The organism is Kitasatospora sp. NPDC056184, from assembly GCF_042268405.1.
GTDB lineage: Bacteria > Actinomycetota > Actinomycetes > Streptomycetales > Streptomycetaceae > Kitasatospora.
This window is the reverse complement of the sequence record NZ_JBHJUI010000019.1, coordinates 63,356-170,629: the sequence shown is the minus strand read 5'-3', so window position 1 is coordinate 170,629 and position 107,274 is coordinate 63,356. Positions and strand designations below refer to the sequence as shown.

The window sequence follows — 107,274 nt, the reverse complement described above, 5'->3', positions numbered from 1 at the left end:
TGTCCTTGATCTGGGCGGCCGTCAGGCGAGAGGCAAGATGGTAGGCCGGGGTGCCGTTCTTCTGCTCCATCCCCTTACGGGCGGCGGGGCCGGCCGCAGCGAGCGCCTTGGCGTAGACGGTGGCGTCGTCGACCCGGTCGTCGCTGTCGGTGTCCGTCGGGCTCCAGGTGCTTCCGGGCTTGGTCTTGTCGCGCGTGTAGATAGCCGTTCCCGTGTTGATCACCTCCATCCAGAGCATCGGCTCGTCGCTGTCGCCGAGTGTCATCTTCGTCTCGCTCCGGCCTTCACGGGTCGGGGTGTTGAAGTTGACCCGGCCGGTACCCGCGATCACGGACCCCTGGCCGTCCGCCGTCGCGGTCGTCTTCATGGTCTCGGTGGCGGCATACGGCGTCCGGTCCGCATTGGCCAGCGCCACCGCGGGGTCGAACGCGCCGGACGCGTCGACCGGCGCGCCCGTGGCGGTCGCGGTCGGGGTCGGCGTGGTGGTCGCGGTGGGCGTGGAGGCCCCCGCAGTCGCGGTCGCGCTCGGAGTGCTGCTCGCACTCGCGGCCGGCGTGGCCGGGGTGCTGCCGGCGGCCGGAGCCGACTGCGCGTCGCCGTCGCCGCAGGCCGCCACGGCGGACAGGCTAAGCAGCGCGGCAGCGGTGATCAGGGTGGTACGGCGGATCGTCACGTCTACTCCGTCAGATCATGGGTGAGCAGGGAGAACACTTGCACGAACCACCGACATCCGCGACAGCGTTTCCCGGCGCGCACACCGAGCACCCGGCGCGAACTGCGACGCGCCGCTACGGCGGACCACCGTGGAGGACGACCACGGTCGGGCCCTGATCGGCACCGTCACGAGCGCCGCGACACAGGACGCCCGCTTCCGTCCCGGGAAGAGGCCTCACGGACCATACAGCCACCACCAACCGCTGCCTCCAACTGGAGCCCGACGCCTTCCGGGCCCGGCCCGCCGACCTGCTGGCGCACATCCCTAACCGCCGACACCCCCGCTGGGGCAAGACCTGGAGGAACCAGCTGCCGACCTGCTCAACGACGGTCAGCACCGAGGCCACGCGCGCTCTCAACCGGCGCCTCCCGCAGACGTCCTTGCCCGATCGGCTGAACAGCAGGTCGCTGCTGCCCCTCGGCCGCCGGGACTACCGGGCCGAGAACATCCCCCAGGAGATCCCCACGGCCTGGCTCGACGTCCTCCGACGAGCTCCTGCGCGACTGCGCGTCCGCGGTCGTCCGGGCCCGGGCCACCGGCCGCGAACGGCGCCTGGCACCCGCCATGCGGCCCCCGCTCTCCCCTCCCGGCCGCCCCGACCCCATCGGACCGGAACACCGCGTGATCAAAGCCCTGACCACCCACGCGCCCACGCAGAGATACCGCCAGCTCATCAAGGCGCCGACGGCGTACGCCGGCTCTCCGGCCCAAGCACCGGAGGAGGGCCCGAGGGCCTTGACTGTAAATGTGTCAAGGTCGTGTCAAGGTCCCCCGGGCCCCGACCGCCGATCAAGGCGGAGAAACATCAGTGCTACGAGCGACCGGCTCTACTCGGTCCGCAGCGCGGTGGCGGTCCGGGATCGCGCCGCCCAGCCGGCCGGCAGCAGTGCCCCGAGCAGGGCGATCGCGATCCCGCCGGCCAGCAGCGGGAGCAGTGTCCAGGCGGTGTAGACGTGGGTCACGCTCGACGGCAGGTTCCTGCCGATCGCGCTCACCATCCGGGTCATCGTCGCGTTCTCCACCGCCATCCCGATCGGGACCCCGATCAGCCCGGCGATCAGGCCGGTGAGGCTCACCGAGGTCAGCACCATCGCGATGGTCTGCTTGGGCGTCATCCCGAGGGCCTTGAAGATCCCCAGGTCGTGGATCCGTTCCCGGGTGTCCTGCACCACGGTGTTCAGCACGCCGAGCCCGGCGACCGCGACCATCATCAGCGTGAGGGTGGCCACCAGGGCGCTCATGATGAGCACCGTGGGGTTCGGGTACGTGATGTTCGGGGTGGCCTCGGCGTGCAGCGGGGTCAGCGCGGGGGCAGCCGAGCGGGACCAGTCCGAGCCGCTCGTGTTGTCGGCCAGCTTGACGTTGAACTGGGTGATGTACGGCGTCAGACCGGCAGCGGTGAACGTGGCATTGTCGGTCATCACGACCCCGCTGCTGCTGCCGTCGAAGTCGACGCCGACGATCCGCAGCGGCAGTCGCTTGTCGTCCTGCCTCACGGTGAGGGTGTCGCCGACGTGCATCCCGGCCGCCGAGGCCAAGTGGTCGTTGACCACGGCTTCACCGGGGTTCTGGTACCAACGGCCTTGCAGCAGAGCCAGATTCGTCCAGGACAGGTCGCCGGTGGTGGTGTCCACAATCGTCAGGTCCCCGTTCGGCGCGCCGATCACGGTCGCGCCACTGTTGCCCCAGCCGAACGCGGCCTTCGTGCCCGGGACCGAAGCGATCGCGGCGGCCACCTTGGTGGAGTCCAGGTGGGGATTGGCAGGGCCGCCGCCAGGGGAGCGGAAGCCGGCGGGCACGCCGGCGGGCACCACGATCACCGACGCGGCGTTGAAGCCGGCGGTATCCGTGGCCGTGTACTTGGTGAACGCGGTCTCCAACCCCACCGCGAAGGTGACGCCGACCGCGCCGAACAGCACCGCGGCGCCGACCAGCACGGCCCGGGCCGGCTTGGCGAACGGCTGGGCCAGCCCCAGCGACATCGGCCGGGGCAGCGGCAGCCTGCTCGCCAGGCGCTGCGCGCCTCGGCCGCGCTTGGCCTTGGGCGCGCGGCCGACGACCAGGGTCTGCACCGCCGGCATCCGGCCGGCCCGAACTGCCGGGACGAGCGCGGTGACACCGACGATGACCAAGGTCCCGATCGGCACGACGAGGCTGACCCACACCGGCAGGCCGGTGTCCGCGGCACCGAGATCCTTGCCGGCTCTGCCCAGGACCGGAACGGCCAGCACGTTGCCGAACAGCGTGCCGCCCGCCACGCCGATCGCCGCCGGGACCAGGGCTTGTGCGGCGTAGGCGCGGGCCACCTGCCCGGGGGTGAAGCCGAGCGACTTCAGGATCCCGATGCGCCGGATTCCCGAGACCACCGCGCCGCTGACCACGATCGCGATGATCAGCACCGACAGGAACAGACCGAGGACGCCGAAGACGACCAGGAACGGCACGAAGGACTTCGCGCTGCCGACGACCTGCTTCTCCACGGCCAGGTAGGACTGTCCGCTCTCGACTGAGCCGGCCGGCGCGACGGCGGCGATCGCCTGCTTGTCCGTGGTGAGGTCGGCGTCGGTCCCGGACTTGGCGAACCGGTAGAGCATCTGCTCATCGGTCTTGGCACCGGCGGCGGTCAGCCGCGCGAAGCCTTCGCCGGTGAGGAAGCCGGTCGCGGTCCTGGTCAGCGAGTTCGCCAGGCCGACGACCTTGAACGAGGGCTTGCCCGGCAGCGAGTCGAACACCACGGAACCCTCTGGGCAGCTACGGATCCATGAGAACAGGACGATCTCGTTCGCGGTGGTCGGCCACCTGCCCTGGACCAGGGCCAGCTGATCCAGACCGGAGGTGGCGGCCAGGTCGGGTCGGGTGGTGGCGACGACCGGCTCGTTGGCGCGACCGGCCAGCGGCATGCCCGGGACGATGTTCGCGGTGCAGTCCGTGCCGTAGGTCGTGTTCAGAGCGGCGGTGACCGGGTACGGCCCGGACGCCCCGGTGACGCCGGCGGCGTGCGCGGTGGCGGCGGCCTGCACGGCAGTGGCCTTCGAGCCGTCGAACCGGACCGACAGGTGCGCGCCGTTCCGGGCCTTGAAGGCGTGCTCGAACGGAGCCTGCACGACGGCCAGCAGACCGAGCGAGAGCACACAGGAGGTGACGGCCGCGAACGTCGTCAGACCCATCACGAGGGACTGCACACGACGCCGGCCGACGCCGGAGCGCACGACCCTACCCAGGGCGCTCATCGGCCCGCTCCCGCCGGCAGCAGACGGGCCACGGCCCGGAAGGAAGCCTCGCACAGGCGCTGGGACGCCAGCGCGGGGAGCCCCGTCATCGGACCGCTCCCGCCGAGCTGGTGGAGGTGGCGCCGCTGACCGCGTCGACCACGTCCCGGGCCACGGCACCGTCCACCAGCTCGATCGTGCGCCGCGCGGTGTTCGCGGCCAGCTGGACGTCGTGCGTCACCAGCAGGACGGTCTGGCCCTCGGCGTTCAGCTCCAGCAGCAGCCGGCGCACGTCCTCGGCCGATTGCGAGTCCAGCGCGCCGGTCGGCTCGTCGGCCAGCAGCAAAGCCGGACGGTTCATCAGGGCCCTGGCCACCGCCACCCGCTGCCGCTGACCGCCGGACAGCCGCTGCGGGTAGGCCTTGGCGTGCCGGTCGATACCCAGCGAGGCGAGCAACTCGATCGCCCGCCGCTTCACCTCGCCCTTGCCCATCCCGGCCAACTGCGCCGGAACCATCACGTTGTCCAGCACCGTCAGGTCGTCGAGCAGGTTGAAGAACTGGAAGATCATGCCGATGGAAGCCCGCCGGTACTTCGCCGAACCGGCCTCGCCGAGCTGGTCGACCCGGGTTCCGTTGACGGTCACGGTGCCGCTGGAAGGCTTGTCCAGACCGGCGATCAGGTTCAGCAGCGTCGACTTGCCGCTGCCGGAATGGCCGAGGATCGCCACGCAGTCACCAGCCGCCACGGACAAGGTCACCCCGGCCAGCGCGGGCGGGCCGTCATCGTACTTCTTCGTCGCGGCCCGGAGATCGATCATCGGCTCATTCGTCATGGCCACGAACCTAGGAACGGACCATGATCCACCGCGTCGGCCGGCGGATGTCACCTCCCCCAGGCCATCGGCCCGGCGGCGTACCCCGCGTACACCCCCGGGACGACGCGCGGAGCCGACGCCGATCCATACGATCTCCGTATGGAAGAGCTGCTCCAGCGTTTCTCGACATCGAAACCCGTGACCTGGCTGACGTCGCGGGCCGTGCTGCTGGCCGCCGCCGGCTTCTACTCGCTGATGCTCTTCTGGACGATGCCGCTCGGTCAGCTCCGGCGCTCCGGCGGCCTGTTCCGGTTCCCCGACCTCGGGCCCGACCAGATGATCGGTCTCTGCGTCGTGCTCGCCCTTCCGGTCCTGCTGGTGCGCCGGCTGCCCGCTACGGTCTTCACGGTGGTCCTGGGCGAAGCAGCCCTCGGTGACCTCTTCGGCGCGAACCCCTGGATCGTGCTCCTCCTGCTCCTGGTCCTGGCCGGACACCTCGCCGCCCGGCGGCCGACGGCTGGCGCCGTCGGCTCCGCCGCGGCCGTCGCGACCGTGTTCGCCGAGCGCACCCTCGGCTACCACAGGGAATCCGTCGGCGACGCGGCCCCGCGGGCCGGGCAGCTCGCGTTCGTGTTCGCGGTCGCGTGGGTCTTCGGCGGCGTGTACCGCAAACGCCGCGAGTACCTCGAAGCCCTGCACGAGCAGACCGCTGCCCGCATCGTCATGGCCGAGCGGCTGCGGATCGCCCGCGAACTGCACGACAGCGTCGCGCACAGCATCGGGATCATCACGGTGCTGTCGGGAGCGGCGGCGCGCGTCGTGGAGACCAAACCCGAGCAGACGCGGCAGGCACTGACCGGCATCGAGACCACCAGCCGGGAGACGCTGCTCGGGCTGCAGCGCATGCTCGGAGCACTACGCCGCGCCGAGCCCGACGACGCCACGCCGCAGGCCGCTCCGCTGGCACCGGGCGGCAGCCTGGCGGACGTCCCGCGGCTCGCCGAACGCACGGCCGACGCCGGGGTGCGGGTCCACGTGACCTGGCGGGGCGAGCAGCGTCCGCTGCCGCCGGAGATCGAGCTGTCGGCGTTCCGGATCGTCCAGGAGTCGGTGACGAACGTGGTGCGGCACTCCGGTGCGCGGACCTGCCGGGTCGCGGTCGGTTACGAGCCGACAGGCGTGACGATCGAGGTGATGGACGACGGGGACGACGGGAACGGCGGGCCCGGCCGTCCGAGGCCCCCGGCGGCGACCGGCGGCAGCGGCTTCGGCCTGCTCGGCATGCGCGAGCGGGTCACGTTGCTGTCCGGCCAGTTCAGCGCGGGCCGGCGACCGGAGGGCGGATTCCGGGTGGCTGCGAGGCTCCCGGCATGAGCGTGCGGGTGCTACTGGTCGATGACCAGCCGCTGATGCTGGTCGGGCTCGCGATCCTGATCGGCGACACCGACGACCTGGAGGTGGTCGGCCAGGCCGGCAACGGCCGCGAGGCGGTGCGCCTGGTGCGTGAACTGCGGCCGGACGTCGTGGTGATGGACATCCGGATGCCGGGCATGGACGGGATCGAGGCGACCCGGCAGGCCACCGCCGAGCCGGACCCGCCCAAGGTGCTGGTGCTGACGACCTTCGACGACGACGAGTACGTCTACGGCGCACTGCGCGCCGGGGCCGGCGGATTCCTGCTCAAGAGCATGGCCCTGGACGCCATCCTGGACGCGATCCGCGTGGTGGCGGCCGGCGACGCGTTGATCGCGCCGAGCGTGACCCGACGGCTCATCGCGGACTTCGCCGCAACGTCCGGCCCCGCGGCCCCCGAACCGGACTCCAGTCTCATCGCGGGGATCACCGACCGGGAGCGCGAGGTGCTGGCACTGGTCGGACAGGGGCTGTCGAACGCCGAGATCGCCGAGCGGTTGGTGATCAGCGCGGCGACGGCGAAGACGCATGTCGCGCGTCTGTTCGCCAAGCTCGAAGCCCGGGACCGCGTCCACCTGGCGATCACCGCCTTCGAGGCCGGACTCGTGCCGCGCAGACGGTAGGGCAGGATGAGAAGAACGATCGAGACCCCGAGTTCGCCGCGCTCCAGATGCGCCGGCATACCCACCTGGCCGCAGCAGGATTCGAGTCGACACCGCCGGGCGGAGGAGACTGCCGGTGTCGAGGCCCCCGTCCCTCTCATGGTCGTTGCAGAGGTCGAACCGGAGCAGCCTGACACCCCTCGGCTGCGCCCTGTCTGACCGTCAGGCGGACTACGCCCCCCTCAGCATCTTCACCGAGCCGTACGATTCGAACGGCTACTACCTGCTGGTCCTCGCTCCGGAGCCCGGCAACAAGGACGCCGACTCCTGGGAGATCGAGATCTGCCGCTGGGAACCCGACGACCCTGACGACGAGGAATGCGGCAGCGCGACCGGCCAACCCCTGATCCGCTGCGAACTGCCCGCGTCACCGACCGCAGCCCGGCTCGCCGACCTGCTGGACACGGTCGAGCGGCAGGCGGACCTTCTCGCCGAGTGGGCCGAGTCACCTGTCGGCGCGACGCTCGACGGAACGGATCTCGTGGTCACCCGCGGACGCGACAACTGAGTTCGACGCCTGTCCGCCGAACCGCCGAGCGGTGGTTCGGCGGACAGGCCGCTCCACCCGGGTCGGCGACGCGAACCACGTGAACCGGCCGCGGGTGTGGAGGCGGGTGGTGTCGGCGGGTCGGGTGGCGATGTCGTGGATCAGGGCCCGTCCGCACAGGAGTTGTCCGGAGTGGTCGGGGTCGGGTTCCTGCCAGGAGACCATGACGGGGGTGCCGGCCGCGAGGCCGGCGAGGCCCTGCTTGCGGGCGGTGCCGTCGCCGGTGGCGAACGAGGTGATCCAGGTCGTCGGGGCCGGGCGCCCGGCCCCCGGCCAGGAGGCCGGCGTCAGCACGTGCCCGGTGTCGACGACCCGCTGCGGCATGGCGGTCCGCACCCGGCCGGCCTTGACGTCGCGGCGCACCACTGTGGCGCCGGCCCGACCAGCCCGCACTCGTACGCGAAGATCACCGCCTGCACCCGGTCCCGCAGACCCAGCTTGGCCATGACCCGGCCGAGATGCTTCTTCACCGTGGGCTCCGCGAGACCGAGGGCGGCGGCGAGTTCCGTGTTGGTCAGGCCGCGGGCGGCCCCCAGCAGGACCTCCCGCTCGCGGGCGGTCAGCACGCGCAGCCGCTCCGCGCCGCCGTCGCCGTCGTCCCCGGCGGCGGGGAGCCGGTGCGCGAAGCGGTCCAGCAGCCGCCGGGTCACCCGGGGGGAGACCACGGCGTCCCCCCGGGCCACGTCGCGGATCGCCCCCAGCAGCTCCTGCGGCCGGCTGTTCTTCAGCAGGAAGCCGCAGGCCCCGGCACGCAGCGCCTCGAAGGCGTACGCGTCCAGGTCGAAGGTCGTGAGCACCAGCACCCGCGTCCCGGGCACCTCGCGCAGCAGCCGCCGGGTCGCCTCGATGCCGTCGGTGCCCGGCATCCGCACGTCCATCAGCACCACGTCCGGCCGCAGCCGCCGCGCCAGCTCCACCGCCGCCGCCCCGTCGGCCGCCTCCCCGACCGGCTCCATGTCCGGCTCGGCGCGCAGGATCAGGCCGAACGCCAGCCGCAGCAGTTCCTCGTCGTCCACCAGCAGCACCCGGATGCTCACGGCGCGCCCCCGGGATCCAGCCGTACGAAGACCCGCCAGCCGCCGCCCGGCCGCGGGCCCGCCTCCAGCACCCCGCCGAAGGCCGCGGCGCGCTCCCGCATCCCCGTGAGACCCCGCCCCGACCCGGCGGATCCGGGGCGCCCGGCGGATCCCGGCCGCCCGGTCTCCGCGGCCCGCCCGTCGTCGGTCACCTCGACCGTGACCGCCCCCGGCGCACAGGACACCCGCACCTCGGCGCGCGACCCCTGCGGCGCGTGGCGCAGCGCGTTGGTCAGCGACTCCTGGACGAGCCGGTGCACCGTCAGCTGCGCCGCGGCCGGCACCCCGGCGGCCTCGCCGTCCACCCGCAGCCGGGTCACGAGGCCCGCCGCCTCCATCCGCTCGCACAGCGCCCCGAGCTGCCCGATCCCCGGCGGCGACCGCCGCTCGTCCCCGGGCCCCGCGTCGGGACCGGCGTCGGGACCGGCGTCCTGGAGCAGGTCCAGCGCCCGCCGCATGTCGGTCAGCGCCTGCCGCCCGGTCTCCGCGATCCGGGCCGTCACGGCGCAGGCGTCGGTCGGCCGCGCGTGCCCGAGCGCGTCCGCCAGCGCCACCACCACCGACAGGCCGTGCGTCACGCTGTCGTGCAACTCCCGTGCGATCCGGGCGCGTTCCTCCTCCACCGCCCGGCGCTCCCGCTCGTCGCGGTCCCGTTCCAGCCGCGCCAGCCGCTCCGCCCGCGCGGCACGCCGGACCCGGGCGTTCGCCCCGAGCAGCGCGCTCGCGGCGACCGCCGCCGTCATCGCGGCGGCCGAGGCGAGGAAGCGGCCCTCGGGCGCCCAACGCACCGCCGCCAGCACCGCCCCGGCCGCCGCCACCAGACCCGCCGCCCACGCCGACCGGGACGGCGCCCGCGCGGTCACCGTCCCGAGGGCGACCAGCAGCGCCGCGTCGGCCGGCAGCTGGACACCCAGCAGCCACTGCGCGAGCGCCGCGGGGGCGACCGCCCCGACCGCGGCCCGGGCCGCCCGCCGCCGCCACACCAACGGCAGCACCAGAGCGGTCTGCAGCGCGAAGCCCGTGCCGTCCGCCACCCGCCCCGGCCCGAGCGTCACCAGGAACAGGGCCGCCGCGAGCGCGGCGTCCGCCACCACGGGCGGCACCCGCCCCGGCAGCCGGGCGAGGGCGCCCGGCGGGCCCGTCCGTACCGCGCCGGTCTCGGTCATCGTGTCCGTCCTCGCGTCCGCGTCGTCCGGCGTCCTCGCCGGAGCCCCACGGTAGGGCCCCCGCGCCCGTGAAGGCGTCCGCCCACCGGCGGAGACCGGGGCTCCTGCGGGACACCGGGGGCTCCTCCGCGCGGAGGAGCGCACGCGCCCCGGGGCGACCCGCGCCCACCGGCGGGATCGTCCCCCGGCAGGGCGCCCCGCACCCCCCGGCGGCGCAACCCTGGTGGCGACCCCGCAACCGCACCGCCCGAGGAGCCCGCCCATGCCCCCGACCCGCCGCGCCCTGCTCGGCACGCTCGGCGCCGCCGCGCTCGCCACCGTGGCCGCCGCCCCCGCCCCGGGAAGCCGCCCCGCCGCCCCGGCCGGGGGACGCGGCCCCGCGCACGCCCCCGACTCCCCCGCCGCCCCCGTCCCGCTGCACCTGCCCGCGCCCACCGGGCCCTGGCCCGTCGGCACCGTCGCGCTGCACCTGATCGACGACAGCCGCCCCGACCCCCTCCTCCCCGCCAAGCCCTACCGGGAGCTCATGGCCGGCCTCTGGTACCCGGCGGAACCCGGCGCCGGCCACCCGACGGCCCCCTGGCTGCCCCCGGCCGCGGCGGCCGACTGGGACGCGCACTCCGCACCGGCCCTCGGTGTCCCCGCCGGCGCCGCCGACTGGCGGGGGATCAGGACCCACGCCCGCACCGGCGCGCCCGTCGCCCGCCGCGCCGGCCGGCTGCCCGTCGTGCTGTTCTCCTCCGGCGACGGCGGCTCGCGCGCCCTCGGCACCACCCTGGTCGAGGAGCTGGCGAGCCGCGGCCACCTCGTCGTCGCCCTCGACTCCACGTACGAGGCCGAACAGGTCGAGTTCCCCGGCGGCCGGGTCGAACGCGCCCTCCCCCTGCCCGACGACCTCACCCCGGAGGTCATCGCCGCCCTCCTCGCCGAGCACTCCCGGGCCCGCCTCGCCGACGCCCGCTTCGTCCTCGGCGCACTCGACCGGCTCGCCCGCGGGGACCGCCCCGACACCGGCACCGATCCGCTCCCGGACGGGCTCGCCGAAGCCGCCGACCCGGCCAGGACCGGCGTGCTCGGGCAGTCCCTCGGCGGCTCCGTCGCCGCCCAGCTCGCCCACGACGAGCCCCGCGTCCGCGCGGCGGCCGACCTCGACGGCGCCCTCCTCGGACCCGTCGCCGACAGCGGCCTCGCCAAGCCCTTCCTGCTGATGGCCTCCGGTACGAAGACCCTGCACACCGAACCGAGCTGGGCCTCCTGCTGGGCGGCGTCCACCGGCCCCCGGCACGCCCTGCGGCTGCGCAACGCCGCCCACGGCTCGTACACCGACCTCCAGGTCCTCCTGCCCCAGCTCGTCCGCCGCTTCCCGGTCCCCGACGCGGCCGGACTCATCGGCACCGTCGACCCCCGGCGCTCCCTGGCCGCCCAACGCACCGCCGTCGCCGCCTTCTTCACGCGGTACCTGACGGGGCGGCCCACCGACTTCCTCGACCGGCCCGGCGACGACTGGCCGGAGCTGGAGGTGCTGCGCTGAACCGGCCCGCCCGGCACCCCTCGCCGCGCCGGGCGGCACGGCCGTCCGGCCGGTGGCGGGGCGGACGTGGGACGGGCCGAGGCACGGAGCCGGCACGACCGGAGGACGGCCGGACCTTCTGTGCCTTCCCGCGACCCCGGCGCCGCGTCCTGATCGCAGACATCCGGCGAGCAGGAGCCCGTCGCCGAGTGCGGGACCGGCTGGGAAGTACGCCCCACCGGGTGGCGAATCCCGAGGGGCCGGGGCGGGAGCGAGAGGGCCGGTTCACCGGTGGTTCATGAGGCCGCCCTCGTAGGCGGCGATGACGAGCTGGGCTCGGTCCCGGGCGCCGAGCTTGGCGAGGAGTCTGCCGACGTGGAACTTGACGGTGGAGTGCGACAGGTGCAGTTCGTCGGCGATCTCCGTGTTGGACATGCCGTGCGCGATCAGGACGAGAACCTCGCGCTCCCGGTCGGTGGTCTCGTCGAGACGGCGGTTCGCTCCGACCGCCACCTGGGGGCGTCTGGTGAACTCGGCCACCAGTTTCCGGGTCACGCGGGGGGAGAGCAGTGCCTCGCCGTCGGCGATGACGCCGATGGCCGAGAGGAGGTCTTCCGGTGGGGTGTCCTTCAGCAGGAAGCCGCTGGCGCCCGCGTGGAGCGCGGTGAACACATAACGGTCGAGGTCGAAGGTGGTGAGGATCAGTATCCGCACCGGTGGTGGGTCTTCGCCGCCGAGCAGTCGCCGGGTGGCCTCGATCCCGTCCATCCCGGGCATCTGGATGTCCATCAGGGCAACGTCGGGCCGTTCCCGTCGGATGACCTCGACGGCCTCGGCTCCGTCACCGGCCTCGCCGACCACCGTGAGGCCCGGCGTGGTGTCGACGAGCACGCGGAAGCCGGCGCGGACGAGGGCCTGGTCGTCGCAGATCACCACCCGCACGTCCCCGCTCACGCCGATTCCCCGGTGGGGAACCGGGCCCAGACGCGGAAGCCGCCGAGCGGGAGGTGGCCGGCGGCGAAGTCGCCGCCGGAGAGCGCGACCCGCTCTCGCATGCCGATCAGGCCGTGACCGACACGGCCGCCAGGGCTGTCGGGCGCGACGGCGGGGCCGGGGCGGCCGGGCGGACCGGTGCGGTCGCGGCCCTCGTCGGTCACCTCGATCTCGATGCCGTCCGGGTGGTAGCTGACCTGGGCCCGGGCGCGGGCGGTCGCAGCGTGCTTGACGGAGTTGGTCAGCGCCTCCTGGACGATCCGGTAGCCGGCCAGGTCGATCGACGGCGGGAGCTGCCGGGCGGCGCCCCTGATCCGCAGCTCGACCTGGAGCCCGGCGCGGCCGGTCTGCTCGATCAGGAAGGGCAGGTCGCTCAGGCCGGGCCTCGCCAGGTCCGAGGCGGCCGCCGCGTCGGCGGCGGGTGGCTCCTCCCGCAGCACATCGAGCAGGGCCCGCATCTCGCGCAGAGCCGTCCGACTGACCGTCTCGATCGCGGTCAGCGCCTTGGCGGCCTCGTCGGGGTGTCCGGTGATGACGTGGCGGCCAACGCCGGCCTGCACCGCTATCACGCTCATGCTGTGGGCCATCACGTCGTGCAACTCGCGGGCGATGCGCAGACGTTCCTCGATGACCGTCCGCTGCGCCTCCTCGATGCGGGCCTGCGCCTGGCGTTCCTCCTGGGCCCGCAGCCCGGCCTCGTAGGCGCGCTGGGACCTGATCATCATGCCGGCCGCCCAGAAGGCCACGATCGGTGCGCTCTGTCCCGACCACATCGCGGCCCACTCGTCGTCGAAGCGCGCCGGGCTGCTGCCCATCGCGATGCCGACGCCGAGGACCGCCTCGGTGAGCACCAGGCCGGCCACCGCCCGCAACCGCGGCTGCGAGAGCGCGAACTGGTAGAGGCACAACGCGGCCGCCAACGACGGGAACTTGACGAACCCGTAGGCCGCCATCGTCGCGTACGCCGCCAGCGACACCCCGAGGGCCGGCCGGGGCCACAGCCGTCTGACCGCCACCGCGCAGGCCGGTGGGATCAACAGCGCGTACCAGCCCGGGAGCGGGATTCCGGCGCCGGCGAGCTGGGCGTCGGTGGGACGCCCCCACAGCAGGAACGCGATGCCGACCGCGACGTCCAGCCCGACGAGTTGGACGCGGGTCAGCCGTTTGGTGAGCGGCGGCCGAAGATGCACGTCCGGACAGTAGTCGCGGGCGCGTGAGCGGGTCATCCGTCTGCGGTCCCATCTTCGGACCTGTACCTGCGGCCAGGTGCGCAGACGGTGTCCGGGCCCCGGGCCCGGACACCGACTCCGTGCCGCAGCCTGATCCGGCGGACCGGCCGCGACCGCCATCGTGGAAAGCCATCCGATACCTGACGATCTTCGAAGGATGGAGCATCCGCATGACTCTCGACCGAGCACCCGCTCCGGATCAGGCACCGGGTTCCGGGCGGGCACCGGCTCCCGTGTCCGAGCCCGCCGCCCGCGGCGAGAGGATCACCAAGATCCACGGCACGGGCGACGCGAAGGTCACAGCGCTGGACGCCGTCGACGTCGAGATCGAGGGCGGCGCGTTCACCGCGATCATGGGCCCGTCCGGCTCGGGCAAGTCGACCCTGATGCACTGTTTGGCGGGCCTGGACTCCGTGGACGGCGGCCGGATCTGGATCGACGACATCGAGCTCACCGCGCTGCGCGAGCGCGAGCTCACCGCGCTGCGCCGCGACCGGATCGGCTTCGTCTTCCAGTCGTTCAACCTCATCCCGGCCTTGACCGCCCTGGAGAACATCACCCTGCCCATGGCGATCGCGGGCCGCACGCCCGACCGGGCCTGGCTCAACGAGATCGTGGTGGCCTTCGGCCTGACGGACCGGCTGCGCCACCGGCCCTCGGAACTGTCCGGCGGGCAGCAGCAGCGGGTCGCCTGTGCTCGTGCCCTCGCGGGCCGGCCGCAGATCGTGTTCGCCGACGAGCCCACGGGGAACCTGGACTCGCAGGCCGGGACCGAGGTGCTGCGGCTGCTGCGCCGAAGCGTGGAGGAGCTCGAACAGACCGTCGTGATGGTGACCCACGACCCGACCGCCGCGTCCTTCGCCGACCGCGTGGTCTTCCTCGCCGACGGCCGGATGGCCGGCGAGCTGCGGTCCCCGACCGCTGAGGCCGTCCTACAGCGGATGCGCCGAGGCGGGGGGCACCGCTGATGCTGAAGGTGGCGCTGCGCGGAATCTTCGCGCACAAGGGACGACTCGCGATGTCCTGCCTTGCCGTGGTGCTCTCGGTGGCCTTCGCCACCGGCACGCTGATCTTCACCGGCACGATCAACGGGGCCTTGGACGACGCCGCGGCGGCGAGCGCCCCGGACGTCACCGTCACTGCCCCGCTGCCGGCGGGCACGGGGCCGGCCGAGGTCGGCGACGCGGTGCAGCGGGCCGTGGTCGGCGAGGGCGGCACGCTGCCGGACGCCGACGCCCTGGTCGGGAAGGTGCGCGCCGTGCCGGGCGTGGCGGCGGCGTACCCCGACGTGACGGTCGACACCGCGACGCTGACCGACTCGCAGGGCAAGGCGATCGACGCGGCCGGCGGGATGTCCGGCTTCGGCGCCAAGAGCAGCATCCCCGTACTGGCGGGCAACTGGGTCGACTCCGACCGGTCGCCGGTGCGGCTCGCCGGTGGCCGGGCCCCGCAGGGCCCTGACGAGGCCGTGCTCGACCGCATCTCGGCCGACCGCGCCCACGTGCGGATCGGGGACACGATCCGGGTGGTCGCCGTCCCCGGCACGTTCGAGGCCAGGGTCACCGGCATCGCCGACTTCAAGGCCGCCAGCCAGGGCAACACCCGCATCTACGTCGACACCGCCACTGCCCAGCAGCGGCTGCTCGGCAAGCCCGGCGCGGCCACCTCGATCCGGGTGGACGCCGCCGCCGGTGTGACGCCCGCCGATCTCCGTCGCAGCCTGGCGGCCGCCCTGGGCGGCGCGGTCCAGGTCCAGGCCAAGGATCCGACCGCCGTGAGCCCGAACAACGGGGCCGGTCAGGCCACTGACTTCCTCGGCACGGTGATGATGGGCTTCGCGGTGGTGGCCGTCCTGGTCGGCGTGCTCCTCATCTTCAACACGTTCTCGATGCTGGTCGGGGCCCGGACCCGCGAGCTCGGCCTGCTGCGTGCGATCGGCGCGAGCCGCCGGCAGGTGAACCGGTCCGTCCTGCTCGAAGCCCTGGTCCTCGGCCTCGTGGGCTCCACCCTCGGCATCGGCACCGGGATCGGGCTGGCCGTCGGGCTGCACGCGGCGATGGCCTCCTTCGGCCCCGACCTGGGCTCGACCTCGCTGGTCGTCGGGCCCGTTGCTGTGCTGGTCGGCTACGCCGTCGGCACCGTGGCCACGCTGGTCGCCGGGGTGATCCCGGCGCGGCGTGCGGGACGCATCCCGCCGATGGCCGCTCTCCGCGCGGCGGCCGCGCCAAGCACCCGGCCCGGTCGGGGCCGCACGCTGACCGGCGCGGCGCTGCTGCTGACCGGGGCCGGTCTGCTGATCGCGGGCCACGCCGCGACGGTGCCGGGCATGTTCCTGACCCTGATCGCCTTCTTCCCGCTCGGGCCCGCTCTTGTCCGCGGCGTCGTCCCGGTCCTGACGGCCGCCTTCCCGCGGCTGATCGGGCCGATCGGCGCGATTGCCGCCGGGAACGCGCTGCGCAACCCGCGCCGCACGGCCGCCACCTCTGCCGCGCTGATGATCGGTATCTGCGTGGCAACGGCGATGGCCGTCTCGGCGGCCTCCGCCTCGGACTCCATGGCGGCGCGCACCGACCGGATGCTCGGCGCGGACTTCATCATCGGCGGACAGCACTCGCAGGCGCAGTTCGGACCCGAGGCCGCCGCGGCGGCGCGGCGCGTACCGGGAATCGGCGAGGTCGTCAGGGAACGGATCACCAGGGCCACGCTCACCGCGGGAGCGACCACGCTGTCCACCACCGTCTACGGCGACGAGCCCGGCTTCCCCACCGCGATGCACGAGACCTACACAGCGGGCGATCCGCAAGCCGCGCTCGCCCACGGCCAGATCGTCCTCGTCGATGCCATGGCCGAGCGGCTCGGCGTCGGCATCGGCGGCCAGGTCACCCTCGCCGGACCGGGCAGCCCCCCGGTGACCCTGACGATCGGCGCCGTTCAACGCCAGGAACCGGCCGGCATGTCGATGGGCCGGGTACGACTCGCGCCCAGCGTCGGATTCGACGTCCTGTCCGCCCTGGCACCCACCGCCTCCGACACCACCCTGTTCGCCTTCGCGGCCCGCGGCGCGGACCCGACAGCGGTAGGGAAGGCGCTCACCACGGCGCTGGCCGGGTATCCACAGCTGGCCGTGCAGGACCGGGCAGCCTACAAGGCATCCGTCCGAAGCAGCTTCGACCAGATGCTCTCGATGGCGTACGGGCTCCTGGCCCTCACGGTCATCATCGCGGTGCTGGGCGTGGCCAACACGATGGCCATGTCGGTCGGGGAACGGACGCGCGAGATCGGCATGCTGCGTGCGGTCGGCGTCTCACGCCGCGACGTCCGCCGTATGGTCCGCTTGGAGTCGGTCGTGATCACTGCTCTGGGGACGCTGTCAGGCGTGTCGCTCGGCATCGCCTGGGGGATCGCCCTCCATCGCATGGCGGGTGAAGGTCAAACCATCCTGTCGGTGCCCTGGATCACCCTTGCGGAACTGGCGGCGGCTGCTGTGATCGCCGGCGTCCTCGCGGCGCTGACCCCGGCTGTGCGGGCGACCCGCCTCGACATCCTGTCCGCGCTGGCCACGGACTAGCAGCAGCCGGCCGGTCCACCCGCGTGCGCAGGTGGACCGGCCGGTAGCAGGGGTGTCGCGGGCGGGCCCCAGAGCGGAGGAGGACCGCCGTGCCACGGGCCGGCGATCGCAGCCTCGGATGTCGGCGCCATGACGTGCCGGAGGACGGCCACGGCTTCCTGCACGCGGCAGCGGTCGATGAGGCAGTCGGCCAGGGCGTGCCGGTTGGCCGACGTGTGCTGCTGGAGAAGGGCGACGGCTCACCGGTGCGGCCTGCCGAAGCGAGGAGTGCGGCGATGTCCCCCGCGGCGTAGGAGGTGCCGCCTTCGGGGTGGGCGCGGGCCTGGTCGAACGCCTCGTCGACACCCGTGCCGGCGGCGATCAGCGGCAGGCGCAGCCGGAACAGGTCCCACTCCTCCTCACCTGCGCGCCGGGCCCCAACGCGGCGTTCGAACGTGCCCGGCCCCTGGCCCGGGACGGCCGGGGCAGCGAGGCGATCGAGGTGTTGCACGCAGCGGTGGGTGGGCGGAAGGCGGAAGGCGGCAGCCGGGAGCGGGGGTGGTGCGGCGCGAGGAACGCGGGTGCTGCGCCGGGGCGCAGGCCCAGGGTGCGGCCCGTCGGCAGTGGGGCTGCGGCGAGCCGGGCCGGCAGGGCCGGGTGAGCCCTGGCGTGATGCCCGTCGCCTGCGAGGGCATCACGCCAGGGGTGTGCGTGGTAGCGGGCCCCGTGGTCGGCCATGGCCTGTTGGGCGGTGGTTCCAGCCCGGGTGAAGAACGCGTTCGCCCGGGCCCGGCGCGCGGCGGCGGTCTCCTTGCGTTCGTCGGCGAGGACTTCGCGGTCGGCTGGGCGGGAGCGGTCGTCGACGACGGTGTGCGGGTAGCTGTGGGGCCGCGCGTCCGCGGCGGGCCCGCGCCGGCATCGACGCGGGCCCGGCTCCCGTTCGGCGGGGGCCCTCAGCAGAGCGAGTCGACCGAGCTCATCTTGTTGTTGTGGCCGATGTACAAGTTGCCCTTGAACCAGCCGGGCATGGGGCCCAGGTAGCCGCGCTGGTTGGAGTCCTGGAAGATGTTGACGGTGACCGAGGTGCGGTTCCAGGCCGAGGTGGCGAGGTCGTTGAACCAGGTCGGCACGTTGTGCCGGCCGCAGCTGGGTACGATCCAGAGGTAGCCGCCGCCGTCGAACTCGCTGAAGAAGCAGGTGCCGCCGCCGCAGTCGTTGTACGCCTGGGCGCCGAAGTCGCCTCCCTCGTACTTGTACACGCTGTCGGTGCCCGGCACGGGGGTGACCGTGGTCTGCGTGGTGGTCGCGGCTTCGGCGGCTCCTCCGATGCCGAGGACCAGGGCGGTCATGAGGGCGGTGGCGGTGGCGATGCCACGAAGGTTCGGTTTCAACGGACTTCCTCTCCGCAAGGTGGGTGCCAGGGTGCCGATGCCGGTCACCGGCCGGGAGTGAGCGAACTCGCCCCCCGGGCCTGGTGGCCCGGCCGCGGCCCTGGACGGGGAGGTTCCATCGTGCGGCCGGTCGGGTCAGTCGGATTGTGCGCGCGTGCGTGACGCCTTGTGATTCCGTGCGGGCCGGTGGAGACGGGCCGTTGGAGACGGGCCGGTGAAGACGGGCCGCCTCCGCGCGGAACTCGCCCGGGCTCATCCCGTACGCGGCCCTGAAGGCCCGGCTGGACTCGGCCGGCAGGAGAAGCCCCCGGCGGGCGGCAAGGGCGGCGATCGGCAGGCCGTGCAGCCGTGGGTCGGCGAGGTCGGCACGGCACCCTTTCCAGCCGCAGGCGCCGGATGGTTGCCGAGACCGTCGCGGGCTCCTGCCGGAACAACGTGTGGAGGGCCCGGAGCGAGATGGGGTGGTGGTCGGCGATGGAAGCCGGCCGCAGATCGGGGTCCGCGAGGTGGAGGCCGATGAAGGCGACGATCCGGGCGCGCAGCTCCGCCGTGCGGGACTGCGGTGGTGCGGGGTCCAGTCGGTCGAGCGCGTCGGCGGCGAAGCAGGTGACGAGGTCGGCGGTGAGGGCGGCGGTGAGGGCGCCCAGCCGGTGGGCTTCCGCAGGCCCGGGCCGGGACGCCTGTGCGATCAGGGTGGCGAGGTGCTGGCGCAGCAGGACGCTGCTCACCCCGTCGTGGGGCAGCCTCGCGAGAGGAGCCGGTCGGTCCGCGCGGTGGGCAAGGAGAGGGCGTTCCTCGGGACGCGGAGTACGGTCGCCTCGACCGCGGTTGCTCCGCCGCCTCGTCTGTCGGCGTCCAAGGGGGTGGGAGGTGTCGATGAGGACCATGCCGCCCGCGGTGATGAACTCGTTGTTGCGGAGCTGAGCGGAGCCCATGGTCCAGGAGGGGTCTCCGCCAGACGCTGGGCATGAGGAGCAGGGTCACGGGCGTGCCGTCGGCGCTCCGGCTCACCACGGCGCCGATCGCGCGGACGGCGCTCCCGTGGGCGGTGAACAGCCCCTGGACGGCGGACGCCGGCAGGCCGGCCAGGTCGAGGTAGGCCTGGTGGCCGGTGGGGCCCGGCGCCCGTTCACGGCGGTCGCCTTCCCGGCGGCCGGCAGCGCCGGCGCCTCGCCGCCGAACCGCTCGTGGACCACCAGCAGCGCGGGGGCGGCATCGGTGAGAAGGCGGCTCCCGCGAGCGGCCTGCCGGCCGGACACCGGTGTCCCCTGACAGGTGATCCTGACCGCTTGTCGGATGATCTTGACGGGTGGGCCCGCTCCGGGGCGGGTCGCTACCGGGGGAAGTAGGTTCGGTGCTCGCCCTGCAGGGACGCGGTGGCCGCGTCGGCCACGTCGGCGCGGGGGCCGACTGCGCACTCCTGGAGGAATCCGCGGACGCGGGGGCCCGTCCAGTCTGCTGCGGCCGCCGCGGCCCAGAACCGGAGGCCGTCCTGCGGGTCCAGGGGGCCGAGGAGGTCGAGGACGTGGTCGATCGTGGCCGCGTCCAGGGGCAGTCGCCGCATGGCGACGGCGCGCAGGGCGCCGTCGGCGAGCATCGGGGTGCCGGAGCCCAGGCACCAGCGCAGTGCATCGGATGTGTCCTCAGGGGGCTCAGTCGGACGATGGCGTCGCCGAGCGCGACGTACACCATGGTGGCCTCGAAGGGGCGCCGGGCGAGGTCCCGGAGCAGGCCGAGGGCGGGCCGGTGGCCGCACGTTCCGAGGGCCATGACGATCTGGTACCGGGTCTCCCAGGTGCGGGCGTCGCGAACCTCCCGCCGGAGGGCCTCCAGCGGCCGCCGTCCCGGAGCCGTCGCCTGTCCAGCCCGTGCCCCGGCCGCGCTGCCGGCTGTCCGGGCGGTGGCCTGTCGGTGAACAACTCCCGCCCCTACAATGCGAATCCGGCCGAATGCCGACCACGGCGGCGGACCCGTGAAGACGATCGAGGGGCGGGCGGAATGAGCGGCGATCGACTGAGAGTTCCCCACGAGTACCGGGTGGCGACGACGCGGGTCACAGGGCTCGCGCTCACCATCCTGCTGCTGTCCTTCGGGGCACTGCTGCCGATCTGGAGCGACAAGGAGTTCGCGCCGTCCAGCAAGGCGATCGGCTCGCTGCTGGTGATCGGCTTCTGCCTGCTGGTGATCGCCGGCGCCGCCCGGGCCGGCACACTGGTCACCGCCGAGGGGATCACCGTCCGCGGGATGGTGCGCCGCCGCCGGCTGCCCTGGGCCGAGATCACACGGTTCGGCAAGGAACCCAACCCGAACGCGCACACGGGCCGCGGCGCGCCGGCGTTCCTCACCTACGCGTTCCGTGCCGACGGCCGCAAGGTCCACCTCCCCTATGTCGACGACAAGCACGTCCTGGTGGACCGCGAGGTGGAACGGCTGAACACCCTGCTGGCCGAACGCCGCGGCGACGCCGGCTGAGTACAGGGACGGGCCCGGCGCCCGCCCGTTCGCCACCCCGGAGCGCGAACCGGGCCACGGGCGGCCCGTCCGGACGGCGGGCCGCCGCCGGCGGGGCCCCTCGGCAGCCGGCGTCATTGCCGCCGAAACACGGCGGTCGTAGTGATGCTGTCAGAGCCGCTGATGCCGTCGCGCGCGTTGAAGGCGTGCACGCGGGCGGTCACCGGGCGGAATCCGAAGTGTTCCGTCGGCGCCGTTGAGCCGGGGGGCGCGGGCCTTCTGCGCCTGCTTGACCAGTGCCGGGACCTTGGCGTTCTCCTCGACTGTCAGGCCCCGCTCCAGCAGGACGGCTCTGGCGGTCGCCCCGATGGGCTGTTCGGCGCTGCCGACGGCGACCGGGTCACTACCCACATCCCGAAGGACGCGCTGGAGTTCGGCGAGAATTCCGGAGGGCCGCGGGCCGGTGACGTCCTGGGTCCGCGAGCGCAGCGGCGGGCCCGCCCAGGTGATGCGGCCGCGTTCGCTCCGACGCCGGGCCCTCCCGCCCCAAAGCCTCGCCAGGCAACCGAAAGCCCGCCCGCCGAGCAGGCCGGACCCGGCACGCGGCACCCGAAAACCCACCCACCAAGCGGGCCGCCCCGACGCGGAGGTCCGCCGCCACGGCACACGGCCACCCAGTGGGGCGGGCCCGCCCCGGGGCACGGCGGCAAGCGGCCCGCCCTGTCCGGCATCACGCAGAAGCGGCCGGCGAGCCCGGGAAGTCCGCGGGCCGCCCGGAGCACCCGGGAACCGGCACTGCCGCGCGGGGCCGGCCCTCCTGGCGCCGGGTTCCATCGGCGGGCGGCACGGGAGCGCAGCCTTCTGCGGGAGTTCCGGCGCATTCGCCCCTCACGGGCACCTGTTGTGGCCGATGATGGTGATCCGCCCGGCCGCACGACGGCCGGCACGGGCGTGGGGGAAAGGATGTCGCGCGTGGAGTTGACCCGCACCGGCCTGCACGGTGTGCCCTGGCCGGAACTGCTGCCCGACCTGCGCCCCGCCCTCGTCGTCCCCGCCGCACCCGGCCGCCTCCCCCACCCCGGCGACGGCTGGACCCGCCACCTGCCCGACGAGCCCGACCCCGCCTGGACCGCCCACCTGGACAGCCACCCGGACGGCCACCGGCTCACCGTGCAGCGGCCCGGCGGACACCCCTGGTACGACGGCCACCTCACCGCCGGCCGGGAATGGCACCGCGCCACCCGCACCCACCGCGCACTACTGCTGATCACCGGGCCGTTCAGCGGCCCCCACGACTTCCGTACCGCCGCCGCCGCCGGCCACCTCCTCCTCCTCACCACTCCCGTCCGCCACACGTAGCACCCCCGACCCCGCACCCGGTCCGTCGAGACCGCCGGCCGCCCGAAACAGCAACAGACGCGCGACGACGGCCGGGAGCAGCACGGCGGCCAGGGCGAGAAGGGTCTCGCCGACGACGGCCTCCGCAGGCAGCACGGCCGGCCCGATACGACGACCCGCTTCGCAGCGTGGCGGACGCACGGGCGCCGGGAGCAGCGCGGCGCTTTTCGGAGGGGAGGGATCAGCTGTTGCGGCGCATGTGGTGGGCGCCGGCCTGCCAGTCGCTCGGCGTCATGCCGTAGGCCGCGCGGAAGGCGCGGCTGAAGTGGCTGGAGTTGGCGAAGCCCCAGCGGCGGGCGATCCCCGCCACCCCGAGCTGCGCCGCCATCGGCCGCAGGAGGTCCCGGTGGCAGCGCTCCAGACGCTGGGTCCGGATCCACCCGCCGACCGTGGTGCCCTCCTGCTGGAACAGTTTGTGGAGGAAGCGGACGGACATGAAGTTCGCCGCCGCGATCGTGGACGGTGACAGGTCCGGGTCGCGGAGGTTGCGCAGGATGTACGCCTTGACCCGTTCGTAGGAGGCCGCTGTCCGTGGACCCTGCGGCCGGGCGCGGCCGGCCCGGTCGTCGACGAACAGTGCCAGCAGGTCGAGTGCCGTGGCCGCGGCCCGGCGTCCGACGGCCTCGTCCAGCTCCGCCGCCTGGTGCGCCATCCTCGACAGGTAGTCCGTCAGCAGCGCGGCGCTGCCCGCGGCTCCGCTGAACGCCGTGGCGGTGAGTGTCCGCAGGTCCTTCTCGGGCACGTCCAGGTCGGCGCGGGCGAAGTGGAAGGAGGTGAAGGCGAAGTCCTCCTCCATCCTGGTCCGGAAGACCCGGGAGGTGTCGGTGACGGAGAATCCGCCGGGCCGGATGAGTGTCTGCCTGCCGTCCTGTTCCTTGAGGGCGGTGCCCCGTTCCTGGAGGCTGAGGACGAGCGTCGGCGAGTCGCCGTCGGCCAGGTGCCTGTGGCGGGTCGCCGCCTGGGGCCCGGCCTGGACCCTGGAGATCTGCAGGCAGCCCAGCCGGTCGCCGACGATCTCGCCGGGTGAGGGCACCTCCTCCAGGAAGTCCACGGTCATCGGCACGAAGGTGTGGGACACGGCGTCCTGCCACCTCTGCGCCCGGTCGGCGGCGGACAGCGACGCGGTGGACAGCGACACGGCGGAAGAAGATGCGGCGGAGGAAGATGCGGTGGAAAGAGATGCGGGCACCGGGTTCCCCTCGGGTCGATCGGTCATCGGGACACCCGCTCCCGGGTGTCGCGCGGCTCGGACGGCTCGGTGCCGCCGCGGGTGTCGCGCCACCGGCTCGGTGAGATGCCGTACGAGGCGCGGAAGAGCCGGCTGAAGTGGGCCGGATCGGTGAATCCCCACCGCTGGGCCACACCGGAGACCGTGCTGTCGCCGCTGTCCTTGTCGGAGAGGTCCTCGGCGCTCGCCTGGAGCCGGCGGCGCTGGATCAGGCGGCTGACGGTGGTCCCCTCCCCCTCGAAGAGCTTGTGGAGGGAGCGGACGGAGATGCGGTGCGCGGCCGCGATCGTCTGCGGTCCGAGCTCCGGATCCTTGAGGTGCCGGTCCACGTAGGCGTGGATCTCCCAGATACGGGTGTGGCGGGAGTCCTGCGCGGCCGGCGTGTCACGGGCGGGCGACGTGTCACGGGCCGCCTGCTCGGTGACGAGGGTGGCCACCAGGTCGGCGAAGTTGCACGCCAGTCGACCGGCGACGAACGCCGGGCAGTCCCCGGCCGTCTCGGCCAAGGCCAGCAGGGACTGCTTGACCAGGGCGGCCACCGGGCCGCCGGCGTCGGCCACCGTGGCCGTCACCCGTTCCAACTGCTCGTCGCGCACGCCGAAGGCCCGGCGGGGAAGCAGGCACACCCGGACGTCCACTCCGTCCGGGTAGTCGACCACATGGGGGGTCTCCGTGTACCAGAAGGAAACCGCTCCCGCGGGGACCTCGGCCGTCCGGCCGTCCTGCTGCACCACGGCACCGGTGGCCCCCATGACGGCGACCACGACGAACCCCTCGGCCTGCCTGGTGCCCCGGGCGATCTCCCGCAGGCCTCGGGTGAAGCGGCGAGGGCCGGCGCAGGTCGTCAGGAACAGCAGGTGCCCCAACTGCCGGGTCGTCATCCGGCCCGGGTCCGCCCCAGGCTCGTACGAGGCGACCGTCACCGGCAGGGCGGCGATGGAGAGCGCCCGGCTCCAGCGGTGACCGGTGCTCCCGTCCCTCGGGAACCCGGCCGGGTCGGTCACGGATGTCATGGGCCCTCTCCTCGGTCGGCACGGCATCCAGCATGGAACACGCGATGACTTACGTCGGCGGCCGAATGACTGTGAAGCGACTGCGGGCGGTGTGCCGCCGGACACATGACTCTCCGCGCATTCCAACCGTGCAATGCGCGCACCTACACTGCAACAGTCCAGGTCAGAGCACTGGCGTAGGCGGCAGAGGAAGATCGGATGTCAAGCACCACACTGTTCGGCCGGGACGAGGAGCTGGCGGCCGTCGACGCACTGGTCGACGCCCTGCCCGAGCATGGCGACGCACTACTGATCCACGGGGCCCCCGGAATCGGCAGGTCCGCCGTCCTGGACCACGCCGCCGACCGGGCGCGCGCCCGCGGATTCACCGTCCTCAGGGCCTCGGGGGTCCAGGCCGAGAGCGACCTGCCGTTCGCGGGGCTGCACCAGCTGACCCACACCGTGACGGACCTCCTCGCACACCTGCCCACCCCCCAGGCACAGGCACTGCTGGGGGCCTTCGGCATGGCCGAGCCGTCCCCCGCCGCCTCCGGGCCCCCGCTCTTCCTGCTGTCCCTGGCCACCCTCGGCCTGCTCGGCGCCGCGGCCGCCGAAGCCCCCGTGCTGCTGGTCGCGGACGACGCCCAGTGGCTGGACGGGCCGACCCTGGACGTCCTCGCGTTCGTCGCACGCCGCATCGGCGCCCAACCCGTCGGCCTGCTCATCGCCGTCCGCGACGACCGCACGGCCTGGCGGGGCACTCCCGGCATCCGCGAACTGCACCTCACGCCCCTGGCACCGGTGGCGGCCGACGCCCTGCTGGACGCCCGCCACCCCGCCCTCACCCCGGGAACACGCCGCCAGGTCGCGGAGCTGTCGGCCGGCAACCCCCTCGCCCTGACCGAGCTCCCGCTCACCCTGGGGACCGACCCGGCACCCGCCGACTCCACGATGCTGCCGCAGCCGGCGCTCACCACCCGACTGGAACGCGCCTTCTGCGCATCATTGGCCGACCTTCCGCCCGACACCCGGCACGCGCTGCTGGTCGCGGCCACCGCCGACGACGGCGCGCTGACCGAAGTACTCGCCGCGGCTTCGACACTGACCGGCACCACGATCCGCACCGGGTCCCTGGAACCCGCCATGGCCGCAGGCCTGGTACACGCCGACGGGTTCCGGATCAACTTCACCCACCCGCTGGTGCGCTCCGCCGTCCTCGGCTCGGCCCCGCTCGCGGACCGCCTCGCCGCCCACGACGCACTGGCCCGCACCCTCCAAGGACAACCCGACCGGCAGGCATGGCACCGGGCCGCGGCCGGCGGGCGCCCCGACGAAGCAGTGGCGCGACAACTGGACCAGGCCGCGTTCAACGCGAAGGAACGCGGCGCCACCGCGGCCGCCCTGACCGCGCTGGAACGCGCCACCGCCCTGAGCGAGGCGACACCGGGCAGTGTGGCCCGCCTCCTGGGCGCAGCCGAGCTGCACTTCGAACTCGGGCAGGCCGATCGCGTGTCAGAACTGCTCCAGCACGCCGAATCGCTGGGCCCGGACGTACTGCAACGGGCCCGCATCGTCCTGCTGCGCGAATGGCTGGAGTCGGAGTCCGACACCAGCACCTCCCGGATCCACCTGCTGATCGCCACAGCCGAGCAGGCCGCCCAGGCCGGCGACCCCGAACTCGCACTGCGCCTGCTGCGCGTGGCCGCGTGGCGGTGCTGGTGGGCCGACCCGGGACGAGAACTGCGCGAACGCGTCGTGACCGCCGCCGAACGGCTACCGGTCCCGGAACTCCACCCGGACCTGGTGTGCACGCTCGCGGGAGCCGCCCCGCTGGAAGCATCGGCAACCGTGATCGACCGGCTGCGGCGCCTGGAACGCGCGGGCGGGTACGACGTCGTGACCGCCGCCACACTCGCCAACGCGGCCATCATGGTCAACGGGTTCGACCACATCACCGGATTCGCCCGCCACGCAGCGGACGGACTGCGCCGCCAGGGACGCCGGGGCCCGCTGACCAAGACACTGGTCCTCCTCGCCCTCGCCACCGTGCACACCGTCGACTGGGAGACCGGACTCCCCGCAGCCGCCGAAGCCGCCCGACTGGCCGAGGAGACCGCACAACCACGATGGCTGACCGGCGCACGGGTCGCGACAGCACAGTTCGCCGCACTACGCGGAGACCTGGACACCGCACTGGCCGCGATCGGCGAGGCGGAAGGCCAGGGACTGACCGTGGTCGACCCCTCCAAACTCGCCTACATCCAGATCACCCGCGGCCTCATCGCCCTCGCCGCAGGCCACTTCACCGAGGCGTTCTCCTGCGTCTGGCGGGTCTTCGACCCCGCCGACCCCTCCTACCACCCGTTCCTGCAGACCCTCGCCATCACCGAGTTGGCCGAGGCCGCCACCAGCGACGACGAACGCACCACCGCCAAAACCGCCCTCCGACAACTCCTCGCCTCCACCGCAACGAACAACGTCCAACGGATCCGAGTGAACCTGGCATTCGCCCAGGCACTCCTCGCCGACGACGAACACGCCGAAGAACACTTCCGGTCCGCCTTCACCCTCGACATGTCCCGCACCCCCTTCATCCGAGCCCGCCTGATGCTCGCCCACGGCACCTGGCTCCGACGCCACCGCCGCGTGATGGAAGCCCGCACCCCGCTACGGATCGCCCGGGAATCCTTCGCAGCCATGGGCGTGGAACCCTGGCGAGAACGCGCAACCCAGGAACTCCGCTCAGCCGGCGAGGGCAGCAGAAACCAGAGCCGCCCCGACCGGGACCTCCTCACACCCCAGGAGGCCCAGATCGCCCAGCTGGCCGCACAAGGACTCTCCAACAAAGAAATAGGCCGGCAACTCCACCTCTCACCCCGAACGATCGGCACACACCTTTACCGCACCTTCCCCAAACTCGGCATCACCTCTCGCAACCAACTCTGCGACAAACTGCACACAAACTGAACGAAACCCCGGACTCAGCAGGCACACAGCCCCCCGGAGACGGAACCGGGAACACGGACGCCCCCACCCACCAACCCCGAAAGGCGGAGGCGTCGTCGCACCTGACTCACGTCTGGCACTGCCTCGTCCCGGCTCCACTCCAGTTGCTCCACGCCCCGCCCGGCCGGCCCCACATGCACCCGGATGTCGGCGGTGACGTTGACGGGGCCGCAGACGCAGTCGGTGGTGCCGACCTCGAACGGGCCGATCGTGGACCTGCGCTGGACGAGCGTGCGGCCGTTGGCGAGCTTCACCCAGTCACCGCCCTCGCGGACCCGGAACACGACTCGTAGTCGACGTACGTCGCGTGAGCGCGGGAGCTCGAACCGGGCCCGGTGCAGGTGCTGCTGGATGCTGTCCGGGGTCATCCCGGTCACCCGGTGGGGACCGTGCGGCGGATGCTGCCGAGCAGCCCGTGCTCCTGGTCGACATCGTGCTCGTCCTGGGCGTGGCCGGGGCGGTTGTTGGGGTGCCGGGCGAGGGCGGCGCGCAGCAGCGCGCCGGCCTGCCACGCCTCGGTGTGCACGACGGGCTCCGGCACGGCGAAGCCCGGGCGGGCGCCGAGGACGACCCGGCCGTCCACCAGGGCCACCCAGCCGTCCGGGCCGTCGACGTCGCACCCGGTCCAGCGCAGCCCCGTCGAGCCGTGCACCGGCTGGGAGTCGAGGACCATCCAGGTCGTGGGATCGACGCCGATTTCCTCCAGGCACCGGGCGGTGCCCGTGTTCCAGGCGGGTTCGTGGCCGGTCTCGGTGATGCGGGCGAACACGGCGGTGTACAGATGGTCAGGCGTCAGCTGGTGCACGAACCTGACAAGTCGGGGCCAGGGCCTCGCTCCTGGACGCGTCGGAGGGCCGGCGTCCGCGTACTCGTCGAAGTGCTCAGCCCGGTACGGATCAACGTGCACAGCGTCGTGCGGATCGGCGATGAGGCGAGCGGATGCCGAACCGGCGCTTCAACCGACCGCGATCCGGCCACCGGACTCAGCGAGACCCATGAGAACAGTCCGGCGGCCGCCGTGATGTTCCGTTCCCGGCGCCCCGGCATCGAGCGTGTGCCGCATCCGCTTCTGCCGCCTGCATTGGGGACACTGCCGCCTGCCGGAACTGCACCGAGCCGTCCGCAAGGCCGAACATCCGGTGTGTCAGAGCCGTATCGTGGTGAACAGGGTGGTCCCGCGCGCCGCGTCCACTTCCTTCCGCTCGGTCTCGGTGAACCCGACCTTGGCCAGAACGCGGCGAGAAGCGGTGTTCCAGTCCCAGACCGTGGCCCACAGACGTTCGTATCCAGATGATCTCGCCCATTCCAGAACCGCCAACGAGGCCTCGGTCGCGTATCCCTGACACCAAACTCGGCGCAGCAGCTCGAATGCCAGTTCCGGTTCCCCTACCGATCCCCGCCCGCTGTCCACCAGCCCGCAGTAGCCGATGACGTCATGAGAGGCCTTCCGCTCGACCGCCAGCAACCCGGTCGACCACAGCTGGTGGGTGCGGATCGAATCCTCGAGCTCCGCGACCGTGGGATGCCCGTCGGCGTCGATCCGGCGGTGCGGCGGCACTCGTGGATCACGTTCGGTCCACAGCTCACGCTGGACGACAGCCTCGGCTACCCGCCAAGGCCTGAGCAGCAGGCGACTCGTCTCAAGTACAACCTCGCTGCCCGGAGTCACGCCATCTGTCATGACACTAACCATCTCACGGGCGAACGCGCTGTCGTGCCACGGGGTGCGGGGTCGGTCCTGCCGAGCGTGGACGCTCGACATGCGGGACAACCGGGATCAATCCCTGAGCGTCGTCTTGGACTTGTGCACGTTCACCAGCACGTCGCTGAGCACTCGCACATGTCTGACCCGGCACCGGGGCCGTTCCCTGCCCGGCCGGGGCTGGGAAGGGAACGGCCCTGTGGCCGGCCGATCGCCCGTGGACAGGCGGCCCCCACCGGTCGACACGCGCTCCCGACGGCTCAGTCGTCCTGCCCGGGCGCAGGCCGAGCGCCCTGCGCCCGGACAAGCTCCTCAAGCGCCGCGACACGCTCTCGCAACTCCTCCACCTCCTGGTCGAGACGCGGAGAGACCGGGCCGAAACGGGACCTCCTCGGCGCCCCGGGAAGCGGCTCTCCCCCAGGACGGTGGACAAGGCCGATAGCGGCCACCAGCCGTCTGAACGGCGAGATCGGTGCAGGAATCCTGGTCATGTCCGGCAAGGTACCCGGACCCGCCCGACCGGACGGCAGCAGGCGACCGCGCCCACACCCGGCCGTACAACGCCCCCGGCGCAGCAGCACCAGGTGCCGGGGCAGTTCGACCGGTCGGCGCGCAGGCGGGTCAGGCGCTCGGCCGGCCGCGGCCAAGCTCCGCGTCGCGCTCTCGGACGAAGTCCATCGCTTCCCGGAGAGCGCAGCCTGTCGCCTCCCGGTACAGCTTGACCGCTTGGATGATCCGCCCGCTCATGAGCTCCCGGTCCACGCTCTCCCTCAGGTTCTCCATGGGCCGACCGTACCGACAATCGCCCGACCGCGCCGGTCGATTTCACCCGGCAACCGGCCGGGCCCACCTGCCGGAGGTCACCGCGAGCCGCGGGCCCGGCCGCCCGCAAGGTGTCCCCTCCAGGCCGTCCCTGCGCCTGCGGATGGCGGCAACGTCCGCTGCGGGCCCGCCAGGTGCACTGTCACTGGCACTTGGGATGATCGCGTGGTCGGCGTGGCCGCGTCGGCATCACGACTCCGAGGTGGCTCGAATGGAAACGTGGCGGAAGCTGTCGGCGCTGGTGGAGGAGCGGTTGAAGGCGGCGTCGCCCGGTGAGCGCCGTGTCTTCGCCGCCGGTGTCGCGGAACGGCTCATGAGCCGGCACGAGGCATGGCCGGAGGACGAGCAGGCGCCATTCACTCTTGGCCTGCGTCCCCTGCTGAATTCCGTGTGGGAGGGCGTTCTCGGTGATTCCACGGCCTACTCGGCGGTCAACCGCGGTGTCGCCGAGTACATGCTCAGCGAGTACTGCCACAACGACGGCCAGGACGGCCCGGACGACGCGGACGAGTCCGCTGCAGCGGCAACCCTGTTCGCCGCGCACACCTACCTGTTCGGCTGCCACGACTTCGCGATCTGGACCAGCGGCAGGGCGGTGGAAGCCGTCGACGAACACCTTCAGCACCTGGCCGATGCGGAGGAGGACAAACTCGTCATCGACACGGACGAGGCACTGGCCTCCGAACTGCGGCGTCAGCTTCGGGATCTCGACCTCATCGCGGAGTTCTCGGAGGAACTCCGCTACTCCCTCATGGGATTGCCCGTCGACACCTCGGTCCGACTCCGTACGGAGCTGCGGAGTCCCCTCTCCGGCCGGTAGCGGGCGCCCGAGGAGCGGCTGCACGGCCCTCGACGCCGCCACCGGACCGGGCAGCGGTGGCTCGCATCGTGTGCGAGCGAAGCTCATCTACTGGTAGGGAGAAGTGTGCGGTCTCGCCGGGGCCGCCGTGCGCCGTCGGCCGAAGAGCCCCCGTCGGCCGCCCGCGCCGCTGGGCCGCTGGGCTGCGGGCGCGTTCGGCTTCGGCTTCGGCTTCCGGCGGCACGCCGACGGCTGCGGTCAGCCGGTGGCCGTCCCGCGGCGGGACCACACCGACAGTCCGATCGCCAGAGCCGTGCCGAGGAGCAGGACCGTGACCGCGACCCAGGTGGCGTGGCCGACCGCGTAGGTGAAGGCGGCGCGCGGGTCGCGGACCCGGGTGAGGCGTTCCTCGAAGCCTGAGGTGATCAGCGTGCCGAGGATGCTGGTGCCGAGGACGGCACCGATCTGGCGGGCGGCGTTGACCGTGCCGCCCGCCTCGCCCTCGCGGCCGTTCGGGACGTGGCTGACGGCGAGCGCGGTGGACGGGGCGTTGGCGAGACCGCAGCCGAAGCCGAACAGGACGAAGGCGGCCGCGTATCCGGTGAACGCGGTGTCCGGTTCGATCCGGGCGAACAGTGCGGCCCCGGCCGCGGCCAGCAGAAGGCCCGTCGTGATCAGGACCCGCGGGCCCAGTCGGCGCACGGACATCCCGGCCAGGACCGAGGCCGCGATGAACGCCCCGAATTCCGCGAGGAGTTGTACGCCCACCTGCAGGGCTGTCAGCCCCCGTACCCGCTCCAGCCACATCACCTGGAGGAGGGACAGGCCGACGAAGCCGAACAGGACGGTCGCGGCCAGCAGAAGGGAGGCGCTGTAGGAAGGGTCGCGCATCAGCCGCAGGTCGACCATGGGGGCGGTGCGGCGCAGTTCGACGGCGGTGAAGGCGGCCAGCAGGAGGACCGCGGCCACGGCGGCGGCCACGGATCGCGCGGAGCCATAGCCGTGGTGGCCGCCGTCGATCAGCCAGAAGACCAGCAGCGCGAGTCCGGCGATGGCGGTGAACTGTCCTGCCCAGTCCAGGCGCTGGGCCGGGTTGCGGGACTCGGCGACCCGGCCCAGCGCGACCGCCGCGGCGAGGCCGGCCATGACGATGTTGAGCCAGAACGCCGTGTGCCAGGTCGACCAGCGAAGCGCGAGGCCCGCGACGAGGGGGCCGACGGCCAGGCCCAGTCCGGAGGTGGCCGCCCATGCGGCGATCGCCCCGGCGCGGCGGCGCGGATCGCGGACGGCGTGGGTGATCAGCGCGAGCGAGCTGGGGGTGATCAGAGCACCGCCCAGGCCGGCGACCGCCTGGCCGACGAGGACGGTGGTCAGGTCGTCGGCGCGTGTCAGGACCAGGGCGCCGGCGGCCATCATCGCGGTCCCGGCGAGGAAGACGCGCCGGCGTCCCCACCGGTCGGCCAGCGCTCCCGCGCCGAGGACGCAGGAGGCCACGACCAGGGTGTACATGCTCGGCACCCACACCATGTCCGCGGGATTGACACCAAGGTCGGCCTGGACGGAACCGAGCGTGCCGATGGTCTCCGTGGTCTGGAGGAACACCGTGAACAGTCCCAGGCAGGCGGCGACGAGGACCGGCCCCGGGCGGCTGTCGCGGGCGCTGCCACGCTCCTCCGCCGCCACCGCGTCGATGGCGTGCGTACGGGCGGATGGTGAAGCCCTCATTCCGGTCTCCTCATGCGATCAGGCCCGCAGCACACCCGGGCCGGTTGGTTGGAAAGTAGGACTGACTCACTATAGGCGTGTGGGTTTGAAACTCAAACTATCTATCCGCCGGGCCCACGCGGACCACCGGCCGCCCGGAGACGACCGGGCCGCAGGGCCGCCACGGCAGCGCTCCCGCACCTCCGCGGCCGCGGCCGCGGCCCCTGCACCGTGGCGGTCGAACGCGCCCTCGACGGTCCGGCGTTCGCTGCAGTTCCGCGCAACGAGCCAGAGCCGTACCGCAGTCGGGGACACCGGGCGGTCGGGAAGGCATGGGGGAGAGGGCCGGGACACGCCGGTTCGTCACCACCTGGTGATGGTCGTGCCGGGCGTCGGGGGCAGGCTGCTCGCGAGAAAGAGGGCGCCGGACGGGACGACGGCCCGGCGTGGCGGTGGCCCGAGGAACTGCCCGTCCCCGGCCTCGCCGGACCCGCCGCGAGCGCACGCCTCCTCCACCAGGGGCGCCGGAGGGTTCCGGGGGCGAAGGCTCGTCAGGCGGACGACAGACTGCTCACGGCCGTCCACGCGTCCTGTTGACGCGCCGCAGACCTGACCGGCATCGTTCCGATCTGTTCGAACACGTCATCAGTAGAACGGCGCCACCCAGTGATCCCGATCCCCCGCACCAGACGGGCAGCCGTCGCGGCCGGCCTCGCCCTTTCCCTCGTCCTCGCCCTCGCCGCCGCGGGCGCGCGAGCCGGCGACAGCAGGGCGGGGGCGGGCGGCGACACGGCCGCAGCGAGTCCCGGCGAGCGGCTGGAGTCCATGACCGGGCCGATCCTCCTGGAAACCGCGCAGGCCGAGTTCCGCAAGGCCGCCTCGGTCACGATGACGGGCTTCGCCCTGAAGGACGGGCGCCGTGCCGTCTTTACCGTGTCAGCCGATCGCGAGGGCCACTGCACGGTTTCCTCGACCGAGGAGGGCCAGGGCCCCAGCCTGGTCCTGCGCGTCCTGGACGAGACCTTCGTCAGGATGGACCCGCAGGCCTGCGCCCGCGAGTGGGGCGCCGCGACCGCGTCCAAGTTCGACGGCCGCTGGATCCGACTGCCCCCGGACCGGGCACTCGACGACATCGGTGCCTTCTGCGACCTGACGACGGTCCCCGTCGTCGGCGCCCCGGACCCCGCCGGGCAGGCACTCTCCGGCGGGGGCCTGTCGGTGGGCGGGACGCGGACCATGAGCTTCCTCGTCACCAGCCCGGACGACCCGCCGTTCCTCGGCTACGTCGCCACACAGGGCCCGCCGCGCCCCGTCCGCGTGGAGACACAGGCCTACGACTTCCAGGTCGACTTCGGCGACTACGACAAGCCCGTGGCGGTGACCGCCCCGCCCGCCGACCAGGTCGTCGACCTCGCGGCGCTGACGGAGAACACCCCGTAGCCGCACCCCGCACACCAGGGGGACCGCCTCCTCGCGACCCGCGCCCGGCAGGCCGGTGCGGCCTGAGCAGGAACTCGCTCACCTACCGGGACGTCGCCTGGGCCCTCGACCGGACCGACTGCCCCTGGCGGCCCGACGAATCCCTCACCTTCGCAGCCAGTGCGCTCCCACGGCCTTGGCCGGCAGAGCGACCTTCACCTTCGAGATCACCCGAGGAGGGGAGCCGGTCCTGAACGTCGTAGGCCTGCCGGGCGACTCCCGTGACTGCCCGGCCACGCGTCGCCGGACGGCACCCTGACGAGGTCCTGGGGGGCTACTCCCCCACGGTCTGTGCAAGGAGCCGGAGCCCCCCGGTCCGCGGGCAGTCCGCTGTGCGCAGCCAGGTGTCGAACCGGGTCGAGGCCCTTCTGGCCGTTGTGGCAGGCTTCCACCAGCTGAGAGGAGTCATGGTGATGGCGAGCGACGCGGTGTCGGCGGAGGCTGATGCGGATGCGGATGCGGATGCGGAGTGGGACCCGGACGAGCACGTGCGGTTCGCTCGCTACCGGAGGGCGTTCGACGAGGTGGCGCCGGCGGATGCAGCGGCCCTGGTCGCCCGGGTGCTCACCGATCCCGACCGGGGGATGGCGAACAGTGCCGTCTGCGAGTACCTCGGCCGGCGGGCCGCCGAACTGCTCGTGGACCCCGGCTATCCCTCCTGGTGCCGGGAGATGACCGGCGCCGTCGCGGTGGACGACTTCTCCGCACGACGCCTCGGCGAGTGGACCCTGCTGCGGGCGATGACCCTGGACGAGCCGTGGGACACCGAGAGCCTGCTAGCGGCCTCCAACTGGCTCCAGCTCCACACCGCCGAGGAGTCCTCGGCCGCGGCCGTTCTGGACGTCCTGGTCGAGGGTGGCCGCACGCGCCGCATCCGCAACATCGCCAAGTCCCGGCTGTCCGCCCTTCAGCGGTCGACGCGGGCCGGATCGGGACGCTGAGCCGCCGCCGCTTCGGCGCGGGCAGGCGGGCAGCCGGGCAGGCTCAGGGGGCGGCCCGGCACCGGAAGGCGCGTAGGCCCGCAACGGCCGTCAGGACTCCGCCCGCTCACGAGGGGCGTCGACGACGCTTCTGCCGACTCTTCAGGGCGGACGCGTAGGAGGCGGCTCGTTCGTCATCGGGCTCGATCAGCTCGATGACGTCGATGGCGAGTCCGGCATCGCCCTCGAAGCCCGCGTGAAGGATCGGCCGGATCGCGCGGGGTCGCAGTGGCCGAGCACCTCCGCGGCGGGCCATTCCTCGCGCAGGATCCGGGCGAGGAGCGGGTGCTCGGAGCCCAGCACCTCGCTGGGGCTGATCCGGCCGTTCGCCCGGATTCGCTGCCCGCCGAGCCGGACGGGGGCCTCGATCAGTTCCTCGCCCCACGGCGCGACGGCATTGCCGAGCCGGCCCTCGAAGCGGTGGCCGTCCAGGGTGCGGTCGTGGACCCGGCGGACGTAGTCGTCGATCACCTCGATCGAGAGCCTCACCCAGACCATGTGGACGACGGTGCGGCCGTCGTCGAGGCGGATCGGCAGCCGGACCCTGAGGAAGTTGCCGACCCCCTGGACGGCCATCACCGCGCCGGTGTCGGCGGTGACGCACTCCGCCCGCTCGGCCGGGGAGAGTTCGGCGACCGAGTGCGGAAGGACGTGGGTGAAGCAGGGGTTCTCCGGGTCCAGGGCGCCGCCGCAGGAGCAGCCGCCGCCGCTGTGGACGTGCCGCTCCCGGCCGGGCCCGGCCGGCAGCACCAGAGTGAAGGACCGGGCGACGGTGAAGGTCGTCGGCTCGGGCAGGCCGAGCGCGGCCAGTGCCGCGGAAGCCGCTTCGTGCCGCTCGCCGTTGACCCGGACCTCGGCCTCCACTGCGCCGGGGGCACCGCCGTAGAAGACCCGGACGCCGTTGAAGCGGGGCGACTCCAGGTCCGGGGTGAAGGTGTCGGCGATCGCCCCGAGCACATCCGCCTCCAGCAGCGCCTCCTGGATGCGCCGGTTCTCCCCCTCGGAGAGCCCGTAGGCCAGGACGCCGGCGGTGATGGACCGCCAGCCCGGCACCCCGCCGGCCCCGGCGGGGCCCGTGGAGTCGGCGAACCGCCCTCGCCCGTCGACCAGTTCGAGCAGGCAGGAACCGGCGGAACGGGCCCACAGGACGGCCGCGTCGCGCGGGGAGGTGACCACCACAGCGCAGTCCACGAAACAGGGCACGTCGGGCTGGATGCTGACGTCCGGGAAGGCGATCAGGTCGTAGTGCCGCTCGTCGCCGTGCCCGGCCGGCCCGACGCCGACGGCCCAGCCCTGCGGGCTGAGCAGCGAGTTGCCCTTGAGTTCCGCGCCCTCCGTGCAGCCGGGGTCGATCTCCTCCAGGGCGTCGCGCACCAGAACCAGGAAGTCGAGGTCCGGCAGCCGGCCCTCGGAGGGCCCGGTGGCACGCGGGTCACGGTGTGTCCAGGACATGCGGATGATCATACGGACGCCGTGCCGGCCGGCGGCCGGCGCGGTCGGCGGCATGCTCGCCGTCCACGGCAGCGGACGGGGCCCGGTCGCGATCGACCGGGCCCCGTCCGGGCTGCCCGTCGGCGCGCCCGGTCGACGGGCGAGCGGGTTCAGCTCACACAGGTGATGATGACCTGCCAGTAGCCGGGCGAGATCACCTCGTTCTCCTGGCTGCACTGGTCATTGGTGTACCCCGCGGCGTGGGCGGCGGCCCAGGCCCGGGGAGCGGCGATGCCCGGGTTGGGACCGTAGGCCTTGAAGTACCTGATCGTGGCGGCCGACGCGCTGGTGGCGGTTCCGGCGAGGCCGAGCAGGGCCGCGGTCGTGAGGGTCACGGCGGCGATGCGGCGAGGGAGCGAACCCATGGCTGTTCTCCACTTTCTGTGGTGGATCGCGAGGGATTCCGGCAGGTGCAAGGTCATTGCAAGCAGGGACTGTAGCAACTGATGTGACTGACCGACAGATACACGACAGATGAAGTCGATCAGGCCGTCGAGGTGTCCCGGCCCGCCCTCCCCGCCGGCGCGCTTCTGTTGGCCGGTGCGGTTGGGGCCCGGTTCGGGGGTTCTCCGTCACGCGCGGATGCGGGGGTGGGACACTTCCGGCCACGGGGGCTTCCCCGGTGGGGAGTTGACGAGGGGCGGGCACGGATGCGTCGACGGGCACGATGGACGGCGGACCCGGGCCATGACGACGTCGACCGGCCGGGCGGAGGCCGGCCGTGACCCCTCCACCGACCTGGCCCTGGCGCAGGAAGCCCGGCGAGCACACCTCCGCACCTGGCGGGTCGGACGGGTCCGGTCCGGGGGCGTCATCCTCCGTGCAGGACGGCGACGGACGCGGCGTCACCCGCAGTGCCGTGGACCAGGGCGACCAGGTGCGTCCTGCGGAGACGGTGAACCGGGTCGAGCGCACCACGGTGCACGGAGACGTGCTCCAGGCCGGCCGCGACATCAGCATCCACACCACCCACCACCACCCGGCACCGGCCGAGCCCGTCCGCGGGCCGGTGCGGGTGGGCTCGGTGCCGCCGCTGGCCTCCGCGTTCCAGCCCCGCGAGGGTCTGCGCGAGGAGATCGACCGGGCCCGGGCCCGGCACGCCACCGTCGTCCTCGCCCAGGTGCTGTCCGGGGGCGGCGGGGTCGGCAAGTCGCAGCTCGCCGCTGCCTACGCCCACCGCGCGCACGCCGAGGGCGTGGACGTGCTGGTGTGGGTGAACGCCGCCGAGACCGCGCAGATCGTCACCGCCTACGCCGCTGCCGCGAAGGCGGTCGGAGCTCGCGCGGCGGGCGGGGAGGACGCGGAGAGCGACGCGCACGCGTTCCTGGACTGGCTCGCCGTCGCCGACCGCGCGTGGCTGGTCGTCCTGGACGACCTCACCGATCTGGAGGGCGCCCGGCCGTGGTGGCCACGCCCGCCCGCCGGCGAGAGCGGGCGGGTGCTGGCCACCACGCGGCGCCGCGACGCGCTCGTGTCGGGCGCGGGCCGGGCCGTCGTCGACATCGGTACGTACACCGTCGGCGAGGCCCACGCCTACCTGGACGAACGCCTCACCGCAGCGGGTGCGGCCCACCTGCTCGACCCGAGCGCCGAGGACCTCGTCGAAACGCTCGGCCGACTGCCGCTCGCCCTCGCGCACGCCGCCGCCTACATGATCAACGAGGACGCGGACTGCGCCCGCTACCTCCGGCTGTTCACCGACCGCTCCTCCCGGCTGGACAGCCTCCTGCCGCCGGACGCCGACACCGACGGCTACGGACGCCGTGTCACCACGTCCCTGCTTCTCGCCCTCGACGCCGCCCAGAGGCGCGAACCCGCCGGCCTCGCCACGCCCGCCATCCGCCTCGCCGCACACCTCGACCCCGCCGGCCACCCCGACCTCCTCTGGGCCACCACCGCCGTCGCCGACCACCTCACCGCTCACCGCGTCCCGCCGCCCGCCGGCACCGCCACGCCCGAAGCGGCCACCCCCGAGCAGGCCCGCGCCGCGCTGCGGCTGCTCCACCACTACGCCCTGCTCACCCATGACGCGCACGACGGCCACCGTGCCGTCCGGCTGCACGCCCTCACCGCCCGCGCCGCCCGCGAGACCACCCCCGCCGCCGACACCCCCGCGACCGTCCGGGCCGCCGCCGACGCCCTCGCCGAGATCTGGCCCGAGCACGAGCACACCGCCGCTCCCGGTCTCACCGCCGTCCTGCGCGCCAACACCAGCACCCTCAGCACGCACGCCGGCGACCTGCTCTGGCGCCCCGGCCCCCACCCCGCGTTGTTCGCCGCGGGCAAGAGTCTGAACACCGCGGGGCTCTACGCCGCCGCCGTCGCCCATTGGCACCAGGTCGCCGCGGACGCCGAACGGCTCCTGGGCCGCAGCCGCCCCCACACCCTCACCGCACGCGCCAACCTCGCCACCTCCTACTGGCAGGCGGGACGCACCGCCGAGGCGATCGCCATCGAGGAGCGGCTGCTCGCCGATCACGAACGGCTCCTCGGCCACGATCACCCCCGCACCCTCACCGCGCGCGCCAACCTCGCCGCGTCCTACTGGCAGGCCAGACGCACCGACGAAGCCATCGACCTTCTGGAACAGGTACTCACCGACAGCCAACGCGTCCTCGGACCCGACCACCCCAACACCCTCGCCACCCGCCACAACCTCGCCAGCTCCTACCGCGAGGCGGGACGCACCCACGAGGCAACCGGCCTGCTGGAGCGGGTCCTCGACGACGCGGAACGCCTCCTCGGCCACGACCACCCCAACACCCTCACCGTCCGCGGTGCCCTCGCCACCGCCCACAGACACGCGGGGCGCACCGACGAGGCGATCGCGATCGAGGAACAGGTCCTCGCCGACCGCGAACGCCTCCTCGGCCACGACCACCCCGACACCCTCGGAACGCGCGCCAACCTCGCGGTGTCGTACCAGAATGCCGGACGTCTCGGCGAGGCCATCGGGTTGCTGCGCTCCGTGGTGGACGATCAGGCGCGGGTGCTGGGGCCGACGCACCTGCACGCAACGAATTCGCGGCTGTGGCTGGCGAGGATCCTGGTCGACCGGGGACGCGCCCTGCTTCCCGCCGACACCTCGGGAGCGTGGCGCGACGCCGCCGAAGCCGTCCTCGCCGTCGGACCCCGTCTGACGGACGATCCGGCCCTGTGCGGAACCGCCCTCGCCCGGGCGTACGTCCTCGCCGCCGACACCCTCGACATCGACGGACAACCCGACGCCGCCGCCGAATTCCGCCGACGCGCCACGGCGGCCACCGCCGCGGCATGGGCCGCGCACCGGCCGGAGGACGGTGCGCGGTGAACCCGCCCAACGGCGGCCGGGCGACTGTAGGCCGTGTTCCCGGCGTGACACCGCCTCACCCGGGGGCCGTGGTCAGGCTCCGGAGGACTCGCGCACCGTCAGGTCCGGCAGGAGGTCCAGGTGGTGCACCGGCAGGGCGGGGCCGGTGGCGGTCAGCCGGCGGACCAGGAGGTCCACCGCGGCGGCGCCGACGGCGCGCTTGGGCGGGGCGACGGCGGTCAGCGGCGGGGCGCCGAGGGCGGCGAACACGTCGTCGTAGGTGACCAGGGCGAGGTCCTCGGGGATCCGTACGCCGCGGGCGCGCAGCAGGGGCAGCAGTTGCAGGGCGTCCTGGTCGTTGTGCACGAGGGCGGCGCCGACCCCGTCGGCGACCGCCTCGGCGAGCTGGGCGGCGACGGCGTCGACGCCGGCGGCCGGGGTGCGGACGTCGATGACGGGTTCGGCGGGCAGGTCGAGGGTGCGGCAGGCGTCGGTGTAGCCCAGGCGGACCTGGTGGGCCGTCCAGGTGTCGGTGCGGGCCGCCAGGGCCACCCGGCGGTGGCCGAGGGCGGTGAGGTGGCGCAGGGCGAGCAGGACGCCGTGGCGGTGGTCGGAGCCGACCGCGTCGAGGGCTGCGGCGGGGCTGCCGGGAGCCGGGCGGCGTTCCAGCAGGACGGCGGGGACCGGGAGTTCGGCCGTCCAGGCGTGGTCCTCGGGGCGGTCGGCGGCGGTCCAGTTCGGGGCGAGCAGCAGGCCCTGGACGCCGGAGGCGAGGAGCTGGTCGACCTGGACGCGGTCGGCGCTGGCCTCGTAGGAGGAGATGCCGAGGACCAGGTGGACGCCGGCCTCGGCGGCGGCGGTGCGCGCGCCGGCGATGACCTCGTCGAAGTACTGGACCACGGCGGGGACGAGCAGGCCCAGGGTGGGGGCCTCGGCGGGCCGGGGCGGCGCGGGGGCGGGGGCGTCCGCGGGGCCGCCGAACGAGACGGAGCCGTGGGTGCGGCGGAGCAGGCCCGCGTCGGCGAGGCTCGCGACGTCCCGGCGGACGGTGACGGCGGGCAGGCCGAGCCGCTCGGCGAGGTCCACCACCCGGACGGTGCCCAGGCCGCGCACCGTGTCGAGGATGCGGGCGCGGCGATCGTCCGCCGGGATCGGCATGGCACTCCCTGTCGGTGGGCCGGTCTGTCGAAGTGGAGAGGTGGAGAAGAGGTGGAGAGGTGGACAGGAACCTACCACTCGGTCACCGGGCGGACGGACGGCCGGTGCGGGGCCCCGCGGACACGGGCCGGTGGGCCGGCGCGCGCCCGCGGGGCGGCAGGGGTCAGGAGCCGTAGCGCTCCTCGGGGACGACGGGGCCGAGGTCGGGGCCCTCGACCAGTTCGACGCGGTCGCCGGGGCGGTGGAGTTCGAGGATCAGCAGCTCGTTGGCGCCGGCCCGCCAGAGCGGCGCGGGGGCGTAGAGGGTGCGCTGCGGGCCGCGGTCCCAGTAGCGGCCGAGCGCGAAGCCGTTCAGCCAGACCATGCCCTTGGTGAAGCCGGGCAGGGCGAGGAAGCCGTCGGCGGGGGTGTCGACGGTCAGTTCGGCGCGGTGGAAGCCCGGACCGTCGGCGGTGGAGGGCGCGCCGAGGGCGAGGGTCGTCGGGTCGTCGAGGGGCAGCGGGCGCACCTCCCAGCCGAACTGGTACTGCCGGTCGACCCGGACGCCGCCGGTGATGCCCTTGGGGTCGTGCAGCAGCGGGCCGTAGTTGATCCGGCCGAGGTTCTCGACGAGCAGGTCGAGGACGGCGCCGCCCTCGGGCACCCGCAGCGGCAGCGCCTGCTCGGGGTGGTTGCGGTCGAGGACGCCGAGGGGTTCGCCGTCGAGGAAGACCTGGGCGCGGTCGGCGAGGCCGTCGACGCGCAGTTCGCCGTGGGCGAGCGGGCCGCGCAGGCGGGTGCGGTAGTGGATGAGGCCGACGTTCTGGCCGAGCCGCTCCATCGGGAGCGGCTCGGGGAGGTGGTGCGCGGTGGAGAGTTCGCCGAGGGCGCCGTCGGCGCCGAGCAGCGGGCGGCTCGCGGTGACGGGGGCGCTGCGGGGGGCGAGGCGGGCGGGCAGCGGCGGCAGCGGGTGGGGGTTGGGTCCGAGGTGGCGTTCGATCACCGCGCGGAAGAGGTGGAACTTCTCGGTGAGTTCGCCGGCCTCGCCGACCGGGGCGTCGTAGTCGTAGCTGGTGACGTCCGGTTGGTAGGTCGTGCCGTCGTGGTTGGCGCCGTTCCACCAGCCGAAGTTGGTGCCGCCGTGGCCCATGTACATGTTGACCGAGGCGCCGGCGGCGAGCTGGGCGTCGAGGACCTCGGCGGCGTCCTCGGCGTCGCGCACGTGGTGCGGCGTTCCCCAGTGGTCGAACCAGCCGCACCAGTACTCCATGGTGACCAGCGGGCCGACCGGCTGGTGGCGGCGCAGGCAGGCGAGGGACTCCTCGGGGCGGGAGCCGAAGGTGCCGGTGGTGAGGAGTCCGGGCACCCGGCCGCCGAGCTGGAAGCCGTCCTCGGCGCCGTCGGCGGTGAACAGCAGGACGTCGACGCCGCGGGCGACCAGGGCGTCCCTCAGGTGTTCGAGGTAGGCGGTGTCGTTGCCGTAGCTGCCGTACTCGTTCTCCACGGCGACGGCGACCACCGGGCCGCCGTGGGAGGAGAGCAGCGGGAGCAGCACCGGCACCAGGTGGTCGAACCAGGCGTCCACGGCGGCGAGGAAGGGCGGGTCCAGGCGGCGCAGCCGCATCGCGGGGTCGGCGAGCAGCCAGCCGGGCAGGCCGCCGAACTCCCATTCGGCGCAGATGTAGGGGCCCGGGCGGACGATGACGTCGAGGCCGAGGTCGCCGGCGGCGCGGACGAAGGCGGCGAGGTCGCGGTCGCCGGTGAAGTCGGCGCGGTCGGGGGTGGGCTGGTGGAAGTTCCAGGCGACGTAGGTCTCGACGGTGTTGACGCCCATGGCGCGCAGCCGGGTGAGGCGGTCGGTCCACTGTTCGGGGCGGATGCGGAAGTAGTGGACGGCGGCGGAGACGATCCGGTGCGGACGTCCGTCGCGCAGGAAGGTGTCGCCGTCGGTGGTGAGGGCGGGGTGGGGGGCCTGGTCGGCCATCGGGTCCTCCGCGGGAGGGGAGCGGGAGTGAGGGGGTGGGACCTCGGTGGGTCCGGGCGCACGGCTGCGCGGGTGGCTGCGGGCGGATCGGCGGCGGCCACCGTGGTCACCCTAGGAGTTCGGTGATCGCACGGTCAATCGATCGGCGACCATCGGCATTATTGATCAATTTTCGATCGAACGATACTCTTCGATCGGAATATCATCGGCTGACCGCTTCCGGACGACGCGTCGGCGGGCACGACAGATGGAGGCCAGGATGGCCATCTCGGGGGAAGAGCGCCGCAGGCTGATCGTGTCGGCCGTCGGCGAGCTCGGCGGACGGGTCCGCCTCACGGAGCTGGCCGACCGGCTGGGCATCCCGGCCGTGACGGTCCGCCGCGACGTCGCCGCGCTCGCCGACGCCGGCCGGCTCTCCCGCTCGCACGGCTTCGTCTCCCTGGAGCGCCCGGACGGCGCCGGGCCGCCGCTCGCCCCCGGCCCCGGGGAGGGCCGCGCCCTCGGCCTGCTGGTGCCCTCGGTCGGCTCCTACTTCGACGAGGTGATCGCCGGCGCCCGGGCCGCCGCCGCGACCGCCGGGGCCCGGCTGGTCCTGGGCATCGCCCCGTACGGGGCGGGCGGCGACCGGCTGCAGGCCGAACGCCTGCTGGAGTCCGGCGCCGAGGGCCTGCTGCTGGCCCCAGGGCTGGTCCCCGGCCGGGCGGCCGAGGACTACGCCTGGCTGGACACCCTGCCGGTGCCCGCCGTGCTGGTGGAGCGCCGCTCCCCCACCCCGGACGGCCCCGGGTCCGGGCTGGACACCGTGGCCTCCGACCACCGGCACGGGGTGCTGAGCGCCCTGCGCCACCTGGCCGGGCTCGGCCACGGGAGCGTACTGCTGGCCGCCCGGGGCGACTCCTGGACGGCCGCCGAGGTGCGGGCCGGGTACCGGGAGGGCACCCGGCTGCTCGGACTGCCCGACCTGCCGGCGCTGGACACGCTCGGCCCTGGCAATCTGCCGGCCGATCCCGAGCCGCTGGTGGCGCGGATCGCCGAGGCCGTGCGGTCCGGGACCCGGGCGGTGCTCGTCCACAACGACCAGGACGCGCTGCGGCTGGCGCCGCTGCTGCGCGCGCACGGCATGGCGGTGCCCGCGGACGTGGCGCTGGTCGCCTACGACGACGTCTTCGCCGCGCTCGCCGCGCCCCCGCTGACCGCCGTCGCCCCGCCCAAGCACGCGGTGGGCGCGACGGCGGTCGACCTGCTGCTGCGCCGCCTGGCGGCGGGCGCCGAGCTGCCGGTGCACCGCACGGCGCTGCTCCCGGTCCTGCACGTGCGCGCCTCCTGCGGGGCCGAGCAGGCGGCACCGCGGACGGGCGCCGCGCCCCTGGGGTGAGGGGCGCGGCGCCTGCCGGAGAGCTCCGGGCTCGACCGGCCGGGCTCTAACCGGGCAGGAGCGCGGACAGGTACCGCGCCCCGCCGCCCAGCTGCGGTGCCAGGGGCGCGGCGCGCGGGTGCCAGGGGGCCTCGTACTCCCAGGCCGCCCAGGTGCCGGGCGGCAGCAGGTGCAGGCAGTCGGCGATCGGCAGCACGCCCGTGCCGAGCGGCAGCGGGGTGAGGTCGTCCGCCGAGGCGACGTCCTTGACCTGCGCGTAGCCGAGGTGGGGGCCGAGCGCGCGGTGGGTCTGTGCCGGGGTCTCGCCGGCCAGCCAGGTGTGCAGCAGGTCCCAGAGCGCGCCGACCGCGGGGTGGTTCACCCGGCTCAGCAGTGGTGCCAGGGCGGCCCCGGCGCGGTGGGAGTCGTGGGTCTCGACGAGGATCCGCACACCGAGGGCCGCCGCCTGCGGGGCCGCCGCGCGCAGGCGGCGGACCGCGCGTTCGTCGGCCTCGGCCGCCGGGCCGGGGCCGCCGTGCGGGAAGACCCGCAGGTGGCGGCAGCCGAGGTCGGCGGCCAGCCGAAGGTGGGCGGTCAGCTCGGCGAGCACCGGCGCGTCCGGCCCGGGGGCGGCGACGCCGACGTAGGAGGCGAGGGTCAGCGGGAGGAGCCCGGCGGTGGACAGCAGGCGGGCGGCGCGCCGGCGTTCGTCCGCGTCCAGCCCGAGGCGGACCGGCTGGTCGGCGGCGCAGCGCAGTTCGAGGCCGTGCCAGCCGTGCTCGGCGGCGAGGGCGGCGGCCCGGTCGAGCGGCAGCCCGGGCAGGCCGAGGGTGGCGAGGGCGAGGGGCACGGCGGTTCAGTCCCCTTCGGCGGGGTGGACGGTGACGGCGGCCGGTGCCAGGCGGATCCGCAGGCTCGGCGCGCCGGCGAGGCGGACGGTCAGCAGGACGGCCTCCGGGTCCCGCTCGTCCGGCCGGGCCGTCAGCGTGGCGGTGCCCGCGAGGGCCGGCGGCTGCGCGACGGCGGTGAGCCGGGCGGCGCAGGCGAACAGGGCCGGGCCGTCGGCGGGAAGCTCGCCGGTGAGCACCGGCAGGGCGGCCTCGGGGCCGAAGGCGGTGCCGCCGGGGACGCGTGCGCTGTCCGCGGCGGTGAAGCCGTGCAGGGGGTGCAGCTCGGAGGAGATCCGGCCGTCGGCCCGGACGCCCGCGGCGGTGTGCTGCTCGGTGCGCGCGCCCGCGACGGCCCAGCCGGTCTGGGTGACCGGGGTGCCGGCCGGACCGCCGGTGACCAGGTGGGCCCGGAGCTCCTCGGCGCCGTGGGCCAGGGTGAGCGAGGTGACGGTGACGCCGGGCAGTTCACGGCCGCCGACGCGCGGGTGCCAGCGGGAGGCGGCCCAGCCGGGCCCGGTGCCGAGCGGGTGGACGCGGCCGCGTTCGGTGGGTCCGGCGCCGGTCAGCAGGGCGAGGTGGTTGTCGGCGGGGCCCTCGAAGGCCGGCCCGGTGGCGGTGGAGTGGGCGAGCCGCGCGTAGTACGGGTCGTCGGGGCCCACGGCGTCGGCGGGCTGGTCGTCGCTGCCGTGGTTGTGCAGCCGGACCAGGCCGTCGGCGGCGGTGGACTGCACCAGCCAGCCGGGCCCGCGCAGGGCGAGGACGGTGTCGCGCTCCTCGGCGGGTGCGGGCCCCTCGGGCGCGGTCCACACCGGGTGGCCGGGCGGGAGCAGCAGGCCGAGGAAGGCGCTGCCGGCCCAGTACGGGGAGGCGGGGCCGGAGTAGACCTGGACGAGCCGGAGGTCGGGGCCGTGCCAGCCGAGGGTGAGCAGGCCCCGGTCGTCGACGGCGCCGCGGTCGAGGAAGTGCCGCAGGGCGCCGGAGGCGAGGCGGCGGGTGGTGCCGGGGGCGAGCGGGATGTGGCCGGTCAGGGCCCCGGCCCAGAGCGGGGCGGTGGCGGCGAAGCGGTAGGTGAGCGAGCGGCCCTGGTGGACGGGCGCGCCGTCGGCCCCGAAGGTGTGGGCGTAGCCGGCCAGGTGGGCGGCGAGGCGTTCGCCGTACACGGTGCGCAGGGCCCGGTCGCCGGCGAGGTGGGCGTGCAGGACGGGGTAGAGGTGCAGGGCCCAGCCGTTGTAGTGGTCGAAGGCGCGGGGGCGGCCGTCGGTGTACCAGCCGTCGCCGAGGTACCAGCGGTCGATGTGCTCCAGCCCGCGGCGGACGGCGGCGCGGGCCTCGGTTTCGGCGATGCCGGCCTCGGCGAGGAAGCCGCCGACGGACAGCGGGAAGAGCTGCCAGTTGTTGTCGTTGGGCGTGCGGCGCAGGGCGTCGGCGAGCCAGCGGCCGACCCGGTCGCGGACGGGTCCGGACAGCCGGTCCCAGAGCCACGGGCGGGTCAGGCGCAGGGCGAAGGCGATGGAGGCGGCCTCGACCATGGCCTGGCCGCGGTCGGTGATCAGCGGCCAGGACTCGCGGTCGCCGTCGGCGAGGTCGCGCTCACCGGTGGGGGTGCGGGTGCCGGCGTCGAGTCCGGCGGCGTAGTGCGCCAGCAGGCCGTGCGGATCGGCGCCGCCCGCGCCGGCCAGCCGCAGGGCGGCGGGCAGGAAGGTGCGGGCGAAGCCCTCCAGGCCGTCGGAGCGGCGCCCGGAGCGGCTCGGACGGGGGCCGGGCAGGTCGATCAGCGCCCCGGCGGGACTGGCGTAGGGGCGGACCGCGGTCAGCAGGCCGTCGGCCGCCGCCTCCCAGTGCTCCCTGGTCCAGCCGGTGTGCGGGCTGAGGTCGCGGTCCTCCGGGGGCAGGCGCATGAGGTCCTCCGTGATCGGGTGGTGAGCCGGAATCTAGGCAGCACCTGATCATTCGTCAAGCTGACGCGATCAAATGAGCGGCTTGATCGGATTGTGATGTTGCCGCCACGGCGGCCCATTGCCCCGATTTTTCGCCATTTTCGGTGGTCACGGGGGCGGCCCCGAGGGTCCGGGAGGCCGATCAGGTCAGATCATTTGATCCAAATCTCTTGACTCCGATCGCCGACCTGCTCAGGATGACAGCCAATCGCCCCCACCCTCTGCGGGTCCCGGCCGGAGCCGACCGCTCCGGGCCCCGCGCACCCTCGTCCTAAGGAGCCCACCGATGCGCTCGACCCCCCTCTCCCGGCGCAGAGCCCTCCGCGCCGCCGCCGCGGCCACCTCGGCCGCGCTCTGCGTCACCCTGCTGGCCGCCTGCGGCAGCAGCGGCGACGGGGCGGCGACCACCGCCGCGGACGACGGCAAGCCGGTCAGCCTGACCTTCTGGGGCTGGGCGAAGGGCACCAAGGACGTGGTCGCCGCGTTCAACGCGAGCCACCCGAACATCCAGGTCACCTTCGAGGAGATCCCGGCCGGCGCGGCCGGCGGCTACGCCAAGCTCTCCAACGCGGTGAAGGCCGGCAACGCCCCCGACGTCTTCAACGTCGAGTACCCGCAGCTGCCGGACTTCGTCAGCCAGGGCGCCGTCCAGGACATCAGCAAGCTGGTCGGCGGCGACCTCAAGGCCAAGTACCTGCCGCAGGCCGTCGAGCTGACCTCGCTCGGCGGCCGGACCTGGGCCCTGCCGCTGGACGCCTCCCCCCAGGTCTTCTACTACCGCAAGGACCTCTTCGCCAAGGCCGGCATCACCGTCCCCACGACCTGGGACGAGTTCCGCACCGCGGCGCAGCAGCTGAAGGCCGCCCAGCCCGACACCCGCATCGCCACCTTCTTCCCCGACGACCCGACCACCTTCGAGGCGATGGCCTGGCAGAACGGCGCCCACTGGTTCGCCGCCGCCGACGAGGCCTGGAAGGCCGACCTGACCGGGCCGGAGACCCGCAAGGTCTCCGAGTACTGGCAGAAGCTGGCCGACGAGGACCTCGTGCGCGTCATGCCGTCCTTCAGCCAGCAGTGGACCGCGTCCCTGCAGAAGGGCGAGACGGCCGGCTACCTCGGCGCCACCTGGGGCGGCGGCGTCCTCAAGTCCACCATCGGCACCGCCCCCGAGGCCAACGGCGCCTGGGCGGCCGCGCCGATGCCCAGCTGGGACGGCAGCCCCGCCAGCGGCATGCTCGGCGGCACCACCTTCGCCGTGTCCAAGGACAGCAAGAAGGCCAAGGCGGCCGTCGAGTTCGCCACCTGGGCGACCACCACCGCCGACGGCTTCAAGGCCCGGATCTCCTCCGGCACCTCCTCCGCGTACCCGGCCGCCACCGAGCTGGTGCCGGTCGCCAAGCAGGCCTTCAACACCGACTTCTACGGCGGCCAGGACCTCTACGCCCTGTACGCGGACGCCGCCAAGTCCGTCAAGCCGGGCTGGACCTGGGGCCCGGCGATGGGCGTCACCAACGGCACGCTGAAGGACTCCTTCGGCAAGGTCGCCGGCCGGACCGGCACCATCGACGAGTCGCTCACCGCCGCGCAGCAGGCCACCCTCGCCGAGTTCAAGAACCGCGGACTGAAGGTCGCCCAGTGACCTCCGGCGCCCATCCCGGCCGTACCGCCCGCGCTGCCGCCGGCCGGCGGCGGCGCGGGCGGTACGGGGCACCGGCCGTGCTGCTCGCCCCGTTCCTCCTGCTCTTCACCGCGTGCACGCTGATCCCGATCGGCTACGCGATCAAGCTCAGCCTGTTCACCGAACGCCGCTCCGGCCTCGGCTTCGGCGACGCCGAGACGGTCTTCACCGGGCTCGGCAACTACACCCGGGCGCTGTCGGACGCGGCGTTCCGCGACGGCTTCCTGACCGCCGCCCAGTACTGCCTGATCTACATCCCGCTGATGACCGGCCTGGCGCTCGTCCTGGCCCTGCTGCTGGACTCCACGCTGGCCCGCGCCCGGCGCTTCTTCCAGCTGACGCTGTTCATCCCGCACGCCGTGCCCGGCATCATCGCCGCGCTGCTGTGGATGTACCTCTACACCCCCGGCATCAGCCCCGTACTGGACGCGCTGGAGGCCCTGGGCACCCAGCCCGACCCGCTCGGCCACCCGCTGCCCGCCGTGGTCAACATGGCGCTGTGGCAGTGGACCGGCTACAACCTGGTCATCTTCTACGCCGCCCTGCAGGCCATCGACCGCTCGGTGCTGGAGGCCGCCGTCGTCGACGGCGCCGGACCGCTGCGCACCGCCCTGAGCATCAAGGTGCCGCTGATCCGGCCCTCGATCGCCATGGTCGGCCTGTTCACCGTCATCGGCTCGCTCCAGCTGTTCACCGAGCCGATGATCCTCTACGGCACCTCGCCGGGCGTCACCTCCTCCTGGACCCCGAACATGTACGCCTACACGGCCGCCTTCGAGCGCCACGACTACGGGCTCGCCGCCTCCGCCTCGGTGCTGCTGGCCCTCGCCGCGGCGGGGCTCTCCTTCGCCGTCACCCGGCTCACCCGGGGCCGTTCCGAACGCCGCCGGGAGGCCGACGCATGACCACCACCGCCACCCGCCCCAGCGGCGCCCCGCCCCGCCCCCCGGCCCGCGCCGGCCGGCCGCGCCGCCCCTGGACGCTCTCCAAGGCCGCCGTCAACGGCACCCTGGTCCTGGCCACCGTCTACACCCTGTGGCCGCTCGGCTGGCTGCTGACCGCCTCCGCGAAGAACACCGCCGACCTCCTGGGCGGGAACGCCCTGGGCGCCGACAACTTCCAGCTCGGCCGGAACCTGAGCGACCTGGCCACCACCGGCGACGGCATCTACTTCCGCTGGTACCTGAACTCGCTGCTGTACGCCGGGATCGGCTCGCTGCTGTGCGCGCTGGTGTGCGTCGCGGCCGGCTACGCCTTCCACGTCTACCGCTTCCCCGGCAAGGAGAAGCTGTTCGGCCTGGTGCTGCTGGGCGTGCTGGTGCCCACCACGGCGCTCGCCCTGCCGATGTACCTGCTGGCCTCCGAGCTCGGCATCGTCAACACCTTCTGGGCGGTCTTCATCCCCTCGCTGGTCAACCCCTTCGGCGTCTACCTGGCCCGGGTGTTCTGCGCCGGCTACGTGCCGAACGAGGTCCTGGAGGCCGCCCGGATGGACGGCGCCGGGGAGCTGCGGACCTTCTGGTCGATCGGGCTGCGGATGGTGATGCCCGGCTTCGTCACCGTGCTGCTGTTCCAGTTCACCGCCATCTGGAACAACTTCTTCCTGCCGCTGGTGATGCTCTCCGACAACCGGCTCTTCCCGGTCAGCCTCGGCCTGTTCAGCTGGAACGCCCAGACCAAGGCCTTCCCCGAGTACTACCCGCTGGTCATCACCGGCTCGCTGCTCGCCGTCGTGCCGCTCGTGCTCGCCTTCGTGCTGCTCCAGCGGCACTGGAAGGCCGGCCTGACCGCAGGGAGCGTCAAGTGAACCCGAACCCCGCCACCGCCGCGACCGGCGCCGCCGCCGCGTCCGCCCCTACGCCCGACCGGGAGACCACCGTGCCCGACGGCCGGCCCGCCTGCCGCCCCCGCGCCGTCCTCGCCATGCACCGCGAGCTCGCCGGGCGCCTGATCGACCCGCACACCATGGCCCGGCTCACCGCGCTGGCCGACCTCGACCCGGCGCTCGTCCTGGACGACTTCACCACCCCCGGGGCCCGCGCGGCACTCGCCGACGCCGAGGTGATCGTCTCCAGCTGGGGCTGCCCGCCGATCGACGAGGAGGTGCTGGCCGCCGCCCCGCGGCTGAGCGCCGTCATCCACGCCGCCGGCTCGGTCAAGCACCACGTCACCGAGGCCTGCTGGCGCCGCGGCCTGCAGGTCACCTCCGCGGCCTGGGCCAACGCCCTGCCGGTCGCCGAGTACACCGTCGCCGTCGTCCTGCTCGCCAACAAGCGGCTGCTGCCGATCCGCGAGGAGTACCGGCGCCGCCGCGCCCCGTACGACTGGCAGCTGGCGTACGCCACGGCCGGCAACTACCGGCGCACCGTCGGCATCGTCGGCGCCTCCCGGATCGGCCGGCGGGTGATGGAACTGCTGCGCCCGCACGACCTGGACCTGCTGCTGCACGACCCGTACGTCGACCCCGCCGAGGCCGCCCGGCTCGGCGCCCGCGCCGTGGAGATGGACGAGCTCTGCGCGGCCTCCGACGTGGTGAGCGTGCACGCCCCCGAGCTGCCGGCCACCCGGCACCTGATCGACGGCCGCCGGCTCGCCCTGATGCGCGACGGCGCCACCCTGGTCAACACCTCGCGCGGCTCCCTGGTCGACCAGGAGGCGCTGCTGCGCGAGGCCGCCTCCGGGCGCCTGGACGCCGTCATCGACGTCACCGAGCCGGAGGTGCTGCCCGCCGACTCCCCGCTCTACGAGCTGCCGAACGTCTTCCTCACCCCCCACGTGGCCGGCTCGCTCGGCGGCGAGCTGCACCGGATGGCGGCCGCCGCCGCCGACGAGCTCGCCCGCTACACCGCCGGGCAGCCGTTCGCCCACCCCGTCCTCGCCGAGGACGAACACCGCACCGCGTGATCCCGCGCCGCGCCCCTGTGCCGCGCGGCCCCGCACCACGCCCCTCGCACCACGTGCTCCCCGCACCAACAACGAATCGGAGAACCCCCATGCCCCGCAGGGTGATCGGCATCGTCATGAACGGCGTCACCGGCCGGATGGGCTACCGCCAGCACCTGGTCCGCTCCATCCTGGCCATCCGCGACCAGGGCGGCCTGCCGCTCGCCGACGGCGACACGCTGTGGCCCGAGCCGATCCTGGTCGGCCGCAGCGCCGACAAGCTCCAGGACCTCGCCGACCGGCACGGCCTCACCCACTGGACCACCTCGCTCGACGAGGCCCTCGCCCACCCGCTCGCCGAGATCTACTTCGACGCCCAGGTGACCCCCGCCCGGGAGAGCGCGCTGCGCACGGCGATCGCCGCCGGCAAGCACGTCTACACCGAGAAGCCCACCGCCGAGTCGCTGGAGGCCGCGCTCGACCTCGCCCGCCTCGCCCGCGCCGCCGGCGTGTGCAACGGCGCCGTGCAGGACAAGCTCTTCCTCCCCGGCCTGCGCAAGCTCAAGCGGCTGGTGGACGGCGGGTTCTTCGGCCGGATCCTCTCCGTGCGCGGCGAGTTCGGCTACTGGGTCTTCGAGGGCGACTGGCAGCAGGCCCAGCGGCCGTCCTGGAACTACCGCGCCGAGGACGGCGGCGGCATGGTCCTCGACATGTTCCCGCACTGGCGCTACGTGCTGGACGGCATCATCGCCCCCGTCCGCTCGGTGTACGCGCACACCGCCACCCACATCCCCGAGCGGACCGACGAGCGCGGGCAGGTCTACCGGGCCACCGCCGACGACGCGGCGTACGGCGTCTTCGAGCTGGAGGGCGGCATCACCGCCCAGATCAACTCCTCCTGGGCCGTCCGGGTGGACCGCGACGAGCTGGTGGAGTTCCAGGTCGACGGCACCGAGGGCAGCGCGGTCGCCGGGCTGCGCGAGTGCCGCTTCCAGCACCGCGCGGCCACCCCCAAGCCGGTCTGGAACCCGGACCTGCCGGCGACCGAGCCGTTCCGCGCGCAGTGGCAGCGGGTGCCGGACAACGAGGAGTTCGACAACGGCTTCAAGGCGCAGTGGGAGCTCTTCCTGCGCCACGTGACCACCGGCTCCCCGTACCACTGGGACCTGCTGGAGGGCGCCAAGGGCGTGCAGCTCGCCGAACTCGGCCTGCGCTCCGCCCGCGAGGGACGCCGGATGGACGTCCCCGAGCTGTCCCTGTGACGGCCCGCCGGCCGCATCCGGGCCGGCCACCGGGCACCCGGCCGCCGGGGAACCGACCGCAGGGGGTCCGACCGCCCCGAAGCCACCCGCCGACGAGACGAATGCGCTGACACCATGACCGAGATCGACCTGCCCGGCCACGGCCGGCTCCGACTGCGCGAGCCCGCCGTCCAGGCGGTTCCGCCCGCCCCACCCGCCCCCGCCCGCTCGCGGACGGCCTTCGCCGCCGCCCACGTGGTCGCCGACCCGCTGGGCGACAACGCCCCCGGCGCACCCGCCGCCGTCGACTGGGACGCCACCCTCGCCTTCCGCCGGCACCTGTGGTCGCTGGGCCTCGGCGTGGCCGACGCGATGGACACCGCCCAGCGCGGCATGGGCCTCGACTGGCCGGCCACCCGCGAGCTGATCACCCGCTCCGGGGCCGCGGCCCGCGCCTGCGGCGGCCTGCTGGCCTGCGGCGTCGGCACCGACCAGCTCGCTCCCGGCCCCCACCCGCTGGACGCCGTCCGGGCCGCCTACGAGGAGCAGCTGACCGTCGTCCAGGAGGCCGGCGCGCAGCCGATCCTGATGGCCAGCCGCGCCCTGGCCGCCGCCGCGCGCGGCCCGGAGGACTACCTGGAGGTGTACGGCGGGCTGATCGCCGCCTCCGAGCGGCCGGTGCTGCTGCACTGGCTCGGCGAGATGTTCGACCCGGCGCTGGCCGGCTACTGGGGCTCCGCCGACCTCGACGCGGCCGCCGCCACCGTGCTGGAGCTGATCGGCGCGCACGCCGACCGGATCGAGGGCATCAAGATCTCCCTGCTGGACGCCGACCGGGAGATCGCCCTGCGCCGCGCGCTGCCGGCCGGCGTGCGGATGTACACGGGCGACGACTTCCACTACCCCGAGCTGATCCGCGGCGACGACCGCGGCCACAGCCACGCCCTGCTGGGCGTCTTCGACCCGATCGCGGCCACCGCCGCGGCGGCGCTGCGGGCGCTCGACGAGGGCGACCTCGACCGCTACGAGGAGCTGTTCGCGCCGACCGTGCCGCTGGCCCGGCACCTGTTCGCCGCACCGACCTTCCACTACAAGACCGGTGTGGTCTTCCTCGCCTGGCTGGCGGGCCACCAGGACCACTTCACCATGGTGGGCGGTGCCCAGAGCGGGCGTTCGGTGCCCCACCTGGTGGAACTGTTCCGGCTCGCGGACGCCGCCGGGGTGCTCCCCGACCCGGACCTCGCGGCCGACCGGATGCGCCGGCTGCTCGCGGTCGCGGGGGTGGCGGCATGAGCGGCGCCGACGCGGCGAACGGCCTCGCGAGGCTGTCGCTCAACCAGATCACCACCCGGGGCTGGAGCCTGCCGGAGGCCGTGCGGGGCTGCGTGGACGCCGGCATCCCGGCCATCGGGCTCTGGCGCGACAAGGTCGCCGAGACCGGCCTGGCCCGCTCCGCGAAGCTGTGCCGGGACGCCGGACTCGCCGTCAGCAGCCTCTGCCGGGGCGGCTTCCTCACCGCCGAAGGCCCCGAGCGGCGCCGGGCCGCGCTCGCCGACAACCTCCAGGCCGTCGAGGAGGCCGCCGAACTCGGCACCGACACCCTGGTGCTGGTCGTCGGCGGCCTGCCGGCCGGCAGCCGCGACCTGGTCGGCGCCCGCGCCGCCGTCGCCGACCTGCTCGCCGAACTCGCCCCGCACGCGGGCGACTTCGGCGTGCGGCTGGCGATCGAGCCGCTGCACCCGATGTTCTGCGCCGACCGGGCCGTGGTCTCCACCCTGGGCCAGGCGCTCGACCTCGCCGCCCCGCACCCCGCCCGGCAGGTCGGCGTCGTCGTCGACAGCTACCACGTCTGGTGGGACCCGGCGCTGCCCGAGCAGATCGCCCGCGCCGGCCGGGAGGGCCGGATCGCCTCCTACCAGGTGTGCGACTGGACCCTGCCGCTGCCCGCCGACGCCCTGCTCGGCCGGGGCCACGTCGGAGACGGCCACATCGACTTCCGAGCCCTCACCGACCTGGTCACCGCCGCCGGGTACGAGGGCTGGATCGAGGTCGAGATCTTCAACCAGGAGATCTGGGACACCCCGGGCGAGCTGACGCTGCGCACCCTGATCGAGCGGCACCTGACCCACCTGGCCTCGCCGTGAGGGTCGTCGTCGCGCCCGACTCCTTCAAGGGCACCGTCACCGCCCGGGACGCCGCCCTGGCGCTGGCCGCCGGCTGGCGCTCGGTGCGGCCGGACGACGAGCTGCTGCTCCGTCCGATGGCCGACGGCGGGGAGGGCACCCTCGACGCGCTCGCGGCGGCCCTCCCCGGCGCCGTCCCGCACCTCGTCCCCGACTGCACCGGCCCCGACGGGGGGCCGGTCACCGGACGCTACGCGCTGCTGCCGGACGGCACCGCGCTGGTCGAACTCGCCGACACCGGCGGCCTGCCGCTGCTCGGCGGCGCCCTCGCCCCGCTCACCGCCGGCACCCGCGGCACGGGCGAGACCATCGCCGCCGCGCTGGACGCCGGCGCGCGGCAGGTGACCGTCGCGCTCGGCGGCTCCGCGTCCACCGACGGCGGCGCCGGACTGCTGGCCGCCCTCGGCCTGCGGCTGCTGGACGACACCGGCGCCGACCTCCCGGACGGCGGCGGCGCCCTCACCCGGGCCGCCCGGCTCGACCGCACCGCGCTGCGCGCCGCCCCGCCCGGCGGCGTCCGGCTGCTGACCGACGTCACCAACCCGCTGCTCGGCCCCACCGGGGCGGCCGCGGTCTACGGGCCGCAGAAGGGTGCCGACCCGGCCCGGATCGCCGTCTTGGAGGCGGGGCTGCGCCGCTTCGCCGACCTGCTCGGGGGCGACCCGGCCCTCCCCGGCTCCGGCGCGGCCGGCGGCACCGCCTACGGCCTGGTGGCCGCCTGGGGTGCGCAGGTGGTCCCCGGCGCGGCGGCGGTGGCCGAGCTGACCGGCCTCGACGAAGCCCTCACCGGGGCCGGCCTGGTGATCACCGGCGAGGGCCGCTTCGACCGCACCAGCCTGCTCGGCAAGGCGGTCGGCGAGGTCCTGACCCGCGCGGAGCGGGCCGGCGTCCCCTCCCGGGTCGTCGCCGGGGAGGCCTCCGGCCCCGGCGCGCTCACCCTCACCGGGCTGTCCGGCGACCCGGCCGACGCCCGCCACCGGGCGGCCCACTGGCTCACCGCCGCCGGCGCCCGCCTGGCCCGCGCGCGGACGGCCGGCTGACCGCGGGGCCGGTGCCCGCAGGCGTCGGCCCCGCGGTTCACCCGGACGCCGCCGCGTGGTGCCCGTGACGGAAGCCTCGGGTCACATAAACGGTTCGTATGAGAAATGCTCACTACGCACAGGCCGGCCTCGCGACCTCCGCCGCGCTGGCGGCCCTGCTCGTCTGCTCCCCCCAGTACACCGCGGCCGCCGCGGGGACCCGCACCTTCGCCTACACGGGCGCGCCCGAACAGTACGTCGTTCCCGCGGGCGTCTGCGAGATCGCGGTGGACGCGTTCGGAGGCGCGGGCGGAAGCGCCGTCTACGGCTCGCCCGGCGGCAAGGGCGGCGAGGTCCGGGCGACGCTCCAGGTCCACGCCGGTGACGTCCTCACCGTCGACGTGGGCCAGGCGGGGAGCGGCGGCGACCTCCTCGTTCCCGACAGCATGGCCCACGGCGGCTACGGCGGTGGCGGGCAAGGAGGGTCCGCGACCGCCGAGCACCGCCCCGGCAATGGCGCCATCGGCGCCGGGGGCGGCGGCGCCACCACCGTGACGGCCGCCGGCACCGCCCTGGTCATCGCCGGCGGCGGAGGCGGCGGCGCCGGCAGCTTCAGCGACAACGGGACCGGACGCGGCGGTGACGGCGGACAGGACGGGACCGACGGCGCGGACACCGGGGCGGCCCAGGCCGGCAAGGGCGGCAAATCCGGCGGCCACGGCGGCGCGGGAGGCGCGGGCGGAACCGCCACCTCCGACTCCGACCACGACGGCTCTCCGGGCGGCGCCGCCGTCGGCGGCCGCGGCGGCGACGCGGCCGTCAACGTCGGCGACATCCACATGGGAACCGGCGGTGGAGGCGGCGGCGGGGCTCACGGCGGCGGAGCCGGCGGCTCCTCCACGGGCAGCACGCTCGACGCCGGCGGGGGCGGCGGAGGCTCCAGCCTCGGTCCCGCCGGTGCGGCCTTCACCACCGGAGCGCGCAGCGGCGACGGCGAGGTCCGCATCGAGGAGCACGCCTGCGCCACTCCGTCCCCCTCGCCGACCGCCACCACCAGCCCCTCACCCTCGCCGTCCCCGACCGCCACCACCAGCCCCTCACCGACCCCGACCCCGACCCCGTCCCCGACCGCCACCACCACGACCGCCACGTCCACGCCCAGCCCCACCCACACCGCGAGCCACGGCGGCACCGGCGCCCCCTCCCCCACCGGAGGCCCGAGCCACCACCCCGCACCCACGCCGCGACCCGGCGGCGGAGGCGGCCAACTCGCCGAGACCGGAAGCAGGACGCCGGCGCTGCTGCTCGCCGGGGCGCTTTCGCTGGGGGCCGGAGCCGCCGTGCTCCGCCGCGCCCGCCGCAGGGACCGCCGCTCCTGAGCCGCACCTGAGCCGCTCCTGAGCCGCGTCTGACGCCAGTACCGGTGCCCGGCCCCGCCCCGCGCGGGGGCCGGGCGCCTTCCCTTCCCCGGGGCGGACGAAGTGCCGGGTCCTCCCGGACGCACGCGGTCCCGGGCGAGGACCTCGACCGCGCGGTTGATCCACTGCCTCTCGCACGGCATCGGCGCGCAGACCTCCTTGTCCTTGCCCGCGACAGTGGCGCGGCTCGACCGGTCGGCGGTGCCGGGGTGTTCCCGTCGAGGAGCATCCGCCGGTACTCGGCCGGCGGCAGAACGGGCAGGAGCCTCCTCGGCAGATGCGGCACGATGCCGCGCGACCGCCCGCCGTCGACGCCGCTCCTCCCCTGACCGGTACAGGGGCGGGAGGAGCTCCACATGACGAAGTCGCCCGGGGACAGCACGGCCTCCCGCCCCCCGGGCACACACCGCGGCCGCCCCACGGCAACCGCGCGGTACCGCCCGCCGGTATGCCGCGTCCGCGTGCCGTGGACGGGCCGGCCTGCACGGGCGTTCCCCCGCCACGCCCGGCCCGTCGGGGGAGAACGCTCAGACCGACCCGCCGAAGAACACCTGCACCTCCCGGATCAGCCCCTCCCGCACCGTGATCGCCTCGACGTTGCGGTAGCGGCCGCCCGTCGCCGGCTCGTACTCGTAGTAGGCGAAGACGAGCCCGTCCCCGGCGGGCGTGACGCGCAGCAGCCGCTGCTCCGTGAAGCGGTCGGCGGTGGGGAAGCAGCGCCGGAAGAACGCGGCCCGGTCGATGCGGTCGTCCTGCGGGCTGGTGAAGGTGAAGTCGTCGGCGTACAGGGGCAGGGCCGCGTCCCGGTCCTGCGACCGGTAGTGGCGGAAGGCCGCCTCGACGACGGCCACGGGGTTCTCGTCCATTCGGTCTCCTTGTCCGCTTCCGGGAGGCTACCGCGCGGTTCGGACACACCCGGGCGCCATCGGGCCAGGCCGACGGCGAACGCCCCTCCGTCAGCTCCCCGCGGGCGTGGGCGTGGGCGTGCGGGTGCGCAGCAGCTGCCAGGTGGACGGCCCGATCAGGCCGTCCGCGGTCAGTCCGCCCTGCTGCTGGAGTGCGACGACGGCTTCCTTGGTGCGCTCGCCGTACCAGCCGTCGACGTTCCCTCTCCCGAGGTCGAATCCCAGGCGCTGGAGGAGGCACTGGGCCTCGGCGACGTCGTCCATGCCGGTCCCGGGGGTCGGGGGCGGGAGCAGGGCGGTGGTGGTCCGGCTGAGACCGGCGAACCACCGGCCGTTCTCCTCGCGGAACTCGCAGCTGTACGGCGCGTAGGGCAGGACGGTGAACGACGCCCACGCGGTGCGCCGGTGGGTCGTCTCGTCGGTGACGCGGGCCTGGTAGGTCCCGGGGGCGTCGGTGCGGGCGCAGGGCCATTGCCAGTGCAGCGAGCCGTTCTCGGCCGCGATGTTGCTCTCGCGGGTGCCGAGCGGCACGAGGTTGCCGTCCGGTGAACGGATCTCGTTGGTGTAGCGCCCTCTGGGCGTGAACCCGGACGACTCGTTGCCGAGCTTCTGTCCGGGCTGGTTGCAGACGCCCACGACGCGGAAGCGCAGGGCCGGGGGTGCGGTGAGGCGGTCGGTGACGAGCCACGCGGTCAGGGCGAGGACGAGTGCCCCGGTCCCGGTCCCCAGGAGCAGCCACGGGTCGCGCCACCGGGGTGCGGCCGGTGGCAGCGCGGTGGTGACGCCGACGGCGCGCAGCGCAGCGCGGCCGGCCTCGTCGGCCGCTGCGGCCCAGGTGTCGGCGCGGCTGACGGTGAGGGTGCCCAGTCCCTCCTCGCGGCGGTGCAGGGAGACCACGCCGATGATCCGGCCGTGCGCCCACACGGCCGATCCCGACATGCCCTCCCAGGGCGAACGGTTCGGGTCCGGGTCCTGTTCGGGCTCCTGGACCCGGAGTTCCAAGGTGCCTTCCCTACGGTCGGCCAGCGGCGCGATCTCGCCGCGGGCGTGGCAGGAGTCCCGGTACCGGGTGAGGCCCCCGGGGTCGGCACGCCGTTTGAAGAAGGGGAAGCCGAGCGCGCTGGCGCGCAGGCCCGCGTCCCGCTCGCGCACCGCGGCGAAGCGCGCCGGCCTGACGCGCCGTCCGCCGTTGCGCGCGCCCTCGGCGCGGGCGTGGCCGTTCGCCTCGCTCCCCGGTCCGGTGCCGCGCCGCGCGTCGCCGTCGTCCTGGTGGTCGCCGCCGTCGCCGTCGTCCCGGTGGTCGCCGCCGTCGCCGTCCTCGCCTTCGGCCGGCTCCAGGGCGAGCAGGGCCGCGTCGACCCGCGCGTCCGACCACAGGACGCGTGCCCGCGCGCTCCACTGCGCCGGCCGGTCGGCCTCGAAGCGCACCGTGACGAGGGCGGCGAGCCGCACCACGTGCGCGGCCGTCAGCACCACCCCGTCGCGGACCAGGTAGCCGGAGCCGCGTGTCTGCCGGTCGTCGGTGTGCCGGACGATCACCTCTGCGGCCCGCTCGCCGCGCAGCCCTGTCATCGCCCTGTCCCCGCCTCCCGGGCACTGCTGCCCGACCAGGCCTCATGAAGTCTCAACGTGACTCGCATGCCCGGGAGTTGCCCTTCGCCGTGGAGCTTCATGCGCGGTTGCGGGAAGTCCTATAGTGAGCCCGCCTCCCCCACCCGAGTCGACCTTGGAGCGACCAATGATCGAACTGTCGGATGTCATCCGCGACCTGCGGGGACAGCTGGAGACAGCCGTGGCCGACGCCGCCGGCCAGGCCATCGCGTTCGAACTGGGCGACATCGAACTGGAGGTCTCCATGGCGGTCGAGCGTTCGGGCCAGGCCGGCGCCAAGGTGCGGTTCTGGGTCGTCGAGCTGGGCGGCGACGCCGCGCGCGGACGCACCGACACCCAGCACATCAAGCTCACCCTGCGCCCGCGTGTCGCCGCGACCGGTCGGCGGCCGGAGGTCTCCGGGGAGGCCCTGCCCCAGGAGCGGTGACCCCGACGCCGCCCGTGCGGCCCACTCGTCAGCCCAGGATGCCCGCCAAGCCGTCCCCTCCCCGCGTGCACGCGAACGTGCCCGCGCAGCAGCGGTCCCACCCGGTGGGGGTGTCGAGCAGGGTCAGTCGCGACCAGCGGTCGGCGGCCCGCGGGTGCCGGCGCAGCCACAGGCCCAGCCGGGGCACCGTCATGTCGTCAGCGGTCGCGCAGGACGGGTGGACGGGCCCCGGCAGCACGGAGGCGACGTCCCGGGCCGGATGCCCGAAGAGGTCGACCCCGTCCCACACCACCTCGGTGGTCGCGGGCGTGCGCGCGGACGCAGCGGCGTCGACGGCGACCAGGGTGAGGCGGTCGGCGCGGCCGGGTCCTCCGGCGGCGACGGTCAGCACGACGCCGCCGAAGGAGGCGACCGTGTTCCACGCGTGGTCGAAGAGGATGCCGCCGAGCCACGCGTCATGGGCGTGCCGCAGCTCCGCGTAGTCGCGGCGGGTCAGCGTCATGCACTGCCTCGACCGGTGGCCGCCCGGTGTCGCCGCGAGCACCGCACCGGCCTCCTCGGCCGTCATCCCGAACCTGAGCGTCCCGGCTCCGTCCGGCAGGACCACGCCGGTCCCCGGCAGCAACTCCAGCATCGGCCCAGTGTGCCCCTCCCCCGCGCCGCGCCACGAAGGGGGGTGCCGACGGGCCGGGGCCGGGGCGCGGCGGCCCGGGGCGGTGTCAGGTCGCCCCGGTGGGCGGGCTCCAGCGCAGTGCGGTGAGGTCGGGCACGACCAGGTCGGCGCCGGCGAGGTCGCCCGGGCCGTGGGAGGTCGTGAGGGCCACGCAGCGCAGTCCCGCGCTCTTGGCGGCGAGCACGCCGGCCGGGGCGTCCTCGAAGGCGAGGCCGTCGGCGGGGTCGATGCCGAGGGCTCGGCAGGCGGCGAGGTAGCCCTGGGGATCGGGCTTGCCGACGCTGACGTCCTCGGCGGTGATGACGGCCCGGAACAGGCCTGCGCCGCCGACGCGGTCGAGCATCCCGGTCGCGTGGACGCGCCGGCCGGAGGTGACGACGGCGAGCGGTACGCCGCGGCCGTGCAGGTCGGCGAGGAACTCGGCGGCGCCCGGGACGGCGGTCGACGGCGGGCTGTCGGGGGCGGCGAGGTAGCCGCAGGCCTCGTCGAAGAGTTCGTCGACGGTGCTGCCCGGGAAGCGGTGGACGTGCTCGGCGAGGACTTCCTGGCCGCGCCGTCCGGCGAACGTCGCCAGGACCGCGTCGTCGCAGGGCACGTGGTGCGCGGCGAACAGGCGCTTCCAGGCGGCGCGGCTGCGGTGTTCGGTGGCCACCAGCGTGCCGTCGAGGTCGAACAGCGCGGCCTTGGCGTGGAGGTGGTGGAGTTCGGTCATCGCGGTTCGTCCCTCGGTGTCGGGATTCGGTGGGCCGGCTCAGGTGGGGGTGGGCTCGGGGTACCAGCGGTGGATCCCCAGGACGAGCAGCGGGTCACGTCACCCGATCGGAGGAAAGTTCTCAGATGGGTCGCATACGGATCCGATGCAGAGGGCAGCGGGAAACCTCACGAACGGAGCACAGCCAGATGCGCCGGATCAGCACCGCACTCGCGGCCCTGGCCGCAACGGCCACCGCCCTTCTGCCGACCGCCTCCACGGCGGCCGACACCCACCGACCGACGGCCGGGACCGCCGCCCAGGCCTTGGACTTCACCGTCACCTGCCTCACCACCCTCGGCGGCGTGCAGCAGACCGAGAGCTGGCTGTTCCGGCCGGCTCCGTCGACCCTCGGCCGCAGCGTCTCGGCGACCCACCGCACCAGCTACCGCGGCTGTTCGGGCAGCGCGAGCAGCACCCTGAACCAGAACACACCGGCCACCTGGATCGCCACCTGTGCGGAACCGTTCCCGGTGTTCAGCACCGAGACCGTCACCTACACCTGGGACACCGGCGACACCACCACCGTGACGTTCGACCGGGTCACCATGACCCACGAGGCCGGCGGCAACGTGATCCGCTACCGGATGAACAGCAAGGGCACCGTCACCGCCGGCAGCGGCCTCGGCAAGGCGGTCACCCGCAGCACCCTGTTCGACCCGATCGGCACCGGCTGCAACCAGGACTCCACCGAAGCGTTCGGCACCACCGACCAGTTCCGCATCGGCTGAGCGGCGTCTCCCGTCCGGGCCGGCCCCGCTCCGGGGTCGGCCCGGACGCACGGCAGGCCCGGAGGCCGCTGCCGCTGCCAGGGCCGTGCGGGTCGGTGAGGAGGAACCGGGCGGTGGGCTCGCCGCCGCCCCTCGAAGCGGGGACCGGGGACCGATCGGCGGGCGGACACGAGCGGGAGCACGCGGCCGGTTCAGGGCAGGATGGAGTCGACGTAGCCGCCGTCCACGCGCACGGCGCCGCCGGTGGTCGCCGAGGCGAGCGGCGAGGCGAGGTAGACGACCAGGTTGGCGATCTCCTCGGGCTCGATGAGGCGCTGCAGCAGGGACTGCGGGCGGTACTCGACCATGAATGTGTGCTGTGCCTCGTCCCAGGGCAGTTCGTCGCCGACGAGTTCGCGCACGAGCCCCTCGACGCCACCGGTGCGGGTCGGACCGGCGATGACGGAGTTGACGGTGACGCCGGTGCCGGCCGCGTCCTTGGCGAACCCTCGGCCGACCGCGAGCAGCGCCGTCTTCGTCATGCCGTAGTGGATCATCTCGGCCGGGATGACCACGGCCGAGTCACTGGCGAGGTTCAGGACGCGCCCCCAGCCCCGCTCCTTCATCCCGGGCAGGTAGCCGCGGATGAGGCGGACCGCGGACAGGACGTTGACCTCGAAGTAGCGCCGCCACTCGGCGTCGTCGATCTCCAACGGGGCGGCGGAGCCGAAGATCCCGAGGTTGTTGACGAGGACGTCGAGCGCGGGCACGGCCTCCAGCACGGCGGCGGCGCCCTGCTCCGTCGCGAGGTCCCCCACCGCGCCGATGACGAGATCGCTGCCGGACTCGGCGGCGACGGAGCGCACCGCCCGGGCGACGCGCTCCTCGTCGCGGCCGTTGACGGCGACGCGGGCCCCCGCGCGGGCCAGGCCGACGGCGATCGCGTGGCCGATGCCCTGGGTGGAGCCGGTGACCAGAGCGGTCCGGCCGGAGAGATCGATGCGCATGGCGGCTTCCCCTCGTCGAGGCCGTGGAAGTGGAAGGTGACGGACCCGCCGACCACGATGCCGCCGATCCGCCCCCGGCGCAGCGCGGGCGGCGCCGGGTTGCTCCGTGCGCCGCGGCCGTTCCCGCGGTTCGCGGAATTCCGGGGCCGTTATACAAAAGCCCGCCACATGCGTTTTATACGTTGCTACGGTCATCCCCGGAACCACTCGAACAAAGGACGAGGGAATGTTCACGCTGGAATTCTTGCCGGAATCCCGCATCGCCTTTCTGCGCCGCACCGGGCCCTACGGCGAGGCGAACGGCCTGCAGATGGAGAAGCTGAAGTCCTGGGCCGCCGCGCACGACCTGCTGCGCGCCGACTCCGCCGTCCTGGGCATCGCCCGCGACGACCCCGACCGCACCCCGCCCCACGCCTGCCGCTACGACACCTGCCTCGTCCTGTCCGGCGACACCGATGGCACGGATGACGCCGGTGACGCCGGTGACGCCGGTGGCAACGAGGCCGCGGGCACCGAGGTCCGGGTCGACCGCCTCGCCGGCGGGCGACACGCCGTCCTCACCGTCGCCCACACCCCCGAGGGCCTCGCGCAGGCCTGGGCCGGCCTGTTCGGCCGGCTCGCCGCCCAGGGACTCGTGTTCGACACCACCCGCCCCGTGGTCGAACGCTACCGACCCGGCCTGCTCGCCCGGCACCTGTGCGAGATCTGCGTCCCCGTCCGGTAGCCCGGGACCGGCCGCGCCGACCTCAGCCGAAGCCGAAGCGGCCGGCCGTCGTCACGTCGAGGGTGTCCTTGAGCATCGCGAGGGCCGCGCCGACCGGGCTCGAACGGCCCCCGCTCACGGTGATGTCCCCCGCCTCGGGACAGCCGTAGACGACGGCCTTCTCCGGCCCGGCCAGGGCGTGGAGCGGATCGCCCGGAACGGTCTCCTCCAGCCTCACGGACACCACCAGGGGCTCACCGGCGTTCGCGCCCGCCACCGCCCGCAGCCGGTTCCCCCGCGCCGCCGCGGCCCGGGCCGCCGACGCGGTGCGCTCGTCCACCGGCTCCGTCCGCACCCGCACGGCCGACGGCTCCCACCCCCACAGCAGGGCCGCCAGCAGCCGTACCTTCGTCGCCGCGTCCTCGCCGGAGAGGTCGGCCGAGGGATCAGCCTCGGCGATGCCGCGCCGCTGCGCCTCGCCGACCGCCTCCGCCAGGGACTCCCCCGCCGCCAGCCGGTCGAGGACGAAGGTGGCGGTCCCGTTGGGACACGCCCGCACGGAGGCGCACCCGAGGCCGCGGACGCCCGCCCGGGCCAGGTCGGCCGCCGGCAGCGCGGCGCCGGTGGCCCCGGAGATCCTGATCAGCCCGCGGCCGGCCTGTGCGGCGTCGCCGAGTTCACTCCAGTGGGTGAGCAGGTGGCCCTTGGCCGCCGTGACCACGTGCACCCCGCGGCGCAGTGCCGCCACGGCCTCCTCGGCGGCCTGCCCCCGCACCGCCGGCGAGGAGGGCAGCGCCTGCACCAGCACGCGCGCGCCAGCCCGGTCGAGGCTCCGCTCCAGCGCCACCGGCGGACCCCAGGCCGGGCGCGGCGGCACCCGGCCGTCCGGGAGCGGGAGGCAGTGCGCGGAGCCGGTGCGGACGGCGCCGAGCCGCAGCCGGACGCCGTACCGGTGGGCGAGTTCCGCGCCCCGGGTCCGCAGCAGTTCGGCGTAGGCACGGCCGACCGGACCGTAGCCCGACAGCACCACCGCGACGTCGTCCGGCGAACCCGGCACACTGGCGGCCGTCATGGCGGTGTGCCTCCTTCCACGGGTGGACGGTCCTGGGGACCGCCGCGGAGCGGGACCGACGCACGTCGGCTCAGTACTCGCCCTTGATCACGAAGAACGATCCGCGAATGGTACCGGCGAGCTTCGACTTCTGTCGTGCGAACTTGAACCGCGGGGCGAGCTCCTCCGGGACCTCCATCCCTTCCGCGAGCTTGAACCCGACCGCCCGCTTCCTGGCGTCGTCGACGGTGTACATCACGTTGACCGCCAGGCCGCTCTCGTAGAACACGAAGGCCATGCGGATGTTCTCGACCTGGAAGGCCGTGGCCTCCAGCGGCTTGGACGCGATGGCGATCTCGCGTTCCTCCCTGAGGATCCGGTGCACCCAGTCGACGGCGTCCGGGGCGTCCTCCGCGGCCTCCACCGTGAACACGTGGTCGTACTTGTTCTTGAAGTACCGGGCCTCGTTCGCCCGCAGCCCGGCGAGCGCGTCGGCGACGGGCGACGACTCCAGGCCGACGGTCGAGACGGTGGTGAAATCCACGATGTAGGTCATGGCCGTTTCCTTCTCAGGGCGTGGACGGGGCGTGGACAGGGCGTGGGCGGACGAGCAGACGGACGAGCAGCCGCCGGTCGGGGCCGAACGCGAAGGCCCTCGGCCACGCCCCCCGGAGCGGTGTGGAGCAGCTCGACGGGACGGCGTGACGTGCGGCGACGGGGCGTCGATCGTACCAATCCGAAGCGTCCCGGCCAGGGAACGGTTCGACCGGCGCGTCCGGGGGGGCCTGAGGCGGGGGCCTACCGCAGGGTCGGGACCACGCCGCCGTCGGTGTGGGTGACGTGGACGCCGGGGAGGCCGCGGGACCAGGGGGTGGCGAGGGCGGCGAGCCGGCCGGCGTCCGGCGGGGTGGGGCCGAGGCCTATGGCGAGCGCGGTGCGGCCGTCGTCGGTCCGGTAGGGGCGCGGCCAGGCGTGGAGGCCGGTGGTGCCGTCCTCCTCCAGGGCGGTGAGCAGGGCGCGGAGGCGGCCGCGGACGATCCCGAGGGACTCGGGGCCCGTGGTCACCACCGCCCAGGCGGCGTGCCGGCGGTGCAGCGGGGGCGGCGCGAGCAGACGGGGCCAGGGGTCGGCGTGCTCGGTGGTGAGCTCCCAGGCCCGGTAGAGCTCCTCGCTGAGCAGGTCCCGCGCGTCGGGGCCGAGTTGGGTGGTGCAGCTGCGCACGGGTGCGGACGGGGTGAGGACGGTGACCGGACCGGGGTGACGGTCCGTCCGGTCGCCGTGCAGGCTGATCGGTTCGCGCCAGTCCCAGCCGGCCCAGGTGCCGGCGAAGCACCGGAAGAGGTCGCCGTCGTGGGCATCCGTCCGGAGCACGGTCCGGGCGGCGAGCACCGTCCAGGCGAGCGAGGGGAGCTGGCCGAAGGGGGCGGAGTCCAGACCGCGGGCCCGGGCCCAGGCCTTGACCTGCCGGGCGAGGCGGACGAAGCGGTCGTGCCGGTCCCCGACCGCCGACAGGATCGCCCGCGCGTCGGTGACGGCGCTCAGCGCGACGGCCGCGGCCTCGCCCAACTCCGCGCGGCGGGCCACGGCTTCGGCCGGGACGACGGCGCCCGAGGGGACCACCGCGAGGTCGACCTCCAGGCCGTCCACCGTGAACCGCAGCCCCGGCACCCGGGCTCCGCGCACCTCGCGCAGCTGCCGGGCGTGCGGCAGCCGCGCCGCCAGCCGGGCGCGGATCCCGGCGAGCTCGGCCCGGCCCGGCAGGATGGCCACCAGGTCCAGGTCGGCGCCCGCCAGCGCGCAGCCGAGCCGGCGCGAGCCGACGGTGTGGACCACCCCCTCGGGCAGCGCGGCGGCGATCAGCCCGGTCGCCGTGCGGGCGGCGGAGCGGAGCCGGAGCGGCTCGGGCCCCAGCGGATCGGGCCCCAGCGGATCGGGCCGCGACGGATCGGGCTGCGACGGATCGGGCTGCGGCAGATCGAGCTGCGGCGGATCGAGCTGCGGCGGATCGGACTGGCGCTGCTCGGACTGCCGTGGGAAGTCCGGGACCTCGGGCAGGAGCCGGACCTCGCCGGTGCCCAGCGCCACCACGGCGCGCGGGCGCATCGGCTCGTCGCCGCGGCGGGACAGCACGACCAGCTCGCCCACCCGGACCGTGGCCGCGTCGAGCCGGGCCGCGCAGTCGGCGGCGGCCCGTCGCGGGTCGGCGCTGCGGCCGAGGGTCAGATGGGGGGTGTAGCCCTCCGCCCGGCCCCGGCAGCGGGGGAAGCGCCGTTCCAGGGCGTGCCGCAGGGCCGCCCAGGGGGCGGGCGAGGCGGCGGCCGGGTCGAGCCAGAGGGTGGCGTCCTCGCGGTGCCCGAAGGTGTGCACGCCGTCCAGTCGCGCGACGAAGGGCGCCACTTCGGCGGCGGCCGCGCCCAGCAGGGGCAGGGCCCGGTCGAAGTCCGACTCCGGAACGAAGCCGAACAGCAGGTTGACGTGCGGCGGCCAGCGGTCCAGCTGCGGGTCGTGGGCGGCGCGCAGGCGCTGGATCGGCGGCCACAGCTCCTCGGGGGGCAGCCAGGCGACGGCGGTGCGGGCGGTGGGTGCGGCGTCCAGGAGTCCGGCCGCCCCGTCGTCGCCGGGCGTGTCCTCGCCGAGGGCGAGGTCCACGGCCAGGCCGTAGTGGTCGGAGGGGTGCAGCCCGTCGGCCGTCGGGCGGTCGCCCAGCAGCACGGCCGCGGTGGGGTGGGCGCGGCCGGTCCGGAGCAGGACGCGGTCGAGCCGGCCGGCCCGGCCGGTCAGCGAGGAGACGGCGGCGAGCGGGTTGGCGGCCGGGTCGAAGGTCGGGGTGTCGTCGCCCGGCCCGTGCACCTGCGTCCAGGCGTCCCGCACGCCGAGGGCGGCGGCCGGGCCCGGGCGGCCGCCGTCACCGCCACCGCTGCTGTCACCGCCAGCGCGGCCGTCGTTGAAGTCGCCGAGGACCAGCAGTTCGCCCTCGACGCCGGCCAGTCCCCCGGCGAGCCGGGTGAGTTCGGCCTGCCGGCGGGCCGGGCCGTCCGGGGAGTGGTCGCTGCTCAGGTGGACGGCGGCGACCGCCAGCGGGCCGGTGCCGGTGTCGACGACGAGGGCGGCGACGGCCTTGTGCGGCCCCAGGACGTGCCGTCCGGCCTCCAGCACCGGCAGCCGGCTGAGCAGGAGCAGCCCGTAGTCGTCGATGTCGGGCCCGGACGGGTCGGTGCCCAGGGTGTAGGCGTCGCGGACCCAGGGCGCCGCCAGCAGCGCGGCGACCAGGGCGGGTTCGACCTCCTGCAGGGCGATCACGTCGGCGCCGGCCGCCTCCAGCGCGGCGAGCAGCAGCGGCCGCCGCCGGGCGGTGTGGATCCGGTCGGCGTCGTAGCGGTCCCACAGGGTGTTCCAGGTGACCACCCGCAGCCGCGCGGCCGGCGCGGCGGCGGTGACCGGGCTGTTGACCGGCCGGCTGTCCGGTCTGCTGACCGGCCCGCTCGGCCGCGGCTGCCAGCCGCTGTCCGGGCGCCAGGCGTACGCCGTCCCGGCGGTGAAGAAGGGCGCGGGCAGGCGGCGCGGTTCGGTGCGCCGTCCGGCCCCGCCGGTGTCCAGCAGGTCCGTGCCCGAGGCGCGGTCCCACACCACCTGGCCGTCGGCCTCGACGAAGCGCACCCGGTGCCAGGGGATGTCGCCCGCGGCGGTGAAGGCCTCCAGCGGAACGCGCTTGGTGCGGTCGTCGCGCTGCCGGACGCCCAGGGTGAACCGGGCCGGGTCGAAGCGGGCGTCCCAGCGGATCCACTGGCAGACCTGTTCGATGGGGCGCATCAGTCCTCCTCGCCGTCGAGAGTGCCCGCCGTGGACTCCACGGTGCCGCCCGCACCGACGTACCAGGTGCGGTGGGCCTGGCCGGGGTAGGGCGGGCTGTACCGGTGCAGCTGTGCGGTGAGCACCTCCGGCGGCACCGGGTGCGGCCGGACGGCGTTGCGGCGCAGCAGCTCCGCCCCGTCGACGACCAGCACCACCTGGGTGAGCAGGGCGTCCCGGCGGCGGGCGACGTCCTGGACGTGGGAGCGCTGGTGGCGGTTGAGCGAGGTGGCGTCCCAGACCACGGTGGCGGTGCCGGTCAGGGCGGTCTCCAGCTGGTCCAGGCCCGCGCGCAGTACCTCGGCGTTCGCCCGCTGGTCGGCGCGCGAGCCGCGGGCGGCACGCAGGTCGTCCAGCGAGATCCGGGCGTCGACGCCGGTGAGGGCATCGGCGAAGGAGGTCTTGCCGCTGCCGGCCGGGCCGGTCAGGTGGAGCAGCCGGGGGAAGCGGCCCTCGCGCGGCCGCCAGGCGGCCGCGACCGCCTCCTCGACGGTGGAGATCCGCCCGAGCGCGTACGCCTCGCGGGCCTGTGCCCAGCAGCGGTCGGCGGCGTCGCGGTCGAGCTCGGCCCACTCCGCGCGCAGGCCGGTGCGCAGCCAGTCGAGCGGCGCCTCGGCCAGCAGGCCGGCGTCCTCGGCGTGCAGCGCCGACCAGGCGACCTGGTCGTGTTCCGGCGGGCTCTGGGCGGCCACCGCGGCGAGGGCGTGCAGCACCCCGAGGTCGGCGGCGGCCGTGAGCCGGACCAGCCCGGCGCGGCGGTCCTCGTCGGGGTGGGGCTGCCGCAGGCTCGGGTGGAGGCCGACCAGGTCGGCGATCCGGCGGGCCAGCGGCAGTCCGAGCCGGCCGGCCAGCGCGGGTGCCAGCTCCTCCCGGCGGGCGGTGCGCAGCGCGGTGGCGAGCACGCCCGCGAGCCGGGCGTCGCCGGTGCGGCCGAGCGCGTCGAGCCGGTCGGACATCTCGGCCAGCTCCTCGGGCGGGCGGAGGAGTTCGGGAAGGCCCGGGAGGTCGCCGAGGGCAGCGGTGAGGATGGCGGCCAGGGCGGCCTGGTCGGGCGGGGCGCCGGAGCGCACGGCCCACAGGGCGGCGTCCGGCCCGAGGCCGTTCTCGACCACGGCGGCGTGCATCCAGTGGGTGTCCGTCCGCACGTGCCGGGGGCGCACCCACTTGGCGACCCGCTGCCCGAAGTCCTCCCGGGCGAAGCCGCGGACGGTCCGGACGACGTACCCCTCCTGGCGGTCGACGTCCGGGCGGAGGGCGCGCAGCGCCCGTTCGTCGTAGCGGCCGCGCCACAGCTCCCGCGGCGCCGGGATGCCGAGGCGGCGCAGGAAGCGGACGGTGTCGTCCCAGTCCAGGCAGTGGTCCCGGTCGGTCCAGACCGAGAACCCGTAGAACCAGCTCGCCAGGTCGGTGTACGGGATGGAGTGCCGGGCGAACAGGTTCTCCCCGCAGACGCGCCACCCGTCCGGGATCCGCCCGCCGATGCGTCCTTGCAGGCCCTTGACCCAGGTCCGCGAGGGGTGGTGCGCCGAGTCCGGCGACCGCGCGTGCAGGCCGTCCCGGTAGAGGGTGGTGTTCTCGCCGTCGAGCTTCTCGGTGACGACCACCTCCGCTCCGGCCAGCCCGGCGAGGCTCCCGGCCCGCACGTCGTCCGCCGCCGCCCCCGGTGACCAGGGCAGGTGCGGCGTCCGAGGGTAGTGCACGCGCATGGCCGCCTCCCGGGAAGATCCGTGGTCAGCGCACACCGTAGGAGGGCTCGGAGGCATCGGCCACCGATTTTTCGGGTGCCTCCCGCGCTACCGGAGGCGGCGTCAGGCCCGGGGACCGGCGTGCGCCGCGCGGGCAGGGCGTGCACAATCGGCCGCACTCCCCCGACGGGACCGCGCCGGGACCGCGCCGGACGGAGTGCGGGCCCCGCTGCGGCGGGTGGCCGGTCCGGGCCCCGCTCAGCCGCGTGCGGCGCGGACGGCCCAGAGCAGGCCGGCCGCGAGGAGGCAGTCGGTGACCGCCATCACGGTGCCGGGGACGGGGCTCAGCAGCAGGGACGGTCCCGGCAGGAAGTCCGCGGCGAGGACCTGGCCGCCGACGGCGACCGGGACGGCGATCAGCGGCGCGGTCCAGCCGCTGAGGGCGACCCGGGCCGGGACCAGGCCCAGCACGGCGTTGGCGCTCACCGCCGGGATCGAGAAGAGCACCGCGCCGGCCACCGCGCCGAACGGCGCGAGGCCCACGGTGTAGCCCAGACAGGCGACGAGGGTGCCCCAGCAGGCGCCCAGGACCAGGCCGACACCGAGGACACGGTGCCAGAGCCGCTTCCACGCGTCGCCGGTGAGCGGGCGGTTCGGGCGGGCGGTGGCGGACGACATGGGCGGAGGACTCCTCGGTTTCGGGGGTGGACGGGGCCGCTCCGGGTCACCGGAGCCCGGTGTCACTCCATGTCACTGGCCCGGGCGAAGTGGTCCGAGTTCACGTACTCCTTCGCGGCCGCGATGATCATGTCCTGGGCCTTGGAGATGTTCCCGTTGGACTCCCGGGCGACGCGCTTGCCGAGTTCCTGGCCGAACTCGTTGTTGAGCAGGTCCGCCCGGTGGTCGGCCTCCTCCTTGTCCGCGTAGTACATCTCGTGTGCCTCGCCGAACGCCTGGGCCTTGGTCTGACCGAGCTTCAGGGTCAGATTGGCCTGCCACAGCACATGGCGGAAGGCGTTCGCCTTCTCCCCGTCGTTGGTCCCCAGCCACAGCTTGGTGTTGGTCATCGAGACCACGGCCTCCTTCATGTAGGTGACGCAGTCGAGCAGGTCGCGGTCGCAGGTCTCCCGCTCGGCGGAGTTGAACTGGACCGCGAACGAGCGGTTCTCCTTGTCCATCTGCTCCCGGGTCATGGTCTTCCGGTAGTACTTGTCGGACCTGGACTCGATGCGGGACAGGTAGTCGGCGCGGGCCTTGCGCTCCTTCGTGTCAAGGTTGCCGTTCTTGTTGCTGACCGGCGGGGGCGGGCTGCAGTCCACCATGACGCAGTACGCGGGCGCCGGGGTGCCGCCCTCCCGGAAGGTGACGCTGAGGTAGTTCGAGCCGTACCCGGTCGGGCGGGTGCCCCTGTTGTCGCAGGTGTACTGGCCCGAGTAGCACTCGGGCAGCGCCTCGCCGGAGGGGTCGCTGGTGGCCAGGGGGTTGTTGTTGGCGTAGGTGTAGGCGCCCATCTCCTGGGAGGCCGTGGCGTCCATCTTCGGGTCGACGCTGATGAACCGGCCCGTGTTGGGGTCGTACTCGCGCGCGCCGAGGTGGGTCAGGCCGGAGTCGCCGTCGCGGGTGCCGCCCAGGAAGCCGCGGTCGCCGACCCAGCCGGTGCCGGGGGCGGTGCCGCGCTCGGCGCCGAACAGGGTGGTCTTGCGCCGGGTGACGGCCTGGGTGGCCGCGTCGACGTGGACGGTCGCGGTGCCGTGCGGGTCCGCGAGGACGAAGGACAGCCGGCCCGCGCTGCGCACGGCGGCGGTCCTGCCGTTGTACGCGTAGTAGCGGGTGCCGACCGGCGTGGAGCCGCCGCGCGCGAGCTTCAGCTCGTTGCCGCCCGGCAGGTACACCGTGGTGCCCGTGGAGTCCTTGCGGATCAGGCGGTTGCCGTCGGCGTCGTAGACGTAGGCGTTGTCCGTCCCGGTGCCGGTCAGCTTGGCCAGGCGGCCCTGCGGGTCCCACTCCAGCGTCTGCGCCGGGGCGCTGCCGACGGTGCGGCGGGTGGTGTTGCCGGTCGCGTCGTAGGCGTACGTCTCCTTCAGGGTGCCGGCCGGGCCGGTCTGGCTGACCTCGGCGAGCGCGTTGGGCCGGCCCGGAACCGGCGTGTAGCCGCGCACGGTGTCCGCGGCGCCGCCGAGGCCGTGCCGGACCTCGCTGCGGCGGTTGCCGACGCCGTCGTAGCCGAAGCTGGTCCAGTAGGCGTCGGGGCCGCCGACCGCGCTCGCCGACGGGGCCGGCGCGCAGGTGCCGGAGGCGGCCGTCCAGGCCTCGGTGATCCGGCGCAGCGCGTCGGTGACCACGCATTGGGTGTCGGTGACGGCGGCGGCGTCCTGACCGGACCTGGTGGAGGTGCTGGTCACGTTGCCGACGGCGTCGTAGGTGTACCGGTTGTCGTCGATGCGCTGCGGCGCGGTCTCCCGGTCGGTCACAGCGCGCAGCAGGCTTCCGGTGTGCTCGTCGTACTCGTAGGAGGCCCACAGGTGCGAGCCGAACGCGCCGTACTCGTCACGCAGCGTCCGGCCGTAGTGGTCGTAGGTGCTGGCCGAGACGATCGGGTCGCTGCCGGCGTAGCTGGTGGCGGGCAGCCCGGTGGTCGGGGTGTAGGCGGTGGTGACCCGCTCCGCCGGGAGCCCGCCGAGGGCCGGCTGCTGCTGCCACGCCACCTGGCCGGTGTTCGCGTTGTACGCGGTGGTCCACTTGTAGGTGCCCGCGAGCGCGCCCTCCTCGACCGGGATCGTCACCTGGGTGGCGGTCGGCTTGTAGAGGCTGTTGTAGGCGGTGACGGCGGTGGTGTACGCGGCGCCGCCGGCGTAGCGGGTGCTGGTGGCGGGCTGCCCCTTGGCCACGGTGTCGTACGTCCACGCGGCGAGGGTGGTGGCGCCCTGCTTGAGGGCGGTGGTGCGGCCGAGCGCGTCGTAGTCGGTGTGCAGCACCACGCCGCGGGCGTCCTTGACGTCGGTGACCCGCCCGCCGATGTCGACGGTCAGCTCGGAGGTGCCCTTGTCCGGGTCCTCGGCCCTGACGAGCTGTCCGCGCACGTCGTAGGCGTAGCGCCACTCGTTGCCGGCCGGGTCGTTCATCCGCACGACCTTGCCGCGCTTGTCGTACTGGTAGGTGACCGACTGCCCGGCGGTCCGGGCCTCGTCGGTGTACTCCTTCATCTCCACGACGTTGCCGCGCACGTCGGACCAGGTGGTCTTGGACGTGCCGCCCTTGGGCGGGACGACGGTGACGGCATCGCCGTGGTAGGTGGTCGTGGTCCGCCTGGTCTCGTCGCCGAACCTCTTGGCGACGACGGCGGTCGGCCGGGCCGCGCCGTCGTAGAGGGTGTCGGTGGAGGCGGGGTACTTCAGCTCCTGGCCGGTCACCAGGACGCCCTCGGCGGCGCCGTCCGCGTAGTAGCTGCCGGAGTCGCGCCAGGCCAGGCCGCGGGTGTCGTAGGACTGCTCGGTGACGAGCCGTCCGGAGCGGTCCGGCGAGGTGCGCTGGGTCTGGCGGGCGCGCAGCAGGCCGTCGTAGAAGGAGTAGCCGGTCTCGTAGGTGGAGTCGTGCTGCAGGGTGCTGCTGGTCACCACGACGGGGCCGTCGTTGCGCACCTGGTACTCGAACCGGTGGTTCGGCGAGTCCGGGTAGGTGCCGATCAGGCGGGTGGGCAGCCAGATCCCGGTGACCCGGCCGAGCGCGTCGTAGCGGGAGCTGGTGACCTTGTTGTTGGCGTCGGTGATGGTCAGCGCCTGCCCGCGCAGCGGGTCGTACGCCGTGGTGGTGGCGTGGCCCAGCGCGTTGGTCACCACCACGCCGGTGGCCGGTTCGCCGGCGGCGGGGGTGAACCGGGTGGTCGCGGTCTTCCCGTACGCGTCGGTGGCCGTCAGCGGGCGGCCGTAGGCGTCGTAGCCGGTGCGGGAGAGGGTGTCGTAGCCGGTGCCCGCCCCGTTGACCGCCCGGGTCTCGGTCAGCAGGCCCTTGGTGGGCGCGGCGCCGACGGCGGTGGTGTCGTCGTACAGCTGGACCGTGTCGGAGACGACGTCCGCCGGGCGGTTGACGGGAAGGCCGCAGGCGGCGCCGGTCACCTCCACCCTGGAGGGGAGGTTCAGCAGGCCGGTCGCGGTGTTGCGCGCGTAGGAGGTGGTGGTGCACCGCTCGTCGCCGCCGACGGCCTCGTCGCCCTGCTCGGAGACGGTGCTGACCATGCCGTGGCCGTCGAAGGTGCGGCTGAGCGAGGTGCGGCGCTCGCCGCCGCCGGTGGTGCTCCTGGTCCGCTCCTGCTCGACGCCGGTGAAGTAGGCGCTGAGCGCGGGCAGTCCGTCCCGGGTCCGGCTCGCGGTGGCCTCGGCGGAACGCCACGGGGTGTAGGAGGTCGCCGACACCAGGGCGCCGCCGTCACCGTTGTAGACGGCCCTCTCGCGGATCTGGCCGGCGAACTCGGGCCGGTCGGTGACCGCGGCGCCGGCGGAGTCGCTGACCTGGGCGCCGTCGATGCCCCGGAGGAAGCGGGTCTCGGTCAGCGTGCGGGCGTCGTAGCCGGCGCCGGTGCGGGTCTGGACCCGCCCGTAGCCCCGGCCCACCGAGTAGGTGCGCAGGTCGGCGCTGGTGAACTCGTCCTCGTTCTTCGCCCAGGCGGCGCCGTCGAGGTAGGCGTACTCGGTGACGGTGTCCGGGGTCGCGGCGAGGTTGTCGCCCTCGACGACCTTCTCGACGACGTAGCTGTTGAACCAGTCGTCCTTGACGGTGTCGCCCTCGCGGCGCTTGACCGGGTAGCAGCGGGTGGTGTTGGAGGCGTTCGCGGCCGGCAGGCTCGTCACCGTGCAGCCGGGGGCGGAGTAGTAGGCGCCGATGGTGCCGCCGGTCTCGGTGGTGACCTGGGACAGGCGCAGCCGGACGAAGGGCGCGAGGCCGTCACCGGTCCTGTCGACCCGGTTGGCCAGCTGCTCGCCCGCGAAGGTGACCGGGGGCAGGGCCAGCGAGCCGTTGGTCCGCCCGGAGCGGGTCAGCGAGGACAGCCACATCGGCGTGGAAACGCCGTCGCCCGCGGGCGGGAAGCCCTGGGCGAGGCTCCAGGAGTCGACGTCCTGGTGGGCGCCGCCGGTGAGCAGCCGGGTGGTGACGGCGGTCAGCCGCTTGCGGGACCAGAAGGTCGGCGAGGCGTTGGACTTGCAGTCCGCGCCGTCGGCGCAGTACAGGTCGAACGGGACGTCGGGCCAGTTCCTGGCGTTGGCCTCGTCGAAGGTGCCGCAGTTCGCCAGGCAGCGCTCGTCGACGTCGAACTTGACCACGCCCATCGGCTTGGCGCTGTAGACGGTGTCGGAGCGCAGGCCGTACTCGACCCGGTCCAGCCAGCCGCCGCGCACGTACGGCGTCGCGGTGCCCTTGCCGGTGGTCGAACTCCAGTTGCGGGCGTAGTTGTTGGACTCGGTGTTCCAGTAGTAGGCCATCGCGTTGCCGCGCGGGTCGACCACGTAGTCCAGCTGCCAGCGCCAGGCCTGCTGGCACCAGGCGCCCGCGAAGGAGGCGTTGTAGCAGGGCTCGCCGGACTGGTTGCCGAACACCGGCACCGTCCACGCCGACTTCGTCTCGGCCGCGCCGGCGGTGTACCCGGGCAGCCGGTTCAGGCCGAAGAAGTACTGGGTGCCGTCGGTGGCGGTGACCTTCCAGTGCTCGCCGTCGTTGTCGCCGTTGGCGGCTCCGGTCAGCTTCTCGACCTTCTCGCCGGAGTCGTTCGCCGGGTGCCAGCCCTTGCCGGCCTGGTAGACGAGTTCGGTGTTCTTGCCGCCGAGGGAGAGCACCGCGTTGTCGGTGTACCAGCACAGGTCGCCGACCTTGGCGGTGTTGGTGCCGCCGGACCGGTCCTCGTCGCAGGCCTTGTAGCGGCGCTCGATGAAGCCCGGCTCGTAGGACCAGCCGTCGCCCAGCCAGCCGCCCTGGTTGTTGGAGGCCGAGGTGCGGCCGTCCACCGACTGGGAGTTGTAGCCCAGGGCGATCGAGGGCTGGAGCCCTCCGGGCACCGAGGGCACGTTCATCGGGTAGGACCAGGTGAAGGCGCCGGTGGAGCCGCCGCCGGACCACGAGCCGGAGGGCGCGAGCGAGGTCGCCCGGTAGTCACCGGAGGGGCCCGACGCGCCGGCGGTGGCCGCCAGCACCATCGGCGCGGCGAGCGCGTTCTTCGCCACCGCGGCCGGGCGGGCCGGTACCTCGACCTCGGCCGAAACGGTGCCCCGGCCCGGCTCGTTGGCCGAGGCCAGCGGTTCCGGCGTCCGGCACTCGGCGTTCTCCGGGGTGGTCAGCGCGCAGCCGGGAAGCCGCACCAGGGTGAGGCGGGACGCCCAGTCGCCGCCGAAGGCCTTGGCGAAGGACGAGTAGTCGAGGGAGACATCGACCGTGACCGCGTCCCCGGTCCCCGGCTCGGCGACCGAGAACAGAACACCGTCGATCCCCGCCGCCCGGGCCTTCTCCCGGCCGGCGACCGTGACGTCCAGCCCGCCGGATTCCGCGCCGTCCGACTGCTTCCGCAGCGCATTCGCCCTGCTTTTCCGCGAGTTGACGCCGTCACCGTGCACATGCGCGGAAATGCGCCCCGGCCCCGGCCAGACCGCCTCGGCGGCCGGACTCCCGGGGACGGCCTGGTCGGGCCGCTCGTCGCCGCCGAACCGCACCGGGCTCACCGGCACCGGCTCGACGTCCCGCAGAACCGGCAGGTCCGGTCCCTTGCCGCGCGGGTTCGCGGCCGCCGCCGCTCCCGGCAGCGCGCCTATCAATGCCACGGTGGCGACTGCGGTCGCCAACCAGCGGACAGCGGAATGATCCACTCCGGTTCCCTTCGAAGATTCTGAATGAGCCGACGAAGGCTAGCAAGGGCCGCAGGCGAAGTTTTTGACGAATCGACGGGCGAAAAGGCCGCGATGCCCGATTGCATGACCATTCATCATGGATAGGCCGCGAAAAGCACTGAATGGCACTCAACAGGATTGCGGGGACCGGGATCCGGGTTACGGCCGCCCCGTCCTCGGCGCCGGGGATTTCACGGACCCGGCGCCGTCGTCGGTATAGTGCGCCACTGCTTCGGGCAAAGGAACCACCTGGAACACGGATGACGGGACGAGGGGTTGGACGGCGGATCAGACATCGAGGTCACGGCGGAGCTGGTCCGGGAACTGCTGCACGACCAGCACCCCGACCTGGCCGACCGTCCGGTGCGGCTGGGCGCGCGGGGGTGGGACAACCAGCTGTGGCGGGTCGGCGACGACCTCGCCGTGCGGCTGCCCTGGGCGACGTCGGAGGCGGACGCGCTGCTGCGCAAGGAGCACGCGTGGGTTCCCGTGCTCGCGCCCCGGCTTCCGCTGCCGGTCCCCGTGCCCCAGCGCATCGGCGAACCCTCCGAGCGGTTCCCGCGCCCGTGGATCGTCACCACCTGGGTGCCGGGGACACCTGCCGACCGCGCCCCCGCCACGCGCGGCGCGGAGGCGGCCGAGGCGCTGGCCGCGTTCCTGACCGCGCTCCACCGGCCCGCGCCCGACGGGGCGCCCGACGGGCGCGACCGCGGGGGACCGCTGGCCGACCACACCGACGGGGTCGGCCGGGCCCTGGACTCGGCCACCGGGCTCGGGCTGGTCCCCGATCCGGCCGCCGTCCGCGCCGTCTGGGAGGACGCCGTCGCCGCGCCCGCGTGGGCGGGCCCGCCCCTGTGGCTGCACGGCGACCTGCATCCGGCCAACGTCCTCACGGCCGACGGCACGTTCTGCGGCGTCATCGACTTCGGCGACCTCTTCGCCGGCGATCCGGCCTTCGACCTCGCCGCCTCCTGGATCCTGCTGCCGGACGGCGCCGCCGACCGCTTCCTCGCGGCGTACCGGCCCGCCCCGGACCCGGCGACCGTACGCCGGGCGCGCGGCTGGGCGGTGTGGCGCGCGCTCAGCTGCATCCTCATCGGCGAGGCGGGCGTCCGCGGCCGGCCCGGCGGCAAGGCCACCTGGGGTCCGCCCGGGCAGGCCGCGCTGCGGCGCCTCACCGCGACGGCGCCGGGGCGCCGCCCGGATCGGCTACCCGCCGCCGGCCTCCGGCAGGGCGGTCAGCTCGGCGAAGACCGCGCGTAGCGCCTGCGGGCTCTCGATCCAGGGGAGGTGTCCGGCGGCCACGGTCCGCGCGCGCCGGGTCGCGTCGCCCGGCTCCCGGGCGGAGGCGCCGGCCGCTTCGTCGAGGCCGGGCAGCGGGTGGGCCCGGCCCACCGGGCGAAGGAGCCGCTCCGGGTCGTCCTCCCAGGAGCAGACCGGGCAGATGCCGTAGGAGCCGGGCCAGCCGTCGGCCGCCTCGAAGACGAGGTGACCGCAGCAGGTGCACGGACACTTGGTATCCACCGGGGCACCCAACCCCCGGCACCCCGCGACCGACTTGCCGCGGGGCGCCGGGGGTTGGGTGCCTCGCTCCGGGTTCCGCCGGCCGCTCAGAGGATCTGGATGGAGGCGACCATCGGCGGCCGGTTGGGGAAGGTGATGTCGTGCCAGCGCTCGATCTTCACCGAGTCGCCGTTGACGTCGTAGTAGATCAGGTCGTTGTTGCCCGTGTAGATCCGGTCGACCCACCAGGACCCGAAGTCGGTCCTGCCGGCGTTCGCGTAGCAGTCGACGCTCTCGCGGCCGTCGAGGTGCGACCAGATCTTCAGGAAGTCCTCGCCGCCGACGCACTCGATGTGGTCGATGGCGTAGGCGCTGCCGCTCGGCACGCCGAGGGTCAACGCGGCGGCGGCGGCGAACGCCACCACCCCGGACCAGACGGTCCGCACGCTCTTCGAGATCACGGGATTCTCTCCTTCTTCCACCAGGACCGGCGAACGGCCGGCCGAGGACCGGGTGCCCCAAGCTAGCGACCGCCGTCCGCCGTTCGGGCGCAACACTCCGGGTGCGAACCGCGGGATCGCAGCATCACCCGATCGTGGAACAGCCCTCCGCAATTGACTGACAGTGCGTCATGGTTCGTTCATTGCACGGCCGATCACCGCCCGGGCGTTGACCCCGGGCCGGTCCCCGCTTTTGGCTCCGGACACCCGTGCGGCCAACGAGGAACGGAGGGCGGCCTGTTAGGGAGGATCCTTGTCCACACCGCACCGCACCCGATTCCGCTCCACCGCCACCGCCTGTGCGGTGGCCGCCGTCCTCGGCGCAACCGCCATGGGACCGGCCGCCGCGCCGGCTGCCGCTCTTCTGATCCCCCGGGCGGCGGGGGCGAGGGGTCGCGCGCCGCCGGGCGGGGTTCACCGTCGACCGCGTCCTCGACCGGAGCACCGACTTCGCTCCCACCTACGACCTCATCCCCCACGTCCACGCCGGACGTCGTGAGCTGATCGCTCGCGAACTCGGCCCCGAGGTCGCCGGACAGCTCGACACCGCCTACCCCCCCCGATCCTCCCCCTGTGCCGGGACAAGATGGGATACGTGATGGTGAGCGCCCGGAAGTCCGGCCTCTGACGGCCGCCCGCCGGCGGCCGGTAGGGTGCCGGGATGACCGGAGCTACGGGGAGGCCGCTGCTGTTCCTGGACGTCGACGGACCGCTCATCCCGTTCGGCGGGCCGGGGCCGTACCCGGTGTACGCGGGTGCGGGTGCCGAGGGGAATCCGCTGCTGTCCAGGATCGACCCCGGCCACGGGCCGCGGCTGGCCGCGCTGCCGTGCGAAGTCGTCTGGGCCACCACCTGGATGGACACCGCCAACCTGTGCATCGCCCCACTGCTCGGCCTGCCGCCGCTGACCGTCGTGGACTGGCCGGAGCCGTCCGACGACGAGGAGCCTGATCCGTACGACGGGGTGCACTGGAAGACCCGCCCGCTCGTGACCTGGGCGGGCGGGCGCCCCTTCGCCTGGGTCGACGACGAGATCACCGGCGCCGACCGCGCCTGGGTCGCCGCCCACCACCCGGCACCCGCACTGCTCCACCGGATCGATCCGCGGGTCGGGCTGACCGACGGCGACTTCGCGGCGCTCGACTCCTGGCTGCGGCAGCCGTTCTGACCGTGCGCCGGGCCCGGTCGGTCGCGGGTGCCGCGCTGACGGACCGCGGGCAGGAGGCGGGCCCTTCCGCAGGACGGCGGACGCGGGACGGAACGGGCGGATCGGGAACTCAGCGACTGTCGATCTCGGAGGGATCGCGGGCCGGTGCGGCGGGCCGGGCGGGCATCGACGGGTCGCGGCCGGGTACGGAGGGCTCCGCCGGCCTCACCAGGCCGGGCATGGTGGCCCATCCGGGTCTGAGCCCGAAGTCGGCGCCCGGGCCTTCGGACCGCTCGGTGTCCAGGCCGTCCAGCAGCCTGTTCTGGGCCGCGGTGACCGTCGACAGGAGCTCGCGCTCGAAGCGTTCCCGCCGGACGTGGACGCGAAAGAGCGGCTCGGGCCCGGACCGGTGCAACCAGGTGCGCGCGAACACCTCGCGCACCCCCTCCCAGAGCCGGGCGCGCGCCGGACCGGACGGCGGGTCGTCGGAGCTGTCGGGCAGCAGGACGACGGTCACCGGGTGGTTCTGCCGGTCGAAGTCGCGCAGCGCCTGCCGGTAGGGCTCCCGGCCGGCCGCCCACGGGTCCACCAGCAGGACGCTGACCTCGTTGTTCTCCCGGGCCCGGTCCAGCGCCTCGCCGAGGCCGGGGGCGATCTCCTCGACCGAGGTGGAGTGCCCGGCGCGAGTGAGCACCTGCTGGGCCTGCACCACCAAGGACGGCACGGCGGGCGGATGGTAGGGCGCCCAGTCCCAGGCGTGGGTGCCGTAGCGGCCGCCGCCCGATCCGGTGTCCTCGGAGGCGCGTCCGGCCGCGACGAAGAGCCGGACCAGGCTGCCGCGGCCGGCGGCGGCCACCATCTCCGGCACCGGGAAGAAGCCGTCCACCCGTCCGAGATCGAGGTCCCGCAGCTCGGCGACCCGCCGGGCGGCGGCCTCCCGCACCCGCTCGGCGACCCTTCGCACCACCGAGCGGTACGCCGCGCCGTGCGGGTCGGTCCGCAGCAGGTGCCGCAGCCCGCCGGTGGCGTACCCCGCGCCGAAGTCGTCCTGCAGGGAGTGGGTCTGTCGCACCTCGGCGGGCAGGTCGTCCGGTAGCGGTTCCCACAGTACGGGGATGAGCGCCGGGACGCTCTCGCCGGTCTGCTCCTCGTGGCGCCGCGTCCGCAGGTCGAAAGCCGTCCATTCCTTGCCGCAGTAGACATTTGCGAAGTAGGCGGGTGAGTAGAGCGCGACCATGGTGCGGCTGGCGCCGACCATCCGGGAGAGCTGCCGCTCCCAGTCGTCGCCGACCCGCAGCCGCTCGGTGTCGCGGTAGGCCAGCTCGCCAGGTCCGGCCTCCGGCGCGATCCGTGCCAGTTCGTCCCGCAGGTCGGTGAAGAACTGGTCGACGAAGGCGCCTCCGGCCAGATGGTCCCGCCGCGCGTAGCTGAAGAAGAAGTACGGGCGGCGTGCCCCCCGTGCGGCCGAACCGTCGGCCGGGGCGATCGGAGCGGCCGACATGGCCGGCACGGCCGAAGCCACCGACGAAACCGGTGCAGTCGGCGCAGTCGCCGCGGCCTGAGCGGCCGGCGCCCCGGGCTCCGGCAGTCCGAGGGCGCGGCGCAGCGGTTCGGGGGCCCAGGCGAGCGGGGCGGGGCCGTCCTCCGCGGGTGGTGCGAGCCAGGCCGGGAAGCGCGGCGAGCGGCCGGCGAGGGAGCGCAGCCGGTCGGTGATGTGGCGGGCGCAGGCGAGGTACTCGGAGAGCGGGACGGTGCCGAGGAGGTCCCGCCGGGCGTCGGGGGCCAGGAGGTAGCTGCCGCGCCGGGCGCCGGACGCGGGGACGAGCACGCCGGTGACGGCCAGTTCGGCGATCTGGGCGAGGTCGGAGGTGCCGTTCACGTACCCGTTGACCAGTTGCATGACCGGGACGGTCAGGTCGTCCCGGGCGGCCAGGTGTGCGGCCAGCAGGTGGGCCTCGGGCGACAGTTGGTGCAGGGTGTCCGGCCAGGAGGGGTCGTGGCCGGAGGGACCGGTCCACAGCCGCAGGGGGGTAGGCCCGGGCGCGCGGGTGACGGCGCGGGTCCAGTCGGCGAGCGCGGCCGGGAGCAGGGCCACCACGGGCGGTGGCAGGTGGCGGTCCAGCGCCGGGGTGATGTCGGCGTGTTCGGCGGCGAGCGCGGTCTGCGGCCAGAGCCTGGGCGGCAGGGCGTGGATCAGGGCGGTCGGCCCGCTCCTGGCGGGGCGGCCGAGGAGCGGGCCCGGCGCCGCGTCCCGCCAGGCCTGGCCCAGGCCGTCGGTCATCAGCAGGGTCACGGTCCGGCCGTCGGCCGGGCCCAGACCGGGGACCCGGGCGGCCGGGTGGTGCGTGCGGTGGCGGCGGGTCTCCCGGAAGGCGCCGGTGCGGCGGAGCAGCCCGTAGAACTCGTCGGCGGACCGTTCCCACAGTTCGGGCCGGCCGGAGTGGTCCGCGACGAAGGCCAGGCGCCAGCGGGGTTCGGGAGCGGGGCGCAGGACGGGGAGGAGGGCGCCGGTCCGCGCGATGGCGTCCGCCGTGGCGGCCTCGTCGAGCTCGACGGGGTCGCGGCCGGTCGCGCGGCGTCCCAGCGGGCGCAGGGCCCGGCCGAGGGCCCGGGTGTGCGGCAGCGTCCGGGGGGCCGGCAGGGTCACTCCCCGCGGGTCCTGGCCGCCTCCCGGGCCCGGCCCGCCGGTGGTGCCGCCGTGGGGGTCGCCCGCGTGGAGGGACGGTAGCGGCGGCCCGGGTCCGCGGGCGGGCGCCTCCTCGTCGGTTCCGGACCCGCCGGGCGCCGGTGGTCCGCCTCCGGCGGCCTGCGGGCGGTCGCGTCGCCGGACGAGGGGTGCGGCCGGACCGGTGGGAACGCGCCGGGCCAGCCACAGGACGTCGCGCAGGGATTCCGCGTCGAGCCCGGGCGAGGCCGCCGTCAGCGTCTTCCAGAGGTCCTCGTACACGGTCAGCCCGTGCCGTTGAGCGGGTGGAAGACGGTCCTGAGCAGGTCGCGGCCGTCGAGGTCCGCGCCACCGGTGCGCAGGTGGACGGCGTTGAGGATCTGGTCGGTGGCGAGGTCCTGGCCGTTGCGCAGGCTCAGGAACTCGGAGATGAGGCGCTCGGTTTCGGCCAGGTCGGCGCCGGGCAGGTGGGCGCGGACGATCTCGCGCAGCCGGTCGCCGTCGGGCTGCGGCAGGTCGAGCGGGATGCAGCGGCGCAGGAAGGCGGGTGGGAAGTCCTGTTCGCCGTTGCTGGTGATGACGACGACGGGGAACTCCGTGCACTGGACGGTGCCGTCGGTGACCGTCGCCGAGCCGCCGCGGTCGCCGGTGCGGACCTGGACGACGGGCACCGTGTCGGCGATCCGGGCGAGTTCGGGGATGTCGAAGCAGCCCTCCTCGAAGACGGTGAGCAGGTCGTTGGCCAGGTCCAGGTCGCCCTTGTCGAGTTCGTCGACGAGGAGCATCCGCGGTCGGTCGGCGGGCACGAGGGCGGTGCCCAGCGGGCCGAGCCGGACGAAGCGGCCGATTCCCGCGTCGGACGGGGCGTCCTGGTCCCCGCCGGGCAGGCCGCGTTCGTGGAGCCGGCCGATCGCGTCGTAGTGGTAGAGCGCGGACTGGAGCGTGGAGCGGCTGTTGACGGACCAGCGCAGGACGTCGCCCAGGCCCAGTTCGCGGGCGACGGCGTAGGCCAGGGTCGACTTCCCGGTGCCCGGGGCGCCGGTGACGAGGAGGGGGCGGCGCAGGTGGATCGCCGCGTTGACGACGTCGATGTGCGTCTCGTCGCGGAAGACGTAGCGGGCACCGCGCTCCGGGGCCGGGGCGGTGTCGGCGTCGCGGCCGTCGGCGGTTCCGGTGGCGAAGGTGCGCCAGGGCGGCGGCTGCGGCAGCGGTGGGCGGCCGGCCTCGCCGGTGCCGTGGAAGACCCGCCACGGCGGCGGTCCGGCGGGTTCGGGCCGTCGGGGGTCCGCGGACGGGCGGGCGGCCTCGGTCGGGTGCTGGTCGCTCACTGGGGGCTCTCACTCTCGTGGCGGCGGAGGGCGTGCGCCTCGCGGCGGACCTGGCGGGGCAGGGGGCGGTCCGGCGGCTCCCACAGCACGGCGAAGGCGACCTCGCCGGGGAAGCAGCGGTGCTCGCGCAGGCGGGCCGGGAGCCGTTCCAGGTCGCCGGCCGGTTCGAGCGGGTCGAACGCGGCGCGGGTGATCGCGGCGGCCGCGTCCCGGGCCCAGATGACCACGGGGTAGCCGCGTTCGTGCGCCGTGCGCACCAGGTGCGAGCGGCGGCCGGGCCCGGAGACGACGACGGCGCGCGCGGCGTCGTGGTGCTTGGTGAGCTGGAGGTAGGCCAGGTCGGCCTCGGCGTCCTCGTCCCGCAGCACGATCAGGTCGGTGTTCCCGGAGCCCCAGCGGAAGGTGCGGTCGCCGGTGAGGTCGACGGTGGTCGCGAACCGCAGGACGACCGGGTGCTCCGCGCCGAGGATGCCGGGTCTGGGGCTTCCGGGCAGCTCGGCCCGCCAGTCGTCGATCGGCAGGTGGCTCTCGCTCGGTCGCACCACGACCTCGACGATCTGCTCGGCGTCGGACCGGTTGCCGCTGACCTCCCGGGCGGCGGCCAGGATCCGCCGGACGGCCTCCTGCTCCGAGCACGGTGTGTCGGGGTGGGCCGAGTGGAGCGACAGCTCGCCGTCGCCGGTGTCGACCCAGACCCAGCACTGGTAGCGGCTGCGGGCGCGGTCCAGCCTCTCGTACGGCTCCAGTTCCACGACGACCCGGGTCGGCCTGGTGGGTGGCCCGGTCTCCCGCGCCCAGTGGGTGGCGGCGAGCCGCAGGGTGGCGAGGGCGTCGGCCGACACCCCGCGGACGGTGGTCGCCTCCCTGGTCCAGGCCTCCAGCCGGGCGTCCGTGACGGTGCCTCCGGCGGCGAGGGCCCGCAGGTGTTCGACGAACCACACCAGGTACGGGATTCCCGTCCGGTCGTCCTGACCGCCGGGGAGCGCGTCGAGTCCGCTCAGGCGGTCGAAGTGCTCGACCGCGGCGGTCAGCAGCGCCGGCCCGTCGTCACCCGCGGGGTCGGTCCGGCGCGACAGCAGCCCGGCGGGCTGCGTCCGTTTGGCGCAGCTGCGGATCTGCTGGGCCGTCACCGCGGGCAACGCCGCCAGCGCGGCGCGGAGTTCGCCGTACTCGCGCGGAGAGAGGACCAGCGGGGTGAGGTGCTGGGAGAGCACCCAGGAGAGTGCGGTGAGTCTTCTGGCCTCGGCCGGGGCCGTCTGGCCGACCAGTTCGGTGAGGGCCGCCAGCCCGCGCGGCTCGCCGATCAGCAGCGCGGCCAGGGCGGCGGCGGCCTCGTCGGGGCCGGGCGATCGCCGGCCGAAGGCCGCGGCCAGGTTGCGCGCGTAGGGGGCGAGGTCGTGGCCGGGCAACGCGTGGAGGAGCGCCCGGACGACCCCGCGAACGGCTTCCGGGTCCGGCGCCGGGGCGTCACGGAACGTGTGCAGGTGCTGGTCACGGCCCCAGTCCTGGATCCACAGGTAGGTGGGTGTCTGGCCGGCCGACGACGGTCGGGGCGCCACCAGGGTGCCCAACTCCTCGCTGAGGGACAGGAGATCGGGCATCAACCGGTCACGGCCGGCCAGCCGCAGCCACTGGAGGAGGGCCCCGGAGAAGAGGCCGCGTCCCAGGGCCTCGCGGGCGGACTGCCCGGGCCCGGCCGCGCAGGCCGCGAACTGGCAGACGTCGTCGCGCCGGACCGAGCCGAGGGGGTAGACGGTCGGCTTCGGACCGCCCCGGTAGGCCTCGGCGTACACGGCGCAGGCATCGACCAGGTAGATCTGGTGGGCGGCCTGCCACAGGTTCGGGTCGCTGGTCAGTTCCAGGAGCTCCGTGAGGTCGAGACAGGTCGGGTTGTCGTCCGTGCTCTCGGGAAGGAGCAGCAGACGTCTTCCCCCCTCCGCCATGACCCCGTGGCCGGCCCAGTAGACGTAGAGCAGGTCCCAGCGGTGGGTGCCCTGCGAGCGGAGGAACCCGAGCAGGCGTGACCAGTCGTGGCGGCCGAGTTCCGCCGGATCGATGCCGAGGCCGCGGGCACGCTCCGTCACGGCGGCGCGGCGGGTCCCGGTCGGGGCGAGCCAGAGCGAGATGTTCCCGGCCGGGACCCCCCGCTCCCGCAGCCAGGCGCAGAAGTCCACGGCGTCGGAGGCGGGCCCGTCGAGCGGGAAGTCCGGGTAGTCCTCGATGCCGACCACCACGGCGCGGACGGATCCGGGGTCGGGGTCGGGGCCGGGGTGGCCCGGGCAGCCGCGGACCGGGGCGGCGGGGCTCAGGCCGACCATCCGGCGATGGCCTTCCACATCTGCTCGTTGCCCCAGTAGGCGCTGTGGGCGGTGGGGAACGGCTGGCGGTTGTCGACCTCGGCGTCGGTGGCGCGTCCGGGGAACACCGGGGCGGCGGTGAAGGACAGCAGGTCCCGCGGATCGTAGACGTTGAGCCAGCGCGCCCGGAAGTGCGCGGGCGGGTCGGCGCCGGGCTCCAGCGAGACCAGCGCCCCGATCTCGTGGAAGTGGGCGGCCTGGCTGCCCACGGTGATCAGTTCGTCGACCCGGGGCACGTCCTGCTGGATCAGCAGGTCGACGGCGGCCACCCCGCCGAGGCTGTGCGCGATGACGGTGACGTTCTCACCCGGCGCATCGTCGACAGTGCGGCGGATCAGGTCGCGGACGGCGCCGCCGCGGGCCTGGTAGCGCAGGATGTCACCGAGGAACGGCAGCGAGGTGTCGCCGATCCGGCCGCGCCGGCGGGTGAGCAGCGAGGTCAGCCCGAGCAGCACGGGGGCGGAAGCCTTGCGGAGCAGCCCCTTCGCCGACCGGCCGTCGGTCGCCAACTCGGCGCCGAGCAGTGCCATCAGGTGGTCGCGGGTTCCGCCGTCGAGGACGGTCGGGCCGTCCTCGGCGGCACCGGCCAGGGTGCGCGCGAGAACGGCGCGCGCGGCGGCGCGGCGGTGCTCGTCACCGGTGCTGTCGGCGGTGCCGGCCGCGTCGCGCAGCTCAGGGCGGTCCCGGAGCTCCGCGAGGGCGGCCTCGAAGGAGGGCAGCAGCTCCGCGGACTCCAGGGCCTCCCGCAGCTCCGGGCCGGGGGCGTAGGTCCGGACGGTCCGCAGGAACGCGGCGGACGGCGGCTCACCGGCTCGCATGAGGCCGCCCGCAGGCGGCGCGATCAGGGTGAGCAACCGCAGCTCGTGCCACGGGTCGTGGTACAGCACGCCCCAGGCGGCGACCTCGTCGTCGGCGGCGCTTCCCCCGCCGGTTCCGTCGTAGTCGGGTATCGAGGCGCCGCCCAGGGCCATCGACGAGCCGAGGGCTTCGCCCCAGAAGCAGCCGTGGACCGTCGTGCCGGGCCGCATCCCCGCCACACCGTCACGGACCGCCCGCAGCGTCCGGGTGTACGACGCCGCCCGCACACCGGTGCCGTGGACGAAGACGATCGATCGGTTCATGCGCTCCCGCTCCGGCATCAGGTCCGACCGTGCCCGGCCGCACTGCGCGGTCGCTCGGATTCTAGGCCGCGGGCGCCTGCACGCGTGCGGGGTTGTGGATTTCCGGTCTTCGTCCTGTGGACTGGATCCCCCGTCTGGAAGGGGCCTTCGCCGCCGCCCTCGGCTCCGCCTGAACCGCCGCGGGCGCCCGGACCGTTCGCCCGCCCGCACGGTCCGGGTGCCCGCCGAGGGAGCGCCGCCCGCTCACCCTCGCCGCTGGAAGGACTCCCCGGCGGGGCTCGTCGGCGGTCGGGCGACGTACTGCGGCCGGGCGAAGTGCTGCTGCAGCCGGGCGTGGCGGAACTGGTAGACCGCGCCGACCTGGCGCAGCACGCCCCGCCGATGGGCGTCCTCCAGGAAGTCCATCGCCGCACGGGGCAGCCGCCCCGTCAACGGCAGCCAGAGGCGCGCGAAGACCGTCCACTGGCCCCAGGCGCTCAGGCTGAGCGCCGCGCCGAGCCCGGCCCCGAAGGCCGTGAGGAGCCCGAACCGGAGGCCGGCCGGGAGGTTCCAGTAGAGCCGGATGCCCCACAGGTGCCCGTCGAACAGCTCGACTCCGAGCCAGCCCGCGACCCCGACCGCAAGCCCGAACAGCGGGGCCAGCATGCACCACTGCAGGAGCACGGTCCTGCGGTTGCGGCCCAGCAGTTCACGGGGGCCCGGCGCCGATTCGATGGCGACCGGCGCCTCGCACCAGGCCATCACGGCGCCGCGGGCGCGCCCGCGACGGCGAACACGCCCCCGTAGAGCACCGCGCCGGCCAGCCCCACCCCGAGCGCGAGCGGTTCGTCCCAGAGGAGCCCGCGGACGATCCCCTGCAGCAGACCGATCCCGATCCCGCCTGCCAGCCCGCCGACGATCCCGAGCGCGGCTCGGGCGAGGATCTCGCGCCCGGACCTGGCCCTCCCCCGCCCCGCACCGCGGCCCAGTCGGATCCGGACGCGCGACGGCTCCGGGGCCCCGCCCCTGAACGCGAAGCCGATCCCGTGCGCGAGGCCGAAGGCCACGGCCGCCGGAACGGCGTTGATGAGGATGTCGGCCACCCCGATGACGATCCCGTGCAGCAGCCGGGGGCCGAGACCGGTGCCGGGCCCCGGGTAGCCGAGGGCGGCCCCGACCCCGTCCACGGGGCCGACGACGGCCCCGACCCACACCGCGCAGACCAGCCCGGTCACCACCATGCGGGGTCCGAGCCGGACCGCGGTGCCCAGCTCCCACCACGCGAGATCGGGTTCACCGCGCCGCTCCAGGTGCCGTGCGAGGAAGCCCAGCCACCGGGACACCCGCTCCGGGTCCGTCCGCCGCCCCTCCCACGGCGCCTCCCGCGCCTTCTTCCGACAGGCCGGGGGCGGCGGCAGGGGTTCCCTGCGGTAGACGGACGGCACCAGGGAGTCCAGCAGATGGCCCTCCACGGCCACGGTGTCGGGGAAGCGGTCGCGGTCGGCGAGCTCCCCCGGGTACCCCGTCGCGTCCCCGTCCGCACGGGCGCCCCGGGGCGGACGCGCGTAGGCGGTGCGGCACAGCCACAGCATCAGCGGCACGGTCAGCACCTCGGCCGCGGGGCACGACGGGTCGGCGCGCAGCGCCTCCGCGAGCGGACGCCAGCGCTCCCGGTGCTGCGGTGTGGCCACCCTGAGCAGGTACCGCGCCGCCTCCTCGGCGGTCAGCGGGTCGGCCTGGACGACGGCGGCCCTCCGCAGGACGGAGGATGCGCGGACCGCCACCCGGTAGTCGTCGGTCCGGCACGTCAGGATCAGCGGAACGCCCTCCGCGAGGGCGTCGTTGAGCGCGTCCAGAGCGTCCGGCCGCTCGCCGGCCGGCAGTTCGTCGAGCCCGTCGAGCACCGGCAGGATGCGCTTGCGGCGGATGAGTTCGCGCAGCGTGCCGCGCTCCAGGTAGGGGTACCCGCGCAGCAGTTGCCGTTCCAGCCATCCGTCCAGGTGCTCCTCGGCCGGCCGCCAGGAGGCGAGCGACAGCAGGACCGGCACCGGTTCGCCCGCCCCCATCCGCAGCAGCAGTTCGATCACCAGCAGGACGGCCAGGCTGGTCTTGCCGCTGCCCGGCCCGCCCAGGACCACCAGCCTGCGGCGGTCCGGGTGCGAGAGCTCCGCGGCGAAGGACGCCAGGTCGGCGGTGCTCGCCCCGCCGGGGTGCCCGGTCCGCTCGGCGTGGTCCGCGACCTCCCCGCCGCTCGTCGCACGCCACCGCACCGGGATCGGCTCCGGCCCCAGCAGGTCGCGCGAGGCGGCCTCCCGCGCCCACTGCTTCAGCACCTCCCGTCCCAACTGCTGCGCCCCCAGCTCCACCGGATCGGGAACGGGAACGGTGAAGTAGTTGTTCTGGACGCTGTGGTCGCCACGGAGCAGCGCGACCGGTCCGTTGGAAACGACGGGACCGCCGCGACCCGGGTCGGGGTCGGTCACGAGGGGCCGAAGTGGTTGTCCTGCCGGGCGTGGTCGCCGACCACGAGCGCGGTGGGTCCGTTGAAGGTGTTCCCGCTCACCGCCTCCCCGCCGCGGCCCGCACCGGCGGCGGCCCGGGCGCCCGCCGCGACCGCCTCCACGGCCAGGCGCAGCGCCGCGGCGAACCCGGTGTCCCGCGCGGCCGCCTGTTCCAGGGCCAGCTCCAACTGCTCCCGGGTGCGCGCGGTCGGCTCCGCCAGGCCGGAACCGGCCTCCTCCCTGATCCGCTCCAGGGCCGGCTCGTCGGCCCCCAGCCGGGAGACCACCACCTCGTGCAGGTGGTCCATCCCGGCGTCCAGCGCCTGGTCGACCTCGGCATCCACCCGGCCCGCCACCCGCCGTGCCTTGCCCACGGCCCACGCGAAGAGGTAGCCGACCGCCAGCTCCACACCCACCATGCCCGCTCCCCTGCAGGACCCTCGCCAGTGCAGCGACCCTAGCCGCGCGGCACCCGCCACGTGCCCGGAATCCCGACCCCCTCCCCCGGAAGGGTGAAACCGCCGAAACCCCCGTCCCCGCCTACGCATCCGCCCCACCTGGTTCGACCCGGCCGACGCGGCCGTCCTCGAAGAAGGCCCTGGACGGCATTCCTCGACGACCACGACCACGAGCGTCCGGGTCGACGACGGAGCGTGCCGGGGGACAGCGCGGGCCGGCGGTGCGGGCTGACAGGATGGCCCCATGGATGCAGTGGACCTCGGCGGACTCGTCGTGCGGCGCGCCGGGGAGTCGGACACGGATGCGCTGGCCGGTATCGACTCGGTCGCGCTTCGGGGCGACGGCGCTCGTGTGGCGAGCATCCGGAGGTGGTGCCGGCAGGGCCTGGCGATCGTCGCGGAGGGCGCGTCCGGCCCGCTCGGCTACTGCGTGGTCGAGTACACCTTCTTCGAGCAGGGATTCGTCACGATGCTGATGGTCGCGCCATCGGCTCGGGGCGGCGGCGTCGGCCGCCGGTTGCTGGACACCGCGACGGCCTGGTGCGAAACCCCGAAGCTGTTCACCTCGACCAACGTCTCCAACCAGCCGATGCAGCGGCTGCTCCGGCAGGCCGGGTGGAGCGCGGTCGGCCTCCTCCACGGCCTCGACGAGGGTGACCCCGAACTGTTCCACCTCTGCCCGCCGCGGACGCTCGGCCGCCCTGACGACAGGCCCGCCCCACCGCCACCGCGCTGAACCGTCCCGGGCACCGGGAGGAGGCCGAACCGGCCGGCAGGGGGCGTACGGGTCAGTGCGGCCGCTCGGTGCCGGGAGCCGTGCGCTGGGGCGGGACGGCGGCGCGGTCGTTCTGCAGCTCCCACAGCTCGCGCAGGCGGCCGGGCCGGGCGACGAGTTCGGTGAAGGTGCCGTGCTGGATGACCCGGCCGTGTTCGAGGACCACGATCCGGTCGGCCACCGAGACGTTCGCCAGCCGGTGGGTGACCAGGACGACGGCCCGGTCGGCCGCGAGGTCCCGGAGGTTGGCGAAGACGCGGTGCTCGGCGCGGGGGTCGAGGGCGGAGGTGGGCTCGTCCAGGATCAGCAGCGGCGCCGGGCGGTAGAAGGCGCGGGCCAGCGCGAGGCGCTGCCACTGGCCGCCGGAGAGGGCCTCGCCGCCCGCCCAGTCCCGGGTCAGCAGGGTGTCGAGGCCGCGGCCGAGTCCGTCGACGACCTCGTCGGCGCCGGAGGCCTCGCAGGCCCGGCGGATCGCGGCGTCGCCGCCCGGCACGGGCTGGCCCTGGGTGATGTTCTGGCGGGCGTTGAACGGCCAGCAGGCGAAGTCCTGCGGGACGACCGCGGTGTGCTTCCACGCCAGCTGCGGGTCCAGGTCGCGGGTGTCGACGCCGTCCCAGGCGACGGTGCCGGCGGTGGGCAGGTACAGGCCGGCGAGGAGCCGGGAGAGGGTGGTCTTCCCGGAGCCGTTCTCGCCGACCAGCGCGACCACCTCGCCGCGCCGGACCGTGAGGCTCACGTCGCTCAGGGCGTCGCGGTCCGCGCCGTCGTACCGGTAGGTGAGGTTCCGGACGCGGACCTCGCGGACCTCCTCCGGCACGACCCGGCCGCGGTCGATGCGGTAGCCCCCGGCCTCGGCGAGGAAGTCGGTCCAGTCCTGGAGGTACAGGCCGTCGCGGAACATCCGGGCCCCGGCGTTCGCGACGCCCTTGGTGCCGGAGGCCACCGACCGCAGGGCGAACGCCGCCGCACCGCCGGCGGCGGCCGAGAGCCGGCCGGTGGACAGCAGCCACACCAGCACCGCCCAGACGACGCCGGAGCCCAGTCCGCCGAACGCCGCGCCGATCAGCGCGGACCGGGCGCCGAGGGCGGCGGCGCGCCGCTGCGACTCGTAGAGCCCGGTGGCGACCTTCCGGTAGCGGCGCATCAGGAACGGGGTCATCGTGCCGGTGCGGATCTGGTCGGCGGTCTCCCGGGCGGACAGGTGCCAGCGCAGCATGTACTTCATCCGGGACAGGCTCATGGTGCTGGTGAACGCCAGGCGGGCGGTGCGGGCGGCGTGGATCTGCGCCCAGGCCTGCGGCAGGCCCGCCAGGATCAGCAGCGGCAGCAGGAGCGGGTGGAACGAGGCCAGCACCAGCGCGCCGGCCGCCGTCGTGGCCGCCGAGGCGATGAGGTTCTGGCCGGTGGCGAACAGGTCCCCGGCCCACTCCGCCCCGCGCTCCGCGGCGTCCTTGCGGTCCCGGAACCCGGGGCTGTCGTAGGCCGACAGCTCGACGTCCAGCGCCGCCTCCAGGAACAGCACCTCGGCCTCCTGCTGGGCGGCCGGGACCAGCCGGGACGACAGCCAGTTCGTGGCGATGCCCAGGACGGCGTGCAGACCCGCCGCGGCCACCAGCGCCAGGACCGGCACCCAGGCGTCCAGCAGCCGGTCGACGACCTGGCCGGAGGAGAACAGGGCTCCGATCGTGCCGGCCATCGCGAGCAGGCCGGTGGCCTCGGCGACGCCGGAGACCACCTGGCAGGCCAGCAGCCCGAGCACCGCCGGACGGTCCACCCGCCACGCCAGCGCCACCGACCTGGCGGTCAGTCGCGGCAGTCTGGCCACCATCTGCCGGAAGGTCATCGACGCCAGGCGCGCCGAGTACTCGTCCCCTTCCTCGACCAGGCACAGCTCGTCGTCCTCGGCGGGATCGTGCGGCAAGAGGTCCTCCTTCGCTCGGGCGGGACAGGAACAGCGGCAGCGACAGCGACAGCGACAGCGGGGTGCTACGGCGCGACCGGTCGCGGAGGTGTGCGGGCGGCGACCATCCGCAGGTGCTCCTCGAAGAACCAGCGGGGGTCCCCGCCCATCCGGACCAGCAGGACGAGCGCGGTCACGGCGACGTCGCAGGCCTCCTTCCGCACGTCGTCCCAGTCATGGGAACGCCCCTTGCGCGGGTTCTCGCCGAGCGCCCCGATCGCGGCTTCGGCGACCTCGCCGACCTCCTCCTGGAGCTTCACGATCTGCACCAGCCAGCGCTGCTCACCGAGCATCGCCGAGTGTGAATCAAGGTGTTGAGCAAGGGAGTTGAGCGTCTTCCAGGTGTCGTCCATGGCGCGGGATCCTGCCGCTGTTCGAACCGCTCGTTCAACACGGGCGGTTCTCGGCGAGCCTGTGGCGAACGCGGCGTTTTCGAGCAGCAGTCCAGGACGCCTCCGCCCCTGGTCCACCCGGCGTTCCCACGGCGGAACCGCTCCCCCGCGGATCGGCACCTTCCCGGAAGTTCACCTGACCGGGTGCATGCCGGGCCCGGCCGCGCCACGGACGACGGGCGGGCCGTCGCAGAGCCTTCTGTGAGTGACGGCCCGTGGTGGGGGACCGCGCCCGGGCGCCGCCGGTGCCGGGCCTCCCGTGGTGGGCGGCGTTCTCAGAAGGCTCACAGGTTCTCTGCGGAGGCGGACAGGGAGGGCTGACAGCGTCGGTGCGGTCCCGCGCCGGCCGGTTCGGACGCCCGCCCCCCTGCCGGCCCCGCTCCGCACGCCCGCGCCCGCCCCCAGGGAGACTCCCCATGCCCGCCGCCCCGCCGCGCCGCCCCGGTGCGCCGCGTCCCGCGTCCGCCCGCGCGCTCTGGCGCCACGCGCTCGAAGGCGCGCTGTCCACCCTCGCCGCCGCGGTGGCGATGGCCGCCGCCGTCTGGGCGGCGCTGGCCCTCCTCGGCGCGGGCGCGATCGCGCCCGCGTCCCGGCTGGTGCCGACCGTGGTGGGCATGGCCTTCGGCGGCGGCGTCACCGTGACGTCGGCGGCCTCCGTCGGGTCCGGCGGGTCCGGCGGCGGCGAGGGCCTCGGCGGCCTGGACCTCGGTCTGACCGGCGCGGTCTCGGTGATGCCCCTGACCGTGACCTTCCTGGGCACGGCCGTCCTGGCGCTGGGCTTCTTCCGGCCCCTGTACCGGCGGCCGCAGCCCGCCTCGGAGCTGCTGTGGGCCAGGTTCGGCGGGGCACTGGCGGCCGCGGCGGTGGTCTTCCCGCTGCTGGCCGGCACCGCGCACGGAACGGCCCGGCTGCCCGAGGACGTGGCGCGGCGCTTCGGCCGGGGCGAGGCGGCCGAAGGGCTCGGCGGACTCGGCGGCGGGGGCCTCGCCGACGGGCTGTCCTCGGCGGCCTTCGAGATCGACGTCGCGGTGACCGTGTTCTTCGGCCTGCTGTGGGTCTGCGCCGTCCTCGGCATCGGCTGCGTCGCGGCCCGGCGCACGACACCCTCGCGCCACCTCGCACTGGGGCAGGCGCGCCGGTCGTGGCACGCCGTGACGTCCGCGCTGAGCGGGATCGCGGCCGTGCTGTGCAGCTCGGTCCTGGTCCTCGCCCTGGTGGCCGGCCTCGCGGCCCTGACCGGCCGCGAGCAGGCGGCGAAGGCCGCGGGGGCGCTGCTGCTGGTCGGCCCGAACCTGCTCGTCGTGCTGCTCACCGCCGGCCTGGGAACCCCGTGGGGGGCGGGGGTGCAGCGCCTGACGCCGGAGGGCGGCGGGATGCTGGGCGGCCTCGGCGGCCCGGCGACCGACCGGTCGGTCGACCTCCGCGGCTGGTCGGCCGCCGGCCTGCCGCTGTGGCTGATCGGCCTGCTGCTCGCCCTGGTCCTGGCGGTGATCGCCGGGTACCTCTCCTCGGCACGCACCCCCGCGCGCACCCGGCAGGAGGAGGCGCGGGCGGTCTTCGGCCGGAACGCCGAGATCGCCATGCGGCTGGGGACCGCGGTCGGCGTCCCGTTCCTCCTGCTGCCCCTGGCGGCCCGGGGGTCGGTGGGGATCGGGGTCGATCTCATGGGCCGGGAGGTGGGGGGCGTGGCCGCCGGGCTCGACGGAAGCCCGGGGCTGTCCGCACTCGGCGCGGTCGTCCTCGCCGCCGTCGCCGGCTACGGCGGCATCCTCCTCCACGGGCGGCGGGCCCGCCGCCCGGAGCTCCGGGAGCAGTCCGCGCGGGCCGAGCGCCCGGCCCGTTCCCCGCGCCTGGCCCGCGCGGCCGCCTCCTCCCGGGGCTCCTCCGGCTCCGCCTCCTGAGCGTGTGATCCTGGGAGGACCCCATCCGACCCTGTCCGTGAAGGCGGCACTGCACACCATGGCGGCACCGACACCCCCGGCCCGACCTGCGGGAGAGCGACCGGACCACCTGCTCGTCGTCGACGACGAGCCCACCGTCCGGGAACTGCTGCGCACCGCGCTGCGCTTCGCCGGCTTCGACGTCGACGCCGCCGGCACCGGGCGCGAGGCCCTCGAACTCGCCGCGCGGCGCACCCCGGACCTCGTCCTGCTGGACGTCATGCTCCCCGACATGGACGGCTTCGAGGTGATCGGCCGCCTGCGCGCCCGGCCCCGGGCGTCCCAGCCCGGGCGCGGTGGCGACGTGCCGGTCCTCTTCGTCACGGCGCGCGAGGACCGCCAGGCCCTGCTGCACGGCCTGCGCGTCGGCGGCGACGACTACCTCACCAAGCCCTTCGACCTGGAGGAGCTCATCGCCCGGATCCACGCCGTGCTGCGGCGCACCCGCGGCGACCGGGCGGCCCGGATCACCGTCGGCGACCTGGAACTCGATCCGGACGGCCACCACGTCACACGGGCGGGGCTGGGCGTGCGGCTGTCGCCGACCGAGTTCCGCCTGCTGCACTTCCTGATGACCAACGCCGGGCGGACCATGTCCAAGAACCAGATCCTGCAGAACGTGTGGGAGTACGACTTCGGCGGCGACGCCGGCATCGTCGACACCTACATCAGCTATCTGCGCCGCAAGGTCGACGGCGGCGAGCCCAAGCTCATCCACACCGTCCGCGGGGTGGGCTACGTGCTGCGCGGCCCCCGCCCGTGACGCCTGCCGCGCCCCCGACCCAGCCCCCGCCCGTGACGTCCGCCGCGCGATCGCTGCGGCGAAGGCTGCGCGGCCTGTCCCTCCGCACCCGTCTGCTGTGCCTGTCGACCGCCCTGGTCGCCGTCGGCCTGCTGGGCACCGGCCTGCTCGTCACCGGCGCCCTGCACGGCTACCTCCAGGACCGCGTGGACGACCGCCTCGTCCTGACCGGCCAGATCGCGGCCCGTCTCTCGCCCCCCGCCGGCACCGGCACCCCGACGGGTGTCCAGGCCCTGGGCGTGCTCGGGGACACGACCGTGACCTACCTCGACGACGACGGCGCCGCCGGCCCGGCGTTCGACCTGAGCCCGGCCCCGCCCGGCGGCGGCCCCGCCCTGCCGCCCCTCGACAGCGCGGCCGTCCTCGCCCACGGGGGCCGCCCCTTCACGGTGCCCTCGCACGAGGGCGACGGCGCCTGGCGGGTGATCGTCCTCACCCGGCCCGCCCACCTCGTCGCGCCGGACCAGGCCGGTCCCCTGGGCAGTGTCGCCGTGGCGACCTCCCTCGACGAGGTCGACCGCACCGTCGCCAAGACCCGCGCCCTCTCCCTGACCATGGGGGCCGCGCTGCTGGCGGTGCTGGCCGCCGTCGGGTGGTTCGCCGTCCGTTCGGGTCTGCGGCCGCTGACCCGGATCGAGGAGACCGCCACGGCGATCGCCGGCGGCGACTACTCCCACCGCGTTCCCGAACTCGCCGCCCCGCACACCGAGGTGGGGCGCCTGGCGGCCGGTCTCAACCAGATGCTCGGTCAGATCGACACGGCGTTCCAGGCCCGGTCGCGGGCCGAGGCGCGGACCCGGCGCTTCTTCGCCGACGCCAGTCACGAACTGCGCACGCCGCTCGTCGGCATCAAGGGCTACGCCGACCTCTACCGCATGGGCGCGCTGGCCACCCGTGAGGACCTCGACCGCACCATGAGCAGGATCGCCGCGGAGTCCACCCGCCTCGCACGGCTGGTCGAGGAGATGCTCCTGCTCGCCCGGCTCGACGAGGACGTCCACCGCCCGGCGGGCGGTCCCGAGGGGGCGCCGGCCTTCGCCCTCGAACTCGCCCCCATGGACCTGCGCACCCTGGCCGCCGACGCCCTGCGGGACGTCCGCGCGCTGGACGCGACCCGCCCGGTCACCCTCACCGGCCCCGGCGGCGGACGGCCGGCCGACGCCCCCGCCGTCGCCGACGAGGCCCGCCTGCGCCAGGTCGTCACCAATCTGATCGGCAACGCCGTCACCCACACCCCGCCCGGTGCCGCGATCCGCGTCGGCGTCGGCACCGCGGGCGGCCACGCCGTCCTGGAGGTCGCCGACCAGGGCCCGGGCCTCACCCCGGCCGAGCGCGACCGGGTCTTCGACCGCTTCTACCGCACCGACGAGTCCCGCGACCGCACCACCGGCGGCTCCGGCCTCGGCCTCGCCATCGCCCGGGCCCTCGTCGCCGCCCACGGCGGCCGGATCACCCTGGACACCGCCCCCGGCCGCGGCTGCACCTTCCGCGTCCTGCTGCCCCTGCCCGCCGGCGAGCCGCCGAGCACGGATCCGTGAGCCCGCCCACCGACCCGGCGCCACCGGCCCGGCGCCACCGGCCCGGCGGTCGACGGCCGCGATCCGCGAGGTGGGCGGGCGAACCGGCCCGCCATGATCGCGAGGATCGAGTTCCCGGCGGAGCGGTCGGGACGGCGTTGCACGCGCTGCTCGGCCGACCGCCCGGATCCGGCCGCCGAACGCTCTACGCCACGGCCGAGAGGTGCGGCTGCGTCGACCTCGTCGCGTCCAGGAAGGCGGCGCGCAGCGAGGCGAGGCGCTCCATGAGCGGGTCGCGGACGGGGCCGCCGACCATGGCCGACCAGGACGCCGGACAGCGGTCCGCGAGGGCGAGGACCCGGGCGGTCTCCTCGGCCGAGAAGCGTTCGCTGGCTTCGAGGCAGTACTCCAGGAGGTCCCGCTCCTCGCGCCTCGCCTCGGAGTTCTTCGCCGACCACTCCGCCAGGAGGCACCAGGCGACCCAGGCCGCCCCGTGCCGGTCGTGGTCGCAGTCCTCGGCGTCCTCGTCGCACCAGCCGTCCTCCAGGGCCTTCAGGGCCGGGCGCAGCACCGCCCGGTCCAGGGCCAGCTTCTCCAGCGTCCGGCAGTGGTCCAGCAACTGTCGTGCGGGCGCGACGAGTTCCGGCGGTGCCAGCAGTTCCAGCGGCCCGATGGCCGACTCCACGGCGGTGCCGTGCTCGGCGAGCTGTGCGCCGCGCTGATCGGGATCGACGCCGGGCAGCCGCTGGACCGTCGCGGCGAACGCGTCGGCCGCCCGGAGGAAGCCGAACGACGCCTCCTCCAGCGCGCGCCGCTGCCGGATCTCCTGCTCGTTCCGCGCCCGGAGGTCGGACGCGGCGGTGGCGGCGCTCGCCTGGCTGCGTGCCGCGCTCAAGGTCGCCTCGGCCGCCCGCTCCCCGGAGCGCCTCGTCCACCAGGCCGCCATGAAGCCGATCGGAAGGGCGAGCACGGCGGGAACGAGGGTGCCCATGTCTGCCGCGGTCATGAGCCGATCCTGCCCGGACCGCGCCGCCGCGCGGGCCGGATGGCCGCTCATGCCGCGAACCGACCGATGATGATCGATCGGTGTCCGTTCGAGGGCCGGAGAGGGTCAGGTGATCGAGTCGATCACCGGTGACCACCGCCCCCCGATCCGGTCCCCCCGTGCTGCCCGGCCCCGGGGCCCCACCGTAGGCTGATCACCATGACCGGCGATCGAATGACTGTCCACACCGCCCTGGAGACCCTCCTGGCCGGCAACCGGCGATTCACGGCGGGCGCCCCCGAGCACCCGAACCAGGACGCGGCCCGGCGGGCCGCCACCGCCCCGGCGCAGAGCCCGTTCGCGGTCCTGTTCGGCTGCTCCGACTCCCGCCTGGCCGCGGAGATCATCTTCGACCAGGGCCTGGGCGACCTGTTCGTGGTCCGCACCGCCGGGCACGTCGTGGGTTCGGAGGTGCTCGGCAGCATCGAGTACGGCATCAGCGTGCTCGGCAGCCCGCTGGTCGTCGTCCTCGGCCACGACTCCTGCGGCGCGGTCGCCGCCACCCGCGCCGCCGTGGAGGACGGCACCACGGCCACCGGCTACGTGCGGGACGTGATCGAGCGGGTGACCCCGAGCGTGCTGGCCGCCCGCGCGGCCGGCCACACGGACAACGCCGACTTCATCGACACCCACATCGAGCACACCGTCGACCTCCTCCTGGAGCGCTCGCGCGCCCTCGCCCAGGCCGTCGAGGCCGGTACGGCCGCGGTGATCGGACTCTCCTACCGCCTGGCCGACGGCACCGCCCACCTGGTGACGGCCCACGGCCTGGAAGCCCCCGCCGACTCGCCCTCCTGACCGTCCCGGCTCGGCCGAGGACCGGCGGCAGCTTCGGCCCGCGCCTCCCGAGCACCTCCGGCCGGAGGTGCTCGGCCGGAGGTGTGGCGCGCCGCCCGGTCCCGCTACCACCGCCCGCGCCCGGGCCTCCGGGCGTGGACGCCGAGGATCAGCCCGCGACGGCGACGGCCTGCGGCCTGAACGGGCGGATCGCGTCGCGCCCCTCCCGCACGACCGCGTAGCTGGACTCGGGAACGGGGTTCCAGGCCCCCGGCAGGTCGCCCAGCGGCTCGGAGACGATGACGCGGGTCTCCTCGGACGCCCGCCGCAGGACGGGGTTGTCCGGGTGCAGGGCGCGCAGCGCGTGGACGCTGCTGCTGAAGAACAGCGAGCGCGAGGCGTGCCCGCTCGAGTACCGGAACGCCCACAGCCGCGCGCCCTCGGAAACGGCCACCGTCATCTGGAGGGGGTCGGCGACGCCGTGCCGGGCCGCGGTCGCCTCGACGAAGCCGGCCATCCGCTCGACGGCGCCCGGCACGTCGTCCCGCAGCCCGAAGGTGAGCGCCAGGTAGAACATCAGCTCCGAGTCGGTGGAGCCCTCGATGCTCGGGAAGAGGGAGGCGTCCACCGCGAGCATCAGGTCGCGCTTGAGCCTCGGGAACTCGTGGATCGCCCCGTTGTGCAGCCACAGCCACCGCTCGAACCGGAAGGGGTGGCAGTTGGTCTGCTGCACCGCCGTGCCGGTGGAGGCGCGGATGTGGGCGACGAACAGCGGCGAGCGCACGCAGTGTGCCAGCTCCCGCAGGTTCCGGTCGCTCCAGGCGGGCCCGACCCCCCGGAAGACCGCCGGCTCCACGACCCGGTCGGGCTCGCCGTGGTCGGCGGGGTACCAGCCGATGCCGAACCCGTCGCCGTTCGTCGTCTCCACGCCCATCCGGGCGTGGAGACTCTGGTCGATCAGCGAGTGCTCGGGCTTGTAGAGCAGTTCCTCCAGCATGATCGGGGAACCGGAATAAGCCAGCCAGCGGCACATTGCGGCCCACCTTCCTCGCGGCATCGCGGCGCGCGGCCCTTCGGGCGGCTCCCTCCACCGTAGGCCGAGGAGCCGGACCGGGCGCGGGGAGCGGTGCGGGGCGAGGCCTCGACGTCAGGCGGACTTGGCGGCCCGGAGGAAGTCCCTGATCAGCGCCGGGTCCTTGACCCCGCGCCGGACCTCGACGCCGCTGGAGACGTCCACGCCCCACGGCCGGGCGACGGCGATGGCCGCGCCGACGTTCGCCGGGCTCAGGCCGCCCGCGAGCACCCACTTCCCGGCCGGCGGCTTGGTGCCCAGCTCGGACCAGTCCCACGGCTCCCCGGCCCCCGCCACCGGCGCGTCGAGCAGCAGCAGGTCCTCGCCGAAGTCCCCGCAGTCCGCACCGGCCGCGGCCGCCGCCGAGGTGGCCCTGATCAGCGGCACCCCGAGGTCGGACAGCTCGCCGAACGCGGACGCCGGGTGGTTGCCGTGCAACTGCACCGCCCGGATCCCGGTGGCGCGCACCGCCTCGCGCACGTACGCGGCCGGCTCCTCCCGGAACACGGCCACCGTCAGCACCTCCTCGGGCACCGCCGCCGCCAGCTCCCGCGCCAGGGCGGCCTCCACCCGGCGAGGGCTCTCGGTGAGCACGAACCCGATCGCGTCGGCACCGGCTTCCACGGCGGCGGCGACATCCGCAGCGGTACTGAGACCACAGATCTTCACGAACACGTTCCCGGACGCTCCCCTCTGGACGGCGGCTGCCAGCGTACAGCCGCGAGCCCCGCCCGGCGGGGTGCGCGGCGGGGAACGCGTCCGCGTCGTCCCCGGTCAGGCGTGCGGCTTCCCGTCCGGGCGCGGGCGGATCGACGGGTACAGGCCGAAGCTGCCTTCCTCGGGAATCCGGACGATCCCCGGCCGTCCGGCGCACACCCAGTGGAGCTCCAGGAACCAGCGGACCTCGTCCCGGGTGGAACGGCATCGGATCACGAACTGCTCCGGGTCGCCGCGGGACACCTTGAAGGGGAAGTTCGCTCCGAGCGGTTGGAGTTCCGGGATGTCGGCGTCGAGGTCGAGTTCGAAGTGGCGTAGCGGGAGCGCACTTGCGGCGAACCAGGAGTGGTGTATCGGCCGAGGTGGACGGCGGGAGAGGATGACGGGTCGCAACTCTTTGAGGACCGCCGCGTGGGCGCTACGCCCCTCGACGAGGACCTCCAGAACCGGAGCACCCGCCGTCATCCGCTCCTCCTCGTCGCCTTCCCTGATGACGACAGAACCGTTCGCATGCCGACTGAGCGTGACCGTGACCGGAACCTCGGGAATGCGCTCCGACTGCGGCAGGTGGATGTTGACCCGCCCGAACTGGTACAGGTCACCGCCCACCTCGACGTCGGACGCGTGGTTCCGGATCGTCTCTGCGGCATCCTCAGGACGCTTGTCCGCCATGGTGACCCATCGTAGGAACGGATCCGCCGCAGAGGAAGACACCTGGGAGCATGGGGTCATGACATCGTCTTCCGCCGCTCGTGACTCACTGGAGGGCCTGGCCCTCGGGGACGGATTCGGGGAGCGCTGGTTCCCGCCGCTCCGGACGCCCCAGGAGGCGTTCGACCAGATCAGGGGCCGCCGGATCCCGGAGGAGCAGCCCTGGCACTGGACCGACGACACCGCGATGGCGCTGTCGGTGTACGGGGTGCTGACCGCGTTCGACGCGGTGCACCAGGAGAAGCTGGCGCTCGCCTTCGGGGCGACCTACCTGGCCGATCCGGGCCGCGGCTACGGGCGCGGCATGCACGGGCTGCTGCCCGGGCTCGCGCAGGCGCCGGGGAGCTGGCGGACCGGGGCGCGCGAGCTGTTCGGCGGCCAGGGCAGCTTCGGGAACGGCGCGGCGATGCGGGTGGCGCCGCTCGGGGCCTGGTTCCACGCGGATCTGGAGGAGGCGGCGGAGCAGGCGGCGCTGTCGGCCGAGGTGACGCACGCGCACCCGGAGGGCGTGGCCGGGGCGGTGGCGGTCGCCGTGGCGGCCGCGTTCGCCGCACGCGGCCGGGCCGACCGGCACGTCCCAGAGGGCTCGGAGCTGCTGACCGAGGTCGCCGACCGGACACCGGCGGGGGCCGTGCGCGAGGGCCTGCGCCGCGCCGCCGGCCTGGGCGCCGGGACGGAGCCGTGGCGGGCCGCCGACGTGCTGGGCAGCGGGCAGCGCGTCCAGGCCGCCGACACCGTCCCGTTCGCCCTGTGGTCCGCCGCCCACCACCTGGGCAGCCTCACCGCCGCCCTGTGGACGACGGCCGAGGGCCTCGGGGACGTCGACACCACCTGCGCCATCACGGCCGGAGTGGTCGCGGCCCGCACCGGTCTGACCGGGGTGCCCGAGGAGTGGCTGACGCGCCGTGAGCCGCTGCCCGCCTGGGTCGCCGACGCCGAGGCCCCGAACCCGGCGTGACGAGGCCCCGGTCCCCCGGACGGTTTCCGGGGGACCGGGGCCACGGGGCTCAGCGCTCGGGCCGGCAGCCCTGCGCGAAGAGGCTCTTGCGGTCGGCGCTGGTCTCGACGCCGTCGCAGAGGAAGGCCACCGCGCCGCGCTCGGAGAGCAGGGTCACCCTGGTCGCCGAGTCGTTGGTGTTCCCCCGGTCCAGGGCGCAGGTGCTTCCGGTGATGCGCAGTTCGCCCTCCGCCCCCACCTCCACGAAGAGGCTGCGGCAGGAGTAGCTGTAGTAGGAGGCGTGCGCGGCGGGTGCGCTGAGGGCGAGGACGGCCACCGCGGCGGTGGCGCAGGTGGCGAGGGCGGTCGCGGGGCGGGGGACCGGCCGGTTCTTCACGTGCTTCTCCATCTGTCGCGATCTGTCGCGGGGGCGGCGCTCGGGGCAGCCGGCGGCTGACACCCTTGCGTTTATCCGTCCACGAATGACAATCACACGATCCCGCCGGTTCTCACCCCTTCGGAGGGGCGCCCCCGCACCCCGGATCCGACCCCTCGACGGCCTGGTCCTCAGCGGGGGTGCCGCCGTCGCCGGCCGGTTCCCGGTCTCCGACCGTCACATGGGCGAGGCCCGGGCATCCCCGCCCGCCGGTCACCTGCGCCGGGACGCGCGCGGGGCCGCCGCGCGCCCAGATCATCGCGCCACCGCCCGGCCCGTACGCCGGTCCCGCAGCTGAGCCGCCGGCAGCCGCCTCGGGGCGGGCCCGTCCTGCTGATCGCTCGTCATGCCGTCGATCCTGCCCGGATCGGGCGCCGTTCGCATGAGTACCGGTACTCAGCTCCGCGCCGGGGACCGCCATCCCGCCGGGCCGCTCCGTCCGATGGCGCGGGAGGGCGGGTGGTCAGCACCAGCCGAGGTCGGCGAACGCCTTCCAGGCGGCCTTGGTCTTCGGTCCGGCGACGCCGTCGATGCCGCCGGTGTCGTAGCCGATGTCGTTGAGGAAGTACTGGAGGGCCCTGATGGTGTTGGGGCCGACCGCGCCGTCGACGGTGCCGGCGTTGTAGCCCTGGTCGTTGAGGAAGCTCTGCCAGGCCTTCCAGCTGTTGGTGCCGAGCTGGCCGTCGATGGCGCCCGGGTCGTAGCCGGCGTCGCGGACGTAGCACTGGACGCTCCTGGCCTCGGTGGTGTTGAGGCCGAGGTTGTTGACGGCCCGGAGGCCGGCGGCACGGACGGGGGCCTGCGGGGAGAGGGCCTGCGGGGCGGTGGCCCTCGGGCCGGGCGCGGCGGTGGCCGCGGTGGCGCCGGCGAGGGTGCCGAGGCCGAGGGCGGCTGCCGTGAGAATTCCCAACAGCGCTTTCGTGAGCGTGTTCGATGCCATGGGTTCTACTCCCTCGTGCGGGAATCGGGGCGAGGGCGAAGCTAGCACCGATCGCATGCGAAGAACCATTTCCACCACGGATTTCCGAAAGGCCGCAGGGAATGCCCCGAGGAGCCCGACCCGAGCCGGTAATTCCGGTGTCGCAGCAGTTCAGGACGGGTGACGGACAGCTCCCGGCACTTGTCCGTACACGGAGCCGGGATTCCTGCTCCCGCACCCGGCAATCCACCGTCCGGCCGAGCGCGCGAGACGGTGAATGCGCGCCGGTTGTCCGCCGGTCACCGGGCGCCTACCCTGCTGCTGTGTCCTCGTCAGCGCGGGATGCCGCGACCACGACCTATGTGCACGGGAAACGGCCCGGGGCGGTTCCGCTGCTCGGCCACCTGCCCGCGCTGGCCAAGAACCCGGCGCGGTTCCTGGGGCGGCTGCACGCGTACGGCGACCTGGTGGAGATCCGGCTGGGAACGTACCGGCTGGTGGTGCCCAGCCACCCGGAGCTGCTGCGGCAGGTGTACGCCGACGACCGCACCTTCGACAAGGGCGGGCCGATCTACGGGCGCTTCCGGGAGATCCTCGGCAACGGTCTCGCGACCTGCGCCCACGCCGACCACCGGCGCCAACGGCGCATGCTGCAACCGGAGTTCCGGCCCGAGCGGCTGGCCGCCCACGCCACCGTGATGAGCCGGGAGGCGGCGGTGCTCGCCGGCTCCTGGCGGCACGGCGAGGTGGTGGACGTCTTCCCCGCCTGCTACCGCTTCACCCTGCGGGTGGTGACGCGCACGCTGCTCGGCACCGAGGTGCCGGACGCCCTGGCCGAGCGGCTGCAGCACGCCTTCGAGACCGCGTTCGCCGGCGCGCTGCGGCGGCTCTGGATGCTGCCCACCGGCCCCGGCTACCGGCGGGCGGTGCGCACCCTGCGGCAGACCGTCGCCGAGCTGGTGCGCGACCACCGGGCCCACGGCCCGGGCCGCACCGACCTGCTGGCCGGGCTCGTCGCGGCCCGTGACGAGGACGGCTCGACGCTCTCCGACGCCGAGCTGCACGACCAGGTCGTGGCGATGCTGCTGGCCGGCACCGAGACCACCGCCTCCCAGCTGTCCTGGACGCTGCGCCTGCTGACGGCCCACCCCGAGGCCCTGGCCGCCGTGCAGGCGGAGGTCGACGCGGTGCTGCCGGACGGCCGGCCCGCCGGGTGGGACGACCTGCCGCGGCTGGACCGCACCGGCCGGGTGCTGACCGAGGCGCTGCGGCTCCACCCGCCCGGCTGGGTGCTGCTGCGCACCTGCTCGCGCGCCACCGAGCTCGGCGGGCGCCCGCTGCCGCGCGGCAGCCAGGTGCTGCTCAGCCCCTACGTCGCCCACCACAATCCGCGGATCTTCGCCGACCCGGCCCGTTTCGACCCCGACCGCTGGCTGCCCGAGCGGGCCGCCGCCCTGCCGCGCTGGGGGTTCGCCGGGTTCGCCAACGGACCCCGGCAGTGCCTCGGCGCCGACTACGCCCGCGCCGAGGCGGTGATCGCGCTGGCCACCCTCCTCGCCCGCTGGCAGCCGGCCCCGGTGCCGGGCAGCCGGCCGGACGACCGTCCCGTGCGGCTGACCACGGTCCTGCGCCCGCAGCGCCTGCGGCTGCGGATGCTCGACCGGGGACGGCTCGGGGCGGCGGCGGACGCCGGCTGATGCCCGCCACCGCCCGGGGCCGAGGCCCGAGGCCGTTCGCGGTCAGTAGGTGATGGTCACACAGCCGTTGCCGCCGGGCTCCCCCGCGGCACCCGGGGTACCGAGACGGGCGGTGCCCTCCCCGCCCCTGCCACCCCTGCCGGTGTCGGCCGGGCAGGTCGCGGGCACGCCCTCGGCCGGAGCGCCGCCCGCACCGCCCGCGCCGGCCGCGCCGGTGCTCCCGCCACCGCCCCCGATCCCCCAGTGGCCCAGCACCCCGGTGGGGTCGTCGCACACGTGGGGGTCGTAGGCCCATTGGCCGTACGTGCCGCCACGGCCGCCGGGTGCGTTGCGGAGTCGGGGGGGGGGGGGGGGGGGGCCGCGCGGGGCGGGCGGGCCCGCGGCGGGCGGGAGGGGGGGGGCGGGGGGGAGCGGCGGATAGGGGGGGGGCGGCCGCGCGG

The 107,274-nt window shown here is 74.6% G+C and carries 87 protein-coding genes and 1 pseudogene; 35 read left to right on the top strand and 53 right to left on the bottom strand.

What is annotated here, in order from left to right; genetic code table 11:
- From ACFC0B_RS30480 to ACFC0B_RS30470, 3 genes and pseudogenes are all read right to left on the bottom strand, one after another.
- Nucleotides 1–673 (bottom strand): annotated as a pseudogene (locus ACFC0B_RS30480) (hypothetical protein); the annotation flags it as partial.
- A gap of 869 nt (nt 674–1,542) precedes the next feature.
- Nucleotides 1,543–3,882 (bottom strand): ABC transporter permease, encoded by a 2,340-nt coding sequence (locus tag ACFC0B_RS30475; protein ID WP_376092932.1) that lies wholly within the window; start codon nt 3,880–3,882, stop codon nt 1,543–1,545.
- A gap of 148 nt (nt 3,883–4,030) precedes the next feature.
- Nucleotides 4,031–4,759 carry an ABC transporter ATP-binding protein gene (locus ACFC0B_RS30470; RefSeq protein ID WP_376092929.1) on the bottom strand — a complete coding sequence of 243 codons (729 nt, stop codon included), beginning with the start codon at nt 4,757–4,759 and terminating at the stop codon, nt 4,031–4,033.
- 180 nt (nt 4,760–4,939) lie between these two features.
- Here ACFC0B_RS30470 and ACFC0B_RS30465 point away from each other — a divergent pair, with 180 nt between their 5' ends.
- The 3 genes from ACFC0B_RS30465 (at nt 4,940) to ACFC0B_RS30455 (ending at nt 7,324) form a co-directional block, all read left to right on the top strand.
- On the top strand, nt 4,940–6,115 hold the full coding sequence (locus tag ACFC0B_RS30465) for a sensor histidine kinase (RefSeq protein ID WP_376092926.1): 1,176 nt from the start codon (nt 4,940–4,942) through the stop codon (nt 6,113–6,115).
- Nucleotides 6,112–6,777: a response regulator gene (locus tag ACFC0B_RS30460; protein ID WP_376092923.1), complete on the top strand. Its 666-nt coding sequence runs from the start codon at nt 6,112–6,114 to the stop codon at nt 6,775–6,777. Before ACFC0B_RS30465 ends, ACFC0B_RS30460 begins: the two co-directional genes overlap by 4 nt.
- 115 nt (nt 6,778–6,892) lie before the next feature.
- Nucleotides 6,893–7,324 (top strand): hypothetical protein, encoded by a 432-nt coding sequence (locus ACFC0B_RS30455; protein WP_376092920.1) that lies wholly within the window; start codon nt 6,893–6,895, stop codon nt 7,322–7,324.
- Here ACFC0B_RS30455 and ACFC0B_RS30450 read toward each other — a convergent pair.
- Genes ACFC0B_RS30450 through ACFC0B_RS30440 form a run of 3 tightly spaced genes read right to left on the bottom strand, consistent with a single transcriptional unit; the run spans nt 7,262 to nt 9,605 of the window.
- On the bottom strand, nt 7,262–7,687 hold the full coding sequence (locus ACFC0B_RS30450; RefSeq protein ID WP_376092917.1) for a hypothetical protein: 426 nt from the start codon (nt 7,685–7,687) through the stop codon (nt 7,262–7,264). The two genes, ACFC0B_RS30455 and ACFC0B_RS30450, sit on opposite strands and share 63 nt — an antisense overlap.
- Nucleotides 7,651–8,400, bottom strand: a complete 750-nt coding sequence (locus ACFC0B_RS30445) for a response regulator (RefSeq protein WP_376092914.1) — start codon at nt 8,398–8,400, stop codon at nt 7,651–7,653. The genes ACFC0B_RS30450 and ACFC0B_RS30445 overlap by 37 nt, the downstream gene beginning before the upstream one ends.
- Nucleotides 8,397–9,605 (bottom strand): sensor histidine kinase, encoded by a 1,209-nt coding sequence (locus ACFC0B_RS30440; protein ID WP_376092911.1) that lies wholly within the window; start codon nt 9,603–9,605, stop codon nt 8,397–8,399. The genes ACFC0B_RS30445 and ACFC0B_RS30440 overlap by 4 nt, the downstream gene beginning before the upstream one ends.
- Before the next feature lie 262 nt (nt 9,606–9,867).
- Here ACFC0B_RS30440 and ACFC0B_RS30435 point away from each other — a divergent pair, with 262 nt between their 5' ends.
- A complete protein-coding gene (locus ACFC0B_RS30435) occupies nt 9,868–11,136 on the top strand; it encodes an alpha/beta hydrolase family protein (RefSeq protein WP_376092908.1) in 1,269 nt (422 codons plus the stop codon).
- A gap of 264 nt (nt 11,137–11,400) precedes the next feature.
- Here the strand turns inward: ACFC0B_RS30435 and ACFC0B_RS30430 are convergent, their stop codons facing one another.
- Nucleotides 11,401–12,069, bottom strand: coding sequence for a response regulator (locus ACFC0B_RS30430; RefSeq protein WP_376092905.1), 669 nt, complete (start codon nt 12,067–12,069; stop codon nt 11,401–11,403).
- Complete coding sequence (locus ACFC0B_RS30425) at nt 12,066–13,298, bottom strand: sensor histidine kinase (protein ID WP_376092902.1); 1,233 nt, start codon at nt 13,296–13,298, stop codon at nt 12,066–12,068. Before ACFC0B_RS30425 ends, ACFC0B_RS30430 begins: the two co-directional genes overlap by 4 nt.
- 209 nt (nt 13,299–13,507) lie before the next feature.
- Between ACFC0B_RS30425 and ACFC0B_RS30420 the strand changes: the two genes are divergently transcribed.
- Both ACFC0B_RS30420 and ACFC0B_RS30415 read left to right on the top strand, forming a co-directional pair.
- Nucleotides 13,508–14,305, top strand: coding sequence for an ABC transporter ATP-binding protein (locus ACFC0B_RS30420; RefSeq protein ID WP_376092899.1), 798 nt, complete (start codon nt 13,508–13,510; stop codon nt 14,303–14,305).
- Nucleotides 14,305–16,905, top strand: a complete 2,601-nt coding sequence (locus tag ACFC0B_RS30415; protein WP_376092896.1) for an ABC transporter permease — start codon at nt 14,305–14,307, stop codon at nt 16,903–16,905. The genes ACFC0B_RS30420 and ACFC0B_RS30415 overlap by 1 nt, the downstream gene beginning before the upstream one ends.
- 932 nt (nt 16,906–17,837) lie before the next feature.
- On the opposite strand, the gene ACFC0B_RS30410 is transcribed toward ACFC0B_RS30415, so the two are convergent.
- Both ACFC0B_RS30410 and ACFC0B_RS30405 read right to left on the bottom strand, forming a co-directional pair.
- Nucleotides 17,838–18,275 (bottom strand): peptidase inhibitor family I36 protein, encoded by a 438-nt coding sequence (locus tag ACFC0B_RS30410; RefSeq protein ID WP_376092893.1) that lies wholly within the window; start codon nt 18,273–18,275, stop codon nt 17,838–17,840.
- A 1,333-nt stretch (nt 18,276–19,608) separates the two neighbouring features.
- Complete coding sequence (locus ACFC0B_RS30405; protein WP_376092890.1) at nt 19,609–19,872, bottom strand: hypothetical protein; 264 nt, start codon at nt 19,870–19,872, stop codon at nt 19,609–19,611.
- A 401-nt stretch (nt 19,873–20,273) separates the two neighbouring features.
- On the opposite strand from ACFC0B_RS30405, the gene ACFC0B_RS30400 reads away from it, so the two are divergent.
- Nucleotides 20,274–20,747: a PH domain-containing protein gene (locus tag ACFC0B_RS30400; protein ID WP_376092887.1), complete on the top strand. Its 474-nt coding sequence runs from the start codon at nt 20,274–20,276 to the stop codon at nt 20,745–20,747.
- Nucleotides 20,748–20,897: 150 nt separating this feature from the next.
- On the opposite strand, the gene ACFC0B_RS30395 is transcribed toward ACFC0B_RS30400, so the two are convergent.
- Nucleotides 20,898–21,137, bottom strand: coding sequence for a hypothetical protein (locus tag ACFC0B_RS30395; protein ID WP_376092884.1), 240 nt, complete (start codon nt 21,135–21,137; stop codon nt 20,898–20,900).
- A 552-nt stretch (nt 21,138–21,689) separates the two neighbouring features.
- Between ACFC0B_RS30395 and ACFC0B_RS30390 the strand changes: the two genes are divergently transcribed.
- Nucleotides 21,690–22,085, top strand: coding sequence for a hypothetical protein (locus ACFC0B_RS30390; RefSeq protein ID WP_376092881.1), 396 nt, complete (start codon nt 21,690–21,692; stop codon nt 22,083–22,085).
- 220 nt (nt 22,086–22,305) lie between these two features.
- On the opposite strand, the gene ACFC0B_RS30385 is transcribed toward ACFC0B_RS30390, so the two are convergent.
- Nucleotides 22,306–23,262, bottom strand: a complete 957-nt coding sequence (locus ACFC0B_RS30385) for a helix-turn-helix domain-containing protein (protein ID WP_376092878.1) — start codon at nt 23,260–23,262, stop codon at nt 22,306–22,308.
- A 74-nt stretch (nt 23,263–23,336) separates the two neighbouring features.
- On the bottom strand, nt 23,337–24,365 hold the full coding sequence (locus ACFC0B_RS30380; RefSeq protein ID WP_376092876.1) for a helix-turn-helix domain-containing protein: 1,029 nt from the start codon (nt 24,363–24,365) through the stop codon (nt 23,337–23,339).
- 198 nt (nt 24,366–24,563) lie between these two features.
- Here ACFC0B_RS30380 and ACFC0B_RS30375 point away from each other — a divergent pair, with 198 nt between their 5' ends.
- Complete coding sequence (locus ACFC0B_RS30375; RefSeq protein WP_376092873.1) at nt 24,564–27,311, top strand: AAA family ATPase; 2,748 nt, start codon at nt 24,564–24,566, stop codon at nt 27,309–27,311.
- Nucleotides 27,312–27,325: 14 nt separating this feature from the next.
- On the opposite strand, the gene ACFC0B_RS30370 is transcribed toward ACFC0B_RS30375, so the two are convergent.
- The 4 genes from ACFC0B_RS30370 to ACFC0B_RS30355 all read right to left on the bottom strand — a co-directional run bounded on the left by ACFC0B_RS30370 (nt 27,326) and on the right by ACFC0B_RS30355 (nt 29,835).
- Nucleotides 27,326–27,718: a hypothetical protein gene (locus ACFC0B_RS30370; RefSeq protein ID WP_376092870.1), complete on the bottom strand. Its 393-nt coding sequence runs from the start codon at nt 27,716–27,718 to the stop codon at nt 27,326–27,328.
- A gap of 5 nt (nt 27,719–27,723) precedes the next feature.
- A complete protein-coding gene (locus tag ACFC0B_RS30365) occupies nt 27,724–28,155 on the bottom strand; it encodes a hypothetical protein (RefSeq protein ID WP_376092867.1) in 432 nt (143 codons plus the stop codon).
- A gap of 339 nt (nt 28,156–28,494) precedes the next feature.
- Complete coding sequence (locus ACFC0B_RS30360; RefSeq protein ID WP_376092864.1) at nt 28,495–29,031, bottom strand: GNAT family N-acetyltransferase; 537 nt, start codon at nt 29,029–29,031, stop codon at nt 28,495–28,497.
- Nucleotides 29,032–29,673: 642 nt separating this feature from the next.
- A complete protein-coding gene (locus ACFC0B_RS30355) occupies nt 29,674–29,835 on the bottom strand; it encodes a hypothetical protein (protein ID WP_376092861.1) in 162 nt (53 codons plus the stop codon).
- 250 nt (nt 29,836–30,085) lie between these two features.
- On the opposite strand from ACFC0B_RS30355, the gene ACFC0B_RS30350 reads away from it, so the two are divergent.
- Entirely contained in the window at nt 30,086–30,694 is a 609-nt protein-coding gene (locus tag ACFC0B_RS30350) for a hypothetical protein (protein WP_376092858.1), read from the top strand.
- Nucleotides 30,695–30,931: 237 nt separating this feature from the next.
- Here the strand turns inward: ACFC0B_RS30350 and ACFC0B_RS30345 are convergent, their stop codons facing one another.
- Nucleotides 30,932–32,398, bottom strand: a complete 1,467-nt coding sequence (locus ACFC0B_RS30345) for an MFS transporter (RefSeq protein WP_376092855.1) — start codon at nt 32,396–32,398, stop codon at nt 30,932–30,934.
- A gap of 645 nt (nt 32,399–33,043) precedes the next feature.
- Here ACFC0B_RS30345 and ACFC0B_RS30340 point away from each other — a divergent pair.
- Both ACFC0B_RS30340 and ACFC0B_RS30335 read left to right on the top strand, forming a co-directional pair.
- Complete coding sequence (locus tag ACFC0B_RS30340) at nt 33,044–33,817, top strand: hypothetical protein (protein ID WP_376092853.1); 774 nt, start codon at nt 33,044–33,046, stop codon at nt 33,815–33,817.
- A gap of 452 nt (nt 33,818–34,269) precedes the next feature.
- Nucleotides 34,270–34,797 (top strand): hypothetical protein, encoded by a 528-nt coding sequence (locus ACFC0B_RS30335; RefSeq protein WP_376092850.1) that lies wholly within the window; start codon nt 34,270–34,272, stop codon nt 34,795–34,797.
- Nucleotides 34,798–34,983: 186 nt separating this feature from the next.
- Here the strand turns inward: ACFC0B_RS30335 and ACFC0B_RS30330 are convergent, their stop codons facing one another.
- Together ACFC0B_RS30330 and ACFC0B_RS30325 are read right to left on the bottom strand one after the other, a co-directional pair.
- Entirely contained in the window at nt 34,984–36,288 is a 1,305-nt protein-coding gene (locus tag ACFC0B_RS30330) for a DUF6348 family protein (RefSeq protein WP_376092848.1), read from the bottom strand.
- Nucleotides 36,289–36,437: 149 nt separating this feature from the next.
- Nucleotides 36,438–36,692, bottom strand: a complete 255-nt coding sequence (locus ACFC0B_RS30325) for a hypothetical protein (RefSeq protein ID WP_376092846.1) — start codon at nt 36,690–36,692, stop codon at nt 36,438–36,440.
- Nucleotides 36,693–37,147: 455 nt separating this feature from the next.
- Here ACFC0B_RS30325 and ACFC0B_RS30320 point away from each other — a divergent pair, with 455 nt between their 5' ends.
- The gene (locus ACFC0B_RS30320) at nt 37,148–39,637 is read left to right on the top strand and encodes a tetratricopeptide repeat protein (protein ID WP_376092843.1); all 2,490 of its coding nucleotides are present in this window, start codon (nt 37,148–37,150) and stop codon (nt 39,635–39,637) included.
- Between the two features lie 72 nt (nt 39,638–39,709).
- Here ACFC0B_RS30320 and ACFC0B_RS30315 read toward each other — a convergent pair whose 3' ends face one another.
- Together ACFC0B_RS30315 and ACFC0B_RS30310 are read right to left on the bottom strand one after the other, a co-directional pair.
- On the bottom strand, nt 39,710–40,774 hold the full coding sequence (locus tag ACFC0B_RS30315) for a substrate-binding domain-containing protein (protein WP_376092839.1): 1,065 nt from the start codon (nt 40,772–40,774) through the stop codon (nt 39,710–39,712).
- Between the two features lie 163 nt (nt 40,775–40,937).
- Nucleotides 40,938–42,737, bottom strand: a complete 1,800-nt coding sequence (locus ACFC0B_RS30310) for a beta-galactosidase family protein (RefSeq protein WP_376092836.1) — start codon at nt 42,735–42,737, stop codon at nt 40,938–40,940.
- Between the two features lie 259 nt (nt 42,738–42,996).
- Here ACFC0B_RS30310 and ACFC0B_RS30305 point away from each other — a divergent pair, with 259 nt between their 5' ends.
- The gene (locus ACFC0B_RS30305; RefSeq protein WP_376092833.1) at nt 42,997–44,112 is read left to right on the top strand and encodes a substrate-binding domain-containing protein; all 1,116 of its coding nucleotides are present in this window, start codon (nt 42,997–42,999) and stop codon (nt 44,110–44,112) included.
- 46 nt (nt 44,113–44,158) lie between these two features.
- Here ACFC0B_RS30305 and ACFC0B_RS30300 read toward each other — a convergent pair whose 3' ends face one another.
- Both ACFC0B_RS30300 and ACFC0B_RS30295 read right to left on the bottom strand, forming a co-directional pair.
- Entirely contained in the window at nt 44,159–44,941 is a 783-nt protein-coding gene (locus tag ACFC0B_RS30300) for a sugar phosphate isomerase/epimerase family protein (protein ID WP_376092830.1), read from the bottom strand.
- A 6-nt stretch (nt 44,942–44,947) separates the two neighbouring features.
- Nucleotides 44,948–46,879: a DUF2264 domain-containing protein gene (locus ACFC0B_RS30295; protein WP_376092827.1), complete on the bottom strand. Its 1,932-nt coding sequence runs from the start codon at nt 46,877–46,879 to the stop codon at nt 44,948–44,950.
- A 325-nt stretch (nt 46,880–47,204) separates the two neighbouring features.
- Here ACFC0B_RS30295 and ACFC0B_RS30290 point away from each other — a divergent pair, with 325 nt between their 5' ends.
- The 9 genes from ACFC0B_RS30290 to ACFC0B_RS30250 all read left to right on the top strand — a co-directional run bounded on the left by ACFC0B_RS30290 (nt 47,205) and on the right by ACFC0B_RS30250 (nt 57,301).
- Nucleotides 47,205–48,557 carry an ABC transporter substrate-binding protein gene (locus tag ACFC0B_RS30290; protein WP_376092824.1) on the top strand — a complete coding sequence of 451 codons (1,353 nt, stop codon included), beginning with the start codon at nt 47,205–47,207 and terminating at the stop codon, nt 48,555–48,557.
- The gene (locus ACFC0B_RS30285) at nt 48,554–49,501 is read left to right on the top strand and encodes a carbohydrate ABC transporter permease (RefSeq protein WP_376092821.1); all 948 of its coding nucleotides are present in this window, start codon (nt 48,554–48,556) and stop codon (nt 49,499–49,501) included. The genes ACFC0B_RS30290 and ACFC0B_RS30285 overlap by 4 nt, the downstream gene beginning before the upstream one ends.
- Nucleotides 49,498–50,403: a carbohydrate ABC transporter permease gene (locus tag ACFC0B_RS30280; RefSeq protein WP_376092818.1), complete on the top strand. Its 906-nt coding sequence runs from the start codon at nt 49,498–49,500 to the stop codon at nt 50,401–50,403. The genes ACFC0B_RS30285 and ACFC0B_RS30280 overlap by 4 nt, the downstream gene beginning before the upstream one ends.
- 116 nt (nt 50,404–50,519) lie before the next feature.
- A complete protein-coding gene (locus tag ACFC0B_RS30275; protein WP_376092947.1) occupies nt 50,520–51,500 on the top strand; it encodes a hydroxyacid dehydrogenase in 981 nt (326 codons plus the stop codon).
- Between the two features lie 89 nt (nt 51,501–51,589).
- Entirely contained in the window at nt 51,590–52,741 is a 1,152-nt protein-coding gene (locus ACFC0B_RS30270) for a Gfo/Idh/MocA family protein (protein WP_376092815.1), read from the top strand.
- A gap of 114 nt (nt 52,742–52,855) precedes the next feature.
- A complete protein-coding gene (locus tag ACFC0B_RS30265; RefSeq protein WP_376092812.1) occupies nt 52,856–54,013 on the top strand; it encodes a dihydrodipicolinate synthase family protein in 1,158 nt (385 codons plus the stop codon).
- The gene (locus tag ACFC0B_RS30260) at nt 54,010–54,864 is read left to right on the top strand and encodes a sugar phosphate isomerase/epimerase family protein (RefSeq protein ID WP_376092809.1); all 855 of its coding nucleotides are present in this window, start codon (nt 54,010–54,012) and stop codon (nt 54,862–54,864) included. The genes ACFC0B_RS30265 and ACFC0B_RS30260 overlap by 4 nt, the downstream gene beginning before the upstream one ends.
- Nucleotides 54,861–55,943, top strand: a complete 1,083-nt coding sequence (locus tag ACFC0B_RS30255) for a glycerate kinase (protein WP_376092806.1) — start codon at nt 54,861–54,863, stop codon at nt 55,941–55,943. The genes ACFC0B_RS30260 and ACFC0B_RS30255 overlap by 4 nt, the downstream gene beginning before the upstream one ends.
- A gap of 98 nt (nt 55,944–56,041) precedes the next feature.
- Nucleotides 56,042–57,301: an LPXTG cell wall anchor domain-containing protein gene (locus ACFC0B_RS30250; protein WP_376092803.1), complete on the top strand. Its 1,260-nt coding sequence runs from the start codon at nt 56,042–56,044 to the stop codon at nt 57,299–57,301.
- A 566-nt stretch (nt 57,302–57,867) separates the two neighbouring features.
- Here the strand turns inward: ACFC0B_RS30250 and ACFC0B_RS30245 are convergent.
- A complete protein-coding gene (locus ACFC0B_RS30245; RefSeq protein WP_376092800.1) occupies nt 57,868–58,206 on the bottom strand; it encodes a nuclear transport factor 2 family protein in 339 nt (112 codons plus the stop codon).
- A gap of 90 nt (nt 58,207–58,296) precedes the next feature.
- Nucleotides 58,297–59,817, bottom strand: a complete 1,521-nt coding sequence (locus ACFC0B_RS30240) for a peptidoglycan-binding protein (RefSeq protein ID WP_376092797.1) — start codon at nt 59,815–59,817, stop codon at nt 58,297–58,299.
- A gap of 166 nt (nt 59,818–59,983) precedes the next feature.
- Here ACFC0B_RS30240 and ACFC0B_RS30235 point away from each other — a divergent pair, with 166 nt between their 5' ends.
- Nucleotides 59,984–60,283 carry a trypco2 family protein gene (locus ACFC0B_RS30235; protein ID WP_376092795.1) on the top strand — a complete coding sequence of 100 codons (300 nt, stop codon included), beginning with the start codon at nt 59,984–59,986 and terminating at the stop codon, nt 60,281–60,283.
- A gap of 28 nt (nt 60,284–60,311) precedes the next feature.
- On the opposite strand, the gene ACFC0B_RS30230 is transcribed toward ACFC0B_RS30235, so the two are convergent.
- Both ACFC0B_RS30230 and ACFC0B_RS30225 read right to left on the bottom strand, forming a co-directional pair.
- On the bottom strand, nt 60,312–60,917 hold the full coding sequence (locus ACFC0B_RS30230; RefSeq protein WP_376092792.1) for a hypothetical protein: 606 nt from the start codon (nt 60,915–60,917) through the stop codon (nt 60,312–60,314).
- A gap of 85 nt (nt 60,918–61,002) precedes the next feature.
- Nucleotides 61,003–61,668, bottom strand: a complete 666-nt coding sequence (locus ACFC0B_RS30225) for an HAD family hydrolase (protein WP_376092789.1) — start codon at nt 61,666–61,668, stop codon at nt 61,003–61,005.
- Between the two features lie 188 nt (nt 61,669–61,856).
- On the opposite strand from ACFC0B_RS30225, the gene ACFC0B_RS30220 reads away from it, so the two are divergent.
- On the top strand, nt 61,857–62,438 hold the full coding sequence (locus ACFC0B_RS30220) for a hypothetical protein (RefSeq protein ID WP_376092786.1): 582 nt from the start codon (nt 61,857–61,859) through the stop codon (nt 62,436–62,438).
- A gap of 191 nt (nt 62,439–62,629) precedes the next feature.
- Here the strand turns inward: ACFC0B_RS30220 and ACFC0B_RS30215 are convergent, their stop codons facing one another.
- Nucleotides 62,630–63,424: an SDR family NAD(P)-dependent oxidoreductase gene (locus ACFC0B_RS30215; RefSeq protein WP_376092783.1), complete on the bottom strand. Its 795-nt coding sequence runs from the start codon at nt 63,422–63,424 to the stop codon at nt 62,630–62,632.
- Between the two features lie 226 nt (nt 63,425–63,650).
- Here ACFC0B_RS30215 and ACFC0B_RS30210 point away from each other — a divergent pair, with 226 nt between their 5' ends.
- Nucleotides 63,651–64,148 (top strand): GyrI-like domain-containing protein, encoded by a 498-nt coding sequence (locus ACFC0B_RS30210; protein ID WP_376092780.1) that lies wholly within the window; start codon nt 63,651–63,653, stop codon nt 64,146–64,148.
- Between the two features lie 22 nt (nt 64,149–64,170).
- On the opposite strand, the gene ACFC0B_RS30205 is transcribed toward ACFC0B_RS30210, so the two are convergent.
- From ACFC0B_RS30205 to ACFC0B_RS30180, 6 genes are all read right to left on the bottom strand, one after another.
- Nucleotides 64,171–65,199 carry a homoserine dehydrogenase gene (locus ACFC0B_RS30205; RefSeq protein WP_376092777.1) on the bottom strand — a complete coding sequence of 343 codons (1,029 nt, stop codon included), beginning with the start codon at nt 65,197–65,199 and terminating at the stop codon, nt 64,171–64,173.
- Nucleotides 65,200–65,269: 70 nt separating this feature from the next.
- Complete coding sequence (locus ACFC0B_RS30200; protein WP_376092774.1) at nt 65,270–65,734, bottom strand: phage tail protein; 465 nt, start codon at nt 65,732–65,734, stop codon at nt 65,270–65,272.
- Between the two features lie 242 nt (nt 65,735–65,976).
- Nucleotides 65,977–68,988 (bottom strand): RNA repair domain-containing protein, encoded by a 3,012-nt coding sequence (locus ACFC0B_RS30195; protein WP_376092771.1) that lies wholly within the window; start codon nt 68,986–68,988, stop codon nt 65,977–65,979.
- On the bottom strand, nt 68,988–70,733 hold the full coding sequence (locus ACFC0B_RS30190; protein ID WP_376092768.1) for an RNA ligase family protein: 1,746 nt from the start codon (nt 70,731–70,733) through the stop codon (nt 68,988–68,990). Before ACFC0B_RS30190 ends, ACFC0B_RS30195 begins: the two co-directional genes overlap by 1 nt.
- Nucleotides 70,734–70,970: 237 nt before the next feature.
- The gene (locus tag ACFC0B_RS30185) at nt 70,971–71,390 is read right to left on the bottom strand and encodes a hypothetical protein (protein WP_376092765.1); all 420 of its coding nucleotides are present in this window, start codon (nt 71,388–71,390) and stop codon (nt 70,971–70,973) included.
- Between the two features lie 62 nt (nt 71,391–71,452).
- The gene (locus ACFC0B_RS30180) at nt 71,453–77,557 is read right to left on the bottom strand and encodes an RHS repeat-associated core domain-containing protein (protein ID WP_376092762.1); all 6,105 of its coding nucleotides are present in this window, start codon (nt 77,555–77,557) and stop codon (nt 71,453–71,455) included.
- A 297-nt stretch (nt 77,558–77,854) separates the two neighbouring features.
- On the opposite strand from ACFC0B_RS30180, the gene ACFC0B_RS30175 reads away from it, so the two are divergent.
- Nucleotides 77,855–78,841: an aminoglycoside phosphotransferase family protein gene (locus ACFC0B_RS30175; RefSeq protein WP_376092759.1), complete on the top strand. Its 987-nt coding sequence runs from the start codon at nt 77,855–77,857 to the stop codon at nt 78,839–78,841.
- Here ACFC0B_RS30175 and ACFC0B_RS30170 read toward each other — a convergent pair.
- Both ACFC0B_RS30170 and ACFC0B_RS30165 read right to left on the bottom strand, forming a co-directional pair.
- The gene (locus ACFC0B_RS30170; protein ID WP_376092756.1) at nt 78,788–79,102 is read right to left on the bottom strand and encodes a CPCC family cysteine-rich protein; all 315 of its coding nucleotides are present in this window, start codon (nt 79,100–79,102) and stop codon (nt 78,788–78,790) included. The two genes, ACFC0B_RS30175 and ACFC0B_RS30170, sit on opposite strands and share 54 nt — an antisense overlap.
- Before the next feature lie 86 nt (nt 79,103–79,188).
- The gene (locus tag ACFC0B_RS30165) at nt 79,189–79,542 is read right to left on the bottom strand and encodes a beta/gamma crystallin domain-containing protein (protein ID WP_376092753.1); all 354 of its coding nucleotides are present in this window, start codon (nt 79,540–79,542) and stop codon (nt 79,189–79,191) included.
- Nucleotides 79,543–80,242: 700 nt separating this feature from the next.
- On the opposite strand from ACFC0B_RS30165, the gene ACFC0B_RS30160 reads away from it, so the two are divergent.
- Nucleotides 80,243–80,749, top strand: coding sequence for a hypothetical protein (locus tag ACFC0B_RS30160; RefSeq protein ID WP_376092750.1), 507 nt, complete (start codon nt 80,243–80,245; stop codon nt 80,747–80,749).
- A 109-nt stretch (nt 80,750–80,858) separates the two neighbouring features.
- Here the strand turns inward: ACFC0B_RS30160 and ACFC0B_RS30155 are convergent, their stop codons facing one another.
- From ACFC0B_RS30155 to ACFC0B_RS30125, 7 genes are all read right to left on the bottom strand, one after another.
- Nucleotides 80,859–83,675: a TIR-like protein FxsC gene (locus tag ACFC0B_RS30155; RefSeq protein ID WP_376092747.1), complete on the bottom strand. Its 2,817-nt coding sequence runs from the start codon at nt 83,673–83,675 to the stop codon at nt 80,859–80,861.
- Nucleotides 83,676–83,677: 2 nt separating this feature from the next.
- Nucleotides 83,678–84,721, bottom strand: a complete 1,044-nt coding sequence (locus ACFC0B_RS30150; RefSeq protein WP_376092744.1) for an AAA family ATPase — start codon at nt 84,719–84,721, stop codon at nt 83,678–83,680.
- The gene (locus tag ACFC0B_RS30145) at nt 84,718–87,039 is read right to left on the bottom strand and encodes a hypothetical protein (RefSeq protein WP_376092741.1); all 2,322 of its coding nucleotides are present in this window, start codon (nt 87,037–87,039) and stop codon (nt 84,718–84,720) included. Before ACFC0B_RS30145 ends, ACFC0B_RS30150 begins: the two co-directional genes overlap by 4 nt.
- Nucleotides 87,027–88,199 (bottom strand): hypothetical protein, encoded by a 1,173-nt coding sequence (locus ACFC0B_RS30140; RefSeq protein WP_376092738.1) that lies wholly within the window; start codon nt 88,197–88,199, stop codon nt 87,027–87,029. Before ACFC0B_RS30140 ends, ACFC0B_RS30145 begins: the two co-directional genes overlap by 13 nt.
- A gap of 243 nt (nt 88,200–88,442) precedes the next feature.
- On the bottom strand, nt 88,443–88,940 hold the full coding sequence (locus tag ACFC0B_RS30135) for a hypothetical protein (RefSeq protein ID WP_376092735.1): 498 nt from the start codon (nt 88,938–88,940) through the stop codon (nt 88,443–88,445).
- Entirely contained in the window at nt 88,940–90,661 is a 1,722-nt protein-coding gene (locus ACFC0B_RS30130; protein WP_376092732.1) for an NACHT domain-containing protein, read from the bottom strand. The genes ACFC0B_RS30135 and ACFC0B_RS30130 overlap by 1 nt, the downstream gene beginning before the upstream one ends.
- On the bottom strand, nt 90,658–91,098 hold the full coding sequence (locus ACFC0B_RS30125) for a hypothetical protein (RefSeq protein WP_376092729.1): 441 nt from the start codon (nt 91,096–91,098) through the stop codon (nt 90,658–90,660). The genes ACFC0B_RS30130 and ACFC0B_RS30125 overlap by 4 nt, the downstream gene beginning before the upstream one ends.
- Before the next feature lie 283 nt (nt 91,099–91,381).
- Between ACFC0B_RS30125 and ACFC0B_RS30120 the strand changes: the two genes are divergently transcribed.
- Nucleotides 91,382–91,873: a GNAT family N-acetyltransferase gene (locus tag ACFC0B_RS30120; RefSeq protein ID WP_376092726.1), complete on the top strand. Its 492-nt coding sequence runs from the start codon at nt 91,382–91,384 to the stop codon at nt 91,871–91,873.
- A gap of 52 nt (nt 91,874–91,925) precedes the next feature.
- Here ACFC0B_RS30120 and ACFC0B_RS30115 read toward each other — a convergent pair whose 3' ends face one another.
- A complete protein-coding gene (locus ACFC0B_RS30115; RefSeq protein ID WP_376092944.1) occupies nt 91,926–93,755 on the bottom strand; it encodes an ABC transporter ATP-binding protein in 1,830 nt (609 codons plus the stop codon).
- 143 nt (nt 93,756–93,898) lie between these two features.
- Nucleotides 93,899–94,225 (bottom strand): MazG-like family protein, encoded by a 327-nt coding sequence (locus ACFC0B_RS30110; RefSeq protein WP_376092722.1) that lies wholly within the window; start codon nt 94,223–94,225, stop codon nt 93,899–93,901.
- A gap of 455 nt (nt 94,226–94,680) precedes the next feature.
- Between ACFC0B_RS30110 and ACFC0B_RS30105 the strand changes: the two genes are divergently transcribed.
- The 3 genes from ACFC0B_RS30105 to ACFC0B_RS30095 are packed head-to-tail and all read left to right on the top strand — an operon-like array spanning nt 94,681 to nt 98,544.
- Nucleotides 94,681–96,165, top strand: coding sequence for a streptophobe family protein (locus ACFC0B_RS30105; RefSeq protein WP_376092719.1), 1,485 nt, complete (start codon nt 94,681–94,683; stop codon nt 96,163–96,165).
- 58 nt (nt 96,166–96,223) lie between these two features.
- Nucleotides 96,224–96,967 (top strand): response regulator transcription factor, encoded by a 744-nt coding sequence (locus ACFC0B_RS30100; RefSeq protein ID WP_376092715.1) that lies wholly within the window; start codon nt 96,224–96,226, stop codon nt 96,965–96,967.
- 32 nt (nt 96,968–96,999) lie between these two features.
- On the top strand, nt 97,000–98,544 hold the full coding sequence (locus tag ACFC0B_RS30095; RefSeq protein WP_376092712.1) for a sensor histidine kinase: 1,545 nt from the start codon (nt 97,000–97,002) through the stop codon (nt 98,542–98,544).
- A 184-nt stretch (nt 98,545–98,728) separates the two neighbouring features.
- Here ACFC0B_RS30095 and ACFC0B_RS30090 read toward each other — a convergent pair whose 3' ends face one another.
- Nucleotides 98,729–99,529 (bottom strand): hypothetical protein, encoded by an 801-nt coding sequence (locus tag ACFC0B_RS30090; protein ID WP_376092709.1) that lies wholly within the window; start codon nt 99,527–99,529, stop codon nt 98,729–98,731.
- 198 nt (nt 99,530–99,727) lie between these two features.
- Between ACFC0B_RS30090 and ACFC0B_RS30085 the strand changes: the two genes are divergently transcribed.
- On the top strand, nt 99,728–100,366 hold the full coding sequence (locus ACFC0B_RS30085; RefSeq protein WP_376092706.1) for a carbonic anhydrase: 639 nt from the start codon (nt 99,728–99,730) through the stop codon (nt 100,364–100,366).
- 148 nt (nt 100,367–100,514) lie between these two features.
- Here the strand turns inward: ACFC0B_RS30085 and ACFC0B_RS30080 are convergent, their stop codons facing one another.
- From ACFC0B_RS30080 to ACFC0B_RS30070, 3 genes are all read right to left on the bottom strand, one after another.
- Nucleotides 100,515–101,378: a class II glutamine amidotransferase gene (locus ACFC0B_RS30080; protein ID WP_376092703.1), complete on the bottom strand. Its 864-nt coding sequence runs from the start codon at nt 101,376–101,378 to the stop codon at nt 100,515–100,517.
- Nucleotides 101,379–101,492: 114 nt separating this feature from the next.
- Nucleotides 101,493–102,086: a phosphoribosylanthranilate isomerase gene (locus ACFC0B_RS30075; RefSeq protein WP_376092700.1), complete on the bottom strand. Its 594-nt coding sequence runs from the start codon at nt 102,084–102,086 to the stop codon at nt 101,493–101,495.
- 105 nt (nt 102,087–102,191) lie between these two features.
- The gene (locus ACFC0B_RS30070; RefSeq protein ID WP_376092697.1) at nt 102,192–102,806 is read right to left on the bottom strand and encodes a hypothetical protein; all 615 of its coding nucleotides are present in this window, start codon (nt 102,804–102,806) and stop codon (nt 102,192–102,194) included.
- Between the two features lie 58 nt (nt 102,807–102,864).
- Here ACFC0B_RS30070 and ACFC0B_RS30065 point away from each other — a divergent pair, with 58 nt between their 5' ends.
- A complete protein-coding gene (locus ACFC0B_RS30065; RefSeq protein WP_376092694.1) occupies nt 102,865–103,803 on the top strand; it encodes an ADP-ribosylglycohydrolase family protein in 939 nt (312 codons plus the stop codon).
- 49 nt (nt 103,804–103,852) lie between these two features.
- On the opposite strand, the gene ACFC0B_RS30060 is transcribed toward ACFC0B_RS30065, so the two are convergent.
- The gene (locus ACFC0B_RS30060; RefSeq protein WP_376092691.1) at nt 103,853–104,191 is read right to left on the bottom strand and encodes a hypothetical protein; all 339 of its coding nucleotides are present in this window, start codon (nt 104,189–104,191) and stop codon (nt 103,853–103,855) included.
- 490 nt (nt 104,192–104,681) lie between these two features.
- The gene (locus tag ACFC0B_RS30055) at nt 104,682–105,158 is read right to left on the bottom strand and encodes a peptidoglycan-binding protein (RefSeq protein ID WP_376092688.1); all 477 of its coding nucleotides are present in this window, start codon (nt 105,156–105,158) and stop codon (nt 104,682–104,684) included.
- A 302-nt stretch (nt 105,159–105,460) separates the two neighbouring features.
- Between ACFC0B_RS30055 and ACFC0B_RS30050 the strand changes: the two genes are divergently transcribed.
- Nucleotides 105,461–106,834: a cytochrome P450 gene (locus ACFC0B_RS30050; RefSeq protein WP_376092685.1), complete on the top strand. Its 1,374-nt coding sequence runs from the start codon at nt 105,461–105,463 to the stop codon at nt 106,832–106,834.
- A gap of 42 nt (nt 106,835–106,876) precedes the next feature.
- On the opposite strand, the gene ACFC0B_RS30045 is transcribed toward ACFC0B_RS30050, so the two are convergent.
- Complete coding sequence (locus tag ACFC0B_RS30045; RefSeq protein ID WP_376092682.1) at nt 106,877–107,110, bottom strand: hypothetical protein; 234 nt, start codon at nt 107,108–107,110, stop codon at nt 106,877–106,879.
- Nucleotides 107,111–107,274: the final 164 nt, after the last annotated feature.

What these genes read in the sequence shown, in the direction of transcription:
- ACFC0B_RS30475 (WP_376092932.1), bottom strand. Translation starts at nt 3,882, where the DNA reads ATGGGTCTGACGACGTTCGCGGCCGTCACCTCCTGTGTGCTCTCGCTC.
- ACFC0B_RS30470 (WP_376092929.1), bottom strand. Translation starts at nt 4,759, where the DNA reads ATGACGAATGAGCCGATGATCGATCTCCGGGCCGCGACGAAGAAGTAC.
- ACFC0B_RS30460 (WP_376092923.1), top strand. Translation starts at nt 6,112, where the DNA reads ATGAGCGTGCGGGTGCTACTGGTCGATGACCAGCCGCTGATGCTGGTC.
- ACFC0B_RS30450 (WP_376092917.1), bottom strand. Translation starts at nt 7,687, where the DNA reads ATGCCGCAGCGGGTCGTCGACACCGGGCACGTGCTGACGCCGGCCTCC.
- ACFC0B_RS30440 (WP_376092911.1), bottom strand. Translation starts at nt 9,605, where the DNA reads ATGACCGAGACCGGCGCGGTACGGACGGGCCCGCCGGGCGCCCTCGCC.
- ACFC0B_RS30435 (WP_376092908.1), top strand. Translation starts at nt 9,868, where the DNA reads ATGCCCCCGACCCGCCGCGCCCTGCTCGGCACGCTCGGCGCCGCCGCG.
- ACFC0B_RS30420 (WP_376092899.1), top strand. Translation starts at nt 13,508, where the DNA reads ATGACTCTCGACCGAGCACCCGCTCCGGATCAGGCACCGGGTTCCGGG.
- ACFC0B_RS30415 (WP_376092896.1), top strand. Translation starts at nt 14,305, where the DNA reads ATGCTGAAGGTGGCGCTGCGCGGAATCTTCGCGCACAAGGGACGACTC.
- ACFC0B_RS30405 (WP_376092890.1), bottom strand. Translation starts at nt 19,872, where the DNA reads ATGCTCGCCGACGGCGCCCTGCGCGCCGTCGCCATGCGGCGACTGCCC.
- ACFC0B_RS30400 (WP_376092887.1), top strand. Translation starts at nt 20,274, where the DNA reads ATGAGCGGCGATCGACTGAGAGTTCCCCACGAGTACCGGGTGGCGACG.
- ACFC0B_RS30390 (WP_376092881.1), top strand. Translation starts at nt 21,690, where the DNA reads ATGTCGCGCGTGGAGTTGACCCGCACCGGCCTGCACGGTGTGCCCTGG.
- ACFC0B_RS30380 (WP_376092876.1), bottom strand. Translation starts at nt 24,365, where the DNA reads ATGACATCCGTGACCGACCCGGCCGGGTTCCCGAGGGACGGGAGCACC.
- ACFC0B_RS30375 (WP_376092873.1), top strand. Translation starts at nt 24,564, where the DNA reads ATGTCAAGCACCACACTGTTCGGCCGGGACGAGGAGCTGGCGGCCGTC.
- ACFC0B_RS30370 (WP_376092870.1), bottom strand. Translation starts at nt 27,718, where the DNA reads ATGACCCCGGACAGCATCCAGCAGCACCTGCACCGGGCCCGGTTCGAG.
- ACFC0B_RS30360 (WP_376092864.1), bottom strand. Translation starts at nt 29,031, where the DNA reads ATGACAGATGGCGTGACTCCGGGCAGCGAGGTTGTACTTGAGACGAGT.
- ACFC0B_RS30355 (WP_376092861.1), bottom strand. Translation starts at nt 29,835, where the DNA reads ATGGAGAACCTGAGGGAGAGCGTGGACCGGGAGCTCATGAGCGGGCGG.
- ACFC0B_RS30350 (WP_376092858.1), top strand. Translation starts at nt 30,086, where the DNA reads ATGGAAACGTGGCGGAAGCTGTCGGCGCTGGTGGAGGAGCGGTTGAAG.
- ACFC0B_RS30345 (WP_376092855.1), bottom strand. Translation starts at nt 32,398, where the DNA reads ATGAGGGCTTCACCATCCGCCCGTACGCACGCCATCGACGCGGTGGCG.
- ACFC0B_RS30335 (WP_376092850.1), top strand. Translation starts at nt 34,270, where the DNA reads ATGGCGAGCGACGCGGTGTCGGCGGAGGCTGATGCGGATGCGGATGCG.
- ACFC0B_RS30330 (WP_376092848.1), bottom strand. Translation starts at nt 36,288, where the DNA reads ATGTCCTGGACACACCGTGACCCGCGTGCCACCGGGCCCTCCGAGGGC.
- ACFC0B_RS30325 (WP_376092846.1), bottom strand. Translation starts at nt 36,692, where the DNA reads ATGGGTTCGCTCCCTCGCCGCATCGCCGCCGTGACCCTCACGACCGCG.
- ACFC0B_RS30315 (WP_376092839.1), bottom strand. Translation starts at nt 40,774, where the DNA reads ATGCCGATCCCGGCGGACGATCGCCGCGCCCGCATCCTCGACACGGTG.
- ACFC0B_RS30310 (WP_376092836.1), bottom strand. Translation starts at nt 42,737, where the DNA reads ATGGCCGACCAGGCCCCCCACCCCGCCCTCACCACCGACGGCGACACC.
- ACFC0B_RS30305 (WP_376092833.1), top strand. Translation starts at nt 42,997, where the DNA reads ATGGCCATCTCGGGGGAAGAGCGCCGCAGGCTGATCGTGTCGGCCGTC.
- ACFC0B_RS30295 (WP_376092827.1), bottom strand. Translation starts at nt 46,879, where the DNA reads ATGCGCCTGCCCCCGGAGGACCGCGACCTCAGCCCGCACACCGGCTGG.
- ACFC0B_RS30290 (WP_376092824.1), top strand. Translation starts at nt 47,205, where the DNA reads ATGCGCTCGACCCCCCTCTCCCGGCGCAGAGCCCTCCGCGCCGCCGCC.
- ACFC0B_RS30280 (WP_376092818.1), top strand. Translation starts at nt 49,498, where the DNA reads ATGACCACCACCGCCACCCGCCCCAGCGGCGCCCCGCCCCGCCCCCCG.
- ACFC0B_RS30275 (WP_376092947.1), top strand. Translation starts at nt 50,520, where the DNA reads ATGCACCGCGAGCTCGCCGGGCGCCTGATCGACCCGCACACCATGGCC.
- ACFC0B_RS30270 (WP_376092815.1), top strand. Translation starts at nt 51,590, where the DNA reads ATGCCCCGCAGGGTGATCGGCATCGTCATGAACGGCGTCACCGGCCGG.
- ACFC0B_RS30265 (WP_376092812.1), top strand. Translation starts at nt 52,856, where the DNA reads ATGACCGAGATCGACCTGCCCGGCCACGGCCGGCTCCGACTGCGCGAG.
- ACFC0B_RS30260 (WP_376092809.1), top strand. Translation starts at nt 54,010, where the DNA reads ATGAGCGGCGCCGACGCGGCGAACGGCCTCGCGAGGCTGTCGCTCAAC.
- ACFC0B_RS30250 (WP_376092803.1), top strand. Translation starts at nt 56,042, where the DNA reads ATGAGAAATGCTCACTACGCACAGGCCGGCCTCGCGACCTCCGCCGCG.
- ACFC0B_RS30245 (WP_376092800.1), bottom strand. Translation starts at nt 58,206, where the DNA reads ATGGACGAGAACCCCGTGGCCGTCGTCGAGGCGGCCTTCCGCCACTAC.
- ACFC0B_RS30240 (WP_376092797.1), bottom strand. Translation starts at nt 59,817, where the DNA reads ATGACAGGGCTGCGCGGCGAGCGGGCCGCAGAGGTGATCGTCCGGCAC.
- ACFC0B_RS30235 (WP_376092795.1), top strand. Translation starts at nt 59,984, where the DNA reads ATGATCGAACTGTCGGATGTCATCCGCGACCTGCGGGGACAGCTGGAG.
- ACFC0B_RS30230 (WP_376092792.1), bottom strand. Translation starts at nt 60,917, where the DNA reads ATGCTGGAGTTGCTGCCGGGGACCGGCGTGGTCCTGCCGGACGGAGCC.
- ACFC0B_RS30225 (WP_376092789.1), bottom strand. Translation starts at nt 61,668, where the DNA reads ATGACCGAACTCCACCACCTCCACGCCAAGGCCGCGCTGTTCGACCTC.
- ACFC0B_RS30220 (WP_376092786.1), top strand. Translation starts at nt 61,857, where the DNA reads ATGCGCCGGATCAGCACCGCACTCGCGGCCCTGGCCGCAACGGCCACC.
- ACFC0B_RS30215 (WP_376092783.1), bottom strand. Translation starts at nt 63,424, where the DNA reads ATGCGCATCGATCTCTCCGGCCGGACCGCTCTGGTCACCGGCTCCACC.
- ACFC0B_RS30210 (WP_376092780.1), top strand. Translation starts at nt 63,651, where the DNA reads ATGTTCACGCTGGAATTCTTGCCGGAATCCCGCATCGCCTTTCTGCGC.
- ACFC0B_RS30205 (WP_376092777.1), bottom strand. Translation starts at nt 65,199, where the DNA reads ATGACGGCCGCCAGTGTGCCGGGTTCGCCGGACGACGTCGCGGTGGTG.
- ACFC0B_RS30200 (WP_376092774.1), bottom strand. Translation starts at nt 65,734, where the DNA reads ATGACCTACATCGTGGATTTCACCACCGTCTCGACCGTCGGCCTGGAG.
- ACFC0B_RS30195 (WP_376092771.1), bottom strand. Translation starts at nt 68,988, where the DNA reads ATGCGCCCCATCGAACAGGTCTGCCAGTGGATCCGCTGGGACGCCCGC.
- ACFC0B_RS30190 (WP_376092768.1), bottom strand. Translation starts at nt 70,733, where the DNA reads ATGCGCGTGCACTACCCTCGGACGCCGCACCTGCCCTGGTCACCGGGG.
- ACFC0B_RS30185 (WP_376092765.1), bottom strand. Translation starts at nt 71,390, where the DNA reads ATGTCGTCCGCCACCGCCCGCCCGAACCGCCCGCTCACCGGCGACGCG.
- ACFC0B_RS30160 (WP_376092750.1), top strand. Translation starts at nt 80,243, where the DNA reads ATGACCGGAGCTACGGGGAGGCCGCTGCTGTTCCTGGACGTCGACGGA.
- ACFC0B_RS30145 (WP_376092741.1), bottom strand. Translation starts at nt 87,039, where the DNA reads ATGGTCGGCCTGAGCCCCGCCGCCCCGGTCCGCGGCTGCCCGGGCCAC.
- ACFC0B_RS30140 (WP_376092738.1), bottom strand. Translation starts at nt 88,199, where the DNA reads ATGAACCGATCGATCGTCTTCGTCCACGGCACCGGTGTGCGGGCGGCG.
- ACFC0B_RS30135 (WP_376092735.1), bottom strand. Translation starts at nt 88,940, where the DNA reads ATGGCCTGGTGCGAGGCGCCGGTCGCCATCGAATCGGCGCCGGGCCCC.
- ACFC0B_RS30125 (WP_376092729.1), bottom strand. Translation starts at nt 91,098, where the DNA reads ATGGTGGGTGTGGAGCTGGCGGTCGGCTACCTCTTCGCGTGGGCCGTG.
- ACFC0B_RS30120 (WP_376092726.1), top strand. Translation starts at nt 91,382, where the DNA reads ATGGATGCAGTGGACCTCGGCGGACTCGTCGTGCGGCGCGCCGGGGAG.
- ACFC0B_RS30115 (WP_376092944.1), bottom strand. Translation starts at nt 93,755, where the DNA reads ATGACCTTCCGGCAGATGGTGGCCAGACTGCCGCGACTGACCGCCAGG.
- ACFC0B_RS30110 (WP_376092722.1), bottom strand. Translation starts at nt 94,225, where the DNA reads ATGGACGACACCTGGAAGACGCTCAACTCCCTTGCTCAACACCTTGAT.
- ACFC0B_RS30105 (WP_376092719.1), top strand. Translation starts at nt 94,681, where the DNA reads ATGCCCGCCGCCCCGCCGCGCCGCCCCGGTGCGCCGCGTCCCGCGTCC.
- ACFC0B_RS30100 (WP_376092715.1), top strand. Translation starts at nt 96,224, where the DNA reads ATGGCGGCACCGACACCCCCGGCCCGACCTGCGGGAGAGCGACCGGAC.
- ACFC0B_RS30090 (WP_376092709.1), bottom strand. Translation starts at nt 99,529, where the DNA reads ATGACCGCGGCAGACATGGGCACCCTCGTTCCCGCCGTGCTCGCCCTT.
- ACFC0B_RS30085 (WP_376092706.1), top strand. Translation starts at nt 99,728, where the DNA reads ATGACCGGCGATCGAATGACTGTCCACACCGCCCTGGAGACCCTCCTG.
- ACFC0B_RS30080 (WP_376092703.1), bottom strand. Translation starts at nt 101,378, where the DNA reads ATGTGCCGCTGGCTGGCTTATTCCGGTTCCCCGATCATGCTGGAGGAA.
- ACFC0B_RS30070 (WP_376092697.1), bottom strand. Translation starts at nt 102,806, where the DNA reads ATGGCGGACAAGCGTCCTGAGGATGCCGCAGAGACGATCCGGAACCAC.
- ACFC0B_RS30065 (WP_376092694.1), top strand. Translation starts at nt 102,865, where the DNA reads ATGACATCGTCTTCCGCCGCTCGTGACTCACTGGAGGGCCTGGCCCTC.
- ACFC0B_RS30060 (WP_376092691.1), bottom strand. Translation starts at nt 104,191, where the DNA reads ATGGAGAAGCACGTGAAGAACCGGCCGGTCCCCCGCCCCGCGACCGCC.
- ACFC0B_RS30055 (WP_376092688.1), bottom strand. Translation starts at nt 105,158, where the DNA reads ATGGCATCGAACACGCTCACGAAAGCGCTGTTGGGAATTCTCACGGCA.